Annotated in this window: 94 protein-coding genes, 7 tRNA genes, 3 rRNA genes and 3 other RNA genes (2 of these 107 running past the window's edge); 31 read left to right on the top strand and 76 right to left on the bottom strand. The window is 30.0% G+C overall.

The genetic code is table 4. The features are described from left to right. From ACJA23_RS01015 to ACJA23_RS00995, 5 genes are all read right to left on the bottom strand, one after another. On the bottom strand, positions 1–2,082 hold the 5' end (the start) of the coding sequence (locus ACJA23_RS01015; RefSeq protein ID WP_406614450.1) for a GDSL-type esterase/lipase family protein. The gene continues 8,529 nt to the left of window position 1, outside the view; 2,082 of the gene's 10,611 nt are visible here — the first part of the coding sequence; its start codon is at positions 2,080–2,082; its stop codon lies beyond the left edge, outside the window. Between the two features lie 332 nt (positions 2,083–2,414). Next, positions 2,415–3,194: a Nif3-like dinuclear metal center hexameric protein gene (locus ACJA23_RS01010; protein WP_406614448.1), complete on the bottom strand. Its 780-nt coding sequence runs from the start codon at positions 3,192–3,194 to the stop codon at positions 2,415–2,417. Between the two features lie 114 nt (positions 3,195–3,308). After that, entirely contained in the window at positions 3,309–4,886 is a 1,578-nt protein-coding gene (locus tag ACJA23_RS01005; RefSeq protein WP_406614446.1) for a sigma-70 family RNA polymerase sigma factor, read from the bottom strand. Between the two features lie 11 nt (positions 4,887–4,897). Next, positions 4,898–6,946 carry a DNA primase gene (gene dnaG / locus ACJA23_RS01000; protein WP_406614444.1) on the bottom strand — a complete coding sequence of 683 codons (2,049 nt, stop codon included), beginning with the start codon at positions 6,944–6,946 and terminating at the stop codon, positions 4,898–4,900. A 32-nt stretch (positions 6,947–6,978) separates the two neighbouring features. Beyond that, on the bottom strand, positions 6,979–8,331 hold the full coding sequence (locus ACJA23_RS00995; protein ID WP_406614442.1) for a glycine--tRNA ligase: 1,353 nt from the start codon (positions 8,329–8,331) through the stop codon (positions 6,979–6,981). Positions 8,332–8,655: 324 nt separating this feature from the next. Here ACJA23_RS00995 and secA point away from each other — a divergent pair, with 324 nt between their 5' ends. The 11 genes from secA to ACJA23_RS00940 all read left to right on the top strand — a co-directional run bounded on the left by secA (position 8,656) and on the right by ACJA23_RS00940 (position 18,073). Beyond that, the gene (gene secA / locus ACJA23_RS00990; RefSeq protein ID WP_406614440.1) at positions 8,656–11,310 is read left to right on the top strand and encodes a preprotein translocase subunit SecA; all 2,655 of its coding nucleotides are present in this window, start codon (positions 8,656–8,658) and stop codon (positions 11,308–11,310) included. Between the two features lie 89 nt (positions 11,311–11,399). Further along, positions 11,400–12,470, top strand: a complete 1,071-nt coding sequence (locus ACJA23_RS00985; protein ID WP_406614438.1) for a hypothetical protein — start codon at positions 11,400–11,402, stop codon at positions 12,468–12,470. Positions 12,471–12,563: 93 nt separating this feature from the next. After that, positions 12,564–13,028, top strand: coding sequence for a Sua5/YciO/YrdC/YwlC family protein (locus ACJA23_RS00980; RefSeq protein ID WP_406614436.1), 465 nt, complete (start codon positions 12,564–12,566; stop codon positions 13,026–13,028). 38 nt (positions 13,029–13,066) lie between these two features. After that, complete coding sequence (smpB, locus tag ACJA23_RS00975) at positions 13,067–13,507, top strand: SsrA-binding protein (RefSeq protein WP_406614434.1); 441 nt, start codon at positions 13,067–13,069, stop codon at positions 13,505–13,507. Further along, positions 13,507–13,891: a transfer-messenger RNA gene (gene ssrA / locus ACJA23_RS00970) on the top strand. Before smpB ends, ssrA begins: the two co-directional genes overlap by 1 nt. A 270-nt stretch (positions 13,892–14,161) precedes the next feature. Beyond that, positions 14,162–14,863, top strand: a complete 702-nt coding sequence (locus ACJA23_RS00965; protein WP_406614432.1) for a DNA alkylation repair protein — start codon at positions 14,162–14,164, stop codon at positions 14,861–14,863. Between the two features lie 193 nt (positions 14,864–15,056). Continuing rightward, positions 15,057–15,130, top strand: a tRNA-Thr gene (locus ACJA23_RS00960). A gap of 79 nt (positions 15,131–15,209) precedes the next feature. Next, entirely contained in the window at positions 15,210–15,704 is a 495-nt protein-coding gene (locus ACJA23_RS00955) for a transposase (RefSeq protein ID WP_406614430.1), read from the top strand. A gap of 40 nt (positions 15,705–15,744) precedes the next feature. Continuing rightward, positions 15,745–15,850 (top strand): 5S ribosomal RNA (gene rrf, locus ACJA23_RS00950). A gap of 90 nt (positions 15,851–15,940) precedes the next feature. Continuing rightward, positions 15,941–17,896, top strand: a complete 1,956-nt coding sequence (locus ACJA23_RS00945) for a DNA topoisomerase subunit B (RefSeq protein WP_406614428.1) — start codon at positions 15,941–15,943, stop codon at positions 17,894–17,896. Between the two features lie 103 nt (positions 17,897–17,999). Further along, positions 18,000–18,073 (top strand) — tRNA-Gly (locus ACJA23_RS00940). A 107-nt stretch (positions 18,074–18,180) separates the two neighbouring features. Here the strand turns inward: ACJA23_RS00940 and recA are convergent. The 6 genes from recA to truB form a co-directional block, all read right to left on the bottom strand. Continuing rightward, on the bottom strand, positions 18,181–19,200 hold the full coding sequence (gene recA / locus ACJA23_RS00935) for a recombinase RecA (protein ID WP_406614426.1): 1,020 nt from the start codon (positions 19,198–19,200) through the stop codon (positions 18,181–18,183). A 107-nt stretch (positions 19,201–19,307) separates the two neighbouring features. Continuing rightward, a complete protein-coding gene (gene rpsO, locus ACJA23_RS00930; RefSeq protein ID WP_406614424.1) occupies positions 19,308–19,574 on the bottom strand; it encodes a 30S ribosomal protein S15 in 267 nt (88 codons plus the stop codon). 160 nt (positions 19,575–19,734) lie between these two features. Beyond that, positions 19,735–20,568 carry an FAD synthase gene (locus ACJA23_RS00925; protein ID WP_406614739.1) on the bottom strand — a complete coding sequence of 278 codons (834 nt, stop codon included), beginning with the start codon at positions 20,566–20,568 and terminating at the stop codon, positions 19,735–19,737. Positions 20,569–20,570: 2 nt separating this feature from the next. Next, the gene (locus ACJA23_RS00920; protein ID WP_406614422.1) at positions 20,571–20,729 is read right to left on the bottom strand and encodes a hypothetical protein; all 159 of its coding nucleotides are present in this window, start codon (positions 20,727–20,729) and stop codon (positions 20,571–20,573) included. Positions 20,730–20,747: 18 nt separating this feature from the next. Beyond that, on the bottom strand, positions 20,748–21,563 hold the full coding sequence (locus tag ACJA23_RS00915) for a YcsE-related riboflavin metabolism phosphatase (protein ID WP_406614420.1): 816 nt from the start codon (positions 21,561–21,563) through the stop codon (positions 20,748–20,750). Beyond that, positions 21,563–22,399, bottom strand: a complete 837-nt coding sequence (truB, locus tag ACJA23_RS00910) for a tRNA pseudouridine(55) synthase TruB (RefSeq protein ID WP_406614418.1) — start codon at positions 22,397–22,399, stop codon at positions 21,563–21,565. The genes ACJA23_RS00915 and truB overlap by 1 nt, the downstream gene beginning before the upstream one ends. A 132-nt stretch (positions 22,400–22,531) precedes the next feature. Between truB and gmk the strand changes: the two genes are divergently transcribed. Genes gmk through ACJA23_RS00885 form a run of 5 tightly spaced genes read left to right on the top strand, consistent with a single transcriptional unit; the run spans position 22,532 to position 26,428 of the window. After that, positions 22,532–23,137, top strand: a complete 606-nt coding sequence (gene gmk, locus ACJA23_RS00905) for a guanylate kinase (protein WP_406614416.1) — start codon at positions 22,532–22,534, stop codon at positions 23,135–23,137. After that, on the top strand, positions 23,130–23,891 hold the full coding sequence (locus tag ACJA23_RS00900; RefSeq protein ID WP_406614414.1) for a PP2C family protein-serine/threonine phosphatase: 762 nt from the start codon (positions 23,130–23,132) through the stop codon (positions 23,889–23,891). The genes gmk and ACJA23_RS00900 overlap by 8 nt, the downstream gene beginning before the upstream one ends. After that, positions 23,881–24,885, top strand: coding sequence for a serine/threonine-protein kinase (locus ACJA23_RS00895; protein WP_406614412.1), 1,005 nt, complete (start codon positions 23,881–23,883; stop codon positions 24,883–24,885). The genes ACJA23_RS00900 and ACJA23_RS00895 overlap by 11 nt, the downstream gene beginning before the upstream one ends. 1 nt (position 24,886) lies before the next feature. Beyond that, positions 24,887–25,738, top strand: a complete 852-nt coding sequence (gene rsgA, locus ACJA23_RS00890) for a ribosome small subunit-dependent GTPase A (protein ID WP_406614410.1) — start codon at positions 24,887–24,889, stop codon at positions 25,736–25,738. Then, positions 25,739–26,428 (top strand): ribulose-phosphate 3-epimerase, encoded by a 690-nt coding sequence (locus ACJA23_RS00885; RefSeq protein ID WP_406614408.1) that lies wholly within the window; start codon positions 25,739–25,741, stop codon positions 26,426–26,428. Between the two features lie 42 nt (positions 26,429–26,470). On the opposite strand, the gene ACJA23_RS00880 is transcribed toward ACJA23_RS00885, so the two are convergent. From ACJA23_RS00880 to rplK, 6 genes are all read right to left on the bottom strand, one after another. Next, positions 26,471–27,775, bottom strand: coding sequence for a glucose-6-phosphate isomerase (locus tag ACJA23_RS00880; protein ID WP_406614406.1), 1,305 nt, complete (start codon positions 27,773–27,775; stop codon positions 26,471–26,473). 76 nt (positions 27,776–27,851) lie between these two features. Beyond that, on the bottom strand, positions 27,852–28,838 hold the full coding sequence (locus tag ACJA23_RS00875; RefSeq protein WP_406614404.1) for a hypothetical protein: 987 nt from the start codon (positions 28,836–28,838) through the stop codon (positions 27,852–27,854). A gap of 227 nt (positions 28,839–29,065) precedes the next feature. Next, complete coding sequence (locus tag ACJA23_RS00870) at positions 29,066–30,046, bottom strand: DHH family phosphoesterase (protein ID WP_406614402.1); 981 nt, start codon at positions 30,044–30,046, stop codon at positions 29,066–29,068. Continuing rightward, on the bottom strand, positions 30,046–31,011 hold the full coding sequence (locus tag ACJA23_RS00865; protein WP_406614400.1) for a DHH family phosphoesterase: 966 nt from the start codon (positions 31,009–31,011) through the stop codon (positions 30,046–30,048). The genes ACJA23_RS00870 and ACJA23_RS00865 overlap by 1 nt, the downstream gene beginning before the upstream one ends. A gap of 131 nt (positions 31,012–31,142) precedes the next feature. Further along, on the bottom strand, positions 31,143–31,838 hold the full coding sequence (rplA, locus tag ACJA23_RS00860) for a 50S ribosomal protein L1 (protein WP_406614398.1): 696 nt from the start codon (positions 31,836–31,838) through the stop codon (positions 31,143–31,145). Between the two features lie 2 nt (positions 31,839–31,840). Continuing rightward, complete coding sequence (gene rplK, locus ACJA23_RS00855) at positions 31,841–32,446, bottom strand: 50S ribosomal protein L11 (RefSeq protein WP_406614396.1); 606 nt, start codon at positions 32,444–32,446, stop codon at positions 31,841–31,843. A 447-nt stretch (positions 32,447–32,893) separates the two neighbouring features. On the opposite strand from rplK, the gene ACJA23_RS00850 reads away from it, so the two are divergent. Next, positions 32,894–35,443, top strand: a complete 2,550-nt coding sequence (locus ACJA23_RS00850; RefSeq protein ID WP_406614394.1) for a hypothetical protein — start codon at positions 32,894–32,896, stop codon at positions 35,441–35,443. Positions 35,444–35,494: 51 nt separating this feature from the next. On the opposite strand, the gene ACJA23_RS00845 is transcribed toward ACJA23_RS00850, so the two are convergent. From ACJA23_RS00845 to ACJA23_RS00835, 3 genes are all read right to left on the bottom strand, one after another. Then, on the bottom strand, positions 35,495–35,758 hold the full coding sequence (locus ACJA23_RS00845; protein WP_406614392.1) for a hypothetical protein: 264 nt from the start codon (positions 35,756–35,758) through the stop codon (positions 35,495–35,497). 310 nt (positions 35,759–36,068) lie between these two features. Then, entirely contained in the window at positions 36,069–37,700 is a 1,632-nt protein-coding gene (locus ACJA23_RS00840) for a PTS transporter subunit EIIC (protein ID WP_406614390.1), read from the bottom strand. Between the two features lie 2 nt (positions 37,701–37,702). Then, positions 37,703–37,996, bottom strand: a complete 294-nt coding sequence (locus ACJA23_RS00835) for a hypothetical protein (RefSeq protein WP_406614388.1) — start codon at positions 37,994–37,996, stop codon at positions 37,703–37,705. 269 nt (positions 37,997–38,265) lie between these two features. Between ACJA23_RS00835 and ACJA23_RS00830 the strand changes: the two genes are divergently transcribed. Genes ACJA23_RS00830 through nagB form a run of 4 tightly spaced genes read left to right on the top strand, consistent with a single transcriptional unit; the run spans position 38,266 to position 40,945 of the window. Next, on the top strand, positions 38,266–39,111 hold the full coding sequence (locus tag ACJA23_RS00830) for an N-acetylmuramic acid 6-phosphate etherase (RefSeq protein WP_406614386.1): 846 nt from the start codon (positions 38,266–38,268) through the stop codon (positions 39,109–39,111). After that, complete coding sequence (locus tag ACJA23_RS00825) at positions 39,111–39,977, top strand: N-acetylglucosamine-6-phosphate deacetylase (RefSeq protein WP_406614384.1); 867 nt, start codon at positions 39,111–39,113, stop codon at positions 39,975–39,977. Before ACJA23_RS00830 ends, ACJA23_RS00825 begins: the two co-directional genes overlap by 1 nt. Next, on the top strand, positions 39,916–40,212 hold the full coding sequence (locus tag ACJA23_RS00820) for an amidohydrolase family protein (RefSeq protein WP_406614382.1): 297 nt from the start codon (positions 39,916–39,918) through the stop codon (positions 40,210–40,212). Before ACJA23_RS00825 ends, ACJA23_RS00820 begins: the two co-directional genes overlap by 62 nt. A gap of 10 nt (positions 40,213–40,222) precedes the next feature. Next, the gene (gene nagB, locus ACJA23_RS00815) at positions 40,223–40,945 is read left to right on the top strand and encodes a glucosamine-6-phosphate deaminase (RefSeq protein ID WP_406614380.1); all 723 of its coding nucleotides are present in this window, start codon (positions 40,223–40,225) and stop codon (positions 40,943–40,945) included. Positions 40,946–40,984: 39 nt separating this feature from the next. On the opposite strand, the gene ACJA23_RS00810 is transcribed toward nagB, so the two are convergent. From ACJA23_RS00810 to ACJA23_RS00685, 26 genes are all read right to left on the bottom strand, one after another. After that, positions 40,985–43,612 carry an MIP family Ig-specific serine endopeptidase gene (locus tag ACJA23_RS00810; protein ID WP_406614378.1) on the bottom strand — a complete coding sequence of 876 codons (2,628 nt, stop codon included), beginning with the start codon at positions 43,610–43,612 and terminating at the stop codon, positions 40,985–40,987. A 136-nt stretch (positions 43,613–43,748) separates the two neighbouring features. After that, the gene (gene dnaK / locus ACJA23_RS00805) at positions 43,749–45,548 is read right to left on the bottom strand and encodes a molecular chaperone DnaK (protein ID WP_406614376.1); all 1,800 of its coding nucleotides are present in this window, start codon (positions 45,546–45,548) and stop codon (positions 43,749–43,751) included. A 182-nt stretch (positions 45,549–45,730) separates the two neighbouring features. Then, positions 45,731–46,603: a nucleotide exchange factor GrpE gene (grpE, locus tag ACJA23_RS00800; RefSeq protein WP_406614374.1), complete on the bottom strand. Its 873-nt coding sequence runs from the start codon at positions 46,601–46,603 to the stop codon at positions 45,731–45,733. An 11-nt stretch (positions 46,604–46,614) separates the two neighbouring features. Next, positions 46,615–47,646, bottom strand: coding sequence for a heat-inducible transcriptional repressor HrcA (locus tag ACJA23_RS00795; protein ID WP_406614372.1), 1,032 nt, complete (start codon positions 47,644–47,646; stop codon positions 46,615–46,617). A 93-nt stretch (positions 47,647–47,739) separates the two neighbouring features. Next, complete coding sequence (nusG, locus tag ACJA23_RS00790) at positions 47,740–48,339, bottom strand: transcription termination/antitermination protein NusG (RefSeq protein WP_406614370.1); 600 nt, start codon at positions 48,337–48,339, stop codon at positions 47,740–47,742. Positions 48,340–48,347: 8 nt separating this feature from the next. Continuing rightward, complete coding sequence (gene secE, locus ACJA23_RS00785) at positions 48,348–48,620, bottom strand: preprotein translocase subunit SecE (RefSeq protein ID WP_406614368.1); 273 nt, start codon at positions 48,618–48,620, stop codon at positions 48,348–48,350. Beyond that, positions 48,620–48,769 (bottom strand): 50S ribosomal protein L33, encoded by a 150-nt coding sequence (gene rpmG, locus ACJA23_RS00780; protein WP_406614366.1) that lies wholly within the window; start codon positions 48,767–48,769, stop codon positions 48,620–48,622. The genes secE and rpmG overlap by 1 nt, the downstream gene beginning before the upstream one ends. Positions 48,770–48,860: 91 nt before the next feature. Further along, positions 48,861–49,490, bottom strand: coding sequence for a hypothetical protein (locus ACJA23_RS00775; protein WP_406614364.1), 630 nt, complete (start codon positions 49,488–49,490; stop codon positions 48,861–48,863). Beyond that, a complete protein-coding gene (rlmB, locus tag ACJA23_RS00770; RefSeq protein ID WP_406614362.1) occupies positions 49,483–50,184 on the bottom strand; it encodes a 23S rRNA (guanosine(2251)-2'-O)-methyltransferase RlmB in 702 nt (233 codons plus the stop codon). The genes ACJA23_RS00775 and rlmB overlap by 8 nt, the downstream gene beginning before the upstream one ends. Positions 50,185–50,230: 46 nt before the next feature. Further along, the gene (gene cysS, locus ACJA23_RS00765; protein ID WP_406614360.1) at positions 50,231–51,451 is read right to left on the bottom strand and encodes a cysteine--tRNA ligase; all 1,221 of its coding nucleotides are present in this window, start codon (positions 51,449–51,451) and stop codon (positions 50,231–50,233) included. A gap of 138 nt (positions 51,452–51,589) precedes the next feature. Beyond that, positions 51,590–53,869: an MIP family Ig-specific serine endopeptidase gene (locus tag ACJA23_RS00760; protein WP_406614358.1), complete on the bottom strand. Its 2,280-nt coding sequence runs from the start codon at positions 53,867–53,869 to the stop codon at positions 51,590–51,592. A gap of 22 nt (positions 53,870–53,891) precedes the next feature. Beyond that, positions 53,892–56,156 carry an Ig-specific serine endopeptidase MIP gene (mip, locus tag ACJA23_RS00755; RefSeq protein ID WP_406614356.1) on the bottom strand — a complete coding sequence of 755 codons (2,265 nt, stop codon included), beginning with the start codon at positions 56,154–56,156 and terminating at the stop codon, positions 53,892–53,894. A gap of 17 nt (positions 56,157–56,173) precedes the next feature. Continuing rightward, on the bottom strand, positions 56,174–57,532 hold the full coding sequence (locus ACJA23_RS00750) for an MSC_0618 family F1-like ATPase beta subunit (protein WP_406614354.1): 1,359 nt from the start codon (positions 57,530–57,532) through the stop codon (positions 56,174–56,176). After that, positions 57,532–58,668, bottom strand: coding sequence for an MSC_0619 family F1-like ATPase alpha subunit (locus ACJA23_RS00745; protein WP_406614352.1), 1,137 nt, complete (start codon positions 58,666–58,668; stop codon positions 57,532–57,534). The genes ACJA23_RS00750 and ACJA23_RS00745 overlap by 1 nt, the downstream gene beginning before the upstream one ends. Before the next feature lie 11 nt (positions 58,669–58,679). Then, a complete protein-coding gene (locus ACJA23_RS00740; protein WP_406614350.1) occupies positions 58,680–59,081 on the bottom strand; it encodes a hypothetical protein in 402 nt (133 codons plus the stop codon). Continuing rightward, positions 59,075–61,276, bottom strand: a complete 2,202-nt coding sequence (locus tag ACJA23_RS00735) for an MSC_0620 family F1-like ATPase-associated subunit (RefSeq protein WP_406614349.1) — start codon at positions 61,274–61,276, stop codon at positions 59,075–59,077. The genes ACJA23_RS00740 and ACJA23_RS00735 overlap by 7 nt, the downstream gene beginning before the upstream one ends. Continuing rightward, a complete protein-coding gene (locus ACJA23_RS00730) occupies positions 61,252–61,737 on the bottom strand; it encodes an MSC_0621 family F1-like ATPase epsilon subunit (RefSeq protein WP_406614347.1) in 486 nt (161 codons plus the stop codon). Before ACJA23_RS00730 ends, ACJA23_RS00735 begins: the two co-directional genes overlap by 25 nt. After that, positions 61,730–62,644 carry an MSC_0622 family F1-like ATPase gamma subunit gene (locus tag ACJA23_RS00725; protein ID WP_406614345.1) on the bottom strand — a complete coding sequence of 305 codons (915 nt, stop codon included), beginning with the start codon at positions 62,642–62,644 and terminating at the stop codon, positions 61,730–61,732. Before ACJA23_RS00725 ends, ACJA23_RS00730 begins: the two co-directional genes overlap by 8 nt. After that, positions 62,625–63,179: an MSC_0623 family F1-like ATPase-associated protein gene (locus ACJA23_RS00720; RefSeq protein ID WP_406614343.1), complete on the bottom strand. Its 555-nt coding sequence runs from the start codon at positions 63,177–63,179 to the stop codon at positions 62,625–62,627. Before ACJA23_RS00720 ends, ACJA23_RS00725 begins: the two co-directional genes overlap by 20 nt. After that, positions 63,166–64,587: an MSC_0624 family F1-like ATPase-associated membrane protein gene (locus ACJA23_RS00715; RefSeq protein WP_406614341.1), complete on the bottom strand. Its 1,422-nt coding sequence runs from the start codon at positions 64,585–64,587 to the stop codon at positions 63,166–63,168. The genes ACJA23_RS00720 and ACJA23_RS00715 overlap by 14 nt, the downstream gene beginning before the upstream one ends. Positions 64,588–64,605: 18 nt before the next feature. Then, positions 64,606–68,424, bottom strand: a complete 3,819-nt coding sequence (locus tag ACJA23_RS00710; RefSeq protein ID WP_406614339.1) for a putative immunoglobulin-blocking virulence protein — start codon at positions 68,422–68,424, stop codon at positions 64,606–64,608. 523 nt (positions 68,425–68,947) lie between these two features. Then, positions 68,948–69,109 carry a hypothetical protein gene (locus ACJA23_RS00705; protein ID WP_406614337.1) on the bottom strand — a complete coding sequence of 54 codons (162 nt, stop codon included), beginning with the start codon at positions 69,107–69,109 and terminating at the stop codon, positions 68,948–68,950. 83 nt (positions 69,110–69,192) lie between these two features. After that, complete coding sequence (locus ACJA23_RS00700; protein ID WP_406614335.1) at positions 69,193–73,011, bottom strand: putative immunoglobulin-blocking virulence protein; 3,819 nt, start codon at positions 73,009–73,011, stop codon at positions 69,193–69,195. A 437-nt stretch (positions 73,012–73,448) separates the two neighbouring features. Further along, positions 73,449–74,546 (bottom strand): hypothetical protein, encoded by a 1,098-nt coding sequence (locus tag ACJA23_RS00695; protein ID WP_406614333.1) that lies wholly within the window; start codon positions 74,544–74,546, stop codon positions 73,449–73,451. A 5-nt stretch (positions 74,547–74,551) separates the two neighbouring features. Then, a complete protein-coding gene (locus ACJA23_RS00690; RefSeq protein WP_406614331.1) occupies positions 74,552–75,211 on the bottom strand; it encodes a YbhB/YbcL family Raf kinase inhibitor-like protein in 660 nt (219 codons plus the stop codon). Continuing rightward, on the bottom strand, positions 75,211–75,765 hold the full coding sequence (locus tag ACJA23_RS00685) for a YbhB/YbcL family Raf kinase inhibitor-like protein (protein ID WP_406614329.1): 555 nt from the start codon (positions 75,763–75,765) through the stop codon (positions 75,211–75,213). Before ACJA23_RS00685 ends, ACJA23_RS00690 begins: the two co-directional genes overlap by 1 nt. A 136-nt stretch (positions 75,766–75,901) precedes the next feature. On the opposite strand from ACJA23_RS00685, the gene ACJA23_RS00680 reads away from it, so the two are divergent. After that, on the top strand, positions 75,902–76,363 hold the full coding sequence (locus ACJA23_RS00680; protein WP_406614327.1) for a GAF domain-containing protein: 462 nt from the start codon (positions 75,902–75,904) through the stop codon (positions 76,361–76,363). A gap of 26 nt (positions 76,364–76,389) precedes the next feature. Here the strand turns inward: ACJA23_RS00680 and ACJA23_RS00675 are convergent, their stop codons facing one another. Continuing rightward, positions 76,390–78,297 carry a M13-type metalloendopeptidase gene (locus ACJA23_RS00675; protein WP_406614325.1) on the bottom strand — a complete coding sequence of 636 codons (1,908 nt, stop codon included), beginning with the start codon at positions 78,295–78,297 and terminating at the stop codon, positions 76,390–76,392. A 144-nt stretch (positions 78,298–78,441) separates the two neighbouring features. Between ACJA23_RS00675 and ACJA23_RS00670 the strand changes: the two genes are divergently transcribed. From ACJA23_RS00670 to ACJA23_RS00650, 5 genes are all read left to right on the top strand, one after another. Next, positions 78,442–79,365 (top strand): MurR/RpiR family transcriptional regulator, encoded by a 924-nt coding sequence (locus ACJA23_RS00670; RefSeq protein WP_406614323.1) that lies wholly within the window; start codon positions 78,442–78,444, stop codon positions 79,363–79,365. Between the two features lie 297 nt (positions 79,366–79,662). After that, the gene (gene ptsP, locus ACJA23_RS00665) at positions 79,663–81,363 is read left to right on the top strand and encodes a phosphoenolpyruvate--protein phosphotransferase (protein WP_406614321.1); all 1,701 of its coding nucleotides are present in this window, start codon (positions 79,663–79,665) and stop codon (positions 81,361–81,363) included. 135 nt (positions 81,364–81,498) lie between these two features. Then, entirely contained in the window at positions 81,499–82,440 is a 942-nt protein-coding gene (gene holA / locus ACJA23_RS00660) for a DNA polymerase III subunit delta (RefSeq protein ID WP_406614319.1), read from the top strand. Positions 82,441–82,560: 120 nt separating this feature from the next. Beyond that, a tRNA-Arg gene (locus ACJA23_RS00655) sits at positions 82,561–82,637 on the top strand. A gap of 74 nt (positions 82,638–82,711) precedes the next feature. Beyond that, a tRNA-His gene (locus ACJA23_RS00650) sits at positions 82,712–82,787 on the top strand. A 54-nt stretch (positions 82,788–82,841) separates the two neighbouring features. Here ACJA23_RS00650 and ffs read toward each other — a convergent pair. The 8 genes from ffs to ACJA23_RS00610 form a co-directional block, all read right to left on the bottom strand. Next, positions 82,842–82,939, bottom strand: an RNA gene (gene ffs / locus ACJA23_RS00645) — signal recognition particle sRNA small type. Continuing rightward, entirely contained in the window at positions 82,940–83,884 is a 945-nt protein-coding gene (gene pip / locus ACJA23_RS00640; protein ID WP_406614317.1) for a prolyl aminopeptidase, read from the bottom strand. After that, positions 83,877–84,944 carry a M24 family metallopeptidase gene (locus tag ACJA23_RS00635; RefSeq protein WP_406614315.1) on the bottom strand — a complete coding sequence of 356 codons (1,068 nt, stop codon included), beginning with the start codon at positions 84,942–84,944 and terminating at the stop codon, positions 83,877–83,879. The genes pip and ACJA23_RS00635 overlap by 8 nt, the downstream gene beginning before the upstream one ends. A 126-nt stretch (positions 84,945–85,070) precedes the next feature. Beyond that, complete coding sequence (locus ACJA23_RS00630) at positions 85,071–86,153, bottom strand: M42 family peptidase (protein ID WP_406614313.1); 1,083 nt, start codon at positions 86,151–86,153, stop codon at positions 85,071–85,073. A 145-nt stretch (positions 86,154–86,298) separates the two neighbouring features. Further along, a complete protein-coding gene (locus tag ACJA23_RS00625; protein WP_406614311.1) occupies positions 86,299–86,868 on the bottom strand; it encodes a ComEC/Rec2 family competence protein in 570 nt (189 codons plus the stop codon). Positions 86,869–86,920: 52 nt separating this feature from the next. Then, complete coding sequence (locus ACJA23_RS00620) at positions 86,921–87,475, bottom strand: ComEC/Rec2 family competence protein (protein WP_406614309.1); 555 nt, start codon at positions 87,473–87,475, stop codon at positions 86,921–86,923. A gap of 164 nt (positions 87,476–87,639) precedes the next feature. Beyond that, positions 87,640–88,149, bottom strand: coding sequence for an MAG0490 family ComEA-like DNA-binding protein (locus ACJA23_RS00615; protein ID WP_406614307.1), 510 nt, complete (start codon positions 88,147–88,149; stop codon positions 87,640–87,642). 129 nt (positions 88,150–88,278) lie between these two features. Further along, complete coding sequence (locus ACJA23_RS00610; protein WP_406614305.1) at positions 88,279–91,488, bottom strand: hypothetical protein; 3,210 nt, start codon at positions 91,486–91,488, stop codon at positions 88,279–88,281. 87 nt (positions 91,489–91,575) lie between these two features. Here ACJA23_RS00610 and ACJA23_RS00605 point away from each other — a divergent pair, with 87 nt between their 5' ends. The 3 genes from ACJA23_RS00605 to ACJA23_RS00595 all read left to right on the top strand — a co-directional run bounded on the left by ACJA23_RS00605 (position 91,576) and on the right by ACJA23_RS00595 (position 97,077). After that, on the top strand, positions 91,576–94,293 hold the full coding sequence (locus tag ACJA23_RS00605) for a cation-translocating P-type ATPase (RefSeq protein WP_406614303.1): 2,718 nt from the start codon (positions 91,576–91,578) through the stop codon (positions 94,291–94,293). 58 nt (positions 94,294–94,351) lie between these two features. Beyond that, an RNA gene (rnpB, locus tag ACJA23_RS00600) (RNase P RNA component class B) lies at positions 94,352–94,622 on the top strand. A gap of 220 nt (positions 94,623–94,842) precedes the next feature. Continuing rightward, positions 94,843–97,077 carry a hypothetical protein gene (locus ACJA23_RS00595; protein WP_406614301.1) on the top strand — a complete coding sequence of 745 codons (2,235 nt, stop codon included), beginning with the start codon at positions 94,843–94,845 and terminating at the stop codon, positions 97,075–97,077. A gap of 83 nt (positions 97,078–97,160) precedes the next feature. Here the strand turns inward: ACJA23_RS00595 and rplQ are convergent, their stop codons facing one another. From rplQ to ACJA23_RS00515, 16 genes are all read right to left on the bottom strand, one after another. Next, positions 97,161–97,532, bottom strand: coding sequence for a 50S ribosomal protein L17 (gene rplQ / locus ACJA23_RS00590; RefSeq protein ID WP_406614299.1), 372 nt, complete (start codon positions 97,530–97,532; stop codon positions 97,161–97,163). Positions 97,533–97,534: 2 nt separating this feature from the next. Next, on the bottom strand, positions 97,535–98,551 hold the full coding sequence (locus tag ACJA23_RS00585) for a DNA-directed RNA polymerase subunit alpha (RefSeq protein WP_406614297.1): 1,017 nt from the start codon (positions 98,549–98,551) through the stop codon (positions 97,535–97,537). A 34-nt stretch (positions 98,552–98,585) separates the two neighbouring features. Beyond that, on the bottom strand, positions 98,586–98,975 hold the full coding sequence (gene rpsK / locus ACJA23_RS00580) for a 30S ribosomal protein S11 (RefSeq protein ID WP_406614295.1): 390 nt from the start codon (positions 98,973–98,975) through the stop codon (positions 98,586–98,588). A 2-nt stretch (positions 98,976–98,977) separates the two neighbouring features. Beyond that, positions 98,978–99,346, bottom strand: a complete 369-nt coding sequence (gene rpsM, locus ACJA23_RS00575; protein WP_406614293.1) for a 30S ribosomal protein S13 — start codon at positions 99,344–99,346, stop codon at positions 98,978–98,980. 17 nt (positions 99,347–99,363) lie between these two features. Continuing rightward, a complete protein-coding gene (gene rpmJ, locus ACJA23_RS00570; RefSeq protein WP_406614291.1) occupies positions 99,364–99,477 on the bottom strand; it encodes a 50S ribosomal protein L36 in 114 nt (37 codons plus the stop codon). A gap of 13 nt (positions 99,478–99,490) precedes the next feature. Next, complete coding sequence (gene infA / locus ACJA23_RS00565; RefSeq protein ID WP_406614289.1) at positions 99,491–99,706, bottom strand: translation initiation factor IF-1; 216 nt, start codon at positions 99,704–99,706, stop codon at positions 99,491–99,493. After that, positions 99,707–100,474: a type I methionyl aminopeptidase gene (map, locus tag ACJA23_RS00560; protein WP_406614287.1), complete on the bottom strand. Its 768-nt coding sequence runs from the start codon at positions 100,472–100,474 to the stop codon at positions 99,707–99,709. A 153-nt stretch (positions 100,475–100,627) separates the two neighbouring features. Continuing rightward, the gene (locus tag ACJA23_RS00555) at positions 100,628–101,269 is read right to left on the bottom strand and encodes an adenylate kinase family protein (RefSeq protein WP_406614285.1); all 642 of its coding nucleotides are present in this window, start codon (positions 101,267–101,269) and stop codon (positions 100,628–100,630) included. Continuing rightward, positions 101,263–102,666, bottom strand: a complete 1,404-nt coding sequence (secY, locus tag ACJA23_RS00550) for a preprotein translocase subunit SecY (protein ID WP_406614283.1) — start codon at positions 102,664–102,666, stop codon at positions 101,263–101,265. Before secY ends, ACJA23_RS00555 begins: the two co-directional genes overlap by 7 nt. 315 nt (positions 102,667–102,981) lie before the next feature. Next, positions 102,982–105,868: ribosomal RNA gene (locus ACJA23_RS00545) — 23S ribosomal RNA — on the bottom strand. Positions 105,869–106,170: 302 nt separating this feature from the next. Then, positions 106,171–107,673: ribosomal RNA gene (locus ACJA23_RS00540) — 16S ribosomal RNA — on the bottom strand. Between the two features lie 278 nt (positions 107,674–107,951). Beyond that, positions 107,952–108,989: a hypothetical protein gene (locus ACJA23_RS00535; protein ID WP_406614281.1), complete on the bottom strand. Its 1,038-nt coding sequence runs from the start codon at positions 108,987–108,989 to the stop codon at positions 107,952–107,954. Positions 108,990–109,238: 249 nt separating this feature from the next. Beyond that, positions 109,239–109,315 (bottom strand) — tRNA-Ile (locus tag ACJA23_RS00530). 56 nt (positions 109,316–109,371) lie between these two features. Continuing rightward, entirely contained in the window at positions 109,372–109,767 is a 396-nt protein-coding gene (gene rpsI / locus ACJA23_RS00525; RefSeq protein WP_406614279.1) for a 30S ribosomal protein S9, read from the bottom strand. A gap of 2 nt (positions 109,768–109,769) precedes the next feature. Then, a complete protein-coding gene (rplM, locus tag ACJA23_RS00520; RefSeq protein WP_406614277.1) occupies positions 109,770–110,204 on the bottom strand; it encodes a 50S ribosomal protein L13 in 435 nt (144 codons plus the stop codon). Between the two features lie 203 nt (positions 110,205–110,407). Next, positions 110,408–111,388, bottom strand: coding sequence for an aspartate--ammonia ligase (locus ACJA23_RS00515; RefSeq protein WP_406614275.1), 981 nt, complete (start codon positions 111,386–111,388; stop codon positions 110,408–110,410). A 61-nt stretch (positions 111,389–111,449) separates the two neighbouring features. On the opposite strand from ACJA23_RS00515, the gene ACJA23_RS00510 reads away from it, so the two are divergent. Continuing rightward, positions 111,450–112,589, top strand: a complete 1,140-nt coding sequence (locus tag ACJA23_RS00510; RefSeq protein WP_406614273.1) for a YitT family protein — start codon at positions 111,450–111,452, stop codon at positions 112,587–112,589. 193 nt (positions 112,590–112,782) lie between these two features. On the opposite strand, the gene ACJA23_RS00505 is transcribed toward ACJA23_RS00510, so the two are convergent. The 5 genes from ACJA23_RS00505 to ACJA23_RS00485 all read right to left on the bottom strand — a co-directional run. Next, positions 112,783–112,856, bottom strand: a tRNA-Gly gene (locus ACJA23_RS00505). 104 nt (positions 112,857–112,960) lie between these two features. After that, positions 112,961–113,046 (bottom strand) — tRNA-Leu (locus ACJA23_RS00500). A gap of 231 nt (positions 113,047–113,277) precedes the next feature. Beyond that, on the bottom strand, positions 113,278–113,775 hold the full coding sequence (locus tag ACJA23_RS00495; RefSeq protein WP_406614271.1) for a dUTP diphosphatase: 498 nt from the start codon (positions 113,773–113,775) through the stop codon (positions 113,278–113,280). 436 nt (positions 113,776–114,211) lie between these two features. Then, positions 114,212–114,853 carry a hypothetical protein gene (locus tag ACJA23_RS00490; protein WP_406614269.1) on the bottom strand — a complete coding sequence of 214 codons (642 nt, stop codon included), beginning with the start codon at positions 114,851–114,853 and terminating at the stop codon, positions 114,212–114,214. Positions 114,854–115,021: 168 nt separating this feature from the next. Beyond that, positions 115,022–115,343, bottom strand: partial view of a hypothetical protein gene (locus ACJA23_RS00485; RefSeq protein WP_406614267.1) — the 3' portion only. 1,427 nt of this gene lie beyond the right edge of the window; the window shows 322 of its 1,749 coding nt (coding positions 1,428–1,749); its start codon lies off the right edge, out of view; the stop codon is at positions 115,022–115,024.

The raw sequence follows: 115,343 nt of genomic DNA, 5'->3' as shown, positions 1-115,343 counted from the left end.
GTTAATGGCTGTTGAAAGCTCATTAATTTGATTGTTGTATTTATCAATTGCAGCTTTTAGGTTATTTCCACTAACATTAGCAGTTGAAGGTCTTGAAATTAAAGCAATAAGCAAGTCTGAAAATGTTCTAACATTTTCATCATCAAAATTAGCTGCATTATCTGAGTAAGTGTCAACTAATTTGTTAATTAAAGTTTTTAATTCTTCACTTTTGGCAACATTGACAAATAATGTTTTAAATTGGTTAAGTTGCTCAGTTGATTTTAATCCAATGCTATTTAAGGTTGGAACTAGTTTATCAAAAAACAAGTCTAAAATCTTTGGACCAAATTGCACCATTCCATTGTAAAGCACATTTTTTAGTCCTCTTTTGAATGTTTCACGGTGTTGATTTACGAACTCGTTTTTAGATAAGAATTTAATTAACTTAACAGCAGTTTGCTCATTAGCGAAAATATTACCCATTAAGCTAGCGAAACTATCAAAAGTTAATTCATTTCTTTTAACTAAGTCAGCAATTCCGTTTTGTGCATCGGTAAACATTTGTTGCACAAAATCACTATTAACTAGTTTCTTAACGATTCTATCGGCTTCAGGTCTAAAAGTAACTGTTCCATTTACTTCAGTAAATAGAATTTTGTTAAAGTTCATTTCAGGATCTAAAGTACGATAAATTTCATTGTTTGTTAAGTAGTGTAAAACTTCTAGTGTTACTTGTTTGTACACTAATGAAAATGAAGTGAGTCTTTTACCAAAGTTAGCTGGGCTTTTTAAACTAGCTAATCTAGCTTCATCGACTTCATTTTTAGCAATGTAATTAGCTGTTGAATCACCAAATAGTGTGGTAGGTGAAACGGTACTTTCAAATTGGTATTCAACATTTTGAAAGTCTTTATCTAAATACTCACTAGTAAATTCTGGATATGGATCAAATCCTTCACCACCGTTGGCAGGACTTGCAATTTTCATGTATAAGTCCATTGCCATTTTTTTGTAAGCTTTAGTGCTTGGGTGAATATCTAAAAATACAGAGCTGTATGTATTAACATCACTTTCTCAAAATGGTCTGTTAAATGTTTCAACAAAGTTTAAGTTGTTTTTTAGAGCATTTTGTCTAATGATGTTATTAACAGTGTCAGTTACTAGTTGAACCACATTAACTTCACGTCCAATAACTTGACTAATTTTTTGTTGAATAATTTTACCAACTGCTAAAAAAGGTTCTGGATATGCAATAACGTTAATGTTAGCATTTGGTGCTTTAGCACGTAAAGTTTGAAATAGTTTATTCAAGTTATTGTTTAAAACTTGATTAACACTATTAAGAACTGAGTTTACAAAAGTAATTGTGTTTTGTAAAATCGGCTTATCTAAAAGTAAGTTTTTGATTGGAATAGTTAAATCTTGTTCTGCAATACTTTTTATAAGTAAGAATAAAAAGTCATTAAAACCGATTGATAATGTAACTAAGTTAGCATCTCTTAGTTCTCTTAAAACCTTGGCTTTATCAATGTTACCTAATGCGTTGCCCTTAAAAATTCTTGCATCACCATTTTCAGCTGATACACCAAAAAGTTGTAATCAGTCAATGGCTGTTGAACCTGATACGGCATAGTTATTAAAACTTTCTAGCCTGTTCATTTTAGCAAATGTATTTGCTAAAAAGGCAGGGTAAGACGCACCAGTAACACGATTGTTTTTAAATTCCCCTGGATAATCTTGGGGTAGTGAGCCATCAAAACCAGCTGTAATTGAATCACCTAAAGCAATATACTTGACTTTTTGAGTTTGTCCAATTAAGTTTCTTGAAACTCTACGGTTAACTCTTCTTTCAATTCTAATGCTGTGTAGGTTTTCAGTTGCATTTGAATTAGATGTTGCTTCAGCAGAATCTTTAGTTCTAATTTCAAACTCACCTTCCTTGTGGGTTGGTGCTTTTCCGCTGATGTCTTCTGGTTTTGTAAAACCGGCATCACCACGTTCAATTTCTTTTGAACTACCTGGCGCAGCACAAGCTGCTACTAACGACATAGAGCTTAAGAAAGCACCTAATGCGGTTAGTTTTTTAAATTTATTTTTCATTGCCATAATAGTCTCCTATTCAGTTTTTATTTTTAATATAAATAATTATATAGTTTTATATAAAATAAATGATTTACTTTTAAGACTACTGTGTAGGGTTAAAAGTATTATAAAAGCATATTTTTTTAGTGTTTTTATAAATTATTTATCAAAAAAATATTTCTTAGTTTTTAATCCTTATGGAATTAATTCCATAAAATGACTTTTAAGTATCTTTATAAATTATTAATTTATAAAGGTTTAAAAAGATTATTTTTAGTCAAAATAATGCTCAAAAAATAACTTTTTAAAACAACTAAAAATGACACCATTTTTTTGGTGTCATTTTCAACTTATTTAACATTGCGATATGGCAGAGCTAATTTTTTAATGTAAATACGCTCATTTGGGAATTTTTCAGTTAAAAGTTTGTATAAATGTTCAGCAAAAACTTCTTCATCTAAATGAGGAATCTCTAGGATTTTTGCACCTATTTGGTGATAATTAACTCATTCACTTCACTTAACATCACTAGTGATAAATAAATCAACATTTTGGTGAGTTAATTCGTTAATTTGACCAGTATAACCACTTCCACTTAAGAAAGCAATTTTGGAAATTGGTTGTTCTTCATCATGTTTTAAAACATTAGTTCTAAAGGCTTTTAGCTTCATTTTTTCTTCAATTAAAGCTGTAATTTTTCTAAAGTTTGTCTCATAATTAACAATTGCTGAAAACTTAGGTGAATTAGTATCAAAATAATCTTTTAAGCCTAGAGTATAGATGATTTGGTAAGAAGTACCATATAATTCTGCATCGTAATTTGTGTGCATTGAATATGCAGTAATTTGGTTTTCTTTAAGTTGTTTTATGATTTTTTGTTTATATGGAGCTTTTTCGAATTCTACTGTTTTATCGCTATCAAACAGAAAAGGATGATGGGTAATAATTAAATTACAATCGTGTAAAATTGCCTCATCAATTACCTCTTGAGTTAAATCAATTGCCAGTATTGCACCTCTAAATTTTTTAGCTTGATTACTTTTTACACTGTAGCCGGTTAGGTCTCAAACCTCTTTATTTTCCAGTGGATAAAGCAATTCCAGCTCACTAATCATTTGTTTTAACTTCATTTATCTCCTAATTTTGTATTAAATTAATTATATCATTTTCGCTAGGTTCAAAATAGTTTTTATTTTGTCTGAAAATGAAAAAAGCATCAAAATGATGCTTAAATAACTATAAAATTAGTGTTTTTGTAAATCTTTTAGTGATTTATTATATTTGTTATTGTTACGTAATTTTTTCAGAATTTTGTTTTCAATTTGACGAATACGTTCTTTTGAAACACCGCCACGGTCAATTGCTAATTCTTCTAATGAGTAGTTTCTGTATCTTTTACCGTTTTCGTCTCTTCCTACACCATAACGTTTTCTGATTAAAACTTTATCTGCTTCATCATCTAAATCTTCAATCATTTCGTCCAAAATACTTTCTAATTCTTCTTGAGCTGCGTGTTCAATTGGAGAAATAATATTATCATCTTGCACAAAGTCACTAAATGAAGAATCGTTTTCTTTACCTACTTGTTTATCCAATGAAATTGGATCAATGTTGATTTTTCTAATGTATCTAACTCTTTCGGTAGTAAATTCTTCTTTTGGATTTAATGCATAGTCTGATTCAGAACATTTTTTACCGCTAGCTTCACATTTAGCTTTTAAGTGTTCGATTGCTCTCTTGTTGATTTCGTTTGCAATATCATCATCTGTAGGTTCTTTGCCTAATTCTTGTTGTAATTCACGCTCAATTTTTGAAACTTTATTAATTGTTTCAACCATATGAACAGGAACACGAATTGTTCTAGCTTGATCAGCTACTGCGCGTGTAATAGCTTGTTTAATTCATCAGGTTGCATATGTTGAAAATTTGAATTCTTTAGAAGGATCAAATTTTTGAACAGCTTTTAAAATACCTTGGTTCCCTTCTGAAATTAAGTCGATAAAACTAAGACCTCTGTTTTTATATTTTTTAGCATTGTTAATAACTAAACGTAAGTTTCTAACAATTAATTGGTCTCTAGCTCTTTTACCTTTAAATCCACCTTTAACCACTAATTCAGCTAATTCTTTTTCTTTTTTAGGGTTTAGAATATCTCCGTATTTACCGATTCAACGCATGTATCATTTAACAATGTCGTTTGTTTCAGTAAGTTTGTTTGAGAAGCTTTTTTTATCTTTTTCTTCAGGTGATAAGTCAATATCAGCATTGAAGTTTAAGCTTAATGAATCAAATGAAGAATTATCATATTCATCATCTTCATCGTTTGAGTAAAAATCACTAAATTCACCTTCAAAATCATTTGAAATGGCTTCAGTTTCTTCTTCCTCTTCGTCTTCTTCGCTATCTTCTTCGTCAGCTTTTAAGTACTCTTCTTCATCAACTTCATCTTCAGTATATTCATCATCTTCGAAATCATCTAAATCAATTTCTTCATCGTCAAAGTTATCTGAATCTAAATCGTCAAAATCATCTGTAGTTTTTGATTTTTCTTTTGATTTTTTAGCACTTTTAGTTGCTTTATCTTTTTGTAAATTACTTTCAAAATCTTCTAGTGAAGCATCATCATCATCACCTTCATCAACTTCATCAAGTAAGATTTTGTTTTTAATTAATACAGATAAAAAGTCAGCAATATCTTCAGGCTCAACTTCTAATCCTTTTCTATCTAAAATATCTAAAATTTCAGATTGTGAAAAATGATTTTTCTTCTTTTTAGTTAATTCTTTCTTTAAAAAATCAATAACTGAATCATAATTATTCATAGATTCTCCTTCTAAAATGCGTCAATTTTAGATTCTAACGATTCTATAGCTGACTTACATTCTCTAAACTGTGGGTCTTTTGGTTGATAGTATTTGGTTAAATTTAGAAGTAAATTTTTCTTGATTGTATCTAGTGGAATTTGAAGTTCTAAATCTGGTTCACCAATTAAATCACTTATAATTTCTTTTTTATGCTCATTAACTTTTTCTTCTGTGATAATTTGCTTTTGATTAGCTAGTTTTTGTTGAACTTCATAAGTTATGTAATTTTCAATGACACTACTTAATTGAGCATAAAGTGTTGGAGTTGTAGGGCTATTTGAAAATTTAGCATTATAATATTCACAAATTTTCTTAAATAATGGGTAATATCTTTTATCTACTTCTGGAAAAATAATTAAAGCTGCTTTATTTTTAACAAAATTGCGATAGAACATTTCATTGTAAAATAAGCGAGATAGACATTCAAAAATAATGTCATTAATTTTATATTTATGCATAAAAGAGTTATGCAAATGGTGGTATGTACTTGGTGTATTTCTTAAATTATTTGAATTATACTGGTTATTTACATTATTGTATGAACTATTTGGATAGTATTTTTGAGTTTGTTTTTGGTAATTTTTGTAATAATTATTTGACTGATTTTGAACAGGTGGAGCAACTGGCGCTGCATTGATATCTTCTAGTTCAAAATTTATTTCATGTAAATCATCATTAATAAATGGTTCATTAAATTCTGTACTTACATATTGATTTGTAGGTGTTTTTGATTGATATGCATTAGTTTTAGCAACCAAAAACTTAAATTCATAATTTCAGTGTTGTTTAATATAATTTTCAATAAAACTTTTTAAATCATAGGAAGCATTTTCAAAAATGAATTTAATTTCATCACAAGCACGCTTGATATTATTAAAATCATTATTTTTCGAAATATCATATTTTTTATCTAAAAATTCGAACACAAAATTAAATGGTGAAATTCTTGAATTTGAAACAATGTTTAGTAATTCTTCCTTACCTTTTGAAGCTAATATTTCATCTGGATCTTTACCATTAGTGTTTTTTATAATATCTATTTCAAAGTTATTAGCAATTAAAATTTTGATCGACTTAAACATTGCAGTTATTCCAGCTTGGTCAGCATCTAAGAATAAAACAACTTTTTGTCTTTGAATTTTTCGAATATGATCATCCGTTAAAGCTACACCCATTAAAGCTACAACGTTTTTGATTCCGGCTCTATAACATGCAATTACATCCATAAAACCTTCAACGATGATTACTTCTTTTTTAACGCGAATATCTTCACGAGCATCGCTAAAGTTGTAAAGAATGTTAGATTTATTAAAAACTATGGTTTCAGGTGAATTTATGTATTTGGGACTGTCTCCAGCTACAATTGTACGAGCTGAAAACCCTACAATATCACCTAAATCATTTTTTATACCGAAAGTAATACGGTTTCTAAAAATTTCATTGTATTGGCTATTAATTAAACCTGTTTTTAACATCAATTTTGGTTCAATTTTAAGTTGATTTTCTAAAAAGTTTCTTGTGTCATTTGCTTGTGCAAAACCGATGTTAAATCGTTCACGTATTTCGAAATCGAAAATTCCACGCTTTTCTAAATAATTTCTCACTTCTAAATTAGTGATAACTTTAGATTTATAAAAAGCATTAATATCATTTAGTGCTTGAATGATTTTTTCTTGCTCTGGTTTATATTTAGCAACTGGAGCTTTTTTGTAATTACTAAAATCAATTTTCATTCCTACTTTTTGAGCAAGAAATTCGAGTGCTTCAACAAAGGTTAAACCTTTGTAATCCATTAAAAATGTAATAACATTAACTGTTTTAGAACAGGCAAAACAGTGAGCTATTTGTTTTTGTGAGTTGATTGAAAAACTGGGAGTATTATCGGCGTGAAACGGACAAAGGGTAATGTAATTATTACCCTTTTTTTCTAAAGATAAAAATTCACGCACTACTTCAACTATGTCTGAAGCTTGTTTGATTTCTTGAATAATTTCTTCAGCGATTAAATTATTTGCCAAAAGTACCTCCCAATTTAATTAGAAACTTTTAACTAAATGTATTTGTATAATTCATCAATTGAAACTCTAGTTTGTTCCATTGTGTCTCTATTTCTAACAGTTACACAGTTATCTTCAAGTGTGTCATAATCAACTGTAACACATGAATATGTACCAATTGCATCTTGACGACGATATCTTTTACCAATTGAACCAGTTTCGTCATAAGTAACTGAAATTCCTTGATCAAGTAATTTATCAAAAATCTCTTGCGCTTTTTCAGATAACTTTTTAACAAGTGGTAAAACAGCAACTTGATATGGAGCAATCTTTTTCGCAAAACGTAAAACAACTCTAGTTTCACCTTCTAGTTCTTCTTCGTCATATGCATCAGTAATAACAGCTAACATTAAACGATCTAGCCCTATACTTGGTTCAATTACGTATGGAATAACTTTTTGATTAGTTTGTGGGTCTAAATAATCCAATGATTCACCTGTAGCATCCATATGTGATTTTAGATCATAATTAGTTCTGTTGGCAACTCCTAAAAGTTCACCTCAACCAAATGGGAAATTGAATTCGATATCACTAGTTCCTGCTGAATAGTGTGATAATTCTTCAGCATCGTGAGCTCTTACACGAATTGATTCTTGTTTAATACCTAAATTTTGAACAAATTTATAAGCCTTTTGAATGTAGTATTCAAATCACTTACTTGCTTCTTGAGGCATAGTGAAAAATTCTAATTCCATTTGTTCAAATTCTCTAGTTCTGAAAATGAAGTTTCCAGGGGTTACTTCATTTCTAAAACTTTTTCCAACTTGTCCAATACCAAATGGAAGTTTTGCTCTTGTAGTTCTTTGAACATTTTTGAAATTAACAAAAATACCTTGAGCAGTTTCTGGTCTTAAATAAACTTTTGATTTTGAATCTTCTGTAACACCTTGGCGAGTTTCAAACATTAAATTAAACTGTTTGATTTCAGTTCAATCAGTTTTATCACCTTCGTATTCTTTAATGTGTTCTACGACAAATTCACGCATTTGTTCAAATGTCATTTTTTCAGGAATGATGTTTGGATCTACTTCTTGAATTAATTTATCAGCACGATAACGCTTACCGTTAACCTTGTTTTCAATTAATGGATCACTAAAATTTCCTACGTGTCCACTTGTGACTCACACTTGTGGATTCATTAAAATTTTTGAGTCAATTAAAAAGTTGTTTGGTTCTTTAAGGATGAACTCCTTTTTTCATTCCTTCTCAATGTTATCTTTTAGCAATGAACCAAGAGGACCATAATCTCATGTGTTTGAAAGTCCTCCATAAATTTCACTACCTTGGAATACAAAACCACTGTTTTTTAAGTGATTTACAATTTGTTGCATGTTTTGTTTTAGCATGTATGTTATTTTATCATATTTTTACATTTTATTTTTAATAAAAATAAAGTTAAATGAATTATTTAGTGTAATAAAAAATTATTTTTTAATTTAGTTTTTCGATTTAATAACTAAATTAATCAAATTTATATTGATATTTTTACTTAAACACTGGTTTCAATACATAATTTGGAAAATTATTGTAAAAAAAATTACTCATAAAATATAAAAATTATTTTTATCAAATTTTCAAGAATAAAAAAGTCCAAAAAATGCAACAAATTTCTAAATGAAATGTATAATTTTTATACCTTCTATTTTTATAAAATAGAACAAAGGAGTCATATGAGTAAGTGAAATAAAGTTAAAAAAGCTTTTGATATTAAAAGCGCTGAAATGCGTGTAGCTGAAAAAGCGGTTAAAGAAATAGCTTTACTTGAAAGTGAAGTTGCAAAAATGACAGACGAAGAACTTAAAGCTCAAACAGTTCATTTTAGAAAACTTTTAAGTCAAGGTTTTACAACTGATGATATTAGAAATGAAGTTTTTGCAGTTGCTAGAGAAGCTACAAAACGTGTATTAGGAAAACGTCCATATGATTGTCAAATGATGGGTGGAGTACTTTTAGATTTAGGGTCAGTTGCTGAAATGAAAACTGGTGAAGGTAAAACTATTACTTCAATTGCTCCAGTTTATTTAAACGCTTTACCTGGTAAAGGTGCGATTGTTTCAACAGTTAACGAATACTTAACTGAACGTGATGCTGAAGAAATGGGGCAAGTGTTTAACTTTTTAGGTTTAACAGTTGGTGTTAACAAAGCACAAATGGATGCTACAAATAAACGTAAAGCGTACCAAGCAGATATTACTTACTCAGTTCACTCAGAATTAGGATTTGACTACTTACGTGATAATGGAGTTCAAAACTTAAGTGATAAAGTTCAAAGAGGTCTGTACTTTTGTTTAATCGATGAGGTAGATTCAATTTTAATTGATGAAGCTAAAACACCTCTAATTATTTCAGGTGGAGAAGCTGAAGATAATTCTAGATACTTTAGTGCTGACAGATTTGTTAGAACTCTAGGTCCAAATGATTATTTAATTGACGAAGAAAGTAAAGGTGTTATTTTAACACATTCAGGTATTGATAAAGCTAAAAAATACTTTGAAGTTGATACTTTCTATAATTTCGAAAACAGTGAATGAATTCACTTAATTCAAAATGCTTTAAGAGCTCATAAAACAATGTTTTGTGATGTAGAATACATCGTTAAAGCTGGAAAAATTGAGCTAGTTGACGCTTTTACTGGTAGGGTAATGGAAGGAAGAAGTTACTCAGAAGGACTCCACCAAGCAATTCAAGCTAAAGAAGGTGTGGATATCGAAGGAGAAACTCAAACTTTAGCAACTATTACATACCAAAACTTCTTTAGGATGTTTAAAAAGCTTTGCGGTATGACCGGTACTGGAAAAACCGAAGAACAAGAATTTATCGATATTTACAATATGCGTGTAAATGTTGTTCCAACTAATAAACCAATTGCTCGTGTTGATTTACCTGATGCGTTTTTTGTTAGCGCTGAAGATAAATGAAATGCTGTAACTGAAAAAGTTAAAGAACTATATGAAAAAGGACAACCAGTTTTAATTGGTACTGCTCAAATCGAAGATTCAGATGCATTACACAAGCACTTATTAAATGCTGGAATACCTCATAAAGTGCTTAACGCTAAACAAAACGCTAGTGAAGCTGAAATTATTTCACAAGCTGGACAAGTTAAAGCTGTTACCATCGCAACCAATATGGCAGGTAGAGGAACAGATATTAAACCTTCACCAGAAGCTATTGCACTTGGTGGATTATATGTTTTAGGTACTGATAAAGCTGAATCAAGAAGAATTGATAACCAGTTAAGAGGTAGAAGTGGTCGTCAAGGAGATGTTGGTACAAGTAAGTTTTATATTTGTTTTGATGACCAATTATTCAAACGTTTCTCAAATAACGAAGCCTTTAAAGAAGCTTATGGAGATCAAGCTGGAACAGAAGTAACTGATAGACAACTTAGAATGTTAACCAATAGCGTACAAAAGAAAATTGAAGGAATGAACTTTGAATCTCGTAAGTCTGTTTTAAACTACGATGATGTTATTAGACAACAAAGAGACTTAATTTACGCTCAAAGAGATTATATTCTAGCATCTAAAAATATTGATTATATAGTTAAAAGAATGTTTTTAGCAGCAGCAAGATCTATAGTTAATAACCCAGAATATTCACTAAAAAACCATGTTTATGATTATGCTTCTTTAACTAATTTCTTAAATGAAAACATTAGTCACTTACTTGAATATAATTTCCAATTAAAAGACATTAGTAAAATTCACAAAAACGACTTACCTGATTACATTGGAAACATTATCTTAAACATTTATAACCATTGAAAAGAAAATGCTTTAGATAAAGTTAGACCAGAAGATGTTGAATTGTTACAAAGAACAATTATTATCAAAAAACTAGATGGTAGATGAAAAAAACATATCAACAAAATGGATAAATTGCGTCAAAATGTTAACTTAGTGCAATATTCACAAAAAAACCCATATCAAATCTATACCGAAGAAGGAACTAAAATCTTCCGTAGAATGATTGATAACATCGCTTTTGATGTGTTATTAGCTATTTTTTCAGACCGTATTGGTCGCCAATCACTTGTTGATAAAGAAACCAAAAATGATCCTTTATACCAAGAAGTTAAAAACTATATCATGAGTCATTACTCAAATATTGTGTTATCAAACACAGATTCAGATTTTGAAAGCATTATTTTAGAAGCATATCACCAAAGATTAGAAGAACAAAAAAATAACCCTTGATATTGAGCCGAGGGTTATGGCGAAGAAGAATCTGAATCTGATCAAGAACCACAAAACTATCATCCTTATTCATTTAACAAAATTGCTAGTGAATATGAAAAAACTGCAAACGCTGTGAAATCATAAGGTGTAAAAGTTATTTTAATAACTAAATTTAGAACTAAATATATAATATATAATATTAGTTAGTAAATGAAATTTAACCAGGAGCAATAATGAGTAGAAGAGATAACAAATTCAAACACTCAAGAAGAAAAAACGAATTCGAACGTATCGTTGCTGATGCTAAAGATCAAGTAGTTGAAGTATTAGAAACTAAAGAATTAAATTCACAACCAGTTGCTAAAGAAAAACAAGTTCAAGAAGTTTTACAACCTCAACCAAATAGAGTTGAAGGACACGACAATTCACACAACGACCGTTGTGAATGTGAGTTATTAACTTGTGGTTGTTTAGGTGAATGTGTTTGTGAAGTATTACAAGAACAAGACCAACAAGCTAAAGAAAAAGCTTACAAACTACATGAAGAAGTGTTTGTTCCAGCTGAGGTAATTGAAACAAAACCAAAATTACAATCAGTTGTATATGATGAATTTGAACATGAAGAACCAGGTCAAATTATGTTTGATGATGAAGAAAACGAATTAAAACCTGTAACTAAAAAAGAATTAAATCAACAAGTACAATTAGAAGAGCAACCAGCTCCTGTTAACGTAACAAAAATTGCACCAGTTGCTCCAGTATTAATGGAAGAAACTGTAATGGAGCCAGTTGGTGGAGCTAGATGTGAAGATTGCTGTGATGCTAATAAAAATGCACAATTCATTCACGCTGCTACAACTGCTGAATGTTGCATGAATTTATGTGGATGCGAAGAAGTTGTGGTTGAAGATACAGTGCAAGAAGATTGTGCTTGTGAAGAAGCAACTAACGAACTATGTGATTGTTCTGAACACGCTGATAGTGAATGCAAAAACGACTGTAAACCAGAAGTTGAAGTGCATGGACTTGCTGAAGAGCACAATTGAGAAGAATGTTGCTGTGAAGAAGAAAGTCCACAACACGTATCACACAAACTATACCAAGATGCTGCGCTTGCTGCTTATGCTGCACCAGTAGCTACTTCAGTAGCAAAAGAAGAATTTGCAACAGAAGAATATCACGAAGTGGAAAAACTAGAAGAAGCTGTTTTAGAGCAACCAACACTAGTTCAACCAGGCTACTTAACATACAACAAAGAAAAAGAACAATTTAATTCATTCTTTTTAAATCAATTAACAAAATAATTGTATATAATACTTTTAATGAGCCGACATCGAGCTATAACGCTTTAATGTCAAATAGCCATCTTTATGATGGTTTTTTTATATAATTGAACTATGAATAACAAATATAAAGACATCATTATTTGTACAACTGACACTGTCTGTGGCATCGGTGGACCTATTAATGAACAAACTTTAGAGTTAATTTATGAGTTAAAAAATCGTCCTAAAAATAAAAAAATAATGATTTTGGTTGGCTCTCTAAAACAAGCTCAAAGTTTTAAACAGTGAAACGAAGAAGCTGATAAACTAGCTAAAAAAGTATGACCAGGTGCAAACAGTATAGTTGTTAATGACCAAGGTTTTCGAATGCCAAATCAAGCTAAATTACTTGAATATTTAGTTAATAACGGTCCAATTTATATGACCAGTGCAAATAAATCTGGTTGTGAACCAATTAATATTTCTCAAGCTAAAGAAGTGTTTCCTGAAGTATCTAAAATTTATGATTTTGGTAAAGTTAGTGGCGTAGCTAGCACAATTTACAATCTAGATACTAGAGAAATCATTAAAAGATAATAATAAAATTAAAATAAAATATTAAAATATTATTACTTATGAAAATTATCACTAAAAACAAAAGAGCACATCATGATTATGAGATTATAGATAAATTTGAAGCTGGTATGGAATTATTAGGATGAGAAGTAAAAACTGCTCGTGCTAATCAAGTTCAAATTAATGCAGCTTTCTGTTCTATTTATAAAGATGAAATCTATCTAAAAAACGCTAACTTTAAGCAATATATGTTAGTTAAATGTGATGAAACTCGTGATCGTAAATTACTTTTACATAAAAGTGAAATTCGTAAGATTAAACACAAAAGTGAATCACTAAAATTAACTATTATTCCTTTAGCGATGTACTTTAACAAAAACTCAAAAATAAAACTTGAAATCGCTTTAGCTCGTGGATTAAAAAAACACGATAAACGTGATAAAATAATTCAAGAAGAAACACAAAAAAGGTTACAAAAAACCATTAAAAATTTTTACTAGGGGATGTAATGGTTTCGACATGTGTTGGGTAAAAGTGGCGGCAGTAGTGTGGCAGACTATAATTGCTTCTAGGTTTTTCTAAACGGAAACGAAGAAAAAGAAGTTTCATACGCTAACTTAGCTATGAATTCACAATCATTTTACGCATTCGCTTAATTATAGCGCGTAACGTATTTAGCTGATGCTTTTAGGCTAAGGTACGTAAGTAAAAGCTCGTAATTTAGTGTTGGTAGCTAGATTATTAAATTTTTCCAAGTTTGATTAAATTTAGTTTGTCAGTTTTACTGATTTGGTTAAACTTAAAAACTGAAAATTGACTAAACTGTAGAAACTGGTTTGTATTTAACACGATGGACAGGGGTTCGACTCCCCTCATCTCCACCATCAAATAATTAATGTTTGATATTTATGTATCAAACTTTTTTTATTTTAAAAAACTTAGTTTGACACTAAGTTTTTTCATTTTTCAATTCTTTTGGTATTTAAGTGCTATAAATTATCATTGTTATACTTTTTTAGGCAAAATGATTTTAAAATATTTAGTGATAACACTAAAATTTTCAGTTATAATCGTTTAAACTATATTGAAGTATTTTTTCTCCGGCAAAAAAATATTTTATAATTTAATTATATATATCAAAAGTGAGGAAATTTATGGGTAGAAGAACCTTCGAAGCTGATTTATTAAGATTAGCTGATGAAAAACAAAAAGAACATATTTTAAGAACAGTAACTCAACTAGATCCAAAAGAAGTTATTGGAGTTGAAACACCTACAATTAGAAAATTAGCTAAAACATTATGAGAAAAAGAACAAGATGAATGTTTAGATTTTTTAGCTAACGATGAACACCAATATTACGAACAATACATGCTTCACGGAGAACTAATTGCTTTAATTAAAGAACCTAGAGTTGCTTTAAGAGAAACAAAACACTTTGTTAAAATGATTAACAACTGATGAGTTTGTGATTCATTAAGTGTTGATATTTTCGATAAAGAAGATCCACAAATTTATGAATTAGTGAAAACTTGATTACGTTCAAGACATGAGTATACAGTAAGATATGCAATTAGATTATTAATGAGAAACTATATGTTAGTAAACTTCAAAGAAGAATATTTACAATTAGTTGCAGACATTAAATCTAAACAATCATATGTTGTAAAAATGATCGCTGGTTTCTTTGCTGAAGCTATTTTCCAAGATTGAGATAAAACAATCGTTTACTTTGATCAACGTAAATTATCTCCAGAAAAACACAACGCAGCTATTAAGAAAGCTTTAGAAAGCAAAAAAATTATTCCTCTAAGAAAAAAATACTTAGAAGACTTACTTTTATCTGAAGAAAACTAATTGTCTGAAATTTAAATTGAAAATGAAGTACAGCTTCATTTTTTATTTTTAGTTTATATTTAATTAAAGCAATCAGTTTGTAAAGCTACCAAAGAATATTACTTAGTTTTACTAAACTATGGAAATTTTCACAAAATACAGAAAAATAACCCATTTTAAAAAACCTTATATAATATTTTTATATATAAATATTGCTCTGTTAGTTAAGTGGTATAACGGTTGACTCGTAATCATCTATCGTGAGTTCGATTCTCATACAGAGCACCATTTTTTATATTAGGTTGAAATATAAAAAATGGTTGTTGCCAGCAACAATGAAATTAATTTTGTATCAACTTGGAGTAAAATGAAATCTTTTCCTCACGATGACGAATTAGTAAATAGTTTTGTTGCAAAACTAAACATTAATCCTTCAAAAAATCCACACCGTGTTCTTAAATTCTTACTTTGTAAAATTGTTGATTTATTAATTGAATATGAATTTGAAATGTTTTTGGATAAACAAAGACAAAATGAAACCAGTGATAAATTAGCTTATAAAAATGGAGCTAATAAAAAAATTATTCATACTGAAATAGGTGATATTACAATCGATATCCCTAGATGTAGATCACATTCATTTGAACCAATGTTAATTGATAAATATCAACACTTTCTAAAACTAACAACTGAAGAGTTATTAAACTTATTAGAACTTCAAAACATTACATATGATAATGTGTTAGAACTTTTAACCAAAGTGTATGGTGAAAGTATGAATTTAGAAGAACTAAAACAATTTACTGAATACTTAATTTGTAAGTTAAGCAAAATTATTCGTAGCATCAGACTAAAAAGTTAAAAAATTATTTGACTTTAAAAAGTTTTGGTGTATACTATTATCAAGTGGTTATAGCAAAGAGGTACACCTGATCCCATTCCGAACTCAGTAGTTAAGCTCTTTAGTGCCGACGATAGCCAAAAGGTGAAAATAGGGAGCTGCTTTTTTTATTTTAAATTTTCAAAAGATACTAAAGGTGGCTTACAAACCAAATAAATTGTTATATAATTAATATAATTAATTATATAAATTAAGGAGTGTTCATGGAGCAAAACAAGAACAATTATGACGCTGGTAGTATTAAACATTTATCAGGTTTAGAACACGTAAGAAAAAGACCAGGGATGTATATCGGTTCTACCACTAAAACCGGTTTACACCATTTAGTTTGAGAGATTGTCGATAACTCTGTTGATGAGTTTTTAGCTGGCTACGCACACAATATTGCTATTACTATTACAAAAGACGGAAGCATTATCGTTGAAGATGATGGTCGTGGAATACCAACTCAAATTCACCCTAAATTTAATGTTAGTGCACTAGAAGTAGTTTTAAAAGAACTAAACGCTGGTGGTAAGTTTGAAAACCAAGCTTATAGTGTTTCTGGTGGGTTACACGGAGTTGGAGCTAGTGTTGTTAATGCGTTAAGTGATAATTTTGAAGCTTGAGTTAAACGTGAAGGAAAATTACACTATGTAAAATTTGCTAACGGTGGTAAATTAGTTCAATCAACTACAGTTATAGCTGAATGTCCATTAGAAGAAACTGGAACAAAGATTATGTTCCACCCAGACTACACTATTATGGATAAAATTGACTTTGATAAAGATATCATTGTTGACCACGTTAAACAAATTGCTCACTTAAATAAAAATCTTCACATTAGTGTAAATGATGAAAGAGATGGAGAATTTGTTGAATTCTACTACGAAAACGGTGTTAAAGACTATGTTAGAGAATTAGTAGAAAAAAACCAACAAATTTCAGATGAAATCATTTATGCTGAAGGTAGATTTGATGCAGGTAAAAGTGATAGTGGTTTAGATTTATTCGTTAATGTCGAAGTAGCTTGCCAATATTCATTTGATCAATACAGAAGCAATATTCTTTCATATGCCAACAACATTCAAACTAATGAAGGTGGAACTCATGTTTATGGTTTTTATGATGCAATTATGCGTTTAGTTAATAACTATGCTTTAAATAAAAACTTTATTAAAGCTGAAGCTGAAAAATTCACTCGTGAAGATTTAACTGAAGGATTAACTGCAGTTATTTTAGTTAAATTACCTAACCCACAATTTGAAGGTCAAACTAAATCTAAATTAAACTCAAAAGAAGCAAGACAAGCAGTTAATAAAATCTTTTCAGAAGTATTTGAAAGATTACTTAATGAACAACCTGATTTAGCTAAAAAGATTATCGAAATTGCCACTTTAGCTCGTAAAAGTAGATTAGCTTCTACAGCAGCTAGAGATAATGCTAGAAGAAAAGGTGTTTTTGATAATGGTGGACTTCCTGGAAAACTATCTGATTGTTCATCTAAAAATGCAGAAATTAGCGAATTATACATCGTTGAGGGTAATTCAGCTGGTGGTAGTGCTAAAATGGGTAGAGATAGAGTTACTCAAGCAATTTTACCGCTGAGAGGTAAAGTTATTAATGTTGAAAAAGCTAGACAACACAAAGTTATCGAAAACGAAGAGATTTTATCTTTAATTACTGCACTAGGAACTGGTCTTGGTGATGATTTTAATATCAATAAACTTAGATACCATAAAATTGTTATTATGACCGATGCCGATGTTGATGGTGCTCACATTAGAACATTGTTATTAACTTTCTTTTATAGATACTTTAAACCATTAATTGAGTATGGTTTTGTATATATTGCTCAACCTCCTTTATATAAAATTCAACAAAACAAAACAATTGAATACGCTTACAATGATGTTCAAAAAGATGAAATCATCGCTAAACTAAATCCAAATCAAAAAATTACTATCCAAAGATACAAAGGACTTGGAGAAATGAATCCAGAACAGTTGTGAGAAACAACCATGGATCCAGCTCGTCGTAAAATGCTACAAGTTCAAATTCATGATGCTATAAAAGCAGATCAAACATTTGTGGCTTTAATGGGTGATGATGTTGTTCCTAGAAAAGAATTTATTGAGAAAAACGCTAAATATGTAACAAACATCGATTCATAATTAGTATTATTTATATAATTTATGTCGTGATAAAAAAATTACAAAAAAATAAAAAAATTTGTTAAAAATTAAAAATATATGTTATACTATTATCACGACAGATGCGAGTGTAGTTTAATGGCAGAACTTCAGCCTTCCAAGCTGACTATGAGGGTTCGATTCCCTTCACTCGCTCCATATCATTTATTTGACCAAAAAAGCCACTTCTGGCTTTTTTTAATACAAAAAACTCCAACTTATAAGAAATTGGAGTTAAGAGTTTTAATTAGCTGGTTTTATGCTATTTAAAATAATTTGTTTAACATCTTTATGAGCTTCAATGTAGTCTTTAGCTGCTTTTTACCTTGGGCAATATTTTCGCCGTTATAAGCGTATCATGCACCTTTTTTCTCAAAGATTCCTTTTTCGCACGCTATATCAACTAATTCACCTAAATTATCTATTCCTCTAGCAAAATAAATTTCACTTTGAGCTGCTTTGTAAGGAGCTGCTAATTTATTTTTTACTACCTTAAATTTAATTTCGTTTCCGATAATATCTTTTGATTCATTAATTTGCGAACCTTTACGAACTTCAATTCTAATTGATGAGTAAAATTTAAGCGCTCTACCACCAGGTGTAGTTTCAGGGTTTCCAAAAATTACACCTACTTTTTCTCTAATTTGGTTAATGAAAATAATTGTAGTTTTATTTTTGTTTAAGTTACCAGTTATTTTCCTTAAAGCTTTCGACATTAATCTAGCTTGAAGACCAATTTGTTGATCAGACATTTCTCCGTTTAATTCAGCTTCAGGTACTAAGGCAGCAACTGAATCAACTACAATTAAATCGATTTTGCCTGATTTTGCTAGTATATCTACAATTTCTAAGGCTTGTTCACCTGAATCTGGTTGACTTACAATTAAATTATCAACATTAACACCTATATTAGAAGCGTAGCTAGGGTCAATTGAATGCTCAGCATCAATAAAAGCAGCTATACCGCCTTGTTTTTGCATTTCAGCAATAATATGTAAGCTTAAGGTGGTTTTTCCACAGCTTTCAGGCCCATAAATTTCGATAATTCTCCCTTTAGGTATGCCGCCAATCCCTAAAGCTTGATCAAGTGAATAGCTTCCACTATGCACAGTTTCAACCTTAACATCAGGCACTTGACCTAAAAGCATAATTGATTCTTTACCATATTTTTTTTCTATTTCTTTAATAGCATTTTGGATTACTTTTTTATTATCTTCTGAAATTGTATATAAATCAATTTCAGGTGATATTTCTAAGTTTTTTGTATTTTGTTTTTTGCTTTCCATTTTTTTCTCCTAACTTACTATTAAGAAATAAACTACTTTTATACTAAAACTATACTAAAAAAGGAAAAAGAAAAAGTTGCCAACGCAACTTTAACGACAAATAAACATTATTTACGAATGTTTAATGCTTGAATACATTTGTTGTATGCTTCAAAATCGTTTTCTTTTAAGTGTTTTAATAAAGATTTACGTTTTGAAATTTTAGCTAAGAAACCTCTTCTTGAGTGGTTGTCTTTTTTGTTAGCTAAAAAGTGTGGTTTTAATGATTCGATATCTTCTGTTAAGATAGCAATTTGTACCACTGCATTACCTGTATCTTTTGCGTCTTTACCAAATTGTTTAACTAATTCAGCTTTTCTTTCTTTTGAAACCATAATATACTCCTTTTATTATGTTTTAAACCTAGCATTACATTTGTCAATACCAAGTATAAAATTTATGTTCCTTACTAAATTGGGATTACTTTATATAGTATAACATTTTTAATTTTAAAGTTAAATTTGCATATATTATTTTTAAACCGATAAATTCAGCTTAAATGTACTCTTTAAAAATAGTTTTTGCTTCTAATACATCTTCTGCTGCAATTAAATCATATTTTTTATTAGCTATTAATCTAACTTCTTTAACTACCTCAATTAAACCAATTGTTTTTTCTTTGATAAAACTATTTTCTTCATCAATTAGGTAAATAATGCGCTTTCCATCAAAGTTAATGTGCATTAAGGCATAATATGCAAAGCCATCAACATGCACAAACACAGCATAAACACCTTTGTGCATTATTGCTAATTTTGGATGAGTAATAATTTCGTTTTGTGATTGAAATTGGCAGCTAAAAGTGTAATTTCAAACTAATAAATCATTGACAAAACTAACTTGACCAAATTCAAGTGTTTCTTTTAGTCTTTTAGTTCCAAGCTTTAAACCAGTCACTTTATAAATAGATTTAATAATGCAAGTGATGTTTGGATTTAACGAAGTAATTTCGCTAGCAGTTGTGTTAGCCCCTTTACCAAATCTAAAGTCTTCACCTACTATTATTTTAGTTTTTTTGTTTTGAGTTAGTTTATTTAAAAATTCTTTTGCTTCAAGTCCAGCCACACTTATAAAATCTAACTCAATAATGCCATCAATATCTAATTCAGCAAATTTAGTATATCTAGCATTATCGTCAGTAAAAATATGGTCAGTAAACTTATCCATTGATGAATTCAAGCTAAAAACAACTATAAATTTTCTACCTTGTTTTTGAGCCATAAGTTCACGATATAGTTGATAGTGACCTATGTGAAAAGATTCGAAAGAACCGATTAAAAAATTATCATTTTCTTCAGCAATAAAATCAAGAAGACTATAAACTGCTAAACCTACTTCTTTTTTTTCTTTTTTTCTTTAGCAGCTTGTTCACCAAATAAATCATCTATTTCATCAATTACATCATATAATTCAGCCATTAAATCATTTATTTCTTTTAGTTTTTCTTTAGTCATATTATCTTTAGTCGTATTATCTTTAGTCGTTTTCATAATTTATATTATATAAAATTAAATTAATTTTAATTCCTTTAATTTTCAATAACATCCGTCATATTCACAGTCCATAGCGATGTCTTTTGCTACTCGTTTAATTTTATCGTTAGCTCTTTCCATGGCTACACCATAAAAAGCGTCTTTAATCATTTCATAGTCATTTGAACTATCACCAAAGGCAATTAAGTTATTCATAGAATAACCTAGTTTGTTGCACAAAATTTCTAAAGTATGACTTTTTGTAATACCAACTGGACCAAGGAAGAATCCATGTGATCAACGAGCTGAAACTTCCATTTGGTATCCTTTTTGCTTGATGTATTCTTCGACTTCATTTGATAACTCACGAGTATTTTGACTTGTAATTGTTACTACATATAAATCAGTTCTACTTAAATAAGCGTCATCAAAATCTTTGTAATTATGTTCAAATGGTTTAGCAAATCATGTATCAACATTTAATTTAGGTGATTTATACACTGTATCAAAATCTGTAACTGAAAAACCATCAATTTTATCAGCATAACGATCATATAAATCAACTACTTCTTCTTTAATTAATGAAGCTTTGAAAATGAATTGTTTAGCTTTATTGTCTCAAATAAAAGCTCCATTTGCTCCAATAAAATAATCAACTGGATCTAATTGCTCTAAAAAATCACCAATAGTTGCAAATTCTCTAGCTGTTGAAATTACTGTGGTGATACCTTTATCTTTTAGTAATTTAAACATTGATCTAGTTTTTTCTGAAAATCTAGTTGTACCATTAGGTAAAATTGTGCCATCTACATCGAATGCAGCAACTTTTATAATATCTTGCAATTGTTTCATTATAACCTCTCTATTAGAACTTTTTTAGGTTGAAAAATGTTATCTTTAACAAAACCAATAGCTACGATATGGTTTTGAGTTGGGTCAAATATAAAATAAGTTCCATCATTTATTTGATATCTAAATGAATTTCCATTTTTTAGTGCTTTATAAAAACTTTCATCAATTTCAATAAGCGGTACATCAAATAATTCATTAATATCAAGTGTTTCAAAACCGTCAGCCTCAAGATTATCTAGCTTAATCTTGCCACATTTAGTTCGAACTAATTCAGACATTACACAGCTATTATTGCAAAACTTTGCAATATCCATTAATACACTTCTAACATATGTACCTTCTGAAACATCCATCAAAAATTTAGCTTCTTGTTTTACTTCATTAAATTCAAGTAATTCAAGACTAAATATCTGAATTTTCTGTGGTTTTAGCTCTACTTCAATGTTATTTCGAGCACATTCATAAGCTCGAGTACCATTAATACTTTTAGCACTATATATTGGCGGAATTTGTTCTGTTAATGTTTTTACATGTTCAATAGCTTTGATTAAAACTTCTTTGGTAATTTTATTGCCCTTAACCACTTTAGTTTCAGTACAAATGTCATACGAATCAGAATAAAAACCAAATTTGCAACTAGCAATATATGTTTTAGTTTTATCTGAAATGTATGAAAGTAATTTAGTATCTGAATCTGTAGCCACAATCATTAATCCACTAGCTAAAGGATCTAAAATACCAGTATGTCCGACTTTTTTAGTAGCTAATTTTCTACCTAATTTTCGTACTCTTTGGTTGGCAAAATCACCAGTTTTTTTATGGAATTTGTAAAACATTATTCTCCAATTCGTTAGTATTAATATTTTACAAAAATACAGATTTTTAATAAACAAAAAGATGCATTTTTTTGAGCTTAAATCATAGATTTAATATGTAAAAAAGTAAAAAATGCTATAATAACTTTAACTATGAAGACAAACACTAACAAAAAGCAACCAATTGTTATTTTTTCAGGCCCTTCTGGAGTGGGTAAAGGTACAATTGAACGTCTTCTTTTTGAATTTGAGGATCTAAATTTATCACTATCATGTTCAGCTACAACTAGAAATAGACGTGAAGGTGAACTTGATGGAATTCATTATTACTTTATCGATATTGACGAATTTAGAGACAAGATGAAAAAGAGGAAGTTTATTGAATTTTCATACCATTTAGGAAACTACTATGGAACATTGTTTTCGGAATTAGAAAGAATTAATAACAAAAACAAAGTTCCAATGTTAGAAATCGAAACTAATGGAGCTCAAAAAGTTATTAAAAAATTCAATGAACCAAGCTACACTGATAAATACAATTTAATTACAATTTTCATTCTTCCTCCTTCAATTGAAGAATTAAGAAAACGTATCATTAACCGTGGATCAGAGAGTGCTGACACTTTAAGAAAGCGTTTGAAAAAAGCTGAATTAGAAATCGCTGAATCTAAGATTTTCAAATACAAAGTGGTAAACCACACTCCTGAACAAGCTGCAAATGAAATTCGAGACATTATTTTAAAGGAAATAAATGATTAAATTCGCTACCGTTTCAGAGACTGGAACTGTTAGACCTAAAAATGATGATCGAGTTAATGTAGTTCAAAAAGATGATATGGTTTTAGCTTTGCTATGTGATGGAATGGGTGGGTATAGTTTTGGAGACTATGCCGCTTCTGAAGTTATTACAACCTTTTCACTCGAATTTATCAATCGTTATAAACCAAGTAGCAGTATCAATACTAAACGTTGAATTGGTGAAACGATTGAAAAAGCAAAACTAAACTTAAAAAATGCTGCTAATGCAGATTCGATAAAAAGAGATATGGGTACAACAGTTGTTGGTGTTTTAGTTGTGCCATCATTAAAAACAATTTTTGTCTTCAATTGTGGTGATAGTCGTGCTTATGTGCAGACAGTTCAAAATTTATTAGTGTTAGTAACTAAAGATCATAGCTATGCTAATTACTTAATCGATAATGGTATGGATGAATTAGAAGCTCACAGAATGCCTAATGGTAGAGCTTTAACTAGTTCAATTTGTGTCTCAGGTAATACAAAAGTTGAAATTTATGAATTTAGTAACAATAGCTATAAAAATTCTGTAAAAATTTTGCTAACTTCAGATGGTGTGCATGAATTTGTTGACCAAACTGTGTTGCAAAACATTTTATTAAAATACAAAGATCCTAAAAAAATTGTTAGTGAAATAGTCAAACAAGCCACATTCGGTTCTTCAAATGATAATATGAGTGCTGTAGTATTAACTTTAGAAGGTAACCATGTCAACTAGTGCAAAAATTAATACTGTAATTAAAGAAAATTCACGAATTTGACAGAAATATAATGTTATTCGTCAAATTGGTGGTGGTGGAATGGGTATGGTTTATGAAGTTAGACTCAAAGCTAATCCCAATATTTCTTATGCCTTAAAATACTACATTTCAAACGGAAATGACAGTAATAAAAGACGTTTTGATAGTGAAGTAAACTTATTAAAACAAATAAAATCACAATACGTACCAAAAGTTTTCGAATATTATGCAAATGAAGACGAAAGATACTATGTGATGGAATATATTAAAGGGATTACACTTGAAGACCACATCAGAACCCACGGATACTTAAACACCAAGCAATTGGTTTTTTACGCTAAACAATTAGCTAGTGTGGTTGAAGAAATTCATAACCTTAATATCATTCATAGAGATATTAAAAGTTCAAATATCATAGTTAGTGACTCTAGTAAAATTTACTTAATTGACTTTGGTATTTCACTCTCAGATGACTCACAACGTTATACTAAAACTAATGCAGTCATTTGTAGCCCATATTATACAGCTCCTGAAACCATCCAAAAAGGTGGAGTTATCACACATTTAGTTGACATTTATGCTATTGGTATAGTACTTTTTGAAATGTGTGTTGGTCGCTATCCGTTTGAAGGTAAAGATGCTAAAGCCACTTTATTTATGCACTCAAATGAAACATTTCCAGATCCTAGAAAGTTTCGTAAAATGTCTAGTGCACTAGCTAATATTATTATTAAATGTACAGCTAAAAATCCTCAACAAAGATATCAAACAGTAAGAGAAATAATTGATGACCTAAATGTATGTTTAGATTCAAATCGCTGATTTGATGCACCTATTTCAACTAAAACTTTAAAACCAAAACAAAGTCTGCCAGAATTTGTCAATAGCAACAAATGACTTTACATTGTAATGGGATTAGTTGTAATTATCATTTTTGCTTTAATTATTGTTTTACTAATCAAACCTTGATAATATGAAAATTTATACAATATACAAAATAGTTGCCGGTTCTTATACTTGTGTAAGCGAAGATGGAACAGAAATTAACATCCCAGCCGCAGGTAGATTAAGATACGAAAACATCACCCCTTTAGTTGGTGATAAAGTCAAAATTGATGGAACTAAAATAGTTCAAATTTTAGAGCGTAAAAACGAATTCATTAGACCTAAAGTAGCAAATGTTGATCAAATGCTAGTTTTTATGTCAATTAAAGATCCTGAGTTTCAACCTTTTTTAGTTGATAAATATTTAGCAATTATCGAAGCTAAAAACATTGAACCCATTTTTTGTTTTACCAAGATTGATTTAGATCAAGCTGAAGCCATAAAATGAAAAATATACTACCAAAAAATGGGTTATAAAGTATTTTTAATTGATAATAGTGTTCCAGATAATTTAAATGAGTTAAAAGCTTTATTTAAAAACAAATACTCAGTATTTATGGGACAAAGTGGTGTAGGTAAAACCACTACTTTAAATAATTTAGGAAAATACAGTTTTGAAACACAAAATATTTCGAAAGCATTAGGAAGAGGAAAACACACAACTAGAGTAGTTATGATTGTTCCTTTTAATGATGGTTATTTAATTGATACACCAGGTTTTTCATCTTTAATACTAGATTTAGATGAATTAGAATTAGCACAAAGTTATTTTAGTTTTAAAAAACTAGCTCCTAGTTGCAAATATCGTTCATGCTTGCATCAAAATGAATCGATTAATGATTGTGCAATTAAACAGCATATCGGAACAGATTTAATACCAGAATTAAGGTATCAAAACTACTTAAAATTGCTATTAGAAGTTCCAGAAAAGAGGTACTAAATGTCTACATCAAAATATGTAACACCAAGTATACTAAATGTTAAAAAAGAAGACCGTTTAGAAATGGTTAACAAGTTAGTTCAAGCTGGTATTAAATGAATTCACTATGATATTATGGATGGTCAATTTGTACCTAATACCACTATAGAACCAGAAGAAATAGCTGTTATTGATAAAGAAAGTAAACCTCATTTTAAAGATGCACACTTAATGATTAAAAATCCATATGAGTACATTGAAAAAGTGATTGATTATTTTGATATCTTCACATTTCATTATGAAGCTATCGAAGATGATTTAGATGCTTTTTATCAGTATTTAACCGTTGTTAATAGAGACAGAATCTTAAAAATTGGTTTAGCAATTAAACCTAATACTCCAGTTAGTGCAATTGTTAAGTTTTTACCTTTTATTGATTTAGTGTTAGTTATGTCAGTAGAACCTGGGCTTGGTGGTCAAAAATTTATGCCTATCGCACTAGATAAAATTAAAGAATTAAGAAAATTAAGAACTCAACATAAATTATTCTATTTAATTCAAGTTGATGGTGGAATTAATGAAGTATATGGTCCACAATGCTTTCAAGCTGGTGCTGATGCGTGTGTTGCTGGTACTTACTTAATTGTAGACCCTACTAAAGAGCGTATTAATACCATTTTAGGTAAATATGCCAAACTAAATAATGAATAAGCAAAAATAAAATCCACTCTTAATAAGTGGATTTTAATTTAACTATTTTTTACCTAACATTGAGAACATGTTCTTTTTGTAAACTTCAACACCTGGTTGGTTAAATGGATTAACTCCAAGTAAGTAAGCACTCATAGTTAAAGCTCTTTCAAAGAACATAAATAGTGAACCTAAAGTTAATTCACCAAAACGATCAAATGTCATTAAGATGTTTGGAACTTGACCTACTTCAACGTGAGCTTTTGTAGTAGCAGCAAAAGCTGTGTTATTAACCATATGTAAGTCTTTTCCATCTAAATATGAAAGTTTATCTAAATCACTTTTATCTGCTTTGAAAATGATGTTTTGAGCCGGGTTTTCTAAAGTTAAAACAGTTTCAAATAGAATTTTATTTCCATCTTGAATCATTTGCCCTAATGAGTGTAAGTCTGTTGAGAAAATTGAACTCATTGGTCAAATACCTTTTCCGTCTTTACCTTCACTTTCAGCAAAAAGTTGTTTTCATCATTCAGCAAAATATTGCATTTTTGGTTCATATGATACTAGCATTTCAGCTTTTAAACCTTTTACTTGGTGTAAGTAATTTCTTGTAGCAGCGTATAAATATGCTGGGTTTTCTTCAAGCTTATCTGATGATAATTCTCTGTTTGTAACTGCAGCTCCTTCTAATACTTTATATGCGTCAATACCTGCACAAATAAATGGAAATAGTCCAACAGCTGTTAAAACAGAAAAACGACCACCAATATCATCTGGAACGATAAATCTTTCATAACCTTTAGCTACTGATAATTCATATAACACACCTTTTGATTTATCTGTAGTTGCAGCAACTAGTTTTGAAGCTAATTCTTCACTTACTGTGCTTTCTAAAAGTTTTCTAAATTCTCTAAAAGCAATGCTTGGCTCTAATGTAGTGCCTGATTTTGAAATTACATTAATAGCAAACTTTTTACCTTTAACATACTCTAATTTTGAAACTAAAGTTTCAGCAGAAATGTCATTTCCAGCAAAAACTAATTCCATACGAGGCGTGTTAATTGAATATGGTCCATAAATGAAATCATATCCAGTTTTAGCACCTAAATATGATCCACCAATACCAATAACTACAACAACCTCAACACCTAATTTTTCTCACTCTTCAGCTTTAGCTTCCATTCTTGAAAGCTCGTCTCTATCGTAAGTTTCAGGTAAGTTGTATCACCCTAATCATTCATGTTCTGCAACTTGTTTTGTTACAACATCATGATGAATTTTAGAAACATGTTCTTGGTAATTTTTAACATCAGCTAATCCGTTTTTTAAAGCGTGATCAACATTTAAACTTAAATGTTTTAATTTCATATAACCTCCATTGATTATATAGTAGTAATATTATATTTTATTCTCTACATCAGTTAATAAGAAATAATAAATTTTATTACGCTTGCGCAGTGTTAGAACCTAAAAAATTAGATATTTTTTCTAAAAATTTAGCTCTTTTTTCCGCTGATCCACCAAATGTGTCATCTACAGTTATAGGTTTAACTGCTCCTAATATTTTTAGTAATGCATTTGAAGGTAGATTACTAATTATTTCAAATAAATTGTGTGCAAAATCAATAAGTGAAACATTTGGATCATGAGTCATAATTACATTACTTATTGATACTAAACCATTTTTTATAGCATTTTGTTGTTCTGAATCTTTTAAGGCTTCTACATTTGCAAGAGGTAGTGGTAAACCAGGTATTGATGATAATTCTGCTTGGAATTTTTCTAATGAAGTAATTAAAAGTTTTACGGTGCTATCTACTTTAGTTTTTGTTTCTGCATTTGCAGTATCATATGCATTTAGTTTAATATTTTCTCTTAATCATTCTGGATCATTGAATTTTATATTATTTGAAGCTAAAACTATTTTAGTGTAGCTAGGTAATAAGTTTAATAAATCAGTAATAGCTTTTGTAATTTCAGGACCAACTTCTTTGGTGAATTTATCAATTAATGAACTATTTTCATTTACCATTGATAGAAAGATTGATCTTAATTCTTCGATTTTACCAGGTGCAGAAAGTACTGAAGCAATTCTTTTAATATCACCTGAATATGCAGCAAAATTATTCGCATACATATCTAATTCATCTGTATTATTTTTTGACACATTTACTAGTTTTTCAGCCAGTAATTTCACTGAATTATTTCATAATGTTTCACTAGTTAATACAGCTTTTAAGTTTTTAGTAGCTAAGTCGTCTGCTGATTCTTTTGTATCACCTTCAGCTGTAGTTTTACCTTCATTTAAGGTACTTGGACTTTTAGTATTTTCTTCCTCTGTTTTACAACTAATAGCTAGCGGTAACACAGCCGCTGCAGTTAAAGATGAGCTTGCTCATAATAATAATTTTTTAGTTTTTGTTTTTATCATTAACTAATTATAACAAACTTAACCTGTACTATGTATGATACGTCTAAAAACTTTCTGGTTATTTGTAAATAAATTGTTTGATTTTACTAAATTTAAATAAATCTTTGATGTACTAGATAATAATTTATGATAGCTAAACACCACCATATGTTCCTAAACATATGGTTTCACTATACTTTTGGTTTTTAAAACTAAAAAAGTTGACATCTCTGTCAACTTAAAAATAATTATTTGCTAGCTTGTTCAGACATTCATCTTTGCACTTCTAGTGCACAATCATCAATCACATTTTCAACTAAATCAAATGAATCAATAATAGCTCCTGAAGCTCTTTCATGTCCACCACCATTGTATTTAAGTGCGACATTTCTAACAATTGGACCATTTGATCTGAATTCCACTCTAATTCTATGATCTTCTTCTTCAGTAAATTGAACTCAAATAGGAAATCCATCAATGTTTGCAATACTATTAACTCTGACTGATGATTGAGGTGTTTTGCCTAATTTTAATGTATCTTCCAGATTATTTTGAATGTATGCAACACCATCACGAGTTTTTAAAGTGCTCATTAATCATGCAGAATATTTTAAGTCATCTAATGAAACTTTAGCTAAATTAGTATGTATAAAATCAGTTTCTAATCCAGCTTCATATAGTTTTGCGACTAAATTAAAAGTTCTAGCACTAGTGCTATTAAATAAGAATCTACCACTATCTGTGTTGATACCTAAATATAATAAGTTTGCTGCTCTTTTAGTAATAGATCAGTTGTTTTTAACTGCAATTTCAGTAATCATTTCATCAGCTGCACAATATGAACTATCAACTCATCTAATGGTTTGTTCACCTAAATCATCATCATTTGGATGGTGGTCAATTCTTAAAACTTGTTTAAATAAGTTTTTATCTAAAACAAAGCTGTTTTCAATTCTTTCTTTAAAGTTAGCATCAACCACAACTGCTAATGAATTAGCTAAAATTTCATCGCTAGGAACTTGATCCATTTGTAAATTTAGAAAAGGAAATGAATCTTTAGTATCTCCAATTGCAAAAACTTTTTTATTTGGGAAATTAGTTTCTAATAATTCTTTTAATCCAAATTGAGAACCTAAACAATCGCCATCAGGACGAATGTGGTGGAAAATAACAATACTATCGTGTTTTAACAATGTTTCTGTAGCTAGTTCGATTGAACCTATTTGCATTATTTTTCTCACTCTCTAATGCATTCGTTTAAGTCTGCAACTACTTGTGGTACTAAATCTCATGAATCAATAGTGATTCCAGCAGCATTGTCGTGTCCACCACCATTGTATTTTCTAGCTACATTCGAAACAATTGGACCATTTGAACGTAATCTACCACGAACTTTTCCATCTTCTAATTGCACAAATAACGCTCAACAAGAGTTATCTTCAATATTAGCTAATTCATTAACAAAAATAGCAGCTTCTAATGAATTCATTTGGTGTTTTTGTAATGTTTCAGCTGAAATTTCGTAGTATAAAACTCTTCCTTCTTTTTTAAATCCACTTAAAATTTCACCAACAAATTTAATTTCTTTAAATGTTCTTTTTGAAAACTCTCTTAAAATACCAGCAGGGTGAAAATCAGCACTTTCCATTAAATAAGCAACTAATTTGTGTGTTCTTGCTGAAGTATTTGGGTATAAAAATCTACCACTATCAGTATTAATCCCTAAATAAATATGTGCAGCAGCTTTTTTAGTAATTGTTCAGTTTGCATCATAAGCAATTTGAGCAATCATTTCCGCAGCAGCTACATAATGCTCATCAATGTAGTTGTATTCGTAATCAATATCAGCACTATTTGGGTGGTGATCAATTCTTAATCTTGCTGTAGTTTTCTTATCATATAGTAATTCAGCGCACTCAATTCTATCTCCACTTGAAGCATCAACAACAACTGCTAATGAGTTATTAAAATCAATATCTTCAATTTTAGTAAACTCATAATTCATAAAGTTAAATACATTGGCATTATCACCTACTGCATAAACTTTTTTGTTTGGATAGTTTGTTTTAATTAATTCAACTAATCCAGCTTGGCTACCTAAACAATCGCCGTCAGGACGAATGTGGTGGAAAACAATAATTGAATCGTATTTTTCAATCGCATCAATAGCAACTTTTGAATTTCCTATTTTCATTTTGACTCCTTAGTTTGTGATCTTTTTAGTATCTAATTATAAAATATTTTAAATAAATTTAGCCGACTTATTTTATATTTTGCTTTTTGTATAAAAATAAGTCGCTCAAAAACTTGAGTGACTTATTAGTATTATTTTTCTAATTTAATTTTAACACTTGGTCCCATTGAGGCTGAAACTGTTAGGTTTAACATATATGTACCTTTAACAGCAGCAGGTTTAATTTTTCTAATTAAACTAATAAGTGTTTTAGCATTTTCAACTAAAGCGGCAGTTGACATGCTTGCTTTTCCAATTAATGAGTGAACAATACCAGCTTTGTCTGTACGGTAGTTTGCTTTCCCTTTTTTAAGTTCTTCAACAGCTTTAAATGGTGTTGGAGTAACTGTACCTGTTTTAGGGTTTGGCATTAAACCTTTAGGTCCTAGTTTTTTACCGTATTTACCTAATAAAGGCATCATAGCTGGGTCAGCTACCATAACGTCAAAGTTAAAATCATCTTCTTTAATTTTTTGCTCTAAAGCAGGTCCATCAACAACGATGTCTGCTCCAGCTTCTTTAGCTAATTTAGCTGATTCTGTATTATTTGTAGCAACTAAAACTCTAATTGATTTACCTGTACCATTTGGTAATAAGATTGATCCACGTAATTGTTGATCAGCTTTACGAACATCAAGATTTAAATTGAAAGCTAGGTCGATTGAAGCATCGAATTTTGCATAAGAAGTTTTTTTAGCAAGTTCAATTGCTTCTTCTAATTCGTAAGCAATTGTTCTATCAAAAGAAGCTCTTGCAGCTTTTAAGTTTTTAGAAACTTTTTTTGCCATAACTATTTGTCTCCTTCTTGCTCTTCTTTAGCAGCTCTTAATTCATCAGCGATTGTTGTAACTTCAATACCTTTACCTTTTGTATCAGCTAGGTTTTGTAAGTCAGCAGCAAGTGTAGCTTCTTTAGCAGCAGCTGATCTAGCTTCTTTAGCTGCAGCTTTAGCAGCAGCTTTAGCTTTGAAAATATCGTCATACCCTTCAACTAAAACACCCATTTGTTTAGCTGTTCCAGCAACTGTAGCCATAGCAGCATCGATATCATCTGTGTTTAAGTCAGGTAGTTTGTATTCAGCGATTTCTCTTAATTGTTCTTTTGAAATTGTACCAATAATAGTTGTTTTAGCGTTTGCTGAACCACTTTTTAGTTTAGCAGCTTGTTTAATTTTGTATGAAGCTGGTGCTGTAAATAATTTGAATTCGAATGATTTATCTTTGTAAACTGTAATTTGAACAGGAACTGGTTCACTTCCTCTATCTCTAGTTGCGTCGTTGAATGCTCTTGTAAATTCAGGCATGTTAACACCAACCCCAGCAAGTGCTGGACCTGGTTTAGCTTGTCCTGCGATGAATTCTAACTTAGCAACTCTTTGGATTTCTTTTTTTGCCATGTTATGTATCCTTTCGATATTGTGGTCTAGCGATTTATGTTAAACAAATCTTCCACTTGGCAATAAGTCGTGTTTTTATTGCTTTACAATTATATATTAAGGGCTGATTTTTCAAAATAAAAAATATGAAATTTTATCTAGTATGTAAATTTAACTCAAAAACCTGGTGTACAAGTGTTTTTAGTTAATAAATATGTTTGAGTTTTCAATTCATGCAGTATCAACTAGTTTGATAATTATTAATAAAATCATTTGAAATTAATTTAATGTTTTTGCATCAAAAAGATTGATTTTTTGGACTATTTTAGCTAAATTTTAAAGCTTAATTATATAATTATATTGTAGTTCTGTTATGTTTTAAGGCCTTCATAACGGATCTGCAAACTAATTTTAAGGAACAAATGAAAAAAAAATATATTTTCTAGATACCTTAAAATTGAAAACTTCATGAATATTGCAAATAGTGATGAGAATGACCAAAACACTGGTACTACCATGCTCATCAATCCTGATGTTGATAGCCCTGGTGATTTTATTACTGTAATTGGGCCTAACAATACTGGTAAAAGTAATATTTTAGAAGCTATTAAAATTGCAACTGGAAAATCAGAGTTCAAAATTAATAATTTTCCTCATTCAAAAGTTAAAAACTACAGAAATGATATTTCTTCACAATTAGGATTTGTAATCGGAAAAAGTGACAAAAAAATCAGCTATAGTTTTATTCAAAAATTCGGTTTAACTGGTTCTATTGATAATAAAGATACAAAAGTTGAAAGTATTACAGTATCTGACTTACCATATTACTATGAATCGAGCTTTGAGGATACTAAAATTCAACCTATAAAAGACACAATTAAAATTGAGACTACTTATACTTATAAAAAATTAGATAAAGATAAGTTGCTTCAATTAGTTAAATGATTCAACTTTCATGTAGTTCTTTATGGGGATTATAAAGTGGTCCAAAAGTACAAATTATTAACTGCTGGATCAGATAACGTAAATAGAATTAATAATTTAATTCAAATACTAAAGGCTGATAAGGATGGCTCTTTTAAGAAAATTAAAGAAGATCTAGAAATAATTAAACAAGCATTTTTAGATGCTAAATTAATTTACAGTACAAATAGAGTCATGATACCTGATTATCCTTTGTATTACAATTTATATGACAAAAATAATGGTGAGTATTGTTATTATGAAATAACAAGACAGCTTAAAAACACTACTAAAGAGTTAAAAGTATTAGACTTTAATGATTTTGTAAATGTAGAAACAAAAGAAACTGAATTAGCACAATTGCCTAAAGTACAAAAACCAAAAGTTTTCAATACAATTGTAAACAACGAATATACTGGTTTTTTAGAGTATTTAGTAGAAATATCAAAAGATTATTTAAAGCTAATTAACTATTCATTTCAGTTGTCTAATATGATTCAATTTCATTACGGAAATAACAATACTCAAACACCTACATTAGTTAAAAACACAAATAATATCATTGAACAATTAAATAAAGCTATTAAAGATAAGCACGTTATCGAGCATATCAACAAAGCATTTTTGTACAATATGTTAAGTTTTATAACTAATAAATTTAATGAAATTAAAAATTTTGCTGAAACTAATAAAATTCAGCTAAATGCCATTATGAGTCCTAAATTTAAAAAAGCTAGAAGCACAGTACTTAAGAATAAAATTTTATCTATTGAGGCTGTAGATAGTTCGTTTAAATCTGATTCACAATTAAATAACTTGTGTAAACCTAATGTATTCGTTTTAAAATTCAAGTCTTATAAGACTAGTGATTTTATTATCGAACTTGATAAAACACAAGAAACAAACCAAAACAACATGGTGATGCGTATTTTTGATCTTTGCGGTGTAAGTGTTTCTGATTGAGAAACAGCTTATCGGATTGACAAAAATGTAAATCACGAAAACGCTTCTCATGAATTTAGATCAGATGTACATAAGAGATTTAAAGCGCTTGATTTAAATAACAAATTCAATCGTTTTTATCATAGTAAAAATGAAGATAACCGAATTTACAATTTTGATTTGAACATTGAAGAGAAAAAATGTTCATTTAGAATTTGACAAAATGGTGTTATCGTCCCTTATGATTCTCAATCAGAAGGTTTTAAAACTAGTTTATGATTATTTTTTAGTTTAATTAATAACTCTGAAATTCAAAAAGGTGACATTTTACTAATTGATGAATTTGGTAGTGCTCTTGATGCGATTGTTTTAAGAAATTTAAAAGCTTTCTTAAGAGATTTTACTCACGATAAAAAAGTGACAATCATTTGTACTACAGTTAGAAGTGAACTAATTGACTACAATTACTTAGAAGATATTGTAGTAGTTGGTAAAAGTGATTTAGAAACAGAAGAAAGTGCTGAAAAATTAGTAGGAAAAGAAAATACCATTATTTATAATAATTTCTATCTAGGTAATGAAAACCATGATGGAATTAAGGGTATTTCGTATGCTTTAACTATTCCACACTACGAAGTAATTCGGATTAGTCCTAGCCAAATGGTAATTTTTGTTGAAGGATTTACCGATTATTGTTATTTAACAGCTTATGCTATTAAAAATAACATTAATGACTTTGTCTTTATTCCAGTGCAAGGGATATTAAAGCAAAAAGAAGAGATAGTAGCTAATGCTAAAAAATTAACTCATCGGCCAGTGTTTTTGGTTGATGGAGATAAAAATGGTAGTGATTTTGCAGATTTTATTAACCAAAATTACAAACGTTGTGCTATTGCTCGAACACTTACTGATTTAAACAAGAAATTTGTTGAAATTGAAGACTTATTCTCTGAACAACTAAAACCGGATGGTAAAGCTTCAATTTGAGCTAAGTACTTTAAAAAAGCCATTATTTCAGGTGAAGTGATATTAGATTTTGAAACTGACAGTAATTTTAAAAGCTTATTTAATGAACTTTCAATTTTAAAGGACGCATTTAATAAATGCGATTAACTTAAAAGTAAAAAAATATGTACTGAAAACCAGTACATATTTTTGTTTAAATTAGCAAGCGCATGATTCTGGAGCACAACCACATCCAGCTGTAGCACCACATTTACATACTTCTACTAATGCTTTGTATTCTTTTGTTAAAGCTGCTTTTGATTTTGCACATGATACTTTTTCTAAAGAAGCTTCAATTTCTGATTTTAATTCTGCTTTTCTAACTGGGCAAGAACATGTTTTTAATTCATCTAAACATTGTTTTACTAATTCTTTTGCTGAGCAACTTCCACTCATTGCGCAACCTTTTGTTTCTTTTTCCATAATATTTCCTCCGAAATTAATTATTTGTTTTACATAAGTATTATAATACGAAAATTTAAAATTTATTTAAAAATGCAATTTTTTGCTATTTTTTTGCTAAAAAATGCGCTTTTTGCATTTTTTAAAGAAAAAACACAGCATGATCACTGTGTTTTTAATTAGGAAAAGGAGTGTCGTTTCACGACGAGAATAATGTTTTGAATATATTAAGTATTAATTGAAAATGAAATTTTTAGTTAAATATAGTTTTTTTTGTATTAAGTATTTATAAGAAATATTAAATAGATTTTTATATGTTGCATTTATCGTCTTATAATTGTTCACCAATATGGCTTTGAATTTCACCATTTAAGGCTTCAGCTTCAACTCCAATAATTGAGTGAATTGTATTTTCAGACATAGGTACAACACCTATTACACCAGCTCTTTTAAGAGCATCAACATCGACTTTGCTTGCGTCTTTTACAACGTATCTAAGTCTTGTTGCACAGTTTACATATTCGATGATATTTTCTCAACCACCGTATGCTTTAACGATTTTTTTCGCTTTTTCTGACATACCACCATGGGCGGTTTCGTTTTCTGGTGTTTCTTCGTGTTTTTCATCAACAACGATTACACCACCTTTTCTACCAGGAGTAGAAAGGTCTAATTTTTTAATAATTAATGTTCCTAAACCAAAGTATGCTACAGCACACAATAGACCAATAGGAATAATTCATCCTGGGTTAGCAAAAGCAGCTCTTACGCTTGAGAATCCTGATTCTTTAATAATTGCTAATGATTTAGGAATACTTAGTAGGTAGTCAATTGCACCAGCAGAGAATCCAAATCCGATTTGAATTCCGAATAAACCAGTAATAAATGCAAATATACCAGTTAATACAGCATGTACAAAATATAGTAAAGGAGAAACGTAAACGAATGAGAATTCGATTGGTTCTGTAATACCTGTTAAAAATGATACTACAGCAGCAGAACCTAGAAGTGAAATAACTCTAGTTCTTTGCTCTTTATTTTCAGCAGTAAATCAGAATGCTCCAACTAATGCTGGTAAACCGAACATCATCATCGGGAAGAAACCAGCTTGGAATAATCCTCCAGGGTTTCCTTTCGCCATACCATTTAAGAAAATGTTAATATCACCACTTTGATTGTCAAATGATCCTAATTGGAATCAGAATAAGTTATTTGGAATGTGGTGTAGTCCAAATGGGATTAATAAACGGTTCATAAATCCGTATACACCCATAATTGAAGCTCTAGTTACAAGTAGTGCACCATTGTTTTCACGACCTGGATCTGTAGCTTCTGAAATTAATTTAGAAAGAATATAGATTAAGTACCCAACTCATGGGAAAATAATTGCTCAGAAAATTGAGAAAGTTAAAATAGCAATAATTGCTAATGCCGGAATTAGTCTTCTTCCTGAGAAGAATCCTAAAACCTTTGGAAGTTCTGTGTTATTGAATCTATTGTAAATTCAAGCTACAATAGCTCCAACAATAATACCATTTAAGAAGTTACCTGATACAACAGCATTGAATTTAGATCCGAAGACACCTTTAAATCCGATGGCTCCGTTTCCAAAGTCAATTTTTCCATACATTGTATCAATTAATGGTTCCATTAATGACATAAGTAGCATCATGGCAATAAATCCAGCAAACGCCGCTTCACCACGCCGCTCTTTAGTAAACCCAAATGATAAACCAATATCAAATAGTACTGGTAAGTAGTCAAATACTACAGCACCAGCTTTAATAATGATATTTCCGATTAACGCAGAAAATTCAGTACTTGGTGGAATAGCAGCCCCTACACGAAGTAAGATAGCTGCGATTGGTAAAACAGCAATTGGGAACATTAAAGCTCCACCAACTCTACCCAACTTAGCTAATAATTTTTTACCAAAATTACCTTTAGTAGAAGATAAATGCATACTTATTTACCTCCCTTACTAAAAAGTTTTTTACCTTTAAGAATGTAGTTGTGAGTAACCACTGTTAAAACAATGGCGGCAAACATGTCTAAAATCATGATTAACGCCACAGTAGCATTAATGTTTGCAACAGCTTGGTCACTTAATGAACTATTGTTACCGTTTAACACGGCTGTAATAATTACTCAAATTACCAAAAGCAGAATAAAAAAAGCTCATAGTAACATGTAAGCAATTTGAGTAGGATGCATCTTCTTAATAAGATCACTTAATCCTTTTGCTTTAAGTTGCTTCATTTTATTTGTATCCTTGTTTTTTGAGTGCAATGTTGCAAAGCTTTTGACCCTGCACTCAAAAATATCATATTCCTATTTTGCTATTTATTCAAAAACCCCTTCTTTGTTGCATCATCATGTGAAAAATGTGGAAATATTTCCATATTTTTGGCACAGTCATATATTTATGCAAAAAATGGCTAAAAAAGATGCCATTTTTTCATTTTTTAGTTTTAAGAAGAATAAAATTTAAATGATGCGTGCTTTTTAAAAAGCACAAATGAGGCGCAATGAAACAGTTAGATATTCTTAAAACAGACGAGTTAGTTGAGCTATTTAATAAGCAAAATATGGAAGCTTATCAAATATATAATAGTCAACAAGCAAAAATTACTAAACTATGTGATTTGGCTTATAAAAGTGTAAAAAATGGCTTTCGTGTTATCTATGTAGGAGCTGGTACTAGTGGAAGAATTGGTCTATTAGATGCTTTAGATGTACTTCCTACATTTGGCGAAGCTAATTGATTTACTTATAGTATGGCAGGTGGAAGTGAAGCAATTTTAGCTTCACTTGAAGGTTATGAAGATGATGCAGAGCTAGGTGTTAATGATGCAAAAAACCTAGATGTTAAAGCTGGTGATTTAGTGGTGGGACTTAGTGCGTCTGGAAATACTAAATATGTTTATGGTTTTATGCAACATGCCGAAAGTGTTGGGGCTAAAATTGCATTAGTAACTAATAAACAAGGTGGTAGATGTGAAGAGTTAAGTGATCTAGTGGTTGACTTAGTAGTTCAAAACGAAATAGTTCAAGGGTCTACCAGACTACTTGGAGGAACACTTCAAAAAATGGTTGCTAATACCATTTCTACAGTAGTTGCTATAAAAATGGGCAAAGTTTTTGATGAATGAATGATCAATTTAACACCAATTAATGAAAAATTAGTGGCTCGAAGTATCGATATTATTGCTCGAATTGTAAACTGTGCTACTGAAGTAGCTGCTAAAGCTTATAAAGAAGCTCACGATAATATTAAAGTTGCTATTATTATGCTAGTTAAAAAAGTTAATGCAAACGAAGCTAAAAGTATATTAGAAAAAAATCATAACAACTTGAGAAAGGCTATGAGTTAATGATCATTAAAAATGTTAAGATAGTCAACTTTGATCAAACCATTAATAATGCTGATATTGAAATTGAAGGTAAGTTAATTAAAAATATAGTAATCCATAAAGAAGGAATGGGTTCAAGAACAATAGTTCCTGGTTTTATTGACACTCACATTCATGGGTTCGCTGATTATGATGTTATGGAAGGTAGTTTAGCTGTTGAAAAAATTTCATATCAGTTAGCTAAACACGGTACAACTTCATTTATGCCTACTGCAATGACTAATAAGTGAGAAACTATATTAGTCGCATTAAAAAATATAGCTCAAACTAAGAACTTTACTTCGAAAAATTTAGGTATTCACATCGAAGGTCCTTATATTGGGCTAGAGAAAAAAGGTGCACATAAACCAGAATATTTAATCAAAGCAACAAAAGAAAATGTTGAAGAACTATTTTTAGCTTCTCAAAAGCAACTTAAAAAAATTTCTTTTGATCCAAATATGGCTTCAATTGAAATTCAAAATAAAATGTTTGAACTTGGCATTATTCCTTCAATCGGCCATTCACCAGCTTTATATGAAGAAGCTAAAAAATTCTTTGATAACGGTTGTTATTCAGTTTGTCATTTATGAAATGCTATGTCTGGAGTAGATTCAAGAAAACCAGGAATAGTGCAAGCTGCTTTAATGGATCAAAAAGTCTATACTGAAGTAATTGTTGATTTACATCATATTGTTAATCAAACAATTGATTTTACAATTAAAAATAAAGGAATAGATAAAATCATTTGTATTTCTGATGCAATAAAACCAGCTTATTCAGCTGATGGAGATAGCATTTCTGGTGATATACCAATTACTAAAAAAAGGCATCGAAATCTACCTTAAAGGCACAAATACAATCGCAGGAAGTGGGATTTGTATTTTTGATGCCTATAAAAACTTATTGAAACTTGGTTATACTGAAAGTCAAGCTGTTCAAATGACCTCATATAATTCAGCCCAATACCTTAAGATCAATAATTTAGGTTATGTAGGTAAAAATTACATTGCTGATTTAGTTGAATTAAATCAGCATAATGAAATAGTTAATGTTTACATTGATGGACAAGTTGTGAACTAAGGAGCTTAAAATGGAAATTAAAATTACTAAAAACTATGACGAAATGTCAAGTGTAGCAGCTAAAATGGTTGCTAAACAAATTGAAGCTAAAAAAGATAGTCGTATTTGTTTTGCCACAGGTGGAACACCACTTAAAACTTACCAAGATTTAATTGCTTTATATAAGGAAAACAAAGTAAGTTTTAAAGATGTAGTTAGTTTTAATCTAGATGAATATGTAGGAGTACAAGAAACTAATAAATGTTCATACCACTACTATATGCATCATAATTTATTTGATCATATTGATATTCAAAAACAAAATATTAATTTTCCTAACGGAAATGGTGATTTAGTTGCTAACTCTTTAAGTTATGAAGAAAAAATCAAAGCTCTAGGTGGCATTGATTTTATGATTTTAGGTATTGGAACCAATGGTCATATAGCTTTTAATGAGCCTGGTTCAAAAGTTACAGACCGTACAAGAGAAGTTAGTTTAACTAAAAGCACTATAGAATCAAATAAAATATATTTTGATTCTGAAAAAGATGTTCCGAAAACAGCTGTTTCAATGGGAATTGGTACAATTTTAGAAGCTAAGAAAATTATTCTAATTGCTAATGGTGAATCAAAAGCACAAGCTATTTATGACGCTATCAAAAAACCTGTAAGCGAAGATTGCCCTGCTAGCTTTTTACAACTACACAAAGATGTAACATTTATTTTAGATGAAGCAGCAGCTAAATTAATTTAACAAAAAACACAATAACTTAACGGTTATTGTGTTTTAGTTTTAAACACCATCTTTAAATAACTTTGTAATATAAGTTTCGTTTGGGTGAAGTGCTTTTAATCTTTCTCGATATGAGTGAATTTGATTTGGATATTTAGTTTTATCTGTTCCATCAATTAAGTTATATGCATCAATTAATAAACCATTAGCCACATAAGGAACTTCTTGACTAAATGGAGCAAATAAGTGTGTATAAACTGTGTGACTTTTACCACTATCATCCCTAATAGATGTAGGGGCTTCATTTCCTCAATAAATTGCAATAGGTAAATTTTGTTGATCAACAACAAGTGAACCACTCATTCCACCCCTACCATTTAATACAGCTCTAGATCATAATGCTGCACCATAGTAATAAGATTTATTGTTTAAATTAAAGGTAGTTCCGTGATTTGCAATCGGTAAGTTATTATATCCATAAACAGGAAGTAAAAATGGAGTATGAAAAACTGCATTACTAAAACCTTGATCATTAACTATGCTATTTTCAACATTAGATTTAACAACTGGTGAAGCTCCATCTATTAATGAAAAACCAGTAAAGTAAACGTTATTTAAATATGTGTATTTATAGTTTGATAAATATTTAGAAACATAACCACTTAATTCATCAATGTTTTTAACAGTATTTGGAAAACCATTATACGGAGTATTTTTTATCGCATTTTCACGGTCATCACCAAAATATTTTTCTCTAGCTATAGATAAACTCGTGATTGGTAAACTCGCATAAGGTAATTTACCATTATTCATTCAGTATTGCTTATTAGGACCTACGAATCTAGAATATGAGTTATCTAATTCTTCAATTGCTTCCCTGATATGATCAGCCATTAAAGCTCATTCTACATTTTCACTTTTTAATTGTTGATCAATAACTCTACTATCAGTTTCTTTATTATAACTAATATCATCTTTGGTTAATTGTTTAGATAAATCTACATCTCATTTTATTACTGCAAAATCTGAATAGTAGTTTTTGCCTTCATTATTGATTTGGCTTTTTGTAAAGTTTTGACCTAAAAATATCAGTTCAGGTAGATTATTTGGTTTTAGTCTTCTATACGCATAATTACTACGATGTCCATGTCTTTTAGCTTTAGCATTTATAGTTGAATTTTTAGTTACATCAAAAGAGAAACTAAAATCTAAAATTGGATTTGAATCAACTCGTTTATCTTGATAATAAATTTCTTGATCTTTCTTACTGTACAAATCAACTGCAACATGATAATTTGTAGCTAAGTATAAAGAATATTTATCATTACTAATTTTGTGATAGTCTAATAATCATGCTGTTCCACCAGTTCAAGTTCCATCCTTAAAAGCTCATCTTAGTGAAAATGATCTTGCTAGAATTTTTTGTAAATATTCATTATTATTTGCTAATAATAAATCTTTTGGAATATCAGTTTCAGCATATTTATTTAATGATGTGTTATTAGCGTAATAACTGTTTACTTCGCTTTCAGACAATTTCGGATAAAGATTAATAGTTCTTAATTCACTTTTTACACTTGTGTTATTTTTATCAGCTAATTTAAATGAAACTGTGAAATAGTAATTATCTTTAGTGAATGTTTTATCTACAAGAGTAGTATTTTCAGGAACATTAATTATATTTAAGTGATTAAATAAATCTTGATTTTCTAACTCATTGAATGTGACATTTTGGTTTGTGAAACTGATATAAACATTATTAGCATATGTATTTAGCTGTGCTACAGATATGTTGTTAGCACTATTATTATGGTTATTATTTATATTTGGTTCAACTGTAGGATTTGTTTCTACTGGTGTATTGTTGGTTGTATCATTTTCTGTTTCAGTTTCTTCTTTATCTTGATTAGTATTTGTACCTAAATTACTATTATTTTCAATGTTTTCGTTTGTATTTGATGGATTTGTATTAGGTTCTACTTCTGGTTCATTATTGGTGTGACTATCCGTTTGTGATTCTGTATTATCTTGAGAATTTATAAACTCTTCTATTTGATCAATTAAGCTACTTGTATTATGAATTATTGTTTGTGCTTGTTCCTTAGTTGAGTTTATATCATTTAATAAATCTTCAATATTTTTAATTTGCTGATTGATTTTATCGATATATTTACTTGATAACTTACGAGTATCAAGTTTAAATTTATTCAATACTTTTAATTTTTCATTAAGCTGTGGTGCTACTATTCTAAAATCAAAGTTAACTTTAACTTTTACAAGTAATGAAGTTAAATTAATTACTAATAACTTTAGTTTCTCGAAATCTTTTGATTGATTAATTTGATCAAATGAAGCTTTATATGTATTTAATTGAGAAATTAGTTGTTCACTAACATCACTATATCTACTAAATTCTTGTATTAAAGCTAAATATTTCTCTTTTAGTTCGTTAAATTCAGTGTTTTGGTTATTATTAGTAATATTTGTAGCTTCACTATTTGTTTCTGTTTTATTTTCACTAGGTTTATTAGTATTTTTGTTATCAACGATAACTTCTTTACTAGTATTTTCAGTGTTTTTGTGTTCTTTTGCTATAATTTTATCTTCATTACAAGATAAAACTGATAGTGGTATTGTTGAAATACCTGAAAAAGTTAAAAGTATTTTTATAAATTTTGAAGATTTCATATGTACTAATAATTATAAACTTATTAAAAACTAGTAATAAAAATTAATAAAAGTTGGGACATTTAATATCCCAACTAAAATGATTTTATGAAATATAGGAAATATAAACTAAGTATTAATTTTGCATTTTTTGGTTTTATTCTTCTACCACTTCAGCTACATCTTCTTTTGCATTTGATGATGAACTTTCTTGTGATTGAGCTTGTTGTTGAGCTGCGTAATTAGCAAAGTTTTTCATAACATTTTCAACTTGTTCAAGTTTTGTTTTTAATGTTTCAATGTCTTTTTTAGCAATTAAATCTTTTAATTCAGTTACTAATTTTTCTGCTTCTTCTTTGCTTTTAGCATCAATTTTATCACCTTGTTCAGCGATAGCTTTGTTGATTTGGTCAACTAAAGTTTCTGCTCTAACGATTGTTTCTGCTTCTTCTTTACGTTTAGCATCAGCTTCTTTATTCATTTCAGCTTCTTTTACCATTCTTTGGATTTCTTCTTCGCTTAATTTACTTGAGTTGCTGATTGTAATTTTTTGTTCTTTACCTGTTTTTACATCTTTTGCTGAAACAGTTGTGATACCGTTAACATCGATTGAGAAACTAACTTCGATTTGAGGAACACCTCTTGGAGCTGGTTCAATTCCAGAAAGGTTGAATTGTCCTAATGTTTTGTTATCAATAGCCATTGGTCTTTCACCTTGAACTACTCTAATTGTAACTTCTGATTGGTTGTCAGCAGCTGTTGAGAAAATTTGTGATTTTGTTGTTGGAATTGTTGTATTTCTTGGGATTAATGGAGTTGCTACACCACCCATTGTTTCAATCCCTAGTGTTAATGGAGTAACGTCTAATAATAGAATGTCATCAATATCTCCAGCTAAAACAGCACCTTGAATAGCAGCACCAATTGATACAACTTCATCTGGGTTAATTGAACGGTTTGGTTCTTTATTTAATGTTCTTTTAACCATATCTACTACAGCTGGCATTCTTGTTGATCCACCAACTAATAATACTTCGTGTAAGTCGTTTGCTGTAATTCCAGCTTCTTTTAAAGCATCTTCAATAGGTTTTCTTGTTTTATCTAATAAGTGACTTGTCATTGCTTCAAATTCACTACGTTTTAATTCTAATTCAACGTTAATTGGACCACTTGCAGTAACTGTTAAGAATGGAATATTAATTTGAGCAACACTTTGTGCTGATAAGTCAATTTTTGCTTTTTCAGCAACTTCTTTAAGTCTTGACATTACCATTTTGTCATTTTTAGCATCAAAGTCATATTTATCTTTGATTTGTTTGATCATTCATTTTACGATTTCGTGATCTCAGTCATCTCCACCTAAATGGTTATCACCACTAGTTGATAATACTTCAAATGTTCCGTCTTCTAATTCTAATACTGAAACGTCAAATGTCCCACCACCTAAGTCGTAAACTAAAACTTTCATTGATTTATCAGTTTTTTCTAAACCAAAAGCTAAAGCTGCTGCTGTAGGTTCGTTAATAATTCTTAATACATCTAGACCAGCAATTTTACCTGCAATTTTTGTAGCTTCACGTTGTGAGTTATCAAAGTAAGCAGGAACTGTAATAACAGCTTTAGAAACTTTTTGTCCTAATTTAGCTTCTGCATAGTCTTTCATATATGAAAGAATCATTGCTGAAACTTCTTCTGGTTTGCATTCTTTTCCATTTGCTTTAACAGTTTTATTTGTCCCCATTAATCTTTTAATAGATACAATTGTGTTTGGGTTTGTTTCAACTTGTCTTTTAGCAACATCACCAACGATAATTTCACCGTTTTTAAATGCTACTACTGAAGGAGTAGTTCTTTTTCCGTTAGGGTTTTCTAACACTAATGGCTGTTTGTTTTCCATTACAGTAACAACTGAGTTTGTTGTTCCTAAGTCAATTCCTAATACTATTTCTTTCGCCATAATATCCTCCTTGAATATCTATAAATATATAAGTATGAGTTTAATTGGATTTTTGATTTTATTTTATATATATGTTTTTTATATGTGTATGTTTGTATTTATAGAGTGATTTTGTTTTTTAACTAATTTAAGTATAGCACAGATTTAGCAAACACAAAGCATATTTGCTAAATTTTTTAAAATTATTTTTTTGAAACTACTACACCAGCTGGTTTTACAACTCTATCTGCAACCTTAATTCCTGGTAAAGTTACTTTTAATATAGTATTGTCTGGTTTCTCTTTGTTTTCTTCGATACTTACAACTTCTTGGGTATGAGCATCAAATTCACTACCAATTTGTGGTTCGATAAAAGTAATTTCGTGATCATTTAAAGCTAATTCCATTTGATTTAATATTAATTTAAATCCTTGGCAGTAGTTTTGGACTAGTTGATTATCAATATTATCACCTGACTTAACAGCTGAAACAAGTAATGAATATGGTCTAATGAATTCTTCAACGAAAGAAACTAATGCATATCTTTTGATTTCATTTTTTTCTTTTTGAACCTTTTCTTGTAGTTCTTGTTTTGACTTAGCTAATTCTTCAACTGCTTTTTCTTGAATTTCTTTAGCTTTGGTTAAAAAACTAGATTGTAGTTTAATAAGTTCAAGTTCTTTAGCAGCTAATTGTAATCTTAAGTTATTTAACTGTTCTTCAAGTTTTTTAATTTCTTGATTTTTTAATTCTAATTCACTTATTTTTTGTGTTTTAGATTCTTGTTTTGGTTCAGCATTTTCAACAGCTTCATGACCTTCAGAAACTTTAATGTTTGAAATATGAACTAAAACTGTTCTTCCTGCAATATTTGGATCGTGGAATTTTTTAGCAATTGGAACATTGATTTGAAGTTCTTTGCTAATTTTACGGTTGATTAGAAAATGATCAAAGTTTTCTAAATATTGTTCTTTACCTAATTGAATTTCTTTAACACCTGAATATTCAGGAATTTCGATTCCACTAACTAATAAACTAAAGTGAGCATTAATTACTTGATTCTTTTCAAATTTCATAAATTTACTCCTTACTTTTTTCTTTTTTCTTTGGTTAAGTATGCTTCAATAACGTTTAAGACAGTTCTCATCTGATCAAAGTTAGCTAATTTAGAGCCAACTACTGAAATTTCGGTTATATTATTATTTTCAGATGAAATACGTTTTGACATATAAGATCCAGATTCATCAACTGAAATTCTGATTTTATCGTCAGTTTCTAATTCTGATTCGATTTTTTCTCAAATTGAATGATTTTCAATTAATTCTAAAATGCGATTTAGGTGTAAGCGATTAATGTCTTTAGATAAAATAATGTTGTTTTTACCATAAACTGTATTGGTATAGTTGTTTTTGTAAATTTGACCAAAGACATTATTGATAAAGTTTTCTATGATTACTTGATAGTTGTGCACTGATTGAGAAAGAATGTTTTGTAACAATTCTAAATGTTGATTAATTTGACTGATTGGAGTATCTATTAATCTTTCTTTGAAAATTCTTACAGCTATTCTAACATCTTCCATCGTTGATACTTTAGTATCAACTTGAATTACATTTGAAAAAACTTCTCCACTTGAAAGCACTATTACTATAGTAGCTTTTGTCTCACTAATTGGTACAAATTCAATCCCTTTTAACAAGAACTCACTTGCGCTAGTAGTTGTAACTAAAGTAAAGTTAGTTAATTCACTAATTGTTTGAGCAGCAATAGCTACTGTTTCATCAATGCTATAGTGTTTTTTTCTAAATATTTCTTCTAGTTTATTTTTTATTTGTGCATCACTAGATAAACTAAAATATTTAGCATAGTAATCAAGACCTAAAGTAGTTGGAATTCTACCACTAGTTGCTGAATTTGTTTTACTTAAGTATCCATATTGTTCGAGCTTATTCATTAAACTTCTTATTGTTGCTGGTTTGCAATCTAGTTCATTTTCAAACCTTGAATAAACTTGTTGGCTACTAATTGGTTCACCACGTTCAATGAATAAAACAACAGTGTACTTTAAGATCATTTCTAATTTCGCATTTAACTTTGGATTTTCTATTATCTGATTCATTATAATTACATTATAGCACATAAAAATATATTTTTAGCAAATAACCTTTTATATTGCTAAAAATTTTAAACTAAAAAAAATAATGCCGAGGCATTATTCAGTTAATTCAATATCGTCTAGAGAAACTTCTGTTTCAATTCTTTTACCAAAGTTTTCAATTAACACAATTGCAGCGTTTTTTTCAAGAATAATTTTAGCTATTGTTCCAATTTGATTTTTAAATGCAGTTGAGGTAATTCTAACAACGTCATCAACTTTGTAGCCTTGTAGGTTTCTTTCTAAATCAAAATCGTGTTGTGCTTGCTGTTCAGCTAAAGACATTTTTTTCATCTCTAGTGCACTAACTGGAGTTGGTTTTGCCCCTTTCCCAGATGAACCGATAAGACCAGTTACATATTGAGTGTTACGAATAACAAATCATGCTTTGTCACTCATTTCCATTTTGGCAAAAATATAACCTGAATATAAGTTTACACGTTTAACTTTGTATTCATCACCAGCTAATTTTTTTTCTAACTCTTTAGCAGTTAAACTTGGACGAGTAAACATTCTAAATGGACCTTCTGGTGTAGCTTCTAAATCAAAGTCATCTTCAACCTGTTCAGCGTGAATACGGTTTTTTAACGCTTCAATAACGTTTTCTTCTTTCCCTCTAACGGTTGAAATCATGTATCATTTTTTTCTTTCAATCATAGTTACCTCTAATGTGCTCCAATTAATTTAAATAATTCAATAAATCCGTAAGTTACACCAAATACAAAGCCAGTAAAAAGTAATGTGAAAACTAAAATTTGAGCAAAGTTACTTAAATTAGTTTGTGCACTAGGTCATCTTACACGTTTTATTTCTTTAACAAACTTTCTAATAACATATTTTTTTGGTTTTTTAGGTTTTAGTTGTTTGTTAGCGCTTTCTTCTTTGTCAAAGTAAGAAGTTAATTCGTTAGTTTCAAAATCAACATCACGATCTGACATTATACTTCCTCCTTATGCAAAGTACTAGCATTACAGTTAGTGCAATATTTTTTCATTGCCATACGTGCTTGATTACCAGAACTTTTGTTTTTTGAATAATTTTTTCTTTTGCATTCTTGACATGCAATCGCAACTTTGTTGTTAGCCATACTTAAATTTTAACATATAAGTTTTTAAATAAACTAATATGTAGTCCTTTGTTTGATTAAAAAATAGGGCTGACCCTATATTAAATATATTCTACCACATATTATTGTTTAAGAAAGCTAAATTTTGAATCTTGTTGGCAATAGATTTAAGAAGTTTAGCTTGTTTTTGTGGTGAATAGAATAACTTTACTTGTTTGTTTGATAGTTTAAACTTATCCATTAGAAATTCTAGTTCTTTAACATACAATTTATGAAGTGATTGTTTAATTAAATCATTATTAGTGCTTGAAGATCCACTTTTAGCAGTATCATCAAAGTTTTTATTAATGTTATAAATTTGTTCTTTAGATAAAACTAAATTAGATACACGAGTTTCAAACTTTTGTTGAGCTGTTAAAAATTTATTGAAGTGATTTTGAACTTTATTTTTTAGAGTTTTTCAAACTCAAACATCAAAATCTTGTAATTTATCATTTAAATCATACATTTGAAAAATTTCAATAAAGCTTACATAAATTTGATTAGTTAATTCAGTATGATCTACATTTGAATAACCTATTCTAAACTTAACTGATTTTAGAATGTTATTGATCGCTTGATAATGATAACAATCGAAGTGACGAATAATAGTATTTAAACTAGCTTTTGTATAGTCTTTTAATTTTAAGAATTTTTCAATTTCTTGTTGTTTTTTTAAATTAGTAAATTGATATTTAACCATTTTGTTTGTTGATTAAATCAAAAAGCATAATACCAGTTGCTACTGATACATTTAATGATTGTACTGTACCAAATTGTTCTATATAAATTGTTTGATCAGTTACTGATAAAACACTTTTTGATACACCTTCTCCTTCATTTCCCATGATCAAGATAGAAGGTTTATTATAACTTACTTTTGTATGAGGTAGAGCATTTTTATCTAAAGTGGTTGCATATGCTCAATAATCGTGTTTTTTAAGTTTGGTAATTGTTGCGCTTAAGCTACTAACTTTATAAAATCTCATACCAACAAAACCACCTGAAGAGATTTTTAAAACTGTTGAGTTTAATTCTGCACATTTTTCTTTAGGTAAGATTATATCTTTAATTCCAGCTGCGTTTGCTGTACGAATAATAGCACCTAAATTATGTGGATCTTGTATATGATCTAAAACTAAAATATTGTCTGGTTTGACTTTTATTAAATAGTCAATGTCGTAAATACTAAGAGGTTCAATTTCAGCAATAAAACCTTGGTGATTTTCGTTTGTTAAAGCGTTTAATAAATGAGTTGGTAAAACTTCTATCTGACATTTTAAACCACTAAATAATTTCAAGTGTTCTTGTTTTGCTAAATAAAGCTTTTTGATTTTCACTCCATTATCAATTGCCTCTATTACTGAATTTTTCCCACACATTAGTAATTTTTTCATAATTTTGGCCTCTTTTTTCCTAGATTTGAATTATTTTAGAACTTTTTTAGACTAATTCTAGTTTTTGTAACTGTTCACGCACTATATCGGCGTTTTTATAGTCAGATTTAGCTTTTAATTCGTTTCAGTGATTGAACAATTGAATTGCTTCAGAATAGTCAAATTTACTGCATTCAAATTGTAAAATCGTAAAAATCTGAACTATATTTAGTATAGCTTCGGTATTTACGCCTGAATTAGCTTCTTTTAATAATTTATTAACTATTTTATTAAATTCAGCAAAATTTAAGTTGTATAAAGCATCTAATGCTAATTTAGTACTATTGAAGTTAGTTTCTTGGTTTATAAGTTGATTTTTGTGAGCAGTAAAGAAAACAATTTTAATACGACGTAAGATTTTTTTAACATTTGCTATTAAAGCTTCATCAATATTAATTGTTCCAGTAAAACTACTTAATAAAAATATAAATTTTAAAACATCAGCTCCATATTCATTGATAAAATCTTTAGCTAAAATCACATTTTGTAGTGATTTAGACATTTTTTCACCATTTAGGTTAATTTGTCCAATTCTTAATCACTTTTTAGTGATTGGATTGCCTGTTACACTTAAAAATTGAATGTTTTCATTTTCATGGTGTGGAAAAGTTAAATCCATTCCACCTCCATGAATATCCACTCCTTGGTTACCAAAGTTTTTTAAAATTAAAGCTGCACATTCAGTATGTCATCCAGGGCGACCTAAACCAAAAGGACTATTAAATTTAATTCCTGTAGTTGTACTTTTTCACAAAGCAAAATCAGCTGGATGGTTTTTTTGATATTGTAAATCTTCAAATAGCATATTATCTAGCTTTTGATTAGATACATCACCATAGTGATTTTTATTTTTATCAACATCAAATCAAACATTATTTTCTTTTATGTAAGCTGAATTATTTTCTAATATTTTAGAAATAAATTCACTGATAGTATCAATGTTTTCGGTTACATATTCTAATTTTGTAACTGTATCAATATTGAAGTTTTTTAATAATTCTAAATAAGATTCACTATATTTAGTTGCAATTTCTTTTTCAGATACATTGTTTTCTAAAGCAGCTTTTATGATTTTGTCATCAATATCAGTGATATTATGCACAAATTCAAAGCTAATTCCAAGGAATCTAGCAGCTTTTAGTATCAAATCAAAAGTGACTATCGGTCTCATATTTCCAATATGAGGATCATTATAAACTGTAGGTCCACAAACATATATTTTTAACATATTAAAATTATAGCATTATGCTCCTTATTTAGTTTCTAGAATAGTATTAATATAGTAGTTTTTTAGTTTGTAATTGATTGATTTTGTTTTTTAGATATAAAAAACATAGTCATTGCGACTATGTTAAACTTTTATTCATTATTTAGCTGTTGTTTTTGTTGTTTTGAAGTTGTCAAATAAAGCAGTATTAAATGTACCATCTTCAAATCCATTTGGATAAATTTCAGCAAGGTTTTCTCTAAATGATCTAGCTTGATCTGGGTATTTAGATTTATCACTACCATCAATTAAATTGAATGCATAAACTGTGTGAGTTCCAGCTGAAATATTGTAGTTTTGAGCTAGTGGTGCATAACCTGAACCACTTTCCATAAGATCTTCAAATACTGCACTACTGTTTGTTAATGCGTATATACCTAAAATTTGACCAAATTCGTTATAAGCTACTGAACCTGATGATCCACCATAAATAGTTGTAAAGTTTAGATTTGAATAAAATCCATATCACTCTAACATTGGTTTTCTTCAAACACTTGTATAAATTGAGTAGTTTCCTGTCTCAATTTTAGATTCAACAAAACCTTTTAAGTTGTTGAATAATTTAGCATTTGGTAAACCAAGTCTTTGGTATGAAACTTCTTCATTGTCATAACGATTAGTTGGGTTATTTTGAACTCAATAGGTGTTTTTATCATAGGCTGGATAACCAGCTACATATACATATTTTGAATTACCTAACGCTGTATCAAACAGTGGCGAATCAGCCCCAGCACCTCTAGCTTTTGATACAGTGTCAATGTCCATAAGTGGATTTTTTGAACCAAATGTGTGGTTAGGTAGATTGTTTTGTTGCATTCTTAGCAAGTATTTATCAACTGCAGCAGTAGCCTTATTTATTCAACCTTTTAATGTCTCATTAGCGGTATCAAGGTTAATTTCTACTTCAATTACACCAAAGTCCACATAGAAAGGAATAGCTCTATCAGCTTCAGGTTTACTATTTTGGTATTTTTCTAAGGCATCAAGTCTTCTTACAGCATCTTCAGCACCAAGTCATTCAGGTTTACTATATTGTTCTCTTAATCTGTCTAATTCAGCTGAAAATCTTTTTAACCCTGGCTCTCTATATTCATCTCTAACTTCTTTTGACATGAAGTCAAAACCAGCGAATATTAGTTTTGCAGAGTTTTCACTATTAGGATTACTATCTTTATCAAAAATATTTATAAATGTCGCAAAACCACCACGTTTTGAAACATTTTCCATAATACTTCTATTAGGTATTGGTTCATATGATGGTTCATTAGGGGTTTTACCTAATGAAAGTGTAAAAACACTGTTTCCACTTGGATCATCATAGTTGAATTTTTTAAGTAATTCAGTAGGTAAAGCGTTACTAAAGTTACCTAGAACGTGAAGGTTTGTTGCAAGGAATAATTTAATTTTATTATTGTTTTTATTTTTATGGTAGTCTAATAACCATGCAGTTCCTTGGCTTCCTTCTCTAACCTTAAAGACCTTAGGTTGACCATGTTCGTCATAGTCATTCTCATTAAATCCATATTTTAATGAGAATGTTCTGTCTCAAATTTCTTTATACAACTCTTTTGCTGGTATTTCTGTGTAAGCGCTAGCATATGAAGGATAAGTACTTAATTCAGCAAATGGACTTGCTCCACCACGGTTATTTGGTGGGAAGTTATTTATATCAAATGTAGGAGGATTTCCTGAATCAGGCACACGGACTATTTCGTTATTGTCACCTGCATTTTCTTCTTCTGCTGGTTTTGCAGGTTCTGGTTGACCTAATTTACTACGATTTGCTTCAATTTCTTTATTATTTTTTGCAATATCTTTTTGAAGTCTAGCGATTTTACCTTTTGTAGAGTGTATATCACTTTTGTATTTAGAAATTTTAATTTCTAAACCATCAATTTCTTTAATTAATTCTTCGTAGCTAGTTTTTTTCTCATTTCAATCAGCGTAAGCTACATCTCTTTCATTAGTCAATTCTACTAATTTATTGTTAGCAGCTTCTTTTTCACTTGAGCTAGCACTTTCATAAACAAGCACTTGCGTTTGGTACGCTTTATCAGCAGCTTGATATTTTGCTTCAGCTGCATCTAATTCTGCTTTTAGAGTTGGTTTTTGTTGCATTTTGCTATTTAATTCTAGCTCTGCAACACCAATGTTTTGCTCAATTTTAGTTCTACTTTTTAATGTGTTTTCAATTGATTGTCTATTTTCAATTGTATTAGTTAATGTTTTATCAATTGAAGATTGAATTTTAGCGTCTGTTTGAGCTTGTGCTTCGTCTTTTGGTTTTTTAACTTCAACACTTTTGTTGCAACTAACAAGTAATCCAGTAGATGCTAGTAACAAAGAAGACGAAGCCATAATCATTTTCTTTAGTTTCATAAAGCCTCCTTGTTAGTTATAATTATGGTTTAAATTTGTATTCGTCAGGAATAACGTTAGTACCTTGTTCAAATAGGTATGTTCTGTAGTTATCGCCGTAAATTTGTTGTAATTTTTCTCTATATGATGTTCTTTGGTTTTCTCCACCACCATATACTAAGTCGTATTGCGCTAAGTTGTAAGCTCCGTAATGACCATTGTAATTAATACCATTGCTTCTTAAAGCTTGTGAAACAGCAGTTTTTGAAACTCCACGAGAATCACCTGCTAAGAAGTTAATACCTATAATCTTTTTATCTAAAGTTCTTAAACTACTTCCACTAGCACCTTGGAAAGGTTGTCAACTAGCTAAATAGTATCCTAATCCATAATTAATGTACTTATCATTTTGATATGGAGCATCAACTTCTTTAAATCCGTTAATGCTAAATGGTGCATTACCTTGTGAATTAATAATTGGAGTAGAAATAGTCATATCTGTAACACCAGGTTTATCAACGAATGTTTCAAAACCTAAGTTATTTGATAATTTGTATCCTTGATCTCAATTAGCACCATAGTTTAGAAATGGTCTGTTAACTCAAACACTTTGAGTTGCTTTTAATCCATCTTTTTCACCTTCAGTTGGTTTAGAATCTCTAACTTCAATATCATTGTATGAGTTAGGGAAACCTAAAGCTAAAAAGTTATAATCAATAAGCGGTCTATCAACTGTTCTTCTATTAGCAAATGAGTTAGTAACTCCAACTGGAATTTTTTGTTCTGATCATTCAAAGTATTTCTGATAAACATCAAAATTAGCAGGTTTAGATTTTAATTTATCATCATTTGCATAATTAGATGTTAAAGATCTAGCTAAATCTTGAGCATTATTGAAAGTAGATTCTTCATCAGTTTTGTTAACTGTTCTATAGTGAACTTTATATGTATTATCTTCATTAGGTTGAGATAAATCAAGCTCTAAAACAGCGAAATCAGCCATTTCTTGTAAATTTTTAAACTCATCATTGTAAACATAATCACTTGGACTTTGTTTAGTGAAATCTGTACCAGCATATACGATTCTTATTTGTTCTGGCTTAAACACAAATCTATTTACTTTAACTTCATCTCTATTTACATCAAGTTTGCTGTTAATACCTGTATCTGTACTAAAATGGTAAAAAGTAACATTTTTTGTATAACCTTGCATTGAATCTAATATATTTTTATACTCTTGTTTTTTGTGACCATATTGCTCATCATTATTTATACGCTCAAGTTCTTTTTTAAGTTTAAGATATTCAGCGGTTTGACCGTTTCTGGTTTCTTCTGCTTTCATTTCACCTTCAACTCTTTTGTATTCATTTTCTAAATGACTAGTGTAATCATACAATTCTTTTAGTTTTCTTTTAACATCATCAGTAATTGTTGATTCATGTATATATGGATCTTTGCTTCCTTTGACATACGGTTTTCTAAAAGCTGTCGCAACGTGTAAATTGGTTGCTATATATCACTTGGTTGGATAACCATTACCATCTAGAGCATAATCTAAAATTCAAGCTGTACCTAATTCAATTTTATCCACGATCCCTTTATCACCAATAGATTTCAGTGCTTCTTGTTGTAAGATGTAAATTTGAATCGCAAAACTTTGTAGAAGAATATTTTTGTAGTGTTGATTAGGAATTAATCTTGGTAAACCAAAATCTCTTCTTACAGATTCTGAAGTTGGGTGGTCTAATGCAGAGTAGTTTTTAAGTTGAACTTTAATAGGGTTAAGAACTAACTTACCATCTTTTGATGGAAGTGAAAAGTTTTTCATTATAGAGCTAGCAAAATATGGGGTTAACGCAGTTGAAGCACTTGCATTAAACTTATCGATTGAAGCTTGATCAAAAGGTACTAAATCACTAACAAATGATTCAGGAGTAAACAATTGTCTAGATAAAGCAGGTAAATAATCTTTTTCTTGACCTAAATATCTTTTAACAAATTTTTGACCATATGGATTAGCAATTTCATATGGCACTTCATCTTTTAATAAGTTTTTTCCATCACTAATTAAACTTAATGGTGCAGCCGGTCTGCTAGTATCCCCACCAGTGTTTCCACCAGTATTTCCGCCTGAAGGGTTTGTACCGGTTGCATCTGTACCAGTTTGAGCATTGGTTGAACCATTAGTTGAAATTGAAGCTTCGTTAGATGCAGAATCCTTTGTTTCAGTATTTTCACAGCTAACTAAAGCGACAATAGGAACGGCTAGTAATAATGAAGATAAAAGTATTTTTTTGAATTTTTTCATAATAACCTCCTTAAAACTTATTTTTTAAGTAAGTCATCTACGGTTTTAATGTATAAGAATTTTCTTGGACTATAGTCGATAAATTCACCAGCTAAAATTCTTTCAACTGAATCAATAGTTTCGTTTAGTGTTACATATACACCATCTTCGTGAGTAAAGTGTGATGTAGTAAAGAAATATTGTGAGAAGAAGTTTTGTAATTGTAAAGCTTTTTTAACTGTGATTTTTGATTCTTCATCAAGTTCGTCAATACCTAAAATTAAGATAACATCTTCAAGTTCTTTGTATCTTTGAAGAGTCTTTTTACATTGCATAATAGCATTGTAATGTCTGTTTCCGATTATTTTTGGATCAACTGAAGCAGATGAAGATTCAAGCGCATCAAACGCAGGGTAGATGTTTTTAGCTGTAACTTCACGTGAAAGAACTAGGAAACCATTAAGGTGACTAAAGACAGCAACAGCTGAAGGGTCAGTTAAGTCATCCATTGGTAGGAAAACAGTTTGAAATGAAGTAATAGCACCATTTTCGTTTGAAAATAGTCTGTTTTCAACTAATGAAATTTCGGTGTTAAGTGTAGATTGATATCCACCAATTGAAGGTTTTTTATCTAAAGAAGCTGATGTTTCAGTTCCAGCTTGTAAGAAACGGAAAATGTTATCGATAAATAGAAGCACATTTTCTTTTTCTTGGTCTCTTAAGTACTCAGCAGCTGTAATTCCAATTGGAACAACACTCATTCTCGCTCCAGCACTTTCGTTCATTTTTGAAATGTACATGATTGAGTTATTCATTAGGTCAGAATCAGTTAATTCTTTGTATAGCTCAACCCCTTCACGTGAACGTTCTCCAGCACCAACGAAAATAGATGAAGTTCTTTTTTGGTTTTTACTTAAGTTGAAGATAATTTCCTTCATTAGCACTGTTTTACCAACCCCAGCACCTCCGAAGATACCAATTTTAGAACCTTTTAGAATTGGAATAAAGAAGTCAACGGCTTTAATTCCTGTTTCCATAATTTCTGGTTTAAAAGTATAGTCTTTATCAGGAATAATAGTTGAATTCATTTCAACTTTATATAAAGCTTCATTTGGTTTATTTAATGAAACACAAGCAACATTGAAAATGTGTCCTTTGGCACTTTGTCCAACTGGAACCATAAATGAGTTGTTAGTATTTAGAACAGCATCCCCAATTACTAAATTAGCATATGATTCGATAATAACTGCATATAGTTCTTTATCATTAACAATTTTCTTAACTAGTAATAAGGCTTTGTTTTCAACCTTTAAGATTGCATCAATTTTTGGAAGACTTTCGTTTTCAAATCTAACTTCGACAACGTCAGTTCAAATCTTTGAAATTCTCGCACTCATTATTTAGCCTCCTTATTCATTAATGCATCAATGTTGGCAAGTAGTGTTACACTAAGTGGTACGAAGTTTCCTTCAGTTTCTACATTAACTTTGATTCCACTGTGTTGTGCATAGTTTAATAATGCAAAAGCAAAGTAGTTTTTAATAGTATCTTCATCTTGAGCAGTGTTTGACACTAAGTTTTCATAGTTAGTTTTAGCAATTGGATCTACATCAACTAAAATGTTGAAGAAACTTAAAGCTCATTGCACATTTTGAATATTTTTTAACACACCTCAAGAAATTAGTTTTGAAACTAAGAATAATGTTTTTTCGGTGTAAATTGAAATACCTTTTTGAATGAACATATTTTCAACTAACATACCATTAGAAATTAAGGTACTTGTTTCGTCGTTTAAGTCATATTTTAATGAAGCCAGTTTAGTTTGTCTCTTGTAAGCTTTGTAAATTTTTCCAATTTCTCTCGCAACACGAGCAATGTGTTTTTGTTGAACGTTTCCACCAATACGTGAAACTGATAAATCAATATCGACAGCTGGAATTTTTCCACTAGCAAACAATTCAGAGTTAGTTACGATTTGACCGTCAGTAATCGAAATAACGTTTGAAGCAATTAATGATGTAATATCGTTTTCAACTGTTTGAATGATTGGAAGTGCTGTAATACTTTTACGTCCAACAAATTTACCACTTCTTTCTAATAATCTAGAGTGAGCAAAGAACATATCCCCTGGGAACGCTTCCTTACCAACTGGTTTATTAGTTAATAAAGCAATTTCACGGTAAATGTTTGCATGTTGAGTTAAACTATCAAAAATAATTAAAACATCATAGTGGTTAGCAATATTTTCAGCGTGTGCCATACCTACATATGGAGCTAGGTATTGGTCATATGGACTGTTTGATGAAGCATCGATAATCATTGTATAATCCATAGCTCCATTATCTAGTAATGTTTTATAAACACTTGAAACTTGTGAGTGTTGTTGCCCGATTGCTACATAAATACATTTAACATTTTTACCTTTTTGGTTAATGATAGTATTTAAAGCAATATGTGTTTTACCAGTTTGTCTATCACCAATAATTAACTCACGTTGACCTTTACCAACTGGAATTAATAAGTCCAGTGACATATAACCAGTACTTAATTGTTCGCGGTTAATGGTTCATATTCTAAAAGTCCATTAGGTGTATTAAAGGCTTTAGATTTGTGCATTAATGCACTATTTGGTACTGCTAGAGTTTGTGGGTAAATTAATCCACCGTTAATATCAATAATTTTTCCAAAGAATTCTTTGTAAGTAGTAATTAATTCTTGGTCAACAACTTGAACTAATTCATCACCAACTTTAAAACGTGATGGATCACCTTTAACTAAACAGTAAGCTTTATCTTCAGTAGCTGATATAACTAATAATTGTTCACTTGCTGAAACATTGTTCTTTAATTTAAAGTTTTGATTTTGTGCATAATTATATGTACCAGATACTTCAACAACATAGTCAAAAATACCTGTAATGGTTGGTACACTATATTTTCCTATCATAGGTTTCCTCCAAATCCAATTACAAAGAAGATAATGCTAATAATAATTGGAATAATAACTAAAGCTGCAGAAACAAGCATAAATTTGTTCTTGTTTTTTCTATATTTACCGTTAGTACGGTAAAGAGCGACACTCACAATAGATAAGATCATAGCTGCAGCTAAGAAGATTGAAGCAGATGTAATTGCTAAAATCTTTTGTATTTTTGTTTTATATGCTGTGCCGTTAAATGATTCGGTAGATAAAGCATTGTATGCAGCCACAAAGTCTTTACCTTTAGTATTGACATCATTTGTATTAATAGTTTCTGAATTAATTAAAGTAGCTAAATTGACAAATGATTTTTGAATAATACTAATTAATTGGTTTGAAATGTTAAAGACATCTAAATAGCTTAAGTCAGCTGCGTTTGGAATTGCTTGCAGTGTAATAATGTTGTTATATAAAGCATTATTTGCTTCTCAAACAGTATTTTCAGACATCTTTTGTTGTAGTGCTTGATTTAAGAAACGGATATTAGCAGCTAGGTTTAATTCACCTTTAGCTTTTCTATCCTTAAATCCATCGTTAAATTTAACATATACATCTAAATAAGCTTGTGGTAATTCAGCGTAGTATTTAGTAATAGATGCATTGTCTTTTAATTTAATGTCATAAAGGTTCTTAACAAAGAATTCTTTAATTGTTTGTTTGAATCTATTAATTGAAGAAGGTGATGGGTTGCTATTTGCTACTAAACCTGAATTTACGATTAAGTTATCTAAAGCATTTTTATATGCAGGCTGCGCTTGTAATCTAACAGCAGCAAAGATTAAATCATAAACTCTGGTACTTAACACGTTATTAGCTAATTTTCTTAAGTTAATATCACTACCCACACCTAAAGCATCGTAAAATTCTTTATAAGTTTCACGAATTGATTCGATTGCTATTTCATTAGCGAATGTGTGGTTGATATTGCTTCTAACTAATAAGTCAGCTGTATATTCACGAGATTGTTTACTATCTACAGTATCATACAATCTAACTTTAGCTGTAACTTTATTAGCCCCTTCAGGTAGTTCAAGTGAAACAACTTGGTATTTAAAACGAGTGTTAATTGGGTTATTGAAGAAAAAGTATTGATCACTTTGTTCTTGAGTTAGATTTGAACCAATTGAGCTAATAAATTCTTGGTTTCTATTAACATACTCGTTGGTATATTCTCACTTAAGTTCTGGACGCAAGTTAGCAACTTGTTCTCTAATAGTAGCAGCATCTTCAAGTGGATCGGTTGAAGGCTGATCAGGGTTAATTGGTGGTATTTCAGGTTTAGTTTTTTCTTCTGGTTTAACTGAGTTTTGATTTAAGTCAAACTTAGTAGTTTCTTTACGTAATAAAGCTTCAATGTATTTAGCTCAACTATCGTATGGAGCAGGTATTCTTAACTGAATAGTACTGGTTCCGTTAGCACTTGGATAAATTAAAGCTGAATTAGCATTTTCACCAGTAACAGTAGGTACACCATTTTCAGCTAGTATGGTAGATAATTCACCCTGGAAGTTATCCATGTAATTTTGAATATCTTGCTTAGTAGATTCAAGAGTACGAGGTTTAGGAGCCTCTTCACCTTCAGCAGGTTCACGAGGTTCTAAAGCTTCAACTTTTAAACCAGGATCATGAGCTCGATATGGGTTAGTTTCATTATTAGTATTTGCTGGTACAGTAACATTTTCAAAAACGTTATCACCATTAGCTACATTAACTGTCTTAAAGTCTTTGTTGTTTAATAAGATGTTTGGATAGATTAATGAGAAACCATATCTTTGAGGGTTTCGAATAATGTATTCTTTATTTTTTCTTAAAAAGTCAACAACTTGACGGTAGTATAAAGCTTTGGCAATATCCTGCACATCTAGTTTATCATCATCAGCTCTTGATAGTGAATTAGCTTCTTCTTCAAGGTTTTTAATTGTGCTATCAATAATTTCACCAAGCTTAGCTGTAATGAACTTTTTCATTTCATTACGAAACTCAGTTAATTGTTCATCGGTTGCAGATGAAAGAGGAGTTCCTTCTGCTTCACCTTCACCATCAGCTGGTGGGGTAGCAGGTTGGTTAGGAGTATCAGTTTCAGCACTAACATTTAAAGCTACGATTGATGCTAATGGAAGTGGCGATGATAATAATGCTAATCATTTTCGTTTGAATTTCATTTGACCTCCACTTGTTTTAGCGCAAAATTCGAAATAGCTTTCAGCTGAAACATTTTTTCTTCTAACAGCTCAATCCGAGTATCGTTTTTAAACATTAATGATAAATTAGTTTGAGCTTTAATTAACGAAATTTCTTGATAGTACTCTTTAAGTTTGTCATCTACTAGTTTTAAGTTATTTTTAGGAGATGAATCAATTACATAAGTATTTAAGTTACCGTTATATTTGATTGTAATTTGATCTTGAATATAAGTAAGTAGTGCTGTATCAACGATTAAATAAAAGGTTTTGTTATCTTTTGACTTAACACGAGCAAATAGTTTCTTAAAACTACCGATAGCGTTTTCAACAAAAGGAACAAAAGTGTTTTCTAAACCAACATTAATACTAAGTTGTTCGATATATAATTCTTTTTTAACTAGAAGCTGATCAACTAATTGTAATTTAATAGCTTTACTCATGTTGCTCCTTAGCTGTATGTAGTAAGTCTTTTTTCTTACTTAAAATTGATATTTGTTCAACTTCGTGTTCACGTTTGGTTCTTAATAGTTGTAAACGTAAGTGTTTTTGTTTATCTTCTAATTCGTTGATTTTTTGGTTTTGAGCAACTAGCTGATACTTTTGATAAATTAAAGCTGATTCACTCAGTAATGTAAGTGAAATATATGTTAAGTATGAGTTTAATTCTGAAGCGATAAATTCATCGATGTTTGGATAAATTTTTAATTTACGTAAGTCAACTAAATCTTTTAAATTTTCACCACGCACGTCAAGATTAAAGTTTAGTTCTTTTAGTGGTAAAACATCTAGATAAGCTTGTTTTAATTTTGAAGAGTTAATAACGAATCTAACATTATGAAAACCGTTGTTATTTAAGAAGTTGGTAATAATAGTAGGTAAAGCAACTGATAGTTGCTCAACGTTGTTTTCGCTGAATTTTTCTAAAACTTGAAAGTTTTGTGCTTCACAGAAAGAATTAGCTCTCTTACCTACGCTAATAAAGAAATCACCAGGTTGTACTTCATGTAAAATGTTAGTTTCATGTTTTGCATATGAGTTAGTTTCGTATTTTTCTTCTTCAGTAATATAAACTCATAAAGTTTTATGGGTAATTGATTTTTGTTTTTTGAAAATAGTTTTAAGTGTTGCACCACTAAAGCTATCGCTAGCTAGTAAAGTGTTTTTAACATTATATTTAGAAAGTAAGAATTGAATCATTTCTTTTGAATTATGTGCTCTTTGAAACAAGGCACTAATTTGTCTAGAAAGTTTTAGGATGTTAATTAAAGTAATATTTTTCTGTGATTCAATAATTTTAATAATCTTGCTTAAGTTCGTAGTTTTTTGCTTAATTTTCTTCAAATGCATTTGTAGATACCTCAGGTGCAAAGTACACTTGCATTAATTGTGAACTTGGGTCAAAATTTACAATGATGTATTTGTTAATATAAACATAGAAATTTTGTTCTAACAGAGTTTTTAGAATATGATTAAATGAACTTAAGATTCTATTTTCAGATGTTTGTTGTTTAGCTGATAAATTAACGGTTTTAACACCACTGTTATGTTCAAAAGCTATTTTAGGAACTAAGTCCACTAAACTAAAACGAACATCACGAGTGAAAGTTAATACAAAGTTATCAAATAACACATCATATTTAGTTGTATGTAAATTGCTTAATGTTTCTTCAATTAAAGCAATAGTTGGATATTCGTCTGAAGTATTATTTTCAATTTTAAGTTGATTAATTAAAGCTTCATAAGTGATAACTTTTTCTGCTTTTGCAGCGTTTTCATAGCTTGCAAAAACTTCAGCCATATATTTTTTCTGTGCATCAGTGTACACATGTTTTGGAGCTTGTTCTTCAGTTTTTCTTTTCTTTCCAAATTTAAATTGTTTCATGTTGTTCCTTTCTGTTTGCTTGTGCTTGTCTATTTGCTTTTAATACGATAAATGAACTAATAAGTATTTGAACAACAACATAAACAAAGTAAGTAAAGTTAATAATAATTGAACAAATTAGTAGTAAATCAGTAATTGATACAACAACTAAAACTGATGAAATAAATTGGTTAGCTAATAAGTTTGATTGCACATCAATGTAAGCTAATACAGTTGTTAAAGTTACAAAGACAAACATTGATCCGTAAATTACTAGCGATAATAAGCTTGATAATTTGTATTTTCAAAATCTGATGATACCTAAAGCTAAAATACCAAAGCTATATATTATTACAACAATAAACTTGTGATATGCATCTGAATTGTTTAATCCAACAATATAAGCTACTAAACTAAGAAGTGCAGCTAAGAAAAAGAAGCTAAAGTCAACAAATGTTAATCTAAAGTGTTTCATTTTCTTATTAAATGCTAATGCACTAAATAATGAGATTGAGATTACTACTAATGCAGACATTATGCTAAAAGCGATAATATCTTGTGTTTTTGTTCCAAATAATAGTGTTGCTTGGAAACTTAAAATTACTGATTGTAAAGTAGCGAATACAACTGCTGATGGTATTAAACTTAAACCAAATTTAGCAAATGTTCTAAAGAATAAGTTGTCTTTTTTAGTACTAAAGTAATTATATACAGTAATTAGTGAACCTAAAAAGGCAACTAACGCAACAACTGCAAAGATTAAGTAAATAACATTTTTTGAATTAGTTATAGAAAATGGTAGATTTTCTGTAGTAAATAGTTTAGGAAATTCGTCAACTAAACTAAATAAGATAATTGAAGCTCCATATACAGCTAAAAGAACAATTTTAGCGATATTACTAAAGTAGAATAAGTAAGTAAATGAAACTCCACGAGGGTTAGTTTTTGATAAAAAGTAGTAGTTATATATTTCAAATGAAACATTGATTAATAATAACAATAATGGCATTCCTGCTAAAATTTGAATTTGTAATAATGCATTACTGTCGTTTAATGGTCATAGTAAATATCAAACTAATGAACCACTAATATAAACTAAATAAGCGATGTATCACAAGAGATAAATTTTACTCTTAGTGATATTTTTTTGATAGTTATAAATGAGTAAATAACTAGCACACAGCGAGGTGACACTGATTGTTACGATTTTTAACAATGTTGCAAAGTTTTTAGCTAGCAGTAATGTGGTTGAGTTATTTAATAACTGTCCGTATGATAGAAATCCCCCATTACGAGTTAATGAAATATTTAACGATAAACCAAATAGTAAGACAAATCCTAAAGCAAATGGGATAATTTTAGCTATTAAGTTTAGCAAATAACTAAGATTTGGCTTGGGGTTTCCTTTATGTATTTTTTCTATTTTCATTTTACTTAGTTCTCCTTACTAAATAGTATCTTCATCTGTTCTTACTCTAAGTTTCATTGATCCTAATTCACCAGAAAGTTTTCCATTAATGATGTCATATACATTTTGGTTTTCAACGATGATTTCTTCAACATAGCCCACATTTCTAAGACCATAGAAGAAACCTTGTAGTTCTTTAGCTCATCCAGGATTTCTAAAGTCTGCTGAAGTACCTTTTAGGTAAACTTTTGTGACAATGTCATTTAGGAAAATAATTTTTGATTTTGTATCTGGTCCTCAATCATATAAAAGACTAGATCATTGTTGTTTTTCAATGTTTTTTAAGTTCAATGTATAGATTGGTGTATCAGCATAAAGTTTAATAGCTTTGATAGCTCTTCCATTTAAGTTGACACCTTCTAAACTTTGAATATCAATTAAATTACTTAAATCAACTTTTGGTGGTCATCCATCATCACCATGTTCACCATTAAAGAATCTCAAGTTCTTTTTAGTTTTATACGCAATTTCAAAACCTTTTTTAACATCTTCTTTTGTCGCACCAACATCTGGACGAATGATGTTAAACACAATAGCAGCGGCAGTTCTTTGTCCAGATGGTCTATCAAATGCCTCAATAACACTATAATCGTAAGATATATGTTTTACATTTTTGAAAATACTTGGATCGATACCTCATCCGTATGGAGGTCTTTTTGCTCCTGGACGATTTACATCACCCATGTTGTCATTTAAGTTCGGTGCAGTGGTTACTAAACTTACTTCATCAAGTGTTTTATTTCTTAATTCACCAATACCATACATTTTTTCTGTACTAAATAAGAAGGTAGCCTGTTTAATATTACTTGGGAATTTTTTGATAATTTCACCTAAATTAATTCCGTTTGTGTCCACTGGAGTTTCTTTAACAGTAATATTTTTCAAGTATATACCTGAAATTTTATCTCTTAAAGGACCACGTGAAAGAATATCCTTAACTTTTTCTTCAGCCAATGATAGTGATAAATCTACATCAAGGAAGAAAAATTCACCTTGTTTAACTTTATTATCGGCATTAGCAGTATATTTGTAAATTGTAATACCATCATCTTTGCTTATAACTCTACCGGTTACTGGATCAAATTCAGTTCTACCTTTGTAACGAGGATCACTTAAACCATATTGAGTTCTATAAGTTTCAGTAACAGATAATTTTTGTCATCCTGGATAATCACCTTTTAGAACCATTTCAGGGTTTCTGTCATAAATTGAATCATTAGACAAGAAACGACTTTTGTTATTTTCAATATTTCTATTTAAAACAGGGTTGTCAGATTGGTTAACATAATCAAAGTTAACAGTTAAATTAACACCGCTAGCGTCAAAAACCGGAACTCTACCAGCGGCTAACTCAGATTCTAGAATTCTTTTTGAAGCTTCAATTTGGTCTCTTCAAATTTGACGTCTTTGTTCTTTAGTATAGATTTTTCAACGATCATCAGGATCTCATTTTCCATTTAAGGCATCAGTGAAAGCTCTAAGTCAATCTGGATTTTTAACTTCTTTATAAATATCTTTTAAATCTTCATAAGTTATGTCACCATCTTTCTTAAATAGTTTCTCAATATTTGTAAATCTTTGTCTATATTCTTGAGCTTTCTCCCCAGTAACAGCTGGAGGGTTAGTAGGGGTTAAAGAACTACCAGGGTTTTCAGCTCTTCTTGATGGGCTTTCTAAACTACCACCAGCACCAATTAATTTACTAATATCATCATGGCTTAATTGTTTATCTTCTAATCTTGCTGCTTTTGGAGTTACTTTATCAGCTGTATCTCTTTCAACACCAATTTTATAGTTTCCACCAGGGTTAATAAAAGCGCCACGTCACGCAGGCAATAAACGATAACCAGGAGGTACTTTTGAAGCAAAATCAACTGGTTCATCTTCGTTAGATGTAATTGTTGCTTCACCGACATATTGACCATTTAATGTGTATTGGACACGTGTTTGATAAACTTTTAGAATTTTATCTAGCTGAATATCATTATTTTCTTTTGATAAATCAATATTTCTTAAGTCAGCTCTATTTTTAGGTTTATAACCATCTGGTACATAGTAAATTAAATCAGAATTATTATCACCTTCTCTAGCGGTAATAGGTGTTTCTTTCAAGACAGTACCCTTATAAATAAATCTAATGTTTGTTTTGTATTCTTTTCCAACTTTTACAACCAAAATTTTGTTTAAGGTTAATTTTTGTATGAATGTACCTTGGTATTTATTTGCTTTTTCATAACCATCAGGCATTAACTCTTCAACTGAAGGGAGAGTTCCATCATCTTTTGGTTTAACATCAATTCTAGCAACCTCTCTACCTTCTTTATCATGGTAAAGATATGTAGTTTTAGGGACTTTTCTAACATCAAATGTATTTGGTTGGTTTATTTTTAATTTCTTTTTAAGTGCATCTATAGTTTCAACAAATTCATAATTCCCACTATCAATGCTATTGATTACTGATTGTAAATCAATAGTTTCAGAGTAAAAAACTCTATCAAAAACTATGATGTGTGTAGATTCGTCTTGAAGTAAAATTCTAGTTATTCATTTTTTAACAAGTGGTTCAACTTCTATCGTATTTGTTTCCCCTGGGATAATATTAATTCCGTTAGTGAAACGATAATCAGTTGGTAATTGTTGTTGAACCTCTGATTCAGGAATCGGTTGACCTTCTTTTCTTTTAATTTCAAATTCTTTAACAACTTTTCTATTGTTAGATGAATCAACAAAAACAAATTTTGTTGTTACTAAATCTAAAATTTGTTGAACAATGTAAAAGTTTTCTTTGTCTTTTTTGATTGTTGCAGGGTCAATTTCTTCTACTAATTCGTAATCATTTGGAATCGCCTTTTTAATTTTAGGTAAATCAAATGGCTCATCACCAGTTGTTGTTACTGAATATTTAGCAATAGGTGTTCCACTTTGTGTTTTGAAAATAAAAGTAGTGGTGAAGATTTGTTCTTTTTTACGAATGAAGAATGTATAGTCTTTTCCAGATAATAAATGTTCTTCGATATTTTTTCTTCCATTAGCTTCAAAATCAAAAGTATAACCTTGTGGTAAGTATTCATATGGGTTAACTTTTTCAGTTACTTTTGTAATAACTGTTTTTTCAACTTTAACTTCATCACCTTCTTTTAAGATAAGTTTTGTAGTCGCAACATCGTCTTTTTTAACAAGTTTAATAATGTTGACTTCACCAACCACAAAACTATCTTGTTCAGGACTTAATTCGTAAATTTCATGATTTGGAACATATTCTTTCAAGTATTTTTTGAAGTCCACGTCATTGTTTTTCCCAAGTGTAACTGTAATTTCGTTTGTTAATTCTTTTCCATTGAATGAAAACTTAATTTTTGTAGGCACAGTTGGAACAGTTCTACGAATGAAAATATTATTAACTGCATCAGGAGTAATTTTAACTATGCTAACATCGCTGTAATGTTCTGGGTCTAATTCGTATCCATCAGGAACGATTTTTTCTGGTGTAAAGTTAAGCGGTACACCAGCTCTGGTTTTAAAAACATCAGTTTTGATAATAACATCATCAACATATCAGTTAACCGTAGTCGTGATGTATTCATCAGTAATTGTATCTGTTGTTGAAGTAATTGAGTTTCCTGAAGCTTCTTTGTTACTTAAGAAGTATTCAGATTGCTTATTAGCTAAATTAACAGGAGACATGATGTTATCAGAACTTTTCATCAAAATAGGAACAACAATAGCAGAAGTTGCTGCCGCTGTACTTCCTAATAGGATACCGACACGAACGATTTTTTTCTTTTTAGCTTTGATCATTTGTGCCTCCTTTAATGTATTTGGATATAGATAAATGTAATATTCAACAATAAAACTAGTTGAAATTAAGCTAAATTTATTGCCTATATCTCATATATATTTAATTTTACTACTATTGGAATATATCTATTCTGTTTGCCGAGTTTATTTTGATAATTTAGGATATTGTTACCACATTTTTACTTTAGTAATTGACTAACTAAACTAAAAGTTTTATTTCTAATACTTTTGAGACTATATATTCAAGCTTTTAGATTAATTAAAATTATTTTTATACTGGTTTAAATTTTAAGATAAGCCTTAAAAAGTCGCTTGAATTTAAGATTTTTACTCATTTTTTCGGCATTTTTCTTTGTTTTTTTTTTTTTTTTTTCAGCTAGTGTAGAAAAAATAGCCTTATTTTTAGGTTTTTTAAAATTAAAAAATATCCACAAAAATTTGCGGATATTTAGTCTGAAAATTACCCATAACGAAGTAATTTATAAATGTAATAACTGATACGAATATTCATAAAAATTACCATTTAAAAGCCAATACTAAAAATTAAAGTGCTAAGTGTGGCAAGAGTATCAAAACCAACTTTGATAGCTTCTGAAACAAAATAAGAACTCGCAAAACGTAAATTATTAGATCAGTTTTTAATTGAATGAATAATTAAAGCAACAACAAAACCACCAACTAACATAAAGCTGGTGAAGCAATGATAGTTATTGATGGTATGTGTTGGACATTCCTTATGTATTTTTTTATTTTACTTAGTTCTTCTTACTAAATAGCATCATCATCAGTTCTTATTCTAAGTTGCATTCTGCCTAATTCTCCAGAAAGAGTTCCCATAATGATGTCATAAACATTTTGGTTTTCAACAATGATTTCATCTACATATCCAGCATTTTTAAGCCCATAGAAGAACCCTTGTAATTCTTTAACTCATCCTGATTTTTTGAAATCTTCAGAAGTACCTTTTAAGTAAACTTTATTAACAATATCATTTAAGAATATAACTTTAGATTTTGTATCAGGTCCTCAATCATATAAAAGACTTGATCATTGTTGTTTCTCAATATTTTTTAGATTTAATGTGTATACTGGTGAGTCTGCATATAACTTAATAGCTTTAATGGCTCTACCATTTAAATCAACACCTTCAAGACTTTGCACATCAATTAAGTTACTAAAGTCCACTTTTGGTGGTCAACCATCATCACCGTGTTGACCATTGAAAATTCTCAAGTGTTTTTTGGTTTTATATACAATTTCAAAACCTTTTTGAATATCAGCTTTTTTAGCACCAACATCAGGACGAACAATGTTAAACACAATTGCAGCAGCAGTTCTTTGACCTGACGGTCTATCAAACGCTTCAATAACACTGTAATCGTAAGAAATATGTTTTACATTTTTGAAAATACTTGGATCAATACCTCATCCATATGGAGGTCTTTTTGCACCAGGACGATTTACATCTCCCATGTTGTCGTTGATATTAGGCGCAGTAGTAACTAAACTTACTTCATCTAGTGATTTATTTCTTAATTCACCAATACCATACATTTTTTCGGTACTGAATAAAAACGTTGCTTGTTTAAGGTTATCTGGGAATTTTTTAATAATTGCACCTAAATCTATACCGTTTGTATCAACTGGTGTTTCTTTAACAGTGATATTTTTTAGATAAATTCCAGAAAGTTTACTTCTTAAAGAACCACTATTTAAAATATCTTTAATTTTTTGTTCAGCTAGTGGTAATGATAAATCTACATCAACGAAAAAGAATTCACCATCTTTTTTAACTTTATTATCAGCATTAGCTGTATATCTGTAGATAGTAATACCATCATCCTTACTAACAACTCTACCAGTTACTGGATCAAATTCAGTTCTACCTTTGTAACGAGGATCACTTAAGTTGTATTCGCTTCTGTATGAGTCAGTAACAGACGATTTTTGTCATCCAGGGTAATCACCTTTTAAAACCATTTCTGGGTTTCTATCTCAAATAGAATCATTAGATAAGAAACGGCTTTTATTGTTTTTGACATTTCTACCGAATACTGGGTTATCTTCAACATTTTCATAACCAAAGTTAACATTTAAATCAGCATTAGATGCGTCAAAAACAGGAACTCTACCAGCTGCTAATTCTGATTCTAATATTCTTCTAGATGCTTCAATTTGTTCTTTTCAAATTTGACGTCTTTGCTCTTTTGTATAACCTTTTCATCTATCAGTAGGATCTCATTTACCATTAAGTACATCAGCAAACGCTTTTAATCAATCAGGGTTTTGTACTTCTTTATAAATCTCTTTTAAATCATCAGCAGTAATTTCACCTTTGCCATATAATTTTTCGATGTTTCTAAATCTTGTTCTGTACCCTTCAGCTTTGGCACCTGTAATTGCAGGTAATACTTTTCTCTCTAATGAACTACCTGGGTTTGCGGCAATACGAGACGCACTAACAGTTGAACCACCCATAGAAATAATCTTACTAATATCATCATGAGTTAAAGTTGCATCTTGTAATCTTGGATTTTTAGGTTTTGTTCTATCTTCGGTGTCAGGTTCTATACCAATTTTATAATTTCCACCTGGGTTAATTCTTGCATTTCTTCAAGCAGGTAATAAACGATAACCACGCGGAACTTTTGATTCAAAGTCTACAGGTTCATCCTCATTAGATGCAATTTTTGCTTTTGAAATATATTGACCGTTGTGTGTATATTCAACTCTAGTTTCGTATACTTTTTGAATTTTGTCTAACTCAATATCATTATCTGGTAAATTTATGTCAATTTTTTTAAAAGCAGATCTATCTTTAAGTTTATAACCATCAGGAATATATCAAACTAAGTCTGAATTAGAATCACCTTCTCTAGCTGTAATTGGGGTTATTTTTAAAACAGTACCGTTGTACACGAATCTAATGTTTGTTTTGTATGATTTTCCAACTTTTACAACCAAAATTTTATTTAATGTGAGTGGTTGAATAAATGTACCTTGGTATTTGTTCGCTTTTTCATAACCATCTGGCATAAATTCATCTACAGATGGTAATTTACCGTTTTCATTTTTAGTAACATCAACTCTTTTAACTTCTCTACCTTCTCTATCATGGTATAGGTAAGTTGTTTTTTGAACTTTTCTAACTTGAAGTGTATTAGTTTTGTTTATTTCCAGTTTTTTCTGAAGTGTTTCAATATTTTCAACATATTCATAATTTCCACCATCAACACTATTAATTACTGATTTTAAATCAATAGATTCAGAGTAGAAAATTCTATCAAATACAATTGCTTGAGTTGCCGAATCTTCAAGTATAACTCTTGTTATTCATTTTTTAACAAGAGGCTCAACTTCAATAGTGTTAGTTTGCCCAAGAATAATACTTATACCACTTGTAATCCGAAAATCAGCAGGTAATTCTTGTTGAACTTCAGATTCAAGAATAGGTTTACCTTCTTTTCTTTGAATTTCAAATTCTTTAACAACTTTTCTGTTATTTGTAGAATCAACGAATACAAATTTTGTTGTTACTAAATCTAAAATTTGTTGAACAATGTAATAATTATCTTTGTCTTTTTTGATGGTTGCAGGGTCAATCTCTTCTACTAATTCATAATCATTTGGAATTGCCTTTTTAATTTTAGTTAAATCAAATTGCTCATCACCTGTTGTAGTTACTGAGTATTTGGCAATTGGTGTTCCACTTTGTGTTTTGAAAATAAAAGTAGTTGTGAATACTTGTTCTTTTTTACGGATAAAGAATGTGTATTCTTTTCCAGATAATAAATGTTCTTCAACACTTTTTCTTCCATTAGCTTCAAAATCAAAAGTATAACCTTGTGGTAAGTATTCGTATGGGTTAACTTTGTCAGTTACCTTTGTAATAATTGTTTTATCAACTTTAACGTCTTCACCTTCTTTTAAGATAAGTTTTGTAGTTGCAACATCATCTTTTTTAACAAGTTTAATAATGTTAACTTCACCAACCACAAAACTATCTTGTTCAGGGCTTAATTCGTAAATTTCATGATTTGGAACATATTGTTTTAAGTATTTCTTAAAGTCCACATCATTGTTTTTACCAAGTGTAACAGTAATTTCGTTTGTTAACTCTTGTCCATTGAATGAGAACTTAATTTTTGTAGGCACAGTTGGAACAGTTCTACGAATGAAAATATTATTGACTGCATCAGGAGTAAGTTTAACTATGCTTACATCACTGTAATGTTCCGGATCTAATTCGTATCCATCAGGAACGATTTTTTCTGGAGTAAAGTTAAGTGGCACACCAGCCCTAGTTTTAAAAACATCAGTTTTGATAATAACATCATCAACATATCAGTTAACTGTAGTTGTAATGTATTCATCAGTAATTGTGTCTGTTGTTGAGGTAATTGAGTTTCCTGAAGCTTCTTTGTTGCTTAAGAAGTATTCAGATTGCTTATTAGCTAAATTAACAGGAGACATGATGTTATCAGAACTTTTCATCAAAATAGGAACAACAATAGCAGAAGTTGCGGCTGCTGTGCTTCCTAATAAGATACCAACACGAACGATTTTTTTCTTTTTAGCTTTAATCATTTGCGCCTCCTTTTATGTCTTTTGGATATAGATAAATGTGATATTTAACAATAAAACTAATTGAAATTAAACTAAATTAGTTGCCTATATCTCTTATATATTTAATTTTACTACTATTGCAATATATTGATCTGTTTGCCAAGTTTATTTTGGCAATTTACGATATTGTTACCACATTTTGACTTTTGTAATTTGCTAACTAAACTAAAAGTTTCACTTTTGATACTTTTAAATCTATATATTCAAGTTTTTAGGTTAATTAAAATTATTTTTATAGTGGTTTAAATTTTTAAGATAGGTGTTTAAAAGTTGCGTAAATGTGCAATTTATGTGCGCTTTTTTGGCATTTTTCTTCATTTTTTATTGCTAATGTAGAAAAAATATCCTTAATTTGAGGTTTTAAAATTAAAAAATATCCACAAGATTTTTGTGGATATTTAGTCTGAATATTGACCATAGCGAAGTAATTTATAAATGTAATAACTGATTCGAATGTTCATAAAAATTGCCATCGATAAGCCAATACTAAAAATTAAAGTGCCAAGCGTGGCAAGAGTATAAAAACTAACTTTGGTAGCTTCTGAACTAAAATAAGAACTAGCAAAAATAAATAAACCACTTGCTGTTAAAGCCATAGGGAAAGTAAAACTCGCAAAGCGTAAATTATTAGATCAGTTTTTAATTGAACGAATAAATACAAGTAGTAAAAATCCTAATCCAATCGAACTTATCATAAATAAGATTAAAATGATAGCTTCATAAGCTGATTGGTTATTTAATACGCTAGTTATAGCTCGATTTGGATTAAAAGCAGCAACAAAACCACCAACTAACATAAAGGCTGGTGAAGCAATAATAGCCATTGATGGTATGTGTTGGGCATTTTTATGACCACGAAACATAAAGCGATATAGTCCGATTGGGAAAAAAATACAATAAAGGGTAAAAGCTAAAATTCAAATGATTTGGAAAAATAAAATTGGAACAATGTCATTTAAATAATTAACAAAAGCAACGCAGACCGAAAAACCAACTAATGGTATAAACCAAGAGCCATAAATTTGTAAATTACGTTCGATAATATTTTTTCTTACAACATAATAAAGGAAAATACCTAAAAACACCAGCTGTGCTAAAATCATTATCACATTAATAATGTTAGGTACAATCAGTAAATTATAAAGTAAAGTTGGATTGTTAGTTACTAACGAATTAAAGATGATTGCAAAAGCATTTGAAATGGAAATAAACGAAAGGAAAATGACTCCTAAAAACCCTGATAAATAAGGGTTTCTAATATCTCGTTTGATTTTATTAAAGCCATAAATAAATTTTAAGGTCAATAACACAATGTAATAAAGTGTTGTTATAATCGCAATACTTTCGACAATTGGCACAATAATTTTGTATGAATTATCTAAATCGACATGAAAAGTTCTTAACATTAAAATAAATGCATTTGCAATTCCGATAGTACCAATAGTAATACCACCAGTACTGTAAGGAATATGGGATATTTTTTCTTTAAAAGTCATTAGACTTATTTAACTTGCCTGTATTTGTAATTTAAAACATGCATTCCAACTACATGGTTATCTAAAGCTTGCATTAAATCACCGACATAGTATGGTTGATTTAATGAGTGAGTTTCACCATGCAATTGATAGCTTAATTCACTAGCATCCACATCTAATCCGTACACTACTAAGGTGTATAAGTGATCTTGATCTGGTGGATATGAACCAAAATATAAAGCTGCACTTTCGTTAGTTTGAGATGTAAATCCCATTGGTAATACACCTTTTAAATCACTATTTTCATCTTTGTTAAATGACATTAAAGTTGTTGGGACACTTGAATTATATCCTTGTCATAACATGCTATCTGAATAGGTTTTTAGACCTGATTTTTCTCACTCTTGGTGTGATAAATATGAAGCATTTGTTTCAAGTTTTGTACCTTTAACATTTGCAACAACTCAGTGAATAAAAGGGAAACCAATAACTTTAGCAGCATCAAAATCTTCAACTACAATTGCATATGATTTAGCATCTTCAATTGGTTTTCATTCTAAATCAAAACTATATGAAGGAAACGGTGTTTGGTTAACATTAGCATGACCTCCATGGTGGTCGTGTAAGTACCCTTTGTGATCAATTGCTGATGATCAAATGTTTGCATTATTACCTAATTTATGCATTATTTTCCCTCCGGTTCATATCAAAAGTTTAATTGTTTAACATCTAAAACATGATGTAACATTGCATTGTTTAGTTCACCTAAATGGAATCCTTGTTTTAGATCTAATTTTTCAACATCTAAAGCATAGATTTTAATAGTGTATAAGTGTTTTTTATCAGGCGGCATAGGTGGAAAGTATCCTGTTGCTTCCTCTAATGAATTTGCACTATATTGCTTTGGCATACATGGAATAATAACACCGTTTTGATCTTTATTTTGACCTGGAACAGTTGAATTAACCCCTTGAACTCATTCAGAATTAGTTAAATTTTCACCAAAGCTAATTTGATTGTTTTTAATATTGCATGCTGCAAAGTGAATAAATGGTTGTCCAATTACCCTTGAAGCTTCATAATCAACAATAGTAATTGTGTATGATTTAGCATTTTCAGTAGCTTCTCAACTTAAATCAAACATCTTTCATCTACCGTCATTGTCAGTAACTACTGCTTTAGGGCTTAAAAATAACTTATGATTTTTAAGCTCAAATAAACTTGAATTTATGTGTTTCATAGCTTAATCCTTTACTTTTTATATTTAACAATTCAATTATATTCTTTTATTAGTTTTATAAGCTTATTTAAAGTAAAAAAGAGTGTTTTTATGCAATAAAAAGCGAAAAAATAAAACTTTTGGTATAATTTTATGCATGAATAACATTAATAAAAAAGAGTATGAAGCACTATTAGGAAACGAAACTCATATTAATGCTTTATTAGCTAATTCAACTGCTTATATTAATGAATTTGTTAATGATCTAAATTGAGTTGGATACTACTTAAATGAAGATAATGTTTTATATTTACATACTTTTCAAGGTAAAATAGCTTGTTCAAAAATCCCATTTGATCGTGGGGTGTGTGGATATGCAGCTAGAGAGCAAAAAGTAGTTGTAGTTGATGATGTTCATCAATTTAAAGACCACATTGCGTGCGATGCTAATAGTAAATCTGAAATAGTTTTACCTATTATGGTAAATAACAAAGTTTTTGGTGTATTAGATATTGATGCACCAGTAGTTAATAGATTTGATCAAAAATTAGTAAGTGATTTAACCGAATTTGCTGAATTTATTAGCAAGCAAATTCAAAAAATTCAAAAAACAAGCTAGGTAAAACTAGCTTGTTTTTATCTTTGTTATCAAATTTTAACACGTTCAGATGGTTCTAAATACATTGGATCTTCTTTTGTTAATCCGTAAAATTCATTAAATAAGTCTAAATTTTTAAGTTGTACATTAACTCTAGTTTCCGCAGGTGCATGTGGATCACCTTGAAGTCTCTTCTTAGCATTTTCAAGTTGACTTTTTGATCTTCAAATTCGAGCATATGAAACGAAAAACTCTTCTGGATCAAAGTTTTCTTCAAAAGCAGCAGCTTCTAAAGCGCATGAAAGACTTGATAAGTCAGCTATATTTTCTGATACTGTTAATCTTCCATTTACAGGACCAGCAAATGTTTCAACACCTTCAAATAGACCAACTACTTTTTCAGTTTTAATTTGGAAGTTTAATTTATCAACTGTGGTTCATCAGTTATTTAATGATCCGTGTTCATCAAATTCAGCACCATTATTATCAAATGCATGTGAAATTTCGTGAGCAATAACTACACCAATTGCACCGTAATTTGCACTTTTTGAAGCATTTTTATTATAGAATGGATCAGCTAAAATAGCTGCGGGGAAAACGATTTGGTTAAATGAAGGGTGATAGTAAGCATTAACTGTTACAGGTGAAAGTTCTCAAAATCTTTTATCTGGTTTTTTATTTCATTGACTAAATTGATATTTAACTTTAGCTTTTTTAAATTCTAATAAGTTAGAATATAAGTTTCCACCTTGCTCATAAGTTTTTACATCATATAAATCGTAATAAGGTTCATAAGCATCTGGATAACCAACTAAAACTTTAATTTTGTTTAGTTTGCTAATTGCTTTTGCTTTAGTTTCTTTAGTTAATCAGCTATTATCTGCCAGTCTTCTTTCATAAACTGCAATCATATTTGCAATCATACTTTCAACATCTTTTTTAGCTTCTTTTCCAAAGTATGTGTGAGCATAAAACTGACCAATTAAGACATCAAACACATTTGAACTTAAATCATATGCAAAGTCTAATAATGATCTGTTTTCTTTAACTCCGTAAGCAACTTTGTTAAATTCAAAAACAATTTCTCTAGTTTCTTCAGTTAAATATGAAGCAACTGATCAAATGTTTCTTAAAAACATTAAGTATTTAAATCCTTCAAATGTTGAATCATTGAATATTACATCTAAATTATCAAAGTATCTAGGGTTAGAAATAGCAACTTCAGCAACTTCTTCTCCTACAATGTTTTTACACATTTGAGCAATTTTAAATTCTGATGATTTTTTATCTAAATCTACAGTTAAAATAGGGTTATATAAAGCAGGGTAGTTAGCTTTTTCAACTGCACTTAAAACATAATCTTTAAGTAAGTTATCAAAATCTAAAGCTTTTTGCACCATAGTTTCAGCTCTTTTAGGTGTAATACCATATGATTTAAGTAATCTTAACATCATTTCTCTTCAAGCTTCTAGGTGTTTAGTTGCCTCTTCTTTATTTTGGTACATTGTAGTATTTGGTAAGATAGTTGGCATTTCATGAATTCATAAAATGTTTAAATTACTATCAACAAAACTTGGGCTAACATCAAAACTTAAAGGTAAAGAAGAATATTTAAAAAATCTCTTAAAATCACGGTTAAATGATTTAAAGTCTTTTAAATCTAAAATTTTATCTAAGTCTGATTTAACTGGTGCTCAACCTAAACGGTCTCTAATTTGAGTGTTTAGCACCATTTTGTAAAAGTTTACATAGTCTTTAATATGTGGGTAGTTTGGAATTGAACTTTCATCTTGAGTTCATTGTCTTAATAATGATTTGAATAAGTTTTCTAAATTATCATGTAATTCAACAAAAGCGTTGTATGATGATTTGTCAGCAGGAATTTCATGAGTATCTAATCATTCTTGATTTACAAACTTATAAAAATCGGTTTTTGGTGTATGTTTTATATTCATTTTTCCTCGCTTTTTTTACTATTTAAATAATACATTTTATTTACTTTTAGATAAGCAAAATAGTCAAAGATTTGAATTATTTAGCCCTAAAAATCAAGGTTTATAGTAAAATAATTTATATAATAAATCTTGAATGAGGTTTGTATGAAAAACTATAAAATCATCGAAAAAAGCAAAATCACTAGAAAAATTTTATCTAATGATAACTTTTTGGCAATTTGAGACTTTATTGAAACTAATCCTAATGAAGTTTCTCAAGGATCTGTAGTTTCAATTTCACAAAAAATTAACATTTCTCAACCTACTATTTCTCGTTTTGTTAAAGCTTTGGGATTTAATAACTATAACGATTTTAGAGTTTATGTGACTGAAAGAAATATTCGTCAAGCTTATGGATTGAAAGAACTACATGAATCTAAAGCTGAAAATGTTAGTCTAAACACTGACAGAATTACCGATGATGTTTATACACACTATCGTTATTCAATTGACGAAACAATGAAAAACATTAAAGCTCAAATTAGAGATTTAGATGATTATATAAAAACAGTTATTAATGATTTTAAAAATAACCATATTTTCTACGGTGTAGGTGAATCAGGTTGAGTTGCTAGGTATTTAGCAGAAGCGTTAAATAAGGTTGGTTTTAATGCTAAATGAATTAATACTGTTTATGATATGCTAACCAATGAATTTGTGTTTAATCACAATAATGTAAACATTACAATTATTTCTAACTCATTTAATACGACTGAAATTAAAGCTGTTTCAAGAGTTTTAAGACGTAAAAATAACTTAAATATTTACGCTATTACAGCTTCTGTAGATAGAGCTAAAGAATGCTTACCAAAGGCTAAAAAGATTTTTAAAGTATCATTTACAAACCAAAAATGAATTTTAACTCCGATTGGGGCTAAAATTTCTAGTTTAATGTTTGCTGATTGTGTTTTTATAAGTTTAGTTAACAAACTAAAACACAAAGAAGGCTTATATCAAACAATGATTAATAACATTCAAGAATGAAACAGTGTGATGGAAAATTTTGAAGCTGAAGAAAAACATAAATAACATTAAAAACTGGTTTTACTATACTTTTGGTAATTATATGCAGTTTAACAGCTCAATCACATCGTAACTTCTTAACACATCGAATTCGATGTGTTTTTTTTAGTGTAAGAAAATACAAAAAAAGTGGAATAATACTGTCAAAAATTGTTTTTTCTTAAATTTAAAAGAGAAATATGGTATTATTTCCACACTTTATTTTTTAGCCATAAGATTTATAAATTTTAAATATAAAAAGCATTATAATTTATAATATTATTAACACACAAGATTACTAGACCCAAATTATGGAGGAGATACATGATTATAAAAGGTATCGGTGCTTCAAAAGGTGTTGCTATTGCTAAAGTTTTTAAAATTGAAGAAAAAGAATTAGTAATTACCAAAGAAGCTAAAAATGTAGAAGCTGAAATTCAAGCGTACCAAAACGCAGTGCAAAAAGTTATCGCACGTATTGAAAAAACTAAGAGTTTAGCAGATTCAGAAGAACATGCTGCTATTTTTGAAGCTCATATTGCGATGGTTCAAGATCCAATGATGGATGAACAAATCAAAAACGCGATTACAAATGATAAAGTAAGTGCTGAATTTGCAACAAAAGGAGCATACGAAACATTTATTGCTACTTTTGAAGCAATTGATGATCCATACTTTAGAGAAAGAACAGCAGATTTAAAAGACTTATTAAAGAAAATGCTATACGCAATCAAAGGAATGGGAGAAGTTGATTTAACAACTATTTCAGAAGAAGTTATTATCGTAGCTGAAGATTTATCACCTAGTCAAACAGTGCAATTAAACAAAAAATATGTGCAAGGATTTGTAACAAATATTGGAGGACCTACTTCTCATACAGCAATTATGGCTAGAAGTTTAGGAATTCCTTCAGTTGTTGGGACAAATAACATTATGCAACACGCTCATAATGGTGAATTAATCGCACTAAACGGTTCAACCGGTGAAGTTGTAGTTAAACCTACAAAAGAAGAAATCGAGCAATACGAAAAAGCTGAAAAAGAATACCAAGAATATTTAGCTAAATTAAACAAACTAAAAGGTAAAAAATCAGAAACAACTGATAAACACCATGTTGAATTAGCAGCTAACATTGGTACACCTAAAGATTTAGATTCTGTATTAGAAAACGATGGTGAAGCAATTGGTTTATTTAGATCAGAATTTTTATACATGGATAACGATAACTGACCAACTGAAGATGAACAATTTGAAGCTTATAAAGCTGTTGTTAAAGGAATGAATGGTAAAAGAGTTGTTATTAGAACACTAGATATTGGTGGTGATAAAACACTTAAATACTTTAAGTTCCCTGAAGAAATGAACCCATTTTTAGGTTATAGAGCAGTTAGATTCTGTTTACAAAATGAAGAAATTTTCTTAACTCAATTGAGAGCTTTAGTTCGTGCTAGTGAATTTGGTAAAGTCGCTATTATGTTCCCTATGATTACTAATGTTCCTGAATTTTTACAAGCAAAATCTTTATTTGATAAAGCTTATGAACAAGTAGTAGCAAAACATCCTAATGTAGCTAAAAAATCAGATATTGAAGTTGGTTTAATGATGGAAACTCCATCTGCTGGTGTTTTATCAGACCAATTCTGTAAATACGCAGACTTTGTTTCTATTGGTACAAATGACTTAATTCAATATTCAATGGCAGCTGATAGAATGAATGAAAACATTTCATACTTATATCAACCACTAAACCCATCAATTTTAAGACTAGTTAAAATGGTTATTGATGGTGCTCACAAACACGGTAAATGAGCTGGTATGTGTGGAGAAATGGCTGGTGATAGTAGAGCACTTCCGTTATTATTAGGTTTAGGTTTAGATGAATTCTCAATGTCAGCTTCAAGCATTTTAGCTTCTAGAGAACTAGTTAATAAACTTTCATACAAAGAAATGCAAGCTTTAGCACAAGAAGCTTTAGAACTAGAAAGTGAACAACAAGTTATTGATTTACTAAAAAATAGGTTATAATACTATCAGTAAGTAAATTAAAGTATCAATTCAAAACCACATCAATCAAACTTGATGTGGTTTTACTATTTAATAGTTTGTGTTTTTAGCAAGCTATTTCGAAAACATCTAAATAAGTTGGTATATAATTGGAATATGTATTTACTAATAGGTGATGAAAATTATTTTATAAATCAAAATCTCGATCAACTTAAGTCTAAGTTTGATGATAATTTAATAGTAACTTTTAGTGATGAATATTCATTTAATGATATTATCAATACAATCAATAATGTAAGTTTATTTGAAGCTCCAAAACTATATATTTTTAATATGCCTAAGTTTTTTACTCAAAAAACTTATAGTGCAAAAGAAAAACAAGTTATTAAAGCTTGAATAGATGCTATGAAACAAAATAAAGCTAATCAATATGTAGTTGTTGTAAATAGCTTATTAAATCCAACACATCACATAGTTAAAGTGTTAAGTGAAGCTAATTTTGAAATTATCAACTGTAGTAAAATAGCTTCAAAAGATTTACCAAATCAAATCATGAAATATGTCTCAAAAAAAGATGGACATATTTCTTATATAGATGCTAATTATTTAGTTCAAAACTTACCTGACGATTTAACCATTATTATCAATGAAATTGATAAAATGATGTTAACTAACAAAAATATTACCAAAGTTGATATTGATAATATTTCAGACGGATACAATGTTAATGATAAATTTGGTATTATCAATGCTATTAAAAAGAAAGATTTTGAATTAACTTATAAGTTAGTTTTACAAGCATTAAAAGAAGGTTTAAGTACCACTGCTATATTATCTAATTTTTCATATGTATTTACAATGGCAAATAATGTTTACAAATTAACTCAATGCAATTTATTAATTCAAGATATTTGTTCAATTTTATCAATTAAGGAATATCCATACAAAACAGCTTTAGGGGTGATTAAAATTTATGGACCAGAAAAAGTTGTTCAAATCTTAAAATTAATTCGTAATGCCTATAATCAATTAATTTATAGTGAAATTAAAGATGAAAGTTTAATCACTAGTTTAGTTATTGACATATTTAACTTATAACGCTATATAGCGTTATTTTTTATTAAGGAAAGTAGCAGCGAACCGAAGGTCATAAGTATTAAATTTTTAATCTTTTTTATTGGAAAATAAAAAAGATGTGTATAATATTTATACGAATGAGGTCGCGTAGCTCAGTAGGATAGAGCATCAGCCTTCTAAGCTGGTTGTCACAGGTTCGAATCCTGTCGTGATCGCCATTTTTTTATACTCTTTTTTTAAAAATTTTATTTCTGTTTTAGCAATTTTGTAATATACTATTAATACACATATGGCGATTGTGGTGAAGTGGTTAACACAGTGGGTTGTGGTCCCTCGATGCGCGAGTTCGAATCTCGTCAATCGCCCCATATATAAAAAACATCCCTAAAGGATGTTTTTTGTTTTAAATTATTGTGGTTTTTTTAAAATAAAAAAACCACTGAACACAACACTTCCTCATGTGGCTGCTTCGGTTAAGACCTGACCAGGTTAGTGGGTTATTGTTCCAATGGCTTTATTATTATAGCATATTATTTTTGATTTTCTCGGTCGCTTGCTTAAAAGCGTCATATAAATTAGCTTCTAAAATTGTATGTCCAGCTTTATCTACAAAATTTAAATCACAATTATTTAACTTTTTAGCTAACAAATAAGCACCAATAGGTCTAGTATCAATATCTTGACGACCATGAATTATATAAGTTGGTATATCTTTAATTTTGTCGATATTATCTAAAATGTAGTTATCTGAAGGTAAAAATGATTTATTAACAAAGTAGTATGACTCAAATAAAGCGATTTGAAAATCACTTTGTGCATCTGGTTTAAAATCAACCTTATCAATAGTGCAAATTTCGCTTTCTCATCTTGCAAAAACACTTGCATATTCATTTTTAGTTTCTTGTGAAACTTGAGGATCTAAAAAGACATTTAAATATTTTTCTAAAATATTATTACCTGGGATATTTGAAACTTTATTAGTAAATATTTCATGTAAATCAGGATAGTAATCACTTGTTCCTTTATGATATAAATAATCTACATCTTCTTGACGCGCTAAAAAGATTCCACGCAAAATTAAACTTAAAGTTTGTTGCGGATAGTTAATTGCATAAACCAGTGAAATAGTTGTTCCTCAGCTACCACCACTTACGATTCATTTATTGATATTTAGGTGCTTACGGATTTTTTCCATATCAGAAATAGTTTCAAAAGTGTTATTGTTTTCGATTGAACAATAAGGTACACTTTTACCACAACCTCTTTGATCAAATAAAATTACATTATAATATTCTAAATCAAATAAAGTAGCAATTTTATCGCTACTTTGTCCACCAGGTCCACCGTGAGCATAAATCACAGGTGTACATTTTTTATTTCCATAGCAAGCTAGATAAATTTTGTGTGTTTTATCTACTTGCAAATATTCCTCATAATAAGGAACTATTTTATTGTCATTAAGCATTTTCGTGTTTTCTTGAAAGTACTATATGTCCAGTTTCAGTAACTAATACATCATCTTCGATTCTAGCTCCACCTAGACCTTCAATGTAAATTCCAGGTTCAACAGTTAAAACCATTCCAGGTTCTAAAACAAATTTAGAATATTGAGAAACAGATGGTCATTCATGTACATCGATACCTAAACCATGTCCAGTAGAGTGTACAAAATAATCAGCATATCCTTTTTCTTTGATGTAATCTCTACATACTTTATCAACTTCTGAAGCTAAAATTCCAGGTCTTACAGCTGCTCTACCTCTACGAGCAGCTTCTTCAACAATTTCTAAAATTTCAAGTGCTTTAGGGTTTTTAACTTTTTCTTTGCCACCTAAAATTGTTGTTCTTGTAATATCAGCTGTAAACCCATTGTATCTAGCACCAAAATCAACTTTTAATAATTCACCTTCTTCAAGTTTTTTATCTGTTGGGTGGTGGTGTGGTTCAGCACTAGCACTTGCTGTAGCAATGATTTCATCAAAACCTTCTTTATCAGCACCATTTGTTTTCATAATGTAGTTTAATAATGCTGCACCTTCTTTTTCGGTCATACCTGGTTTTACTTGTTTCATAAAATCATCATATGATTTTAATGAAATATCAATAACTTTTTGTAATTTTGCAATCTCATCTTCTGATTTTACAATTCTTAAGTATGCTGCATCAACTCATTCAACTGATTCAGGTTGAACCATATCTAAAATTCTAGTTTCAACTTGTTTTGTTAAGTAATTTTTTTCTAAAGCAATCTTTTTAAACGCTCTTTGTTCAAATCACTTGCTCATTGAATCACCTTTAATTAAAACAACTTCAACATTTTTAGCATGATTTTTGCAGTATTCGATGTATCTTCCATCAACAAATAATGTTGCTTTATCTTTTTCAATAGCAATAAATCCATCACTAGTTTCAACACCAGCATATCAAATTCTAGTTTGTGGTGCTTCTGAAATTAAAACTTCTACACCTGTTTTTTCAAACATTTCGTCTAATTTTGTTCTGTTCATATTTACCTTTCTTCTCATTAAATATTAAGTATTTAAATTATATTACTTTTAATTTATTAAAGTGATAAAAGTGCTTAATTTAATAGTTTATTAGACTAACAGTATTAAAAAATCAGCATAACCGATATGTTATGCTGACATAAATTATTTATATGAAATTTTATCTAACATTTTAGCATCAAATGATTTACAGAAGTTTACTAATAAATCAATAGCAGCTTGAATATCAACTAATGAACAAAGACCAATTGGGCTATGTAAGTATCTTTGAGGTAAAGAAATAGTAGAAACACTAGCTCCACCTGGGGCAAATTGTAAAGCAGCAGCATCAGTACCACCACCACCTGCTACATATTTATATGCTGGAATTTCTTTATCTTTAGAAATTTGCATTAAAATTTCAACTAATTTAGGGTCAGGCATTGTTCCACCATCTTGAACTAAAACAGCTGCACCTTTTCCTAAAACTGGTGTACCAGCTTTACATCCAGTTGTGTCATGAGCTGCACCTGTATCTAAAGCAAAAGCTACATCTGGATTAATTAAACCAACTGAAGTTCTAGCTCCTCTACATCCTACTTCTTCTTGGACAGTTCCAACTAAATATACATCACATCCTAATTCAACTTCACTAAGTGCATTTGCGATAAAGTTTAATGATGTAACTCCAGCACGGTTATCCATAGCTTTTCCACCAATAATATTATTAGCAAATCTAATTGGTTCACCTGTCATAAATACTTTATCACCAATTGCAATACCAGCTTCTTCGATTTCTTTTTTATTTTTAAAACCTAAATCTACAAATAATTCTTCTGATGTTAAAGCTTTAGACATTTTATCTCTATCCATAATGTGAATTGATGTATGTCCAAACACACCATTAAATCTTTGTTGGTTTTTTCCTGAAACTACTACAGCTCTAGTTCCAACAACCACAGATGGTCAAACACCACCTACTGTAGTTAGTAAAATGTTTCCATTATCATTAAATTCACGAACCATGAATCCAACCTCGTCCATGTGGGCTGCGATCATAACTTTAGGCGCGTTTTCAACTTTAGATTTTTTATAAAAAATTACAGATCCTAATTTGTCTCTAGAAACTTCAAAACCTTTGATGCTAGCTTTCAATTCATCAACAACTGGTTCTTCAAATCTACTAATTGCTTCAATAGACATATATTTTTCTAATTTAGCAGCTAGTGCTTCATATTTTTTATCCATATTGTTCCTTTTTTTTACTAAATATTTATTATTTTGTTAATAGTAAAATTATAACATATTATGAATTTGTAATGTGTCAAAGACACATCTTAAATGAGTTCAACTTAATAAATTTATTTGATATTTTTTACAAAAATAACAATTATTAAAGTCTTTGAATAACCCTCATATTTTGATTAATTTGATAGTAATCTATAAATTTATGCTTCTTAAAATCAAAATACGGATAGCAAATAAAGGTATAAATTAGAAACAGTAAAAATGGTGCGATTGGCTCAAAATCTACTATCAATCTAATGTTAATTTCTTGTGAATAATTAATTAATTTCTGCAATGTATATGCAGCTGGTTTTACGATAAATCCAATAGGATAAGCAAAGGTGAAAATCATTAAATAAAACTCAATCACAAAACTAAAAACTAAGTTAAAAAATAGAGATATAGCTGAAAAAGGTTTAGCTTGAGTTAAAACTATTGACATTGAAACCATTCAAATATGAACTCAAATAACTAATTTTTTCCACCTTGTTTTACTAATTGTAAATTTAGTTGTATTGTTTCATTCCAGTAGTGCAAAACTTAAAAGATATGTAATCCAATACCCATAATTTAAAGTGGTTAAAGGATCTTTGATCATTGCTAAAAAACCTATACATAAAATCGCTTGGTGAACTTTAAATGTAACATAAAGTGGCTTATATTTATCACTTTTCATCCAATATTTTGTGTAAATAATCAAAAAGAAAGCTTTGAAAATTGACGCACTATTAATACAAAAGAAAAAAGTAGATAGCTAAAATGATAAACGCTAAAATTTTGCGTTTATCAATCTTGCTAGTTACATAACAAATAGCTGCAAATAAAATGTTGTAATGAAAACCACTAATAACAAATAAGTGAATAATTCCCAGCGCTCTAAGTTGTCTAAAGAAAACATTCGATTCGCTGCTTCTGTTTCCAAAAACTAACGGCGTAATAACTTCTCGATAAAAAATATCTTGCTCATAATATTTAAAGAAAAAGTATCTAACATCTCATTGTCAAGTGTTAGTAACTTTTACCTTCTTAAATCCATAGAAAATATTTCTTATAACAAATGAATCAATCGACCTATCTACAGGTTCTAAAACACCATCAATATAGACATCCTGATAAACATGGGTTGGAAATTTTATATTATTGTTTCTAATTGTAAATTGTCTAAAAAATATGTCTCTAACAACAGTAGATTTTTCTCCAATTATCATTACTTTAAAGCGTCCTTTAATAGTCTTATCAGTTCATAGTCCACTTAAGTTTCATAAGTAATGTAAACCAATCATTAAAATCATGGTAAGTAGCGATAAAATATATAATTTTTTCTCTTTAAACCTGAAAATATAGGCATTAAAGGCAAAAACTAAACCCATTGGTATGAACATAAAATATTGTTGACTAAAATAAGCAAAACCAAACAATGAGGTAAAAAGAAAAATGTTAACTAACTCTATCTGAGGACTAAAACTTTTTGTAATTTTTTGACTAAAGTATTGGTAATTCCTTGTTGTTTGATTATTTCATCTCATGTTGGTTCTCCTGCAAATCTTTTAGTTAACTCATACACAAAAGTCGCTTCTTTAGCACTAAAGCCGAGCGAAACTAAAATTTGTACATCAGTTATTTCGTGCCATCTTAATTTTTGGAAATTAAATGGAACATAGATTTCAACATTCGTGGGAGCTAGTTTTTTAAGATTAAAATCACCTAAATTTGTCTCATTTAATATGCCTGCTATCTTAAATAATTCTCCGTATGTTAGTGGTTTAAAACTTTTGGTTTCACCAGGGTGCAAAATAGCCCCTTTTAACAAATACCTATACTCTTTAATTACTTGTGTTTGTGAATAAGTTAATGGTTTTTGATTATTAATTTTATAGTGAATGTAGTAGATCAAACCAGAAATTAAAACAGTTCCTACTAAAAGACCAGCAAAAATTTTCTTTTTAATATCTGCCATACATTAGATAATTAAAATTTGCCAATTTATAAAACTATTTTTAAACTAAATTAGGACAATAATTTCTTTTAAGCCTATATATTGAAACTTTAAAATGAAAAATGCCGAGTAATACTCGACATTTTTTTACTATTGAATATTAATAGTTAAGTTTAATGATTGATCTTTTAATAAACCTAATAGCTCAATAATTAATGATTTTGCTTCTAACATTACATCTATAAAAGTATTTGCTTTAGAAATATCAAATTTGTTTGATAAATATGCTGTATGTGCGTCTGTTAATTTGGTAATTAATGCAGTAATTGCTGTTTTCTTTTCACTACTTACATCTGAATTTGAATTCAGTGAATTTAATTCTGTTTTATAACTTTCAAATATTGAATCCATTTCAAATCCTCTTTTTAGTAGTAAATACTTAGAATTTGATGCAACTACAGTTTCATTACTATCAACAATTGCGATTAATGAATCTGTAAAACTATTCATCGCAGAAACAAAATTGTTGATGCTATTTTGGTCTGTTTTATTCGAATTATAAGCTTCATAAGCTGTTTTTAAGTTGCTTATATTAAGGCTTGAAATTGAAGTTAAAGTAATGTATTTGTTGTAAAGCTGAACTAAATCGTCTGATACTGTAGTAGTTGAACCTTCAGTAGTATTAACTTTTTTACCTTGTAAAAATGTTTTTAATTCAGTTTTTACAGCATTTAATTTGGATACAAAATCATTTATTTGTTGAGTTGTAGCTGATGGACTAGATGCAGCATTATATCCAGATTTTAATGCTGAACTTGCTGGTGTTTTATTTAATTTTCAAATTTGGTAAATATCTTCAACTAAAAGTTTTTTACCATATTCGTCTAATTTGCTTTTATCGGTATTTGAAATTGCACCTAGTCTAGAATATTTAGAAATTTTATCAACATAATTTTTTACTTTATCTAAAACAGCTTTTAATGCTGAATTTACTGGAATAATCAGTGGTTTAGGAAAATCATAGTAATCACTATTTAAATTATCTAAATTGATAAATTGAGTATTTAATAATAATTTAGTGATTTTTGGTGCAGATTTTTCCAATGTTAAAGTTCAATCTTTAGAATTTAATGTAGAAGTATTTAGAGTTAAATCTTCAACTTGATAATTGTAAAATTTATAATCAAAATTACTGAAATTAATATCATTTAAGGTTTGGTTTTCACCTAAAGGTACTGTAAATTCAGTTAATGAAGAATTGTAATATTTTTTATCTAAATGAACAAGTAAAAAGCTGCTTGCAGAATTTAATTTTGAATTATCTTTAACATATTTATTATAAAATTCAGCATTTTTGGTTGAACTAGCTTCAAAATATGTAAATACTTCAGGTTGTTTTTCGCCTTTAATTGATGCTGGAAGTGAGAAATTAGTACTTTCATCAATTAAATCACCTATTGAATCCTCAGTAGCATCTAATTTTCCAGTACTTAAATCATTAAATTTCTGATCATTCTGTTTAGTTTTAAATGTTGAATATCATTTAGATAATTCTTGGTTAGAAATTTCACTTGTTAACCCACTAATTAGTTTTTTCAAGTCAATGACTTGTGGCATTTGTGCACTAATATTATTTAATAGTTCAGTAAACTGACGGTATAGTTGGTCAACCAATGTTGCATTTTGTTGTTGACCGAATAATGCAAAACCTTTTTCTGTAATTGTTGCTGCAAGTTGTGATTTAACTTTTTTGTACTGATCATTTTCAGTTCCGTCTGGTATATAAACTGAATTTACTTGATTTCCAAAAGCTAGTCATTGTAGTTTTGTATAGTACTCGAATAATTTTTGAGAAACTGCATCAATTTCAGCATTTCCACCAACTAGTGTGACAATAATTTGGATAAATTGTTGGTTGAAAATCCTTTGTAAAAAGTTAGTATATAGCATTAAAACTGTGTTTAAGGTATGTTGTTGACCATTTTCGAGTGAGCTCATTTTATCACTAAAATCACTTGATCATTTTTCAATAAAATCAGTAAATTCTATGTATCTAGAAACTTTTGATATTAAGTTTAAGTCTCAAACACTATTTTTATTGTCTTTGATTTCATCATTCATCACTTTGAAACTTTTGTCATAAACACCATCAGTAAATTCTTTTAACACTGATGCAAATTCACTTAAAAATGAACCGTTTTGGCTGATATAATCATTAGTTTGGTAAGAAATAGCTTTATATTGAGCTTCTTTAAATTTGTTAATGTTAAATGTTGCTCATTTTGCTTTTACATCAGCTGAAACTAAATCTAAAGTTGGATAATATGCTTTTAATATATCTGTGTAATCTCTACCATTATTAGCTCTAAAATCTACAATCAATTGTTTGAAAGTATTGATTTTATCAAGGTTTTTGTTATTTTCAATAACAAATTTGTTTTCTAAAATAGGTCCTAAAAATAAAGTTGAATAAACTAATATATTATTTGGAATTTGTATGTCTTTAATAAACTTAGTAAAAATTTCATATCCTTGGGCTAATGTAATTGTAGGTTTATTTGCACTGATAGCATTAACGAAAGCTCTGATTTTTGCGTCATTATTGTCATTTGCTTCAAAAGTAATATTAACTTTATACTCTTTAATGAATCAATTAATGTAGTCAACTAATGCGACTGAAATTGGTATGTTTAAAAAAGCAGTCTGTGGATTAGCTAATAACTTTAATGTGCTATTAACTAAAGTAACTAAATGACTTGCATCACTAAAATATGTAGCTATTTGTAAATTTGCAAATTCAGCATCCATATTGATTTTTCAAAGTTTAAAAATGTTATTTAAAATAGCATTATTGTCTCTTTGAGCACGATCTACTGCTACTAATTCCTTGATTTTTTCTTTAACTTGGTTAATTTCTAAACTTTTAGCAGGAACTTTTTCAGAAATACGATTATATAAATCATCAGTTAAAGCACTTGGGTTAGCTGATCAGTTTAATAATAATTGTAGTGACTCATTAAATTGATTAATAATTAACTTTTTCACTGTATATACCAGTAAATTAGTTTCTTTTTTATCTGCTAATTCAGTTGGTATTTTGATATTTAAACTTTGGTCAATATAACTGTTTATCTCGCCTAAAATTGGAGCTAAAATCGCTTGTGAAGCTAGTCTAGATTTAATACCAGCAACAATCATATTATCTAGTTGCTCTTCACTTTGAACATTTAGCTCAATATAAGATAAATTATTATTATTATTTTTTTGTTCACTTGTAGTATCTTTTGTGTCGTTACATGCTACTAAAACAAGTGCTGGAGCACTTAAAAATGCACCAGTTAGTAACTTAAATTTTTTCATATCAATATTATATATAATAAAAAATATACACTCAAAAATAATATATAATTACATTAATTAAAATATATAGAAAGGACAGTTATATATATGGATAAAAACGAGTTTTTAAAAACTGGTTTATCACAATTAGAAGCAACTGAATTGCTAAAACAACACGGTGAAAATGTGATTAAAAATCATAAAAAACTAAACGTTTTTAAAGTCTTTATTTCTCAATTTAAAGATTTTATGATTATTTTGCTTCTAATCGCTGCTGCAATTAGCTTTGGTGTAGCTATTTGACAGTTTGTAAGCAAACATCCAGATGAGCGTGGTGCTGAAACTATTATTAGTTTCGTAGAGCCATTTATTATTTTAATAGTTGTAGCTCTAAATAGTGCATTGGGTGCTTATCAAGAAATTAAAAGTGATCAAGCTGTAAAAGCTTTAGAAAAGAATAACGAATTAAGTGCAAAAGTTATGCGTGATGGAATTATTAAACACATTCCAAGTCACTTAATCGTTCCTGGTGATTTAATTGTTGTAGAATCTGGAGATATAGTTCCTGCTGATGCAAAGATTTTACAATCAAACTCATTAAGAGTTGTAGAAGCCTTTTTAACAGGTGAATCATTACCGGTAGACAAAAATAGTAATGAAATTGAAAATGTTGAACAATTAGCATTAGGAGATCGTTTAAATTATTTATATTCAGGATCTCAAGTAGTAAACGGTAGAGCGTTTGCTGTTGTAACCAAAACAGGTTTAAATACCGAAATTGGTGCATTAAGTAAATTAATTCAAGATCAAGAAGTTAGATTAACACCATTACAAATTAAATTAAATAAATTAAGTAAAATTTTCGGAATTGCTGGTGTAGTTTTATTATTTGTAACATTAGCAGTTCAAATTGTTTTATCAGCAACTATTGCAGGTAACTGAACAAACCCACAAGTGTATTCAAACTCACTTATTATTGGTATCTCACTAGCAGTTGCTGCCATACCTGAAGGACTTATTACTTTTACCACAGTTCTTTTAGCAATCGGTGTTTCAAGAATGACCAAAGAAAATGTTATTATTAAGGCATTTAATTCGGTTGAAACATTCGGTTCAACTAGTGTTATTTGTTCTGATAAAACAGGTACACTAACTCAAAACAAAATGCAAGTTACTGACTTTTTCGAAAGTCGTAAGTCAGATTCATTAGAAAACTCAAAAGTTTTACAAGGATTTGTTGCTTGTTGTGATGCAAAAATTCAATTAGGTGAAGATGGCCAATATCACGAAGTTGGTGATCCAACTGAAATTGCAATTATGCGTTATGCTATGCAACACAACATTACTCAAGAACAGTTTTATTCAAAAAACATGTTAATTGACTCACTACCATTTGATAGTGATAGAAAAATGATGTCAATTTTAGTTCAAACTAGAGAAGGTGATAAAGTAATTATTACCAAAGGTGCACCAGATGTTATCTTTAGTAGATCTAAAAATATGAATGATGAATATGCTAGATTAAATGAAGAATATTCAAATAATGCATATCGTGTGATTGCTTTAGGATTCAAAAAAGTTAATCCTGAAACTACAAAAATTTCACACGAAGATGAAAAAGGACTATTCTTCCTAGGTTTAGTTGCTATGTTTGACCCACCTAGAGAAGAAGCAAAACATAGTATTGCTGAAGCTAAAAAAGCTGGTATTAAAACAGTTATGATTACCGGAGACCACTTAACAACTGCTAAAGCAATTGCTAAAGATTTAGAAATTTTCAACCCAGATCAAGATATTGCTATTACTGGTGCTGAACTTGCTAAATTATCAGATGAAGAATTAAAACAACAAGTTAAAAACATTTCAGTTTATGCACGTGTAAATCCAGAAGATAAATTAAGAATTGTTAAAGCTTGACAATCACACCATGAAGTTGTTGCTATGACCGGAGATGGGGTAAATGACGCTCCTGCTCTAAAAGCTGCCGATTTAGGTTGTGCTATGGGTATTACTGGAACTGATGTTTCAAAACAAGCTGCTGATGTTATTTTAACTGATGACAACTTCTCAACTATTGTTACTGGAGTAAAAAGTGGTAGATACACTTACTCACGTATTAAAACTGTTATCTTAAACTTACTAGTTTCAAGTATCAGTGAAATTATAGTTATGTTTATTGGACTATTTGTGTTTAGATTCTTATTCCAATCACAAATTCAAGATTCAAATGAATTTATTGTGTTATCAGCTTCACAATTATTATGAATTAACTTATTAACACACGGATTACCTGCGATTGCTTTAGGTATGACACCTAGTGATGTTGATGTTATGTCATTTAAACCAATCAATAAACACGAAAGCGTGTTTGCTGGTGGTATGGGTACTAGATTAATTATTCAAAGTAGTATTATCGGTTTTGCCGCTTTAGCCTCATATTTAGTTGTAGGTTTCTTAGCTAAAAGTAATAATGTAACAAAAGAAGAATTTATCAAACTTACTTCTTCAGCTTGTTTCTTAACACTTGGTATTGCTTCAAGTGTTAACTTATTAAATTTAATGAGTAAAAATAACATTGCATTATGTTCATTTAAAAAATACAAATTAGTTTATTTAGCTAGTGCTTCATCACTTATCTTAATTTTAGCTGTCGCATTTATCCCTGGTTTAAGTTCACTATTTAATATGTTTGATTATAGTGCAACAAAATTAGAAACAATTAACCACGGATACTGAATTATTCCATTAGTTTTATCTTTCACTGGAATTATTTATGAAGAAAATGTAAAACTATACCAAAAACTAAAACAAATTATTTTAGCATAGTATGGTCAAAAAATCACTTTTAGGAGTGATTTTTTATTTTAAATATGCTATTATATAAAAGCACTAGCCAGTAGCTGCTTGAAAAAGTAGAGGAAAGTCCGCGCTAGCACCACCTGTGATGGTGGTAGTGATCATGTAAGACCTAATAAGTCTTAGCCTAGACGACAAGTGCCACAGAGACGAGAATTGTGAAACGCGGTAAACTCCATGAGCTAGAAACTCAAATTTTGGTAGAGGAACATAAATTTAGGAATCGAACTGAATTTATGAGTGCGAAAGCATTAGATAAATTACTGGCAACCATATGGTACAGAACGCGGCTTATTGTGCGCACCTAGGAAACTAGGTGCTTTTTTAATCGGACTTTAAAGTTTTTTAAGGCTATATAATCATAAGTTTTACAAAACCAATTTTATTTTTGTATTTTTTTAGTCTAAAAACAGACTAGTATTAGTTTTAAACTTAATAATTAGGTGAAAGGAATAAAGTATGCGAAAATGGAAATTAAAATGAAATAGTCCGAAATTAAAATATTTCCTATGGTCCGCAGTGCCTCTTAGCGCCATAGGAATAGCAGTTTTAAGCTCAGCTTACTTATCTACTAAACAAAAATTAGATATTGTGCAGCAAAACAACAAAAAACTTAAATTAGAAAATCAGCAAATATCTGAAGAACATAGTAAAAATCAAACCAAAGTAGCATTATTAGAAACGCAACTAAAGCGGATAAATTTCATCTTCAAACTGAGCGATAATCCCAAAATATCGGAATTTACGCACAAAAATTTATATAAAGCAATAGAAACTAGACTAACTGAAGGTGAAAGATTTGATGAAATAGTGAATACAGTTGGTTATCAAGATATTTTAACAGGCCTAAAAACCGAATTAAAAGTACAAGTGTCATATTTAGAAAGGTTAAATACTGAACTAAATGAGCTACTAAATAATAATGTTATAGCAAACGAAAATATTAAGCAAAATATGAGTAATATTTCACTTAATATCATAAGCGTGATTGAAAAAGCTAAAAACACATTAGCAAATGATAACATTCAACCATTGCAACTATTTAATGTAGTAACAAGTACTAGTTTAGAAATTAATACAGTTAATGACCAAGTGAACAATTTACTACTTGAGTACATCAATTTAATCAAAGAAGATTTATCAAGAAGTACAGCTAAAGTAGAAGAATTAGATTTAGTTAATAGTGTTTATTTTGATGTTTTACAGCGTACAACTGAACTTAATTTAAATAAACTAAATGAGTATAATGATGATGTAAATAGCTTAGCTACTGGTGAAACAATTACTAAATTAGATCAGCACATTAAAGAAATATTATTAACTGATATTAGTCAAACTAAAAACGAAATTGATACATTAGCAGCTAAATTAAATACTTACAATAATGAATTAAAGCAAATTATAGCTAATCGAACCTTTGGACAGAAAATACCACTAACCGAAATACAAAAACAAATCTTAAATATAGTACATGTTGAAAATAATGTTAAGTCCTTAAAAGATCGAATTATAAACGGATTGTTCGTAAAAACCAGTAATTTAGAAGTTAAAAACGAAGAACATGCAGCTAAAATAAAGCAATTAGAAGCTGAAGTTACTGCCAAAATGGACATGGTAAGGGATTTAAATATCGAAATAAATAAAATTAGACTACAAAATCATAAATTACAAAGTTTAAGTGATGAGTACAAAACAATTATTATTAATCGGCTAAGATTTTTAGCAGAGCAGCTTAAAAAATTACAAGAACATTTAAACTTATCGCTTGAATATATGGCGGATAAAGACAACTTAAATATAGTAATTAACAATAATAACAATTTTATTATGCTAATTAGCACCCTAATTGATGAAATCAACGAAAACCCAATTAGCGATGAGGTATTAACTAATATTGAAGCACAATTAAGCGATAATTACTTGTCATATCAAAGCTTAATCAGAAAACAGTTAACTCGTGAACACGAATACAAAGCACTATACAATGAAATTAAAAACACCAAAGCGCAATTAGATAGCTATAATAGCATTACTACTTATGATTTAAACTTTAATAAGTTTTATGTTGAAACAGTTGATTTATACAATAGCATCAATAAGCAAATAATTGATAAAGTCAATTTAGACTTAATTAAGTTAAATTTAGAACAATATAAAAAACGTATTGAAATACTGAAGAATTTTAGTGAAAAAATCACAACAAAAGGTGATAAAGATAAATTAAGTAGATTTAACAATAGTTTAAGTTTAATAGTTAAAAATAAAGCAGGTGAGCATATAACTAGTCGTGATTTTCTTAAAGCTAGCTACGAATTAGAATTAGATAGAAATTTACAAAATATTGAGTTGTTTGATTGAACAACTAAAAAGACAGTTAAACTAATTGAAAACCACACCACTGGTGGCTACCGTACATATATTGATATGGAATTTGATACAATAGCTCATAACTTTGATGAATATTTAGAAAGATTTGATGGGTTTATCAGATATAAAGGTACATATAGAGTGCCTATTGAAATCAAAGTTAAAAAAGAGTTTAATGCTACTAAATTAATAGTAGAACCAGTATTTAATCAAACACATATTTTAGATATTGATGAAGATCGAAGCGAAGCTGGTGAACACTTTAATGAAAGTGATTTATCAATTTATAAAGTAATTTTAGGACAAACAGATTCATATAATTTTGATCACAAATTAAGTAGTTTATTTGACTACATTCCAATTAGTATCTTAAGAGTAAATAACTAAAATAAAAAACTCGCGTAAAGCGAGTTTTTGCCTATAATTAGGGCTTATTGGAATATTTTGGAATAATTAAAGCGTTGTAAGGATTAAACTAATTCAATAATAGCCATTCTTGTGTTATCACCTAAACGTTTAGGTAATTTAATAATTCTTGTGTATCCACCTTGTCTGTCTTTGTACTTAGGTGCGATTTCTGCAAATAAATATGATAAAACATCTTGTGAATTTTTATCTGTTGTCACTTTGATTGGACGTAAGTAAGCAGCTACTGATCTTCTGTTTGCTAATGTAGGGTTTTTAGCTTTTGTTACCATTCTTTCAGCGTGTCTTCTGATTTCTTTTGCTCTAGTTAAAGTTGTAGTAATTCTTCCGTTAGCTAATAATTCACTAACTAAGTTACGCATTACACCATTTCTTCATTTAGTATCTCTTTTAAATAATTGTGTTGGATTTGCCATATTTATTTATCCCTTTCACTTAATTCGTATCCGTATTCTCTAAGTTTCTCATCGATTTCAGCAACTGATTTTTTACCTAAGTTCTTAGTATTTTCAAGTTCTTCTCTAGTCATTGATTTTAGGTCACTTAGTTTTGTTTTTCTAATTCTTTTTAGGGCATTGTATGAACGAACTGATAGACCTAATTGTGAAATATCTACATCATCTTCTTCTTTAACTTCTTCAACTTCTTGTTGTTTTTCAAAAATTTCATCACTTCTCATTGTATCTACATCACCTAATTGTGAGAACATTGCAACTAAAATTGTACATGCTTCTGAAACTGCATCTTTAGCGCTAATACTTCCATCAGTTTCTAAATTAAATTGCAATGATTCTTCGTGTTTGTTTGATGATGAGTTTAGTTCTTTAACGTTGTATGTAACTCTCTTAACTGGTGAAAAGTCTGAATCTACTGCAATAAATTCACCTTTATCAATATCTGAATCTAGTTCTGATAATCTTTTAGCTAAGTATTGTTTGTTTTCTTCAAATGTTACATATCCTCTTCCTGGACGTAAGAAGATTTCTAGTTTAAGAGCTTTTTCTTCGTTAATTTCAGCTAGATGAATGTTTGTATCAACAACTTGAACACTTGGGTGGTTTGAAACTTCTAACATACCTGAAGTAATTACACCTTTTTGTCCGTGATCCATTAAAGTTACTTTGATGATATCATTATCTGATACTGCACTAGGATTGTAGGTAAAACGAACTTTTCTAATATTTAAGATTAAACTTGGTACGTCTTCAACTACATTTTTGATAGGTTGGAACTCATGGTGAACACCATCGATTTTAACTGCAAATGGTGCTAATGAACTAATACTTGAAATTAATGTACGTCTAAGTGCTACACCTAGTGTATCACCAAAACCTCTTTCTAGATTTTCAAGAGCGAAGCTAACGTTGTTTTCATTGTCGCTAGCTGATCTAAAACTAGGTTTTTCGATGTAATCTAATTTTTTCATTTTTTCCATGTTTTACCTCTTTCTTGAGTTACGAATAACTGAATTATTTTTTCATACGTTCACGTTTTAAGATACGTTTTGGTGGTCTTGTACCATTGTGTGGTGTAGGTGTAACATCTTTAATTTCTGTAACTGTAATTCCAGAAACTTCGATTTGTTTTCTAGCAGCATCTTTACCAGATCCTAGCCCTTTTAATTCAACTTTAACTGATTTAATTCCGTGTTCTTTAGCAGCTTCAGCAGCAGCTTGTGCAGCTAAACCAGCAGCATATGGAGTTTTCTTTTTAGTACCTTTGTACCCAATAGCTCCAGCTGATGATCAAGCAATAACATTTCCGTTTTCGTCTGCGAAAGTAACAATTGTGTTTTGGTTTGATGAATGAATGTGAGCAACACCGCTAGTAATGTTTTTTTTCTTTGTTTTACGAGCCATTATTATTTACCTTTCTTTCCAGCAACTGTTTTTCTAGGACCTTTACGTGTACGAGCATTTTTCTGAGTTGATTGTCCACGTACAGGTAATCCTTTACGGTGTCTAATTCCACGGTAACATTTAATTTCCATTAAACGTTTGATGTTTAAAGTAACTTCTCTTTTTAGATCACCTTCAGTTGTATATTTTGCAGCTGCTTCACGAATTCTTTGTAATTCATCTTCGCTTAAGTCTTTAACACGAACATCTTCGCTAATTTTAGCTTCTTTTAAGATTTGTTGTGCTGTTGTTTTACCAATACCGAAAATGTAAGTTAATGAAATAACTACACGTTTATCGTTTGGAATTTCTACGTTTAAAATACGTGCCATTTAATTTCCTTTCCTAATTATCCTTGTCTTTGTTTGTGTTTTGGTAACGCACAAATTACACGGATAATTCCTTTACGCTTAATGATTTTGCAGTCTTTACACATTTTTTTAACACTTGCTCTAACTTTCATAGTTTCTCCTTTGTTATTTGTGTCTATAGACTATACGTCCTTGTGTTAAATCATAAGGACTAAGTTCTACATCAATTTTGTCTCCTGGTAAAATACGAATTTTATTAACTCTCATTTTTCCAGAAATGTGTGCTTTAATTACTGTGCCGTTTTCTAGTTCAACAGTGTATTGATCTGTTGAGTGAACTACTTTAACAACACCTAAGATTTTGATAGCGTCTTTAGCCAATTAAATTCCTTTCGTAAGTACGATACCTTTACCGTCTTTTATTAATACAGTGTGTTCATAGTGGGCAGTGTTTGAACCATCAGCAGATACGACAGTTCAACCATCAGCTTGTACTTTAATTTTGGGACATTGAGTAATCATAGGTTCAATACAAATAACCATTCCGTCTTGTAAAAGAGGACCAGTACCTTTTTTACCACTATTTGGTACATTTGGATCTTCGTGTAATTTAGCTCCAATACCATGTCCACAAAATTCTGATGGTGTATATAAATTGCTCTTCTGAATATATTTTCCGATTGCGTATGAAATATCACCAATGCGTGCACCTTTTTTAATTGCATTCAAACCAGCCATAAATGCATTTTTAGCTACACTAATTATTTTATGGTCAGTAATTGTTATATTACCAACTCCTTTGGTGAAAGCACTATCGGAATTGTATCCTTGATAAATACATCCTAAATCAACTTTGACAATGTCTCCGTCTTTTATGATGTAATCACTTGGAATACCGTGGATCAATTCTTCATTTACGGATATACAAGCCGTTGCGGGAAAACCATATAGACCTAAAAAGGCAGGTTTTGCACCACGAGATGTTATTTCTTTAAAAGCTAATTGATCGATTTCTTTTAAAGAAACCCCTGGTCTTACAAAGTCATAAACAATTTGTTTAACTTCTGCCAAGATTTGACAGCTTCTAGTAATTTTTTGTATTTGATCTTTAGTTTTTACATAACTCATAAAATTACTACCTTCTATCATATAACTCATTTTTATATAAAAAATGAGTAAAATTATGCGTTTACATATTTGTAATTTAATTTTACCAAAATAAATTTTTTAAATTATAGTATGGGCAAGTTTTTTAAGCCTACAGCATAGGGCAAAACAAAAAAATAAACCAAAAGGCTTATTTTACTTAATAATATTTAATACTTGGTTAGCTACTTCTTGAGGTGATACAGAAGCATCAATTTCAAACAGTAAACCTAATTCATTATAGTAGTTAAATAATGGAGTAGTTTGTTCATTATAAACTTGTAAACGATGCAATACTTTTTCTGGTTGATCATCTGCACGAATAATAAGTTTTTCACCATCTAAATCACAATGTTCTGCAACTTTAGGTTGTTTGAAGCTAACATGATAACCGGTTGCACATTTAGGACAAGTTCTACGACCACTAAGACGTTCTAGAACTGCATCTGTAGATACGTTCAGTTTAATAACATAAAAGTTATTTCCGTATTCATTTGATAAAAATTTAGCTTGTTCAATAGTACGTGGATAACCATCTAAAATAAATTGTTGGTTAGATGCATTTAATTTATCAATTGCTTGTTTAACAATTGCGTTTGTAATTTCATCTGGTACATATCCACCACTTTGTACAATTTGTTGTACTTTTGTTCCTAGTGGTGTTTGATTTTTAATTTCGTTTCTGAAAATATCACCTGTTGATAAGTGAATTACATTAATTTCATTTTTAAGGATATTTGCGACAGTACCTTTTCCAGATCCTGGCATACCCATAAAAATAATGTTTTTGTTTATCATAATAATCCTTCGTTTTTAGTTGTATCTTGATCGTAATTTTCAAGATTGTAGCTAGCGGCTCTTTTTTGTTTAGCTAAACGAGCTGATTTTGAACGAGCTTGAATTTGTCCAAATGTTTCAAGTGATACCGATACTAAAATCATAAGTGAAGTACCACCAAAGGCTATTGATTGTTGTACTCCAAGCATAATTTCAATAAATTGCATTCCACCTAGTAATACTAAATAAAATGATGAAAAGAAACTTAATCTTAAAACAATAGAAATTAAGTAATCTTGCGTTTCTTCACCAGGACGAACCCCAGGCACAAAGGTTGAGTTTTTAATAAAGTCTTCAGCAACCTTATCAATTTTAGATTGTTGAATACCCATAATTAGGGCAAAAACAAAAGTGATAACAACTAGTAAACTAAATCCTAAAGGTTGAGTAAACTGTAAGTTTCTTTGCACTCATAATGTACCGAAAGTAGGTTTTGGTAATAAGTTAGTTACCATTGTTGGAAGTGAAAGCACCATCATTGCGAAAATGATTGGCATAATTCCACCTGGATTTAATTTAATTGGTAATTTACCGATATCTTTAATCTTTTTAGCTCTTCCAACTCCAACTTGTTGAATTGGCACATGTCTTTCAGCAGCATATACAATTGCTACAACAATAAGTACTAATATAAAACTAATAACATAAATAAAGAAGTTGACAGTTGATACTAATTTATCTGATCCTTGAACAAATAAATACGCATCTTTAAACTGGAACGGCAATCTTGACGCAATTCCTGTAAAAATAAGTAAGCTTGTACCATTACCAATTCCATGATTAGTAATTTGTTCAGAAATAAAAATTGCAAAAAGAGTACCCATAATTAAAAATAATGGCAATACAAAAAAGGTCAATGTGTTATGTGATATTCCACTATTACCTGGGTCAATTTGAATAAAGAAGTTAACCCCAGAAGAAAGACCTTTGGTGAAAAAAATCGCTTGAGGTACAGCAATAATTAATGTAACAAAACGAGTGATAATATTAATTTTTCTTCTACCAGCAGGGCCTGATTGACTTAATTTATAAATTGGTTTAAAAATTTTAGTCTGTAAGATCATCATAATTAACGATGCGTTAATAAATGGACTAATTCCTAGTGAAAAAATAGAAAACTGTCTTAGTCCACCACCACCAACTAAATTTAATGTATTTAGAAATTGGTTATTAGCAAAATTACTTTGAAGCGTTCTTACAAACGGTAATGTAATTGTAGTTCCAATCACAAAAATGATTAATAAAACACAAGTGTAAACAAACTTTTTAAACAAACCTTTTGTTTGTCAAAAATGTTTTCATTTGCTTCTAAAATGTAGAAATTTCTGTGTGAAACTGATTTGATTTTTATTATGCAAATTTACCTCTCTGAATATTCTAATTAATTATATATTAATTAGCTGATAAAATGCATATATTAATCAAAAAATTATGTTTTATTTTAAAAATTTTTTGGTATAAACTTGAGCAATTCATACTTAAGTATTTTAGTGTCTTTAACTATTTAAATTAACTAATGTATAAGCTTTATTTAGGATAATTTATTGCATGATAAATGAATTAGATTAATAAAAAATATTTAAAAAAAGTATAAAAAAAGCCCTCTTGGGCAATGTTCTTTCAAAACTGAATAGTAAATAATAATTCATTAAAATGTCTGAATATACATTTCAACTTTTAAACCTATCAATTTATTAGTAATGGTCAGCTAAATGTGTTACCACACGTACACTTCCATCCTATCAACCTCGTCGTCTACAAGGAATTTCAAGGGAATACTCATCTCTGAGGAGGCTTCCCACTTAGATGCTTTCAGCGGTTATCCTTTCCGTACTTAGCTACCCAACTGTGCTTCTGGCGAAACAACTGGAACACCAGCGGTACGTCCACTCCGGTCCTCTCGTACTAAGAGCAGCTCTCATCAATATTCCAACGCCCACATCAGATAGGGACCGAACTGTCTCACGACGTTCTGAACCCAGCTCGCGTACCGCTTTAATTGGCGAACAGCCAAACCCTTGGAACCGACTCCAGCTCCAGGATGCGATGAGCCGACATCGAGGTGCCAAACCTTGCCGTCGATGTCATCTCTGGGCAAGATAAGCCTGTTATCCCCAGGGTAACTTTTATCCGTTGAGCGACTACCGTTCCATAACGTATAGCCGGATTGACTAAGTCCTGCTTTCGCACCTGCTCGACTTGTAGGTCTCGCAGTCAAGCACACTTCTACCTTTGCGCTCTGCATACGGTTTCTGACCGTATTGAGTGTACCTTTGAACGCCTCCGTTACCTTTTAGGAGGCGACCGCCCCAGTCAAACTACCCACCACACACTGTCCCCTACCGGATAACGGTAGCAGGTTAGAAACTCAACATACCAAGGGTGGTATTTCAACGGCGACTCCTCTGAGGCTAGCGCCTCAAAATCAATGTCTCCCACCTATCCTACACATGTTAGGCCAAGTTCCAATACGAAGTTGTAGTAAAGCTCCATGGGGTCTTTTCGTCTTGATGCGGGTACCTAGCGTTTTCACTGGACCATAATTTCACCGAGTCCAACGTTGAGACAGTTGAGAGATCATTGCGCCTTTCGTGCAGGTCAGTATTTAGCCGACAAGGAATTTCGCTACCTTAGGACCGTTATAGTTACGGCCGCCGTTCATCCGGGCTTCACTTCAACGCTTCGCATAAAGCTAACGCATCCGCTTAACCTTCGGACACTGGGCAGGCTTCACCCCCTATACATCACCTTACGGTTTAGCAGAGAGCTGTGTTTTTGATAAACAGTTGCCCCTCACAATTACTGTGGCCATCTTTTTAGGGATGGCACCCTTTCTCGCGAACTTACAGGGTAATTTTGCAGAGTTCCTTAACGTTGGTTTTCTCGCTCGCCTTAGAATACTCATCTTGGGAACGTGTGTCCGTTCTCGGTACAGGTAGCATAAATTTTATAACGCTTAGAAGCTTTTCTAGGAAGCATGAAGCCACACAATTCGCACAAAAGTGCTATGCATCGTACATTGTAGTATTAGAGTACGCATTTAACTATACTCACCACTTTGCACTTACCCCTAAATCCAATAATAGGTAGTGCTCTCCTTCTCCGTCACTCCATCACTTATTTACGCTAGTACAGGAATATTAACCTGTTGTCCATCGGATACGCCTTTCGGCCTCTCCTTAGGTCCTGACTAACCCTGGGTGGACGAACCTTGCCCAGGAAACCTTTCCCAATAGGCGTCGTGGATTCTCACCACGAATCGTTACTCATACCGGCATTCTCACTTCTAAGCGCTCCACCAGTCCTCACGGTCTGACTTCGCCGCACTTAGAACGCTCTCCTAACGTATTTTCATACCCATAGCTTCGGTATTGTGTTTTACTCCCGTTAAATTATTGGCGCATGATCTCTTGACTAGTGAGCTATTACGCACTCTTTAAAGGATGGCTGCTTCTAAGCCAACCTCCTAGTTGTTTATGAAATCACACAACCTTTCTGACTTAACACAATTTTGGGACCTTAGCTGATGATCTGGGTTGTTGCCCTCGCGAGCCGGGACGTTAGCACCCCGGTTCCGACTGCCTGATAATACACAATGGTATTCGGAGTTTGATTATAGTCAGTACCGCTAGGCGCGGCCATTCCATATTCAGTGCTCTACCACCAAAGTTTAACATCAGACGCTAGCCCTAAAGCTATTTCGGAGAGAAACAGCTATCTCCAAGTTCGATTGGAATTTCTCCGCTATCCACAAGTCATCCGGGCACTTTTCAGCGTACTACGGTTCGGCCCTCCACTTGGGGTTAACCAAGCTTCAGCCTGCTCATGGATAGATCACATGGTTTCGGTTCTATGTCAACATACTAGACGCCCTATTCAGACTCGATTTCTCTACGGCTCCGCTTTTTTCTACTTAACCTCGCATGTTAACATAACTCGCCGGTCCATACTGCAAGATGTACGCCATCACGCATTAACGCGCTCTGACTACTTGTAAGTAAGTGGTTTCAGAATCTATTTCACTCCCTTTTCAGGGTTCTTTTCACCTTTCCCTCACGGTACTAGTTCGCTATCGGTGTCTGGTTAGTATTTAGCCTTACCGGATGGTCCCGGCAGATTCAGACAAGGTTTCACGTGCCTCGCCCTACTCAGGATACTATCAGAAGATTATGACATTTCGCATACAGGAGTATCACCTTCTATGCTTAAGTTTCCCAACTTATTCTGCTATATCATAATTTTGTAACTTCGTGTAGATAGTCCTACAACCCCACTAAATCGTGGTTTGGGCTCTTCCAATTTCGCTCGCCGCTACTAATGGAATCATTATTTATTTTCTCTTCCTGTTGCTACTAAGATGTTTCAGTTCACAACGTGTCTCGCAAATATTCCTATGTATTCAGAATATAGCAACTAGAAATTACTCTAGTTAGGTTCCCCCATTCGGAAATCCCCGTTTCGTAGCTCATATCCAGCTCCACGAGGCTTATCGCAGGTAATCGCGTCCTTCATCGACTTCCAGACCCAAGGCATCCACCACAAACTCTTACTTATTTAAAAGTGTAACAATATGACCTATTGTTGATGTATATTCAAAGACATTTCAATAAATTATTATTTTTACATAATAATTACTCGGTATCAATATCAAAACAAATTAACCATTTTATTAATTTATTTACAATTTGATGTCGTTGTAATATCTTTACTATTCAGTTTTCAAAGAACATTAAGAGAGAAAGTTCTCTCAAAACTAGATATATCAAAGGACTATTAACTTTGTACATGACGCTTAAATAATTAAATATGAAATAGTCTTGTTAAGGTTGTATCATCGTAAGAACGATTATTGTACTCTGTAGAAAGGAGGTAATCCATCCCCACGTTCTCGTAGGGATACCTTGTTACGACTTCACCCCAGTCACCAGTCCTGCCTTAGGCAGTTGTCTCCGTAGTTAACAAAACCGACTTCGGGCATTACCAGCTCCCATGGTGTGACGGGCGGTGTGTACAAGACCCGAGAACGTATTCACCGTAGCGTAGCTGATCTACGATTACTAGCGATTCCGACTTCATGTAGTCGAGTTGCAGACTACAATCCGAACTGAGAACGGTTTTTTGAGATTTGCTCCACGTCGCCGTATTGCGTCTCTTTGTACCGTCCATTGTAGCACGTGTGTTGCCCCACTCGTAAGAGGCATGATGATTTGACGTCGTCCCCACCTTCCTCCGGATTACTCCGGCAGTATCCCTAGATCATCTAACTAAGGAAAAGGGTTGCGCTCGTTGCAGGACTTAACCGAACATCTCACGACACGAGCTGACGACAACCATGCACCATCTGTCATTCCGTTGACCTCCACTATATCTCTATAGCTTTGCGGAAGATGTCAAGAGTGGGTAAGGTTCTACGCGTATCTTCAAATTAAACCACATGCTCCACCGCTTGTGCGGATCCCCGTCAATTCCTTTAAGTTTCACTCTTGCGAGCATACTACTCAGGCGGATGATTTAATGCGTTAGCTGCGCCAATGGATTCCATTAGCTAATCATCATCGTTTACAGCGTGGACTACCAGGGTATCTAATCCTGTTTGCTCCCCACGCTTTCGTCTCTCAGTGTCAATATGTGCCCAGTTAGCTGCCTTCGCCAAGTTGGTGTTCTTCCTAATATCTACGCATTTCACCGCTTCACTAGGAATTCCGCTAACCTCTACACAATTCTAGTATGCCAGTATCCAACGCGATTTGGGGTTGAGCCCCAAGTTTTGACGCCAGACTTAACACACAACCTACAGACGCTTTACGCCCAATAATTCCGGATAACGCTTGCAACCTATGTATTACCGCGGCTGCTGGCACATAGTTAGCCGTTGCTTTCTGACAAGGTACCGTCAAGGTAAGTTCATTTCCTAACCTACTTTTTCTTCCCTTATAACAGCAGTTTATAACCCGAAGGCCTTCCTCCTGCACGCTGTGTCGCTCCATCAGGCTTTCGCCCATTGTGGAAAATTCCCTACTGCTGCCTCCCGTAGGAGTCTGGGCCGTATCTCAGTCCCAGTGTGGCGAATTAGTCTCTCAACCCCGCTAAACATCATCGCCTTGGTAAGCCATTACCTTACCAACTAGCTAATGTTACGCACCCCAATCTTCCAGTGAGGGAAACCCCCCTTTTATATATCTATCATGCGATAAATATAAGTATCCGGTATTAGCGCTAATTTCTCAGCGTTATCCCAATCTGAAAGGCATGTTAAGTACGTGTTACTCACCCATTCGCCGCTAAGTCCGAAGACTTCGCTCGACATGCATGTATTAGGCACACAGCCAGCGTTCATCCTGAGCCAGGATCAAACTCTCGAAAAAATTGACTGTCATGTATTGTATATATCTAGTTTTCAAAGAACTTTATAGTTCGCAATTTTTGTTTGCTTAATTATTATATATTAAAAAAATTTTTACAAAAATAATTTTTTAACTTTTTTTATTAATAACAAATTATTAATAATTGCTAATAATTAAGGCTTCTGTTTAGTTGCTTAATTATTATAACAATAAACAAAATAAAACAAAAACTTTTTTTAAATTATTTTAAAAATTTAGATCGAATAAAAAATATCCACATTATATGGATATTATTGTTGTTATTTCGTCTTAGCTTTTAATCTTTTAGCTGATACATGACCGTTAATAATTTTTTCTAAAACTTCTATTGAATAATTAAATGGATTAAAGTTTAAGTAAATCTTTTTAGTTCTATACATAACTTTAATTAATCCTAAATCTCTATCAAAAACTTTCATATATCACTGAAAGTCTTTAGATTCAATTATGTTTCTTATCGTATCATTGATAGTTGGTAAATTAACTATAAATTGAATAGTATTTAGTTTTGGATCTAATTTAATTAAAACAAATGGGCTTAACATCTTAATAAAGAATTCAAATTCATCATATATCATTTTGAATAATTCTTTATAAGCCATACTTTGTGTTTTAAAGTTAAGAAAAACAATTCTTCTATCCTTTATTAGTCCAAGGTTTTCATAAAATAAGTAAAATTCTCTTAAAACACGTCTAGGTATTGTGCCTAGGTTTGTATAAAGATCAGACATTAGCAACTTATCATTACTTTTATAAAATTTTTGTAAATGTAAGTGTAATCTGTAAACATTTGCAAATGTACAATTAGTTAATTTTTTGATTGGGAATTTAATATCTCTAGCATATCAATGAGATCTAACTTCATTGGCATTAAACGAAACAAAAGTATTTCTTAAGGTTCTAAAACGAATTAAGTAATTATATTGAAAAGCATTAATGTATTTTTTAACGACTTCTTTTAAATGAGCTAAATTATTTAATTGCGCTAAAAAATAAATTGGTGGCTCGATATTTTTAATGCCATCAATTGGTAATCATTTCAAATTTCATGCTTTTAAATTATTTTCGTTAAAAATTAGTTTAATTTTATGAATATCGGTAATTTCAAAAAACTTTTTAAGTTCTAATTGACTATTTCCAATGTCAACAAAAACTAATATTGCATAAATAAAATTATTATTGTCGTGAAATATATAATAAGTATTATCAATTTTATGCTTGAGGTCTTTGGTAGCATAAACTTTTAAACTTAGTGATTGATTTTTACTAAGATTAAAAACTTTAGTAAAAATAAACATAATGTCATTCAAAGAGCGCTGTAATACTCTATCTGACTTATTCAAAAAGATATTAAACATTAAAATACTCTAATAGTATACACCAATTTTTTGAGATTTGTTAAATAATTTTTAATTTCTTGCTCATCTCTATGCATACTAACATTATTATTATATAGTTATTGTTCAAATATAAAAGAAAATAAAAAATTGGTAATTGAATAATTACCAATTTTAATTCTATTGTATAGGTACTATAAATTTAGTAAATGGTGCGAACGAATGGACTTGAACCATCGACCTCACGATTATCAGTCGTGTGCTCTAACCAGCTGAGCTACGCTCGCATGTATGTCTATTATATTACAAAATTTATAATAGACAAGAAAATATATAAAATAAATTAACGTTTTGAGAATTGTCTTGCACGACGTGCTGCACGTAGACCAGGTTTTTTACGTTCTTTAGCTCTTGCATCTCTAGTTAACATTCCAGCTGCTTTTAATGCTGCACGGTAGTCAGCACTAGCCTCTAATAATGCTCTAGCAATTCCTAATCTGATTGCTCCAGCTTGACCACTTAATCCACCACCTTGTACACGTACTGATACATCAAATTTTCCTAATGTTTCAGTTAAAACAAATGGTTGGTTAGCGTCTTTTAAATAAATGTCAGATGTTAAATAGTCACGAGCTTCACGTTTGTTGATAACGAATTTACCTTTACCAGGTGTTAATTTAACACGTGCTACAGAAGATTTTCTTCTTCCTAAACCACGGTATTCAATAGCTTTAGTCATAATTATCTAACCTCTAGTCTTTCTGGATTTTGTGCTTCGTGCTTGTGTTCTGGACCTGCATAAACAAATAAGTTACGACGTTGTTTGTCACCTAATTTTGTGTGGGGTAACATTCCTGAAACCGCTTTTTCGATTAAAGCTGTAGGTTTTTTAGCTCTTAATTTAGCTGCAGTAATGCTTTTTAAACCACCTGGGTAACCTGAGTATGAGTAGTAAACTTTATCTTCTTCTTTATTAGCTGTTAAAATAACTTTTTCAGCGTTAATAATAATAACGTTATCACCCATATCTGTGTGTGGTGTAAAGTTTACTTTTGTTTTCCCTCTAAGTGTTGAAGCAACAAATGCTGCTAAACGTCCTAACACTTGTCCTTCAGCGTCAATAACATATCATTTTTTTTCTACATTATGCTTATTTACTATAGTAGTTTGTCTCATGTTATCCTCCTACGTTAATTTGTTAATTGGTTGGTTTGTTAAATTGCTTTATTATTATACCACAGAAAAATTTAGACGAAAATAAATTATTTTGCAAAATAAAGCGATCGAAAAAACACATTTTGCTGTTAATTTATTATATACTAAATTTTTCAGAGATAAAAAATAAATGTTGCAAAAACATTTATTTTTCTGATCGTGTACTATAACAGTTCAATTCCTTCTTTACGAAGTTCTTCTCTATATTCTTCTGGTCAGTAGCTAGCTTGTACTTCACCAATGTGTTGTTTTTCTAAAAGTACCATACTTACTCTACTTTGTCCAATTCCACCACCAATTGTAAGTGGTAGTTCGTTATTTACGATTTGTTTATGGTATGGAGATAATTTTTCTACTTCATCTTTTGTTAGTCCGCTTTGTTCAACAATTGAAGTAGCATCAACTCTAATTCCCATTGAAGATAGTTCAATAGCACGATCATTAGCTTCTGAATAAACAATTAAATCACCATTTAGTTTTCAATCATCATAGTCAAAAGCACGTTTAGAATGCGCAATACCTGATTTTAATGGATAACCAATTTCATAAATAAAAATTGCTCCGTATTCTTTTGCTGCTAAATATTCACGTTCGTCAATTGATAAATTAGGATATCTATCTTCTAAATCTTGTGATTTGATAAAGTGAAGTTCTTCAGGTAATTTAGTAGTTAAACTTGGATATAATTCGTGTAATTGTTTTTGAGTATCAACTATTGATTTATAAATTCTTTGAGCTGAATCAAATAAAAATCTTAAGTGGCGATCTTTATCTAAAATCACTTTTTCTCAATCTCATTGATCTACATAATATGAATGAGTTGCATCTAAAGTTTCTTCTCTTCTAATTGCATTCATATCAGTGTATAAACCTTCATATGGAGCAAAATGATATTTTTGCAATGCATCACGTTTTCATTTAGCTAATGAATGCACTACTTCAAGTCTTTCATCTGAATTTAGAGGTAAAAATCAAACCGGTGCTTCTCCACATAAACCATCGTTTAATCCTGATGCTTTAGAAACAAAAAGCGGAGCTGTAGCACATGTTAAATTTAAATTTTTACGTAAATTAGCTTGAAATAAGTTTTTTAAATCTTGAATTGCACTTTGTGTTTGACGTACACTTAATTTTGGTATATACATAGTTCTCCTATCAAGGTTTTAGCTTAATTTTTGTAATAAAAAAATTATATAATAAAACGGTATGAAACAAACAACAAAATATACAAGAAAGAGAATTAAATCAACTGTTTTAGCGTTTAGTTTTCTGTATAAAATCAAAACTATACAAGGCAAGTTGTTAGTTATAACTCTTGTTGGATTGGTAATGGGATTATTTGGAGTATTTTTACTCCAAAATACTGGATTATACGCTCTGGGTCTAGAAGCGTTTGGGCAAGGAATTGGAAATTTAGCTTACTATTTAATCGGCTCATCTACTGCTGGATATGTAGCTTTTAACATTTGCTTTTGAGGAATATATTTTGTCTTAAATATTCCTCTACTAGTTTTATCTTATAAAAAGATTAGTAAAGAATTTACTTTTTATACTTGTTATTATTTATTTTGCTTTACTTTGTTTGGTATTGGTTTTGGATTTATTCCTGGTATTAGTAAAGTCTATTTATTTGCTAATTTAAATGCTAATTCACCAGTGTTTTTTAGTTCTGAACAAGTGAAAATAATTTTATGAGATTACCTAGGTGATTCAACTAAACACATTGCTGTCTTTTTATATTCAATAGGATGAGGATTTTTACAAGGACTAGCTGCTTCATTTATTATCATTTTAGCTGGAAGTACTGGTGGATTTGATATTTTAGGTATGTATATAGCTAAAATTAAACAACGTGACATTGCTTCTATATTCTTTATCTTAAATATTATCGCTTTAACTTTAGCCAATATTATTGGAACATATATTCCAGCTAGTTTATCCATTTTAAATAACGCTGCTAGCGCTAGCGATTTATCAGCTAAAGCTTTTGAATTAAATTTATTTATTAGTCCAAACTTTATTGCTGGTTTTGTGATGCTTTTAGTTCATGCTGGTGTAGTTAACTTATCATTTCCAAAATATAAAATGGTGCAAACACAAATCTTTTGTGATACACCATTTGAACTCATTGATTTAATAAACAGTAAATCTGACCGGCAATTTACTTTTTCTATTCATCAAGTCATTGGTGGATATTCAAAGAAACAAAAATTTATGATCACAACAAATACTTATTATTTAGATGCAGCCTACCTATTTCAATTAACTAAAAATATTAATAATGACTTATTTATTTCAATTATTAATATCAAAAAAGGTGATGGATATATGTTTGTTGAAGATTAAAATAATAGCTGACAGTAGTCAGCTTTTTTATATAGTTTATTAACCAATAACAATGTATTTTATGAGTTTGAATAAAAAACAATTTAAAAATAAATAAAAAAACCTAACTATAAAGCAGACTAGTTAGGTTTACACTTATGTGTTCTAGGGGTTAATTGTCGTTAATAATAGTATGATTTATTAATCATTGAATTGGAGCGAGTGAAGGGAATCGAACCCTCATAGTCAGCTTGGAAGGCTGAAGTTCTGCCATTAAACTACACTCGCATTTTAAGTGCAAGAATATTATAACAATATAAATAATATTTTCAAAGTTTATTTTAGAAAAAATTCTAAAATAATGAATATATAGTATTTTTAGTAATAAATATTGGTGCCCCAGACAGGACTTGAACCAGCACGGTATTGCTACCGAGGGATTTTAAGTCCCTTGTGTCTACCATTCCACCACTAGGGCAATTAATAATATTATATATGAATAAGTATAATTATTTAAATAATTCATTATTTTTTAGTGCATTTAATTGCGTTATTGTGTCATTTACCTGATTTACAAATTCTTTTATACTGATTTAATCAGCATAAAAGAATAAATATATTTGTTTGTAATTCTTATTTATGTACACTAATTGTCAAATCATTAAATAAAAACCTCGCTGAAGTTAGTGCGAGGTTTTTTACTACATAATTAATAATTTTCTTTAATACGTTCGTGATTGGTTTTATTTTTAGCTACATATGAATTTACTAAATCTCCATAAGTATATCCCAACTTAATAAATGAACCTAAAGCTAATTCGAAAGCCTCTAAAATTGTTGATTTATTAAGTGTTTGCATCATTTTTGAAACGCTTATAAATAAACTAATAAATTGTTCATTAATGTCTTGATGAACAATTTTTGGTTCAATAGTTGGGTTTAATTCAAATTCATTGGCAAATGTTACAATAAAGTGAAGAATGTCAGCGAATTCTTCTTTAACATAATCACTATTTACTTTTTTGTTGACTTTTCAGTATTTAAAACTTTGAACTTCGTTAATAAATTCTGCTACTTCTACCATTAAAGCAATTAATTTTTGTCTAATGATTTCAGAATTTTTAATCTCTGGGAAGTTTTTTTGACGTTTTATAGTGATTTGATCATCTAGCTCTTTTTGCAATTTAAATATTGTTTCTAAATTCATATTAAAATTATAAACCAATAACAAAAATAATTTAGTTTAGCTAACTAAATACTGCTTTATTGTGGGATTATAACTCAATTATTGCATATTAAAGAGCACAAATGTACTTCACATAAAAATATTTTGAGAGCGAAATTACACATGCTATAGTCCCTAAGACATATAGATGAATATTTTTATTCAGCTTAATTCATTTAATTTATTGTTTAGACATGTGAACAAAAATAACATTATCTTTAGGTTTAAAGTTTAATAAAAAAAAAGTGCAGTTAGACACCAAATTATTTAAATTCGGCTCAACTGCACAATATAATTATTTTAGAAATTTATAGAAGATGATTTTAAGAATTAATGAGTTTCATCTTCGAATTCGATATTAAGGAATTGGGTTTTATTTGTACCATTTCAAAGTCATGTATAAATACCATATGGCGCTTTATATGATCCATTTGTATCAGTAGGCGTATCCATTCTTCCTTCTTCTACATATCAATCTTTTTTTATCTGCATCATAACTTAATTCATTTCAATGATTATTTTTATTAATTTTATCTAATGTAAAGAATGTACGTCTTACAGGTCAATCAGGACCTTGAGTAATCAGATACTTAACATTTTTGATTTTCTTACCGAATCTATTTTCTAAATCAAAATAAATTCTTTTACTTTGTTTACGATCTCAAACAATGTTAACTAATGTAGACTCTTTATTAGATTCATAAACATTTGTATATACCTTTGTTAATATATAATCATGGTCTTGATATTTAGATGTTGTTTTGTTGTTGTTATAAACTTTTAATACTCACTCTTTACTTCTTCCCTTATATGTACCAACTAATTTAAATTCATTTAGACCTGGTTTTAATTTTTCAGGGAAATTAAATACTTTAACTTGGTCAAAATCATCATTACCTAATCTTTTTGGTTCTTGACCATTGAATCTTCAAACAACATCTGGATTAGAATAAGTTTTTGAAAGTTCAATTGAAATTAAATCAATTGCTCCATTTCTATCCACAATTACTGGGGTTAACTCACGCGAGTTTTTACCGAATGATGTATAACCAAATGGCATTAAATGATATCTTCTATTTTCATTGTTACCATATTCGAATGCTGACTGAACTTTGAATTCGTAGAAACCAATTGGGTCTTTAATGTGGATTGATTTAATTATTGTTTCTTCTTTGCCTGTCTCATTGTTATGATATGTTAAAGTAACCTTATAAGTTCCAGTATTTAGTTAACTAGCATTTTTTGCATGTACATTTGTTTTTTCGTAAACACCTGCTTCTTTTTGAATATTGAATAAATTATTAACAAGTTTATTATCATAATAAATGTTTACTTTTAAATTGCGATATTTACTTTGAGTAAATTGATAATCGATATTAATATCATCGCCCATATTGAAAACATTATATGTTTCAGCGTTAAAATTATTTCTATTTGACACAAAAACACTAACTTTGTTGTAATCTAATTCAACTCCAACAAAACCGTTGTTTCCTAAGTTGAATGAGGTATTTTCAAACCTTAGGTTTTCAAAAGTTTTACCTGGTCCT

The organism is Mycoplasma corogypsi, assembly GCF_045276875.1.
In the GTDB taxonomy this organism is placed as follows: domain Bacteria; phylum Bacillota_I; class Bacilli_A; order Mycoplasmatales; family Metamycoplasmataceae; genus Mycoplasmopsis; species Mycoplasmopsis corogypsi.
This window is presented reverse-complemented; position numbering and strand designations above follow the sequence as displayed.